Here is a 114,321-nt window from a genome sequence, read left to right on the forward strand (position 1 = left end):
CGACGACGCCGAGACGGTTCGACGCGTCGCGGACCGCATCGAGAGCGAACCCGTCGCCTCGAGTCAGCTATTCGTGACGAACCAGGGGACCGACGTCCATCTCCGGGACGGTCGCCTCGAGACCGTTCGGGACGGCCACGCCTACCGCGTCGACGGCCGGGTCGCGAGCGAACCCGAGACCAGGCAGGGCGGCCACGTCTTCGTGACGCTCGACGGGAGAGACGGGTCCCGAGGAGCGGATGACGACGACCGAGCGGACGGCAGTAGGAGCGAGGAGCCCCCGACGCTCGAGTGCGCCGCCTTCGAACCGACGAAGCGGTTCCGCGACCGCGTGCGCGCGCTTCGCGTCGGCGACCGGATCACGGCCTGCGGCGAGGTCTCCCGCGGAACGCTCAAACTCGAGAAGTTCGCGGTCCGAGACCTCGTGACGACCGAGCGCGTCACGCCGACCTGTCCCGACTGTGAGCGGACGATGGAGAGCGCCGGCCGGAACCAGGGCTATCGCTGTCGCGACTGCGGAACGAGCACCGCGGAGAAGGCGACGGCGGCGCTCGAGCGCGACCTCGAGGAGGGGTGGTACGAGGTACCGCCGTGTGCGCGCCGCCACATCGCCAAGCCACTGGTTCGCGGCGGGTTCGACGCGCCGACACACCCGGAACGGTAACGATCGATTCGTCAGTCATGTCCTCGGTATCGCGCGCGGAAACACCGGAAGCGAAAAGCGCCGGTCGTGACTTCACACAGGGCGTTCGGAACGTTTTCGGCGGAGAGCTCAAAGCCTACTCGGGCGTGCTGACCGACGCCAGAGACGAGGCTATCGATCGAATGGAAGCCGACGCCGAGGAGATGGGTGCGGACGCCGTAGTTAACGTCCGTCTGCAGCCATCGTCGATCACCGAGGGGGCCTCCGAGGTCCTCGCCTACGGCACCGCAGTTCGTCTCAGATAGCGGCCTGTCGAAAGCGATAATCGAGACGAGTGCTTCGGCGTCACATCGGAACTCGATCGGTCGGCTGCTCCGTTCCGAGCTGTTTTCGGAGTTCCATGACCTTCCCGAGGTCGCTGCGGGAGACCGTTCCGGTGGGCTCTCCGTCCTCGAGGACGACGACGAGCGGTCCGTCCCGCATCGCCACGAGCACGTCGAAGGCGGGCGTGGTCGGTTCGACGGTCGGAACGTCGGTGCTCATGACCGATCGGACGGTGGTCGACCCATGAGCGTCGCGGTCGACTCGCTTCAGGTTCGAGAGCGTCACGAGACCGACGATCTCGCTGTCGTCGAGAACGACGTACTCGCTCCGCCGGTCCCGGAGCATCCGATCGGTGAAGTCGGCGACGGTGGCGTCGGCGCTGACGGTTCGAACCGGCGCGTCCATCACGTCCGCCGCGGTGACGCCCGTGAGAAGTTCGTCGAGCATCGTCGTCCGCGACTCGGTCGTCGCCGTTCCATAGACGAACAGCGCGATGAGGATCAGTACCGGGTTCCACGAGAGGACGCCGACGACTGCAAACAGCAACGCAAATAACGTTCCAACGCGCGCAGCCGTTCGCGTCGCCCCGGCGTACGTTCGTGAGCGAGCGAGCAGCGCCCTGAGGATACGGCCGCCGTCCATCGGGAACGCCGGGAGCATGTTGAAGATCGCGAGAACGACGTTGATGACGGCGAGCCAGCCGACGACGAACAGGACGACCGGGAGACTGGCGGGAATCACCTGTAACAGACCGACGAAGACGATACCGAGCAGGACGCTCGTGATCGGTCCCGCGATAGCGATCCAGAACTCGCGGTCCCACTCGCGGGGCATCGACTCGAGCGAGGCGAGTCCACCGAAGATCCAGAGCGTGATCGATCGGATACCGATCCCGTACCGGCGAGCCGCGTACGCGTGGCCGAGTTCGTGAACGGCGACGCTGAAGAACAGTCCGACCGCGGCCGCAGTCCCGATCAGCCACGGATTCGCTCCCACCTGGAGCACGTCGACGTCGAGTCTTGCCGGCGAGAGATCGTCGACGATCGCGGCGTACAGTTCGATCTGGCCGGTCGCAGCGATCAACCAGACGAGAATTGGGAGGAACACCAGCAGAGAGATATTGAGCTGGATCGGGATTCCCCAGACGCTCGTGATTCGGTAATTTCGCATGACGATCACAGCAGACGAACCGAATTCACTTTAGCCGTCGGTTTCTGCGCCGCTCGTCGTGATCTGTGACGTGGACCGTCGAACGCGAGAAGAGCTGTGGCCGCGACTCGTACGGTCTGTCGTAAGTCATTGCCGGTGTAACCGCAGACGTATCGCGGCTGCCCCAGTAAATCGTTACAACAGACCGTATCAGGGGACGGTGATCCCACGACGGGCGAGGAACGCGTTGACGTCCTTGATTTCGACGGGACTGCCGATGATTCGGTAGTGCTCGTCGTCTTCGGGGAAGACGGTCACGGTAAACTCCTCGTCAAGCTGCGGCTCGAGCCCCTCGAGGGTTTCGCGGGGGAGCACGATCTGTGTGCTATCGCGCAGCTGCGACGGTTCCGGCATTCGTATGTTTGAACGATCTCCCGCCGGCGGTATATGCGTGTCGAATTCTCGTCGTTATTCGTATCGAAACCGGGTGGTACCACCGGCTTCGTTCTCGGGTCGGGGTAGTAATTCGAGCCACACCAGTCACTGCGACGGCGACGACTGCGGGGGCGCATGGAAAGTGTTTTTCGGTGCGACCGGTTGATTACAGACAAATGGGGCTCGAGGACGAGATCGACGAGATCGAAGAAGAAATCGCCAACACGCCCTACAACAAGTCGACCGAGGCGCACATCGGCCGACTGAAGTCCAAGCTCGCCGAGAAGAAGGAGAAACTCGAGAAACAGCAGTCGGGATCGGGGGGTGGTGGCGGTTACTCCGTCGAGAAACACGGGGATGCGACCGTCGCACTGGTTGGCTTTCCGAGCGTCGGCAAGTCGTCGCTGCTGAACTCGATGACTAACGCCGAGAGCGAGACGGGCTCCTACGAGTTCACGACGCTGGACGTCAACCCCGGCATGCTCAACCACCGCGGGGCGAACATCCAGATGCTCGACGTGCCCGGTCTCATCGAGGGGGCGGCGTCGGGCAAAGGCGACGGGAAGCAGGTGCTCGCGGTCGTCCGCAACGCCGACCTGATCATCTTCATGCTCTCGGTGTTCGAGATCGAGCAGTACGACCGGCTCCAGGAGGAACTGTACGACATCAACATCCGTGTCGATCAGGAGCCGCCGCGGGTGACCGTCCGGCCGAAGATCAAAGACGGCATCAAGATCACCTCGAGCACCGAGCAGGATCTGGACGAGGAGACGATTTCGGACGTCCTGCGCGACCAGGGCTACGTCAACGCCGACCTCAATCTTCAGGAGAACGTCTCCATCGACCGGCTGATCGACGGGCTGATGGAGAACCGGGAGTACATCCCGTCGATCACCTGCGTCAACAAGGTCGACCTGATCGAGCCGAGCTACAAGGAGACGGTCGACGAGCAACTCCGCGAGCGCGACCTCGACCCCGAGGAAGTCACGTTCATCAGCGCCGAGAAGGAGAAGGGCCTCGACGCGCTCAAGGACCGGATCTGGGACAACCTGGACCTGATCCGGGTCTACATGGACAAACCGGGCCGGGGGATCGACTGGGAGGAACCGCTCGTCGTCGAGTCCGGAACGACCATCGGCGAGGCGGTCGAGAAACTCGGTGGCGAGATGGAAGAGCGGTTCCGCTTCGCCCGCGTCAGCGGCCCAAGCGCGACCCACGACCAACAGCAAGTCGGGAAAGACCACGTGCTCGAGGACGAGGACGTACTGAAGCTGATTCTGCGGCGGTAGCGTCGGCCGTCGTTCTCGAGGTCGCTGGCGTCGCCGTTCTCTCCGGCCGCCGTTTTCGCTGTTCTCTTCGGTTACCATCGTCGCTGTTCTCGCCGGTCACCGTCGCCGTTCTCGGCGGTCGTCGCCGGCACCAACGGTTACCGTTCCCACGTCGATGCCGTTCTCGACCTCCAATCCGCCGTCTCGGGAGGACCGCTGTTGATCCGCGATAGGCTCTCGACGTCCGGTCTCGATCAGTCGTACCGGGAACCACGGCCGATTCGGTTCCTGCAGTGTTCGCGTCTACGTCGAAAACGGACAAACGATCAATATTATCAGTTGGGACGATGTTGGACGACGTATGTCGGAATTTGGGGCACTTTCACTCGTTCCGCCGCTGCTTGCGATCGTGCTCGCGATCGTAACGCGCCGGCCGATCCTGTCGCTATTCGTCGGGATCTGGTCGGGCGGCGTCATCGCGACCGGAAGCATCGGAATCGGACAAACGTTTACGTGGATCGCCGAGTCGATCGCGGACGTTTTCCACGCGCAGATCCTGATCTTCACCCTGTTACTGGGGTCGGGCGTGGCGCTGATCTGGCGCCTCGGCGGCGCGACCGCGGTTCGTAACTGGGCGACGACCCGCCTCGAGAGCCAGCGTAACACCGGCATCACGACGTGGGTGCTGGGAATGCTCCTGTTCTTCGACGACTACGCCAACACGGCGATCGTCGGGAGCACGATGCGAGAGATCTCGGACCAGTTCCGCATCTCCCGGGAGAAGCTCTCCTACATCGTCGACTCGACGGCCGCACCCGTGGCGACGATCGGGCTCTCGAGCTGGGTTGCGTTCCAGCTGTCGATGATCGACGAGGGATACGGCGTCATCGAGGACGACCACGGCGTCGAGACGCCGGGGCTCTTCGAGACGTTCGTCGGCTCGATCCCGTTCAACACCTACTCGCTGCTCGCGATCCTGATGGTCGGGATCATCGTCGTCTCCCGCCGGGACTACGGGGAAATGCTCGACGCCGAACACCGCTCGTGGCAGACGGGGAACGTGAGTCGCGAGGACGCACAGCCCTTACAGGAGGTGGAGAAAGACCTCGGCGCGCCGATCGAGGATCGGCCGATGCTCCGGACGTTCTTCGCGCCGATCGTCGTGCTGATCGCGATCACGCTCGCGGGCGCGTTCTGGACCGGCTACCAGGAGTGGGTCGCCGAGCAGGCCGAAGCGGGCGCGCCGACCTCGCTCGAGGCGGCGATGGGGGAAGACGGCGTCATCCAGGTTCTCGTCGACGTCGTCGGCGCCGGCGACTTCGCGGCCGCGCTCGTCTGGGGCTCGTTCGCGATGGTGCTGACCGCGATTCTCATCGGGGTCGCCTACGACCTCTTCGATCTCGGCGACAGCGTCGACACGATACTCGAGGGGTTCAACCTCATGCTGACCGCGGTGACGATCCTCGTGCTCGCCTGGGGGATCAGCGCGGTCGCCGAGGACCTCGGAACGGGTGCGTACGTTGCCGGCGTCGCGGAGGATGTCGTCTCTCCCGCCCTCCTCCCGATCGTCGTCCTGCTCGTCTCCGCGTTCGTCGCGTTCACCATGGGATCGTCGTGGGCGACGATGGGGATCGTCACGCCGATCGCCCTCCCCGTTGCCTACGAACTCACCGGCACGTTCGACCTCATGCCGGTGATGGTCGGCGCGGTGTTCTCGGGTGCGATCTTCGGCGACCACACGTCGCCGATCTCGGATACGTCCGTGCTCTCCTCGACGTTTACCGGCGCCGACCTCATCGACCACATTCGGACCCAGCTGTACTACGCTGCGACCGTCATGCTGGTCGTGCTCCTGTGTTACGCACTCTACGGCTATCTGGGGGTGCCGCCCATCGTCTTCCTCCCGCTGGGAGCCGTCCTGCTCGCCGGGCTCGTCTACGGGCTCTCGGAACTCGACGCCCGACGCAAGGGCGTCGATCCGAGGGCCTCCACGGTCGAGTCCGACGTCAGTGATCGGGAAGCCGAAACTGGTCCAGCACCGGGAGATATCGATTAGACGACCGGCTTCGCCATTCTTTTGCTGTCCGCAGCCGACGATCGGATATGGACGGAACTCTCGACCACACGATGCTTCGTGTCGGAGACCTGGAGGAATCGCTCGAGTGGTACCAGACCCACCTCGAGTACGAGGAGAAGGACCGTCACGAGGGCGACGGCTTCACCATCGTCTACCTCGGCCCCGAGGAGATGCACGAGGAGGGTGCGATGCTCGAACTCACCCACAACGAGGGCGAGGACGACCTCGAGGTCGGCGACGCCTGGGGGCACGTTGCGGTGCGCGTGCCGGAAGGCGAACTCGAGGAGCGCTACCAGCAGCTGATGGACGAGGGCGTCGAAGACTACCGCGACCCCGAGTCCTGCGGCGGGCGCTACGCGTTCGTCAAGGACCCCGACGGCCACGAGATCGAGATCGTCAAGCGCGACCCCGACCAGGGCGCGCTGTGGTCGCTCGACCACACCATGATCCGCGTCGAGGACGCCGACGAGGCGCTCGGCTTCTGGACCCGCAAGTTCGAGTACGACGAGGTCGGCCGCTGGGAGTCTGACACCTTCGCGAACTACTTCGTCGAGCCTTCGGACGCAGCCGACGAGGCGATGTCAGTCGAACTCACTTACAACTACGACGGCCGCAGCTACGAGATGGGTGACGCCTGGGGCCACCTCTGCGTTCGCATGGACGACTTGGAGGAGGACTGGGACCAGCTCATGGTGCGCGAGGCACCGGACTATCGCGACCCCGAGAGCAACGACAACATGTACGCGTTCACGACGGACCAGGACGGTCACGAGATCGAACTGCTCGAGCGCGACCTCGAGGCGGACTCGCTGTTCCCGTTGTAAACTACCCCACCCTACTCCCTCGGCGCATACGCGCCTCGGTCCTTGAGGGTGGGGTTTTGATGTGGACTCCCGGCAATCAGTCTCCGGCAACAGGCCGGTGACTCTTGTCGTTCAACATCCCACCATTTATACGCACGTCTACTGGTGCGTCTCCGCTCCTCGACTTGGGCGAGGAACGGAGTCTGTGTTGTCGTTTTCGGGCGTATCGTAGCCCGATATTCTTCGCTGCGTTGTAGTCTGCGTTGACTTTGTAGCCGCACTTCTGGCAGTGGAAGTGTTCTCCGTCGCGGTTTGCTTCGTGCGTGAACCCACAGTCCGTCCGAGAACAGCGTTGGGACGTGTGGTTCGGCGCAACCTGCTTTGCCGTGACGGCGCGTTCCGGGGCCTTGTACTCGACGTACTCGAACAGGCGTCGAAACGCCCAGATGTGGTGCCACTTCGCCTGTGGAAGCCGCTCGCGGATGTCCGTCAAGTCCTCGAACACGATTACGTCGCAACCGTGTTCGACGGCTTCCGTGACGATCTCGTTGGCAACTGTGTGTATGTACTGCTTTCGCCACGCTTCTTCGCGCTTGCCGAGTCGAAGAAGCGCGTTGTGCGCGGCTTGGGTGCCGCGCTGTTGCATCTCACCACGCCGCTTCTCGAACTCGCGGCACCAGTGGTCGTAGTCGTCGCCCTGCCAGAAGGTACCGGTCGAAGCGACTGCGAGGCTGTTGACGCCGAGATCGATACCGAGGACTGTTTGGTGCTCGGTATCTTCCGAAACCTCGGACTCCTCATCGGAGTCGGTGTCGTACTTTCGAGTCGTGATGTGGAAGGAGAACTCGTCGGTCGCCTCGTCGTATTGCAGTGTGCTCGCCCGAAACTCGTAGTCCTCCGAGAGAACGTATCGCTCGTAGGGCGTCGGGCTATCCGCCGGAAGTTCAAAATCGCACTCGACGCGCCCGTTGACGGTCGAGAGGGAAATACGGTTGCGGTAGAAGGTCGCACTTCGTTTGTCGTAGACCACGCTCCAGGAGGTGAACTCCGGCTGACTCACCCGTTTGCCCTGTTTCCACCGTTCGACGCACCCTTTCGTCGCTTGCACGGCGCGTCGGATAGCTTCTTGGACGAGATTCGCGGTGAGGTCGGTCTCTTCTCGTAGTTCTGTGTAGAGCGCGTCTCGTGCCGTCGTATTCGCGGTGATGCAGTTCGTGTAGGAGTTCTCGTCCCAACAGAACTCGGCGGCACGGTTCGCACAGTGGAGGAACTGCCGGGCGGATTCGTGGAGGTCGTCGCGGCGCTCATCGGGAACGATGAGTTTGACCGGCGCGGTTCGACGCACCTCCATGTTTCAGATTACTGCCCGACGGTACTTATACATTCAGGAGTCGAGTAGCTACTGTCGTGCGGTTGCGTCGTCCTTCGTCGGTTTCTGCTCACGGGCCGCAGGCCCGTTCGCACGGCTCGAGGGATCTTAGATCCCTCGCTGTCATCTCCGACCCACTCACTCGCTTCTCTCGCTCCTTGAGGTCGGAGGCTCCACCTTGAATTATGCTGAAGTGGCCATGACACACACACTCGTAGTTCCGCTGGAACATGCGCGTACGGCGACCTCTTTGTCACCAGGGGCGTACTCGGTCCGCTTGCCGAACCCACCGAAGATCGTTGCCCGCGAGAGCCAAGAGCGTGAGTTAGCATCTCTAACGGCGTCTACGACGGCTACCGCTCGCCGGCGGTCTCTCTATGGCCCCCGGGGACTGCCAAGACCCTCACCACGCAACACGGCCAGCGAGAGGTCGCTGCCCAGCACGACGAACGCGCCATCGAATACGCAAGCTTCAACGAGTGCCGGACGATCTTCAGCGCCGCTAACGAGATCCTGTTTGAACACGCCGACGAGACACAGGGCGCCTACGAAGGCCTCGATGGCGTCTTCGAGGGGATCTGGAACGCACTGGACGGGTATCCTGACTGGATCGTCCTGAGTCTGGACGAGATCGATCACGTTCAGCAGAACTCGGACGGGGACTCCCCAGCGAGGGCACACTCAAATGCGGTCTCGATTGTTCGGTCTCGGTGAATAACGAACCCCTCGAGATTGATTTCCGCCTTGATAACCGCGTTGAGCGCGCGGTGAGCGACGGGGCGGTCTTTTTCCCGGACGACGAGATCGAGTTGGCGGCGATCCTTGAGCCCCGGTTGGGGCGAGCGTTCCGCAAGAGACCGGTGCCCGACGATGCGTTTCGGGACGGCGTCGTGAGGCCACTCGTCGGTAAGCGATGCCAGGAAGGTGCTCACGCTCTTCCGCCGCCGGCGAGACCGCAATTCGAGCGGGCTCGAGATGTCGACCACGGGGTATCCAGAGGTGAATCTCGAGGCGATGAGGCCCGCTGGCCGCTCGGGCGTCGAGAACCGGATCATGAAGCGGGTGGAGGTTGAAAAACAGGGATTTGAGCTGTGCAACCCTGTGCTGTCGTGGAGCAAGGCGCTGACAAGTACGATCTCATCGAGTGGACATTCACCGGTTACGTACGGTAACTGGCGCTCGAACTGCAGCAACGTTCACTACTGGCATCATCTCATGGTTAATCCATGACGCTTCCTTGATTCGGGCGGCTAGCTCGAACTCATGTCCACACGGCCAGGCTCTCATCACACAGCGAAAGGGCCCTCTGGGGGGATGGAAGGGGCCAAATTCAGATCAGTCCCCGAAGAGAAGATAGCCGAACGCGAGGGTGGCCAATACCGCGCCCAGCGACCACCGGAACATGATGTAGGATTCGAATGACTGGTGGACGGCCACGCCAACTGCGAGCGAAAGTATCGCAACGTTGACTGTACGGTAGTTGATCGTGCCGGCGATGATGCTCCCGGCGACGAGGCCGAGATAGGCGAGGCCGCCGACGAACCCGGTCTGGATGATCACCGTGAGGTAGGCGTTGTGCGGCCCGTAGGACATGTCGCTTATCAAGTACGGCTCGATGACGGCGCTCGCCGCGCCGCTTCCGTAACCAAAGAGTAGCGGCCCGTCTCGGATCGCGCGCAGACTCGCCATCCAGAGTTCGAAGCGGTTCGTCGAAGAAATGCCGATGACACCAACGTACATTCCGACGACCAATCCAAACACACCGAGAGTGCTCGAAATGACCATTACGGGAACAGTGAGCCGATCACCGATGGCATAGACGGAATAGATCGCGACGGCAACCGCCGAAGCGAGCATTGCCGCTCGAGCGTTCGAGAGAAACACCCCGAGACCACAGATTGCGGCAAGGAAGAGGGCAACGGTGGCGCCGAGTGGCCGCCGGACGACGATGGAACGGTGGAACTCGACGGTCGCGGCGACGAGGCCGACGAACGAAAGTAAGCCGAGAGAGTTCGGGTTCGGGAATATCGACTGCAGCGTTACGAGATCGGTCTCGAATCCTGCGACTTCGGGAGAGGTATCGGGATACTGGCGAACCTCGAAGATCCACAGTGTGTAATCGCCGCTCACGTACGTGACTAGGCCGAGCAACACGGTGATCGCCGCCAGACGAGGAATAAACCAGAGGAAGATTCGTTCGGGGACGAGCCGGGGGATCACGAAGAGGTTACTCCCCATTACGACCGCAGCCCATAGCGGCCACCGAGACTGCGAACTATCGGGATGGAACGCGAGAGTGTGAGCGAGATAGATACCGGTGATCACTGCAAAGCAGCCGACCGCAGCCCACTGACCGATTGTGTACTGTCTGGCATCGGTAACGACGAGCAGGAACGAGAGGATAAGCAAAAAAGCGACGCTAATTGCGAGCGGTCGGTTGGATCCGAGGCCGAGCCCCGGTGAACTGCTCTGATAGATTACGGCGAGGACGAGGAACAGAAAGCCGAGAATCGAGAGGCAGGCTGCCCGGACCTGCTCGGCGTCCTGATAGGTATCCGCAGCGAGCCGGCAGCCGAGAACTGCGCCGAGGAAGATCGAGGAAGTAGCGAGCTGCCATGCCGCCACCGATCCAGTTGCATGCGAGAAGACGATCAGGAGCAGGTGGAGTCCGAACAAGCCGTAGACTACTCCGTCTACGATCCGCTCGGTGCTCCAGTCGTGAACGAAAAGCGTCGCCGGTTCTCGGTCGACAGTACTCACAGGTCCAATAATCAGTGGAACCAATAAATATCTATCCCGATATCTCCACGGGCAGTTATTGATCGATTACTGCCATCGAAACACGCCGGGAGGGGCCCTCAGTGAAACGCTACTCGAGCGAACGATCGAAAAACTACACGAAGGACGCAACTGCAAGACGTACACTCGATACGCCGCAGTAATCACTCGTTTTCCCGGCGGATACCTCGGTGTGGGAATCACTGATCGACGTACTCCAGTCTACGACACGATCAACGGGCGCGCTGTTTGTGAGAATCCCTCCTTACCACTTCGGAAGGTTGAACTTGCTGTTGCGTGAAGCCGAATACAGGTACCCGTAATAGAACGTTATGCTCGAGATCACGCTCCTAGTCGCGCTCGTTGTCGCCGTAGCACTGCTGACGCACTCTTATTTCTTTTATATCGGTGTGTTGTTTTTATTGTCGAAAATAATTCCGGACGAATCTACGTCTCAGTCGGATTCCTTACCGTCCGTCGCGCTGGTAATCGCAGCGTACAATGAAGAGGACGTAATCGCAGAAAAAATCGAAAACAGTTTAGCACTGGATTACCCCGACGACCTCCTCTCGATCGTCGTCTTTTCGGATGCGTCCTCGGATAGAACGGACGAGATCGTTCGCTCGTACGCCGACGAAGGAGTGGACCTCGTTCGGATCGAAGGACGAGTTGGAAAAACTGAATGTCAGAATCGGGTCTTCGAAACACTCGAGGAAGAGATTATCGTCTTCTCCGACGCGAACAGTATGTACAAATCGGACGCAGTACGCGAGCTCGCTGCAGCGTTCGCCCCAGATGTGGGGTGTGTCGTCGGCGAACTCAAGTATCGAGACTCGAGTGACGTCGAAGGAGAATCCTTCTACTGGACGTACGAATCGATTATCAAACGGCTCGAATCGAAGCTCCGTTCGTCGGTAACCGGAAACGGATCGATCTACGCAGTTCGGAACTCGTCCTACGTCCCCCTTCGGCGAGGCGCAATTAGCGATTTTGCGGAGCCCCTAGCGATCGTCGGGAACGGTGAAAAAGTGAAGTACGCACCTGGTGCTGTCGCCTGGGAGAGTACAGGGGAGACGGTCGATGAGGAGCTCAACCGCCGGAGTCGGATCGTCACTCGCTCGTGGCACACCGTTGCGAACAACTCTCAGCTCCTCAACCCGGTACGGTTCCCGCTCTTCGCGTTCCAGCTCGCCTCTCACAAGGTCTTCCGGTGGCTATCGCCAGTGTTCCTCGGAATCGCGTTCGCGTCGAACCTGGGACTCGTACTCGTCTCCGAGAACCCGCTCTACCTCGCGCTCCTCGTAGCGCAACTCGCGTTCTACTGTCTCGCCGCTGCCGGTGCTGTGCTCGATCGGACGTCCGTATCGAGCCCGAAAATAGTTCACATCCCCTACTATTTTCTCGTCGCGAACTACGGCATGTTCATCGGCCTATGGAACTTCATCCGGAGGGAAAACATCGTCACCTGGGAAACCGTCTCGCGCGAATCCGAACAGAGCTAAATCGATCGAACACACACCAACATGACTCACGTTGTTCACCTTTCGTCCGTCCACTATCCGTTCGATCCGCGAATCTTCCACAAGCAACTGCAAACGCTGGCAGCCGAAGGCTATCGGACGACGCTGCTCGTCCATCACGACGAATCGACGGTCCGAGACGGCGTTCGCGTCCGCTCGATCGGTGACGTAGAGACCCGATTCCAGCGATGGCGAAACCTCCCGAAACTGTTCCGCACAGCGCGCCGGCAGAACGCGGACGTCTATCACTTCCACGACCCGGAGTTGCTTCCGATCGGCTTACTGCTGTCGCTCACCACGGACGCCAAGGTTATTTACGACATCCACGAGGACTACACGGACGCCATTCGCGTTCGCGAATGGATTCCAGAGAGTGTCAAACCAGTACTCCAATCCGTTTTCCCGACGATCCAGTCGGGGATGACACGACCGCTGGATCTCGTTATTACAGCGGACGACTCGACCAGGGAAAAGATCGCCGCCCGAACGAGCACGCCTGTCGAAACGATTCGAAACCTGCCGAAGGTTAGCGGCATCGAAATAGACGAGGGAGCGCTCGAGCGATCACACGAATACGTCCTCACGTACGTCGGCGGTCTGGATCGAGAACGCGGGTTGATGAACATGCTGACCGTCACCTCTCGACTCCGAGAGGAGGGGTTCGACGTCGGTCTCTGGCTCGTCGGACCGTTCCAGGATGACGAGATCGAACGCGAAGCTCGAGAGTTCATGGCAGCGGAGGGGATCTCGGATCACGTCCGGCTGTTCGGGTACGTCGATTACGACGAGATCTTCTCGTACCTCTCAGCGGCTGATCTCGGGTTGCTTCTCGTCGACGAGGATCGATTCGAGCGAAACGTTCCGACGAAATTTTTCGAGTATCTGTACTGCGGTCTCCCCGTCGTGATGACGAACGTGTCGTCGCTGGAGCCGTACGCAGATACGGACTACCGTGTGGCCGCCTCGGAGAACGATCTCGATTCGATCGTCGCCGAGACGGCGCGGTTGCTCGAGAACGCCGACGTTCGACGAGAGATGAGCGAGGCGGCACACGAGGTTGCGGTCTCTACGTACAGCTGGGAGGTCGAACAGGAGCGCTTGATCGACGCGTACGATCGACTGCTCGAGCAGCGGTGAACGACCGTCTCGGACTCGCGGCACCGACCGCGGCCGTCGACTCAGCTGAACGGTGACGCCTTTTTTAAGTCCCTGGCGATTCGCGAGGCCGTATCGCGCAGCCCGCGTTCCTTGATCGAGGCGTAGAACCGGCCGCGAAACGTGTACGGTTTCGTCTCTTCGGTGAGAAGGGTGCGCACGTAGTATCGATACGACGGGTCTTTCGTGATCATCTCTACGGGCCACTTCCGGAACGAGTACACCCGCATTCCGTCGTCCGCGTTGAGCCGCTCGGCGACGGCCGGTAGTCCGGCCGGATGTCGTCCGTGGGCGATCTTCACCGAGTCAGTCATGAACCCGACGGAGCCCTCGTACCGGACTCTGAGATTGTACTCTGAGGGGAGCGTCCCGATCTGCAGGTCGCTCTTGTACAGCGCCTCGCGAAACGCCGGTTGGTTCAATCCGGCTATCGTCTGCTCTCGATTTTCCTCGTAAATGTCCGACCAACTCTCGAAGAACGCGCGCGTACTCGAGTTGTCGTTGAACAGGAGGACGCCGGTATTGTACTGCGGGAACGCCTTCGGAACGTCTCGCGCCTCGTAGTCGTCGTGAACCGCGGTTCGACTTCCTGGATTGTGTGCTGCGGCGATATCGAACCGATCCAGTATGTCGAACATCTCGGAGAGGTTCTCGCAGACGTAGGTGTCCGTATCCAAAAAGAGAGTCCGGTCGTACGGCGCCATCTCGGGGCTGATAACCGAATCGCCGAAGTCGTAGCTCGGATCCTCGAGCGGACGAACGTCGTCGAAAAACGGAGCGTCGAACGATACGTCCGAGAAAATCGTCGTATGAATATCCGGGTTGTGCTCCTTCAGGCTCTTTGCGGAGAGCGCGGCTTCCTGGATGTAATCCCGGCCGGTCGCGATATAGACGACCCCCTCTGTTGGAGAACTCATATCCTCACATCTTCCGGAGTAGCATATGGACATTATGGTTCACATACGGGTGATCGAAAGCAACTGCGCATCTACCCGATGAACGCACCCTCCGCTTCTGATCGACGCCCCGCTACAACTGTACCGCGACGATAGCGAAGCCGGCGTCAGAGACGGTTCTCTTCCGTCGAAGAGCGGCGATACTGCGACGAACGGAAGTCGTTCGATTTTTCGCCACTCTCGAATATCGGACGAAATCCGGTCGTCGGTCGCTTGATGACGATCGTTCGAGAGACCCCGGCAAACAGGTACCCAAACGAGAGCGCCATGAGAATAGCTCCGATACGGGTATCGAAGACGTTTACAGCTTCGAAGATCATCAAGACGCCGAAACCGCTCGAGAGGGCGAGCGCAAAGTGGTTCTGGTTCTCGTTCAGCGCCTCACCAAGTATCGACGACCAGACCGTAAGCAGCCAGATTCCGGCCCCGACGATCCCGAACCGGAGGAAGTGAAAATACGCACCGTGAACGGGTGTGCCGGAAACCTGCTCGTTGTCGACGTACGGTGCGATCCACTCCCCAGTATCGATGATTCCCGGCCCGAACAACCACCGAATCGCGTTCTCGCTGAGGAGTGCGTCGACAGCGCCGCGCCAGAGATCATCGCGGTGCGTTAGCGGGACGCGTTCGAGCGGACCGAACGATGGAAGGACGCCGATCCGCGAAAAGACGAACAGGACGGTTCCGGCGAGACCGAACGCGAGCAATTTCACACCGATGTGCGGCTTCGAGTACCGGAAGACGGGGTAGAGCGTAATCGAGATCAGAAACAGAGCGAACCCGCCGCGACTCTGAGAGAGGTACAAACTCAATATGGCCAGTACTGCCAGCGCTTTTGCTACAACGGTTCGCTCGTCGAGCCATTCACGGATTGCGGCGACCGCACCGACGGCGAACAGTATTCCCGCTTCGTTCGGATTAGCGGTAACCGAGCGCATTGCGGCCTCTGCGGGGAGGAACGGGGCAGACTTATCGTGCCACGTTGTCAGTTCGATCGCGACGATCGGAATCGTAAACGGACGGACGAACACCACGAACATCCCGATAAGCCCGACACAGACCGCAAACCTGGAAACGATTCGAAAGACGGTTCGTTCGGGAACCAGAGCCGGCAGAACGAACAGAAGCGTTCCTGCAACGAACGTCGTATAAAACGGCCACACTGCGAGCGACGCCGATCCGAAATTACCGACGAGAACGTGACCGAGATAGATACCAAACAATCCCGCGATCCCGAATAATAGCGGGGTCGGGAGCTGAACACGGAGTCTATCCGTATAGTAGAGTCCGAAAACGGTCAGCCCTGTTACCGCAATAGTCGCGACGACGCCGATCCAGTTCGCGACCAGTTGCGATCGGGAGAGCGTTCCAGCAATCAATAACGCGAGGACGACAATGACCGCAGACGTGCGAGAGATGTCACTCATCTCTTCCACCCGGTTTCCGACTATCGCAGATCGCACTCGCATCGGCTATCAGCGTGTCTGAGTGCGCCGTTCGATTCCAGTATGCATCGAGACGCCGCACGCGATCCGTGCTACGCGAATAGAGTGACCTTGTCGACCCGATACGCGCCCGATATTTTCGGATAGGTCCGCAGACAATTCGTCGTTTGCCAGGCACGTTTTGTATCTCTCTCGTACAGTTTTTACACTCTATCGATCTCAAACCCAAACTGTCATCGATGTATTGTTCAAAATCGAACACTATTTTCCACAGTTCATTTCGATGCTGTCTCTCTCAAATCTGCGTGAGGGGCAGAACGATCTCCAGGAAACTCATCGGCTACGTAAGGTTCCGAAGATCCGGGTGTGATGTAACCGTTTCCTCCAGTCCGCTCACTCGCGTTCTCACCCGATCACGGATTCGCTGCCACTCTCGATGTCGAGCGAGTACAACTACTGGAATTCGCTCGAGATCGAGGATCCTCGCGATCGAGAGTCGGTGCAGTCCCCGATGACGCCACAGCAGCGCTCCGTCGCGACCGATGTTCACTCCAACCTCGTTGAGCACGGGATGGCACGCCTCGTTGTTGAGAGACTGCGTCGCTCCGGCATCCCGACCGAGCAATTCGCGCTGGGTGAGATACCCCTCCGTCGCGATCGCCTGGTGCAGTTCGTCGATCTCTCGGAGCCGCGACAGTCGTTCCTCGTCCGACTCGCACGCTCGAGTCCACAGCCGTCCGGTCGGCTCCTCGAGCAACGCTTCGTAGAGCTCAGTGTCTTCCCACGGGGCGCCGTGGCGGAATCGTTGGACGAGCGATTCGTAGACGTCCACTCCGGCGATCGGCTCTCGCTGTTGGTCCCAGTCACCACCGGAGACAGTCCCGAAAACGCGAGGTGAACTGGTGCGATTGACGTGGTACTCGATACGATCCGGATCGACGTACAGTAGCTTGTACGGATCCGCGTCGGTGTACCGGGTCGGCCTGAGCCGTCGCTGTACTCGATGGGTGCCGACGAGAATCGGTTTCTGGACGGACCATGGCGTTCTTCCGGCGCTGCCGGTCTTTACTTTCTTTCCAAACGCTTCCGAGAGAGCGGCTAGCCGGTGTCGCGAGGCGTTACAACTCATCATCTGGGAGCAGTCATGGCTCGTATTCTCGCATCGTTTTCGACCACGGGGTTCGGATGGTACTGACCTCGATACCGTTCATGTAGTTACCGATATCAGACGGAGAGGATATCGTCGTAAAACTAGATACCGATCTGGGATCTGAGTTCGTTCGGTTCGATCACGCCCGTCTTGACGCTCAGTGCGGCCCAGACCGCTACGCCGAGACCAACGACCGCCCCGAGCGAGAGGAAGCCGACGATGTAATCCGAGAGGACGAAGACGACGATCCCCATCGCCGACGCGATCAGGAGTGCCTTCGACGTACTCACGGCGATCTGACCCCAGTCGAGGGGCAGTTCCCGGTGCATCAAGTAGATGTTCCCGGTTACGTACACCGCGTACGTGATTACCGTCGCTGCCGCCGCTCCGACGATCCCGATCGTCGGGATCAGGAGAAGGTTGAGGGCCACGTTCCCTACTGCGATCGTTCCTTTCAAAATCGCGCGCGACTTTGCCTTGCCGAGATAATCGAGACCGGTACCGGTCACGTAGCTTACCGCCTGGATCAGAATGTACAGCGTGAAGACCTGTACGACTGGAATCGCACCGTGATACTCCTGGCCGAAGACGAGCGGGATCATCGGATCCGCGACGAGGAACAGGCCGATCGCAGCGGGTGCGTACAGCAGTATCATTCCGTGTAGCGCTTCCTGATAGAGTTTGGCGGCTTCGCCGTAGTTGCCCTTCGAACACTGCTCCGAGTACCGAGGTGAGATCGAAAACCCGAGCGAGTTTGCGGGTTTGACGACGAACTGTATGATCTGCTTGCTGATCATGTAGTAGCCGACCGCGACCGGCGTGAGGAAGAACCCGATCATGATCACGTCGACTCGTTTGATCAGCACCGTTCCGCTGGACGTGAGCGTGATCGGGAGGCTGTATTCGAACAGTTTGCGGCGCAATCCGGGTTCGATATCGACGGGTTCCTTGTACGACCCGACCGTGCGGTAGAGCAGTACGGCGCCGAGTGCGGACGTAATTACCAGGCCGACAACGTATCCGAGGAGGGCACCAACCGCCCCGAACCCTGCTGCAACCAGCAAAACGACAAAAACGAACTTGAACAGCGTGTTTACGGCGTGGAGCGTCGCACTCCGCTCGATGTGTTTGAATCCCTGGAAAACCCGCCGGCAGTATTCGACGAAGCTGTAGAAGATGATGTACAGCGTCCCCACCAGCAGTAGCGGTTGGAGGGTCGGTTCACCGAGTACGTACGAGATCTGTTCTCGGAACAGTACGAACACCGAGACGACCACGCCCAAGGACAACAGACAGTACAGCCCCGAGGCACGGATAATGTGTGGAATCTGGCCGGGATCGCTTGCTTCGTAGTCCGTAATGTATCGTGCCGCGGACCGGGAAAAGCCGAAGCTGGTAATCAGGATAACGACCGAGAAGATGGATATCGAGAGGTATAGCAATCCGTACTGCTCGGCCGAGAGCACCCGCGCGAGGATTACCAGCAACAGACCGCTCGAGACGACACCGAACAACTGAGCACCGAGTTCGGCCGAGAACCCGGAGACGACTTTTTTTCTTACACCCATATATTACAAACCAGACTGATAGGGACGCTGCGGTACTACTGGTTACCATTTCTGAACTTCATAAACACACTGATTGCGGGCCGTCCCAGCCTCCTCAAACTGGAGCGAGAGGGAAATTATCGGGAATCGACGGTCACGGTTTATACTTCTCACCGGTAGGCGAGGCAATATCTGCGTTCGAACGGTAGCACCCGAATTCGGTAGTTTCGATAGTTACTTCTCCGGCCATCGTCCGTTGTAAATATGAACGTTCGACTCCGTCGCGAGAGGGAAGGTTCCGGCGGCACGTTTGCCCGCGGCCACGCGTTCGTCGATGGAGAGTATCTCGATACGGCCGCCCTCGAGGACCGACTGGAGGGCATGACGTCCGAAGCGGACTTTCACTCGTTCGCTTCCTCGCTGTACGGCTACTTTTCGCTCGTCCTGGATCTCGAGGAGCAGATCTGCGCTGCAGTCGACCACTGCCGCAGTCGTCCGCTGTTCTATACCACCGACCCAGTCCGGATCGGCGACACGTCCCAGGCGGTCGTCGGCGCGGTCGATCCGTCGGAGTACGACCCTGTTTCGGAGCGAGAGTTCCTGACCGCAAGCTACGTCACGGGCTCCGAGACACTTCATCCCGACCTCGAGCAACTGGAGGCGGGGACGAGCGTTACGCTCTCGGAGTCGGGAGCGACGGTACGATCGTACTCGGAGTACTATCCCGCGCCTCAACAGTACACGAAACGAGACGCGCTCGAGGCGCTGGACGAGGTAATGGACGACGTCTCTCAGCGCGTCATCGAAGCGGCGGACGGCAGCCAGATCTGCGTGTCGCTCAGCGGCGGACACGACTCCCGCCTCATGCTCTGTTCCCTGCTCAAGCAGGGATACGACGACGTGATCGCGCTGACGTTCGGTAGGGAGGGTGACGTCGATCCGGTGATGGCCCAGGAAATCGCATCGAACCTCGGCGTCGAATGCGTGTTCGTCGAGTACGGATCCAACACCTGGACGGATCTGTACGGGTCCGACCTCTGGAACGAATACTACGACCGCGCTTTCAACCTCGACTCGATTCCCGGACTGCAGGTGCTCCCCGCGTTGGAGGCCGTCGCTGCCGACCCCCGGGTCGAAGACGACGCGTTCTTCGTCTCCGGACAGACGATCGGCGGCGTCGGAAGCCATCTCCCACCGACGCCTTCCTCGCGAGACGAGCTGATCGACTACATTTACGACGAGCACTACTCGATTTGGCCCTCGAGTGCAACGTTGTCGTCGCTGCTCAAAGAACGCATCTCGAACCGGCTCCCGAACCGGAGTACGAACTGGACGTCCGAGTACGCACACTGGGAGCAGCGAGAACGGCAGTCGAAATACCTGTACCAGGACGGCATCGCCTACGACCTGTTCGGGTACGACTTCTGGTACCCGATGGCCGACCGGCAGCTAGTGGAGTTTTTCGAGACGCTCCCCGAGGAGTACCGGCGGGACAAATCGCTGATCGAAGCGTACAGCAGCGCGCTCTACGGCAGTCTCGCAGATATCGATTCGGAGGACGCGTCCAGATCGGACTCGGAGTGGTCGATCACACGAAAGGTGAGGAACACGGTCAAGAACTCCCCACTGCGGCCGTACGCGCAGGTTCTTTACCGGACGTACCTCCAGAACCCCGACCGAGGAGATACTGGCCCCCTGGCCATGTACGCACTCTTGGCCGACGGACAGTACAGTATGCACTCGACCGGAAACGAAACGAATCACTCCTTCAGGGCCGCCGAAGCCGTTGGTCGCCTCGATTTCAGCGATCCCGACTCACACCGTATGCCGACGGACTCGATTATTCGGGCACCGTTCGAGTGAATCGCTCGGGGCCGTCTCCGATACCGCTTGCAAACGCAGCGTGGACCGCAGGATTCCGGTCTATTTCTCTGTCGGCTGTGGGCTCCCGAAAGCGGCTCAATTTCCGAAGTGCAGGTACCCGAGCGCGAGTATCGTCGATCGGCACGTGACCGTCGTTGACATCGCGACGATCTCTCCGTCGCTGGCGATCGCGGTTACTCGGTGGCCCAGTTCTACGAAACAGGCGGATCGTCGTCCCAGCGTGTTCACTGTGCATCTGCCTCGAGTGCTCGGGGTAACATGTAAGCGCGTTCTAATCCGGCTGACGGAAAGAATCCGGAAACAGAACGTTATTGTGACCGGAGAGTCGTTAATTAACGTCAATGCAAGCTGTCGTACTCGCTGCCGGAGAGGGAACGCGGCTCCGTCCGCTGACGGAGGACAAACCCAAGGGAATGGTAGAGGTCGACGGGGAACCGATCCTCACAAACTGTCTCGACCAGCTCGTCGAGCTCGGCGCGGACGAGTTCGTCCTCGTCGTCGGTTACCTGAAGGAGAAGATCATCGACCACTACGGCGACGAGTACCGCGGGGTGCCCATCACGTACGCCCACCAGCGTGAGCAGAAGGGTCTCGCTCACGCGCTGTTGACTGTCGAGGATCACATCGACGACGACTTTATGCTCATTCTCGGGGACAACATCTTCCAGGCGAATCTCGGAGATGTCGTCCGCCGTCAGCGCGAAGAGCGCGCCGACGCCGCGTTCTTGGTCGAGGAAGTTCCGTGGGACGAGGCCTCCCGATACGGCGTCTGTGATACCAACCAGTACGGCGAGATCACCGACGTCGTCGAGAAACCCGACGATCCGCCGTCGAACCTCGTCATGACCGGCTTCTACACCTTCTCGCCGGCGATCTTCCACGCCTGTCACCTCGTCCAGCCCTCGGGTCGTGGCGAATACGAGATCAGCGAGGCGATCGACCTGCTGATCCGAAGCGGCCGGACGATTGACGCGATCGGGCTGGATGGCTGGCGGATCGACGTCGGCTATCCGGAGGATCGCGACGAAGCCGAAGAGCGGCTGCAAGAGTCGGAAGTGACGGCGACCGTCGACTGAGACACAGCGCACGCTCGCCTCGAATCGAACGGTTCACTGCATTATCGTCGCTGAGACAATGGACTCTGAGAACGTGGTATCTGGTATTCGTAATACAAAATTTGGGAACTGCTGGCACCGAACACACCGGTGATAATTTCGCTGGGTCATCGATCGTCTCCAGAGAAGCCAGGAGCGGTCCAAATCGAGTACTGCAGTCGCTGAACCGCCACCGAATAGGTAGTCAACGTTTTCATCCAGACGGATTGAACGCGTTCGCACTGAAGACATCGTTCTGGTGCGAACTGCTCCTCGTCGATTCTCCTGAAACCGATCCCACCTACCATCGTGGTACGTTTCGATCAGTCCACCCCCTCCATTAGCTCACACGGACTCGTACGCTCTCAGAAGAAGCGGCGATATAACAGCTCAATCGGCTCGCTCGGTCGACTGGCTGTCGACGTCGTCCGTAGAGACGCGTTCAGTGATCAATCGCACAACGTCGATCAGGACCTGTCCGAGCTGGGTGATGATGATCTTCAAATCGAACCAGAGCGACTGTCGACGGATATGCTCGAGATCACATTTGAGTTTGGCATGACCGTTAGTGCTATCGATGTTTCTGATCTGCGCCAGGCCCGTCAGACCAGGCGTCACAGTCCACCGCTTCGACCAGGATTCGACCTCGCGTTGCAACAGCTGTTCCTCGTCGGTCCAGACGGCGCGCGGCCCGACAACGCTCATTTTGCCGCTGAGGATCGACAGCAGCTGTGGGATCTCGTCCAGATGCGTTTTTCGAAGCACGCGTCCGACACGGGTAATTTGACCGTCAGCGTTCCCTGGATTCGCGTCTTCGCTCTCGGGATGCATCGATCGGAACTTCCAGACCGGAAACGTCCCGCCCAGTTTGGCCGTCCGCGTCTGGCCGTACAGGATCGGTCCGGGCGAGTCGAGTCTGATGGTGACCGCGATCACCAGCAACAGCGGCGCTGCAACCAGCAACGCGACCGTCGCGAACGCAACGTCGAACGCGCGCTTGGCCGCACGGCTGTACCACGGCCACGGTTCGAGGTTGACGCGTACCAGCGCGTCGCCGACCCGCTCGCCCTGTAGAACCTGATCCTCGAGCGACTCGTGGACGAGGGCGTCGACACCCAGTTCGTGACACGTCCGTAGCACGCCGAAATACTCCTGGCGGTCCCCCTGGCTGAACGCGAGCGCGACGGTGTCGATGTCGCGCTCGCGGAGCACGTGCTCGAGCCGCGAAAGACCGTCGATCCGAGCGACGCCGTCGATCTCGTCGATCCGACCACCGGTTGGGACGCCGCCGTCGGTCACGACGGTCTGCTCCGTGTCACCCGGCGTCTCGGTCGAGATCATCTCCTCCAGGTCCGTCATTCTGATCGCTGGCTCGGAAAGCACCGGCGAGAGAAAGCCGAGTGGCTCGACGGGCAGCGATTGAATCGTCGACTTGAGCAGCGCGGGCTGGTCGCCGACGACGAGCACCCGCTGGGGGCGGACGCGGCGCCGACAGACTCCGTACCAGACCGGCAGCGCAGGTGCGAGAAGGCCGCCGGCCACGAGCATCGTGGGGACGTCCGGTGCTGCGGCGACTCCGGCGGGGCCGAGGCTCACGAGCACGAGACAAGCGATCGCGACCTGGCGGCCCGTCCGCCCGATCAGCGTCGGCACCGAGCGCGGCCGTGACGTATAGAGCGGGACGAGCGCGACGCCGATGACCCCACCGATGAGTGCCACCGTGGGAACAACCGCTTCCGTGTTCGTGAACGTCGACTCGCCGGTCAGGACGGTTGCAACGGTCCCCGCGGCAAGCGCCAACAGCACCGTTCCCACGGCTGTAATGCCGCGGTACTCCCATCCTAGTGACATTCTACTCCTACTATATATGAGATATCATATTAAAGCTTGTGAGACTCTCTACCGTACGATTATTGGACTTTCACCGATAGTAATAGATACCTAATAGACACTGTTTATATATTTTATATGAAAAACAAGAATGTATTTTTGTAGAATATATATTGTAGTGGATTTATATATCGCGGGCTGACTCACACTGTGTACCAAACTGGTCGACTCTGGCCGTGAGACGGGTCTGGGGGCCAAAATCGCCACGCTATCTAGAGGCGTCGCCTCGCTTCGGCTGTCGTCGGCGGTCCGATTAGCCTCACCGCAGTGATCCGCAGTAGGGTGTCGTTTCGAGTGGCTCGTGGTGAGAACGGTCACCGGAAGGGGACTATTACGGCCGGATTCGACACTGCCAGCCGATCGCGAACCGATCGCCGAAGCTCACGAGCGGTGACAGTGCGGGTCGCGTGATTCAGCGGCCCCGTGATCGTGTGCTGCAGTCCGCGTCGGCTGACGGCTCGAGCGGACTACTCCTCGAGCAGCCGACTCGCACGCTCGATATCGTCGGTCGTGTTGACGTTGACCCGCGGGCCGGGTATCCGGACCGGTTGGACGTCCATCCCCGCGGCGGCGAGCAATCCGACCGCCTCGCTGAGTTCGTACTCGCCACGCTCGGAGGGTGCCGCGAGTTCGAGCGCATGGAAGATTTCGGTCGGAAGCACGTAACACCCCGTCGTCACCAGCCGGGAGGGCGGCTCGGCCGGTTTCTCGACGATCTCCGTGACGGCTCCGTCGTCGACGTCGACGACGCCGGTCGCTCGCGCCGTTTCCCGGTCGACTTCCTCGCAAAGGAGTACCAGGTCCGCCTCGGTCGTTTCGAACCGCTCTACGGCGGGCGCGATGCTCCCGCCGAACACGTTGTCGCCGTTGAGGACGACGAACGGGCCGTCGACGTGCGGTTCGACGAGCGAAATCGCGTGGCCGAGGCCGAGTTGCTCGCGCTGGTGGACGTACGTGATGGGAACCCCGCGGTACGCGTCGCCGTAGTGGTCCACGATCTGTGCCTTGCGGTAGCCGACGACGACCACGAGTTCGTCGACGCCGGCCTCGAGCAGCGTCTCGAAGACGTGCGTCAGGAGCGGTTGCTCGTCGACCGTCACGAGTCCCTTCGGCTGTTCGTCGGTTAGCGGCCGCAGTCTGGTTCCCTCGCCTGCCGCGGGTACGACGCCTTGCATGCGTTCGGATAGCGAGTGGATCGGCAAAAGTCTCGAGCACTCGACGGTGCGCGCTCGTGTAATTGATTCGAACGTTTCCGGCACGATATTTGATGGTTTATTTTACATTTGTGCGACGTCAACTATTACCACAGGGGTGTACCCGATGCCGAAATCGGCTCCGATCAGCAGGTTCGTTCCGAACGTCGATCCGACAGCAACCGGGGGTGAGTACCGTGGCTGAGGGCGTCGCCGAAGACCGCACGGAGATGAGTTGGTCCGAACGGATCGCGGCGGACTTTACGACCGTTGCCTGGGTGTTGATTCCGATCGCCGTCGGGATCAACGTCGTCGGCAGTTTCATCGTCGGGCTGCTCCGGATCCCGCTGTTCCTCGACGTGATCGGCACGATCCTGATCGCGATCCTGGCCGGGCCGTGGGTCGCCGTCGTCGCCGGCGTGTTGACGAACGTCGTCCTCGGGGTCGTCCGAACGCCGACGCTCATCCCGTTCGCCCTCGTCCAGGTCGGTGTCGCGTTAGTCGTGGGCTACGTGGCGCTTCGCGGCTGGTTCCGCATCCGGGAGAGCCGTGACTACGTCTGGCTCGTCGCGGCCGGCCTCCTCGTGACGGTGACGGCGGTCGTCATCAGTACGCCTATCGCCGTTCTGGTGTTCGGCGGCCTGACCGGGAGTCCGACGGACGTCGTCGTCGGATTCTTCCTCGCCGCGGGCGCCGAACTCTTCGCTGCCGTGCTGGTCGCGGAGTTCATCTACGAACCGATCGACAAGATCGCCAGCGTGTTCATCGCCTACTTCATCGCCCAGTCGATCCCCGAGCGATACCTCCCCTCGTTCGGGCAGCTGGCGTTGAACGAAACGTAACGCGAGACTCGCCGCGCCGGCCACTGGACGGTCGACCTGGCCGTCCGGCCGCCGACGAGTAGTGATCTACGCACATGGCACACGAGACCGACATCGACGTCAACGAGATCATCGAACGGTCCAGCGGCCGTTCCGGAAACGTCTTCGAGTACCAGCCCGGCGACAGCTTCGTCCACCGGCTGAATCCGGTGACCAAGCTCGTCATCAGCGTCTCGCTCGTGTTCATCGCGTTTCTCTTCCCGACGTACCCAGGGCCGGCGGTCCTGACCGTCGCCACGTTCGTGGTCGTCGTCCTTGCCGGCGTCACGAAGGCGGTCCTCCGCATCGTTGCGGTCATCGGCACGCCGCTGGCCGCGTCACTGCTGATCATCCACGGGCTGTTCTATCCCGGGAACGAGACGGTGCTGTACACCGTCGGCGGCGTGCCCGTGGTCGAGCAGGTCCACTACTACCGAGAGGGGTTCGAGTTCGCGCTCCTCTACCTGTTTCGCATCCTCACGCTCATGCTCGCGCTGCTCGTGACGATCGTCACCACCCACCCGAAGCGGCTGACAATCGCGCTGATGGAGAAGGGGATGCCGAGCAAGTTCGCGTACGTGTTCCTCGCGGCGCTCCAGCTCATCCCGCAGCTCCAGGCGCGGGCGGTCTCGATCCTCGACGCACAGCGGGCCCGCGGTCTCGACACGAAGGCGACGCTCCGTCGCCGCGTGCGATCGCTGTTCGCGCTCATGATCCCGCTGTTGATCGGGACGCTCATCGCCACGGAGACGCGGGCGCTCGCGCTCGAGTCCCGTGGTTTCTCGCGGGTCGGCGAGCGCACGTTCCTGCTCGACGTTCCCGACACGGCCCTCGACCGGGCGCTGCGCTGGCTGGCCGTCGCGGCCGTCGTCGTCGTCGCCGTCTGGCGGGTGGTGTTCGGATGAGCCTGATCGAGTTCGACGACGTCTCTTTTCAGTACCGGACCCAGCCGGACGACGAGTACGCGCTCGAGTCGGTGAGCTGTCGCATCGAGCGCGAGGAGTTCGTCGGGATCACGGGGCCGAGCCACGCCGGCAAGTCGACGTTTTGCCGGTGCATCCCGAGTTACATCCCTAACTTCTTCGACGGGACGCTGTCCGGGACGGTCACCGTCGACGGCGTCGACGCGCGCGAGACGACGATCGGCGAGATGGCGACGACGGCCGGACTGCTGTTCGAGAACCCGTTCGACCAGCTCACCGGCGCCAGCACGAGCGTGATCGAGGAGGTGGCGTTCGGCCTCGAGAACCTCGGGCTGCCCGCCGACGAGATCCTCGAGCGCTGCGTCGAGAACTTAGAGCGGATGAACATTCGCGATCTCATCGACCGGAACCCCCAACAGCTCTCCGGCGGGCAGTCCCAGCGACTCGCGCTGGCGGCGATTCTGGCGATGCAGCCCGAGGTGCTCGTCCTCGACGAGCCGGCCTCGCAGCTCGACCCCCACGGCACGGACGAGGTGTTCGACGTCATCTCCGGGATGGACGACGAGGGCTACACCGTCATCCTCGTCAGCCAGCAGCTCGGGCGGATGGCTCGCCACCTCGACCGGCTGTTCGTGCTCGATAACGGTCGACTCGTCGACCAGGGCGACCCCCGGGAGGTGCTGGATCACGAAGCGGCTGGGGCCGACCGGGTGCTCGTCCCCGACACAGTGACCGTCGGGCGCCGTCTCAGACGGCAGGGGTACATCGATCGCGACCGGCCGCTCCCGCTGCGCGTCGACGAGGCGGTCGAGGAACTCCGCCCCCACGTCGCCCCCGCCGAAACCGACGCGCAGACGAACGGGCTCGGCGGGTCGGACGAGCGAGCGGGTTCCGGCAACGAGCGGTCGTCGATGGCCGAAAGTGGCGGCGACGAACTGGCGGCCGAGAAGGGCAACGGCGAACCGGGAGTCGAGGGCGGCGACGACGAACCGGCGGTCGTCTTCGACGGCGTGCGCTTCGCCTACAACGAAGAGATCGAGGCCCTCCGAGGAATCTCCTGCTCGTTCGACGGCGGCTGCGTCTGTCTCGTCGGACAGAACGGTGCCGGGAAGTCGACGTTCGCCAAGCATCTCAACGGACTGTTGAAGCCGACGGAGGGCACGGTTCGCATCCGCGGAACGGATACTCGAGACTACCGGGTCGCCCAGCTCGCCCGGGACGTCGGTCTGAGCTTTCAGAACCCCGACGATCAACTGTTTCACGACAGCGTCGAGGAGGAGATCCGGTACGGGCCCCGCAACCTCGACTACGACGTTGACCGGATCGACGACCTCGTCGAGGTCGCCGTCGAGCGGATGCACTTAGACGAGGTTCGCGAAAAGAACCCGTACGACCTGGGCCACTCCCAGCGCAAGCGGGTCGCGGTCGCGTCCGTGTTGGCGATGGATACGCCGATCGTCGTCCTCGACGAGCCGACCGGCGGGCAGGACGCCCCCGGAACCCGAATGCTCGGCGCTGCCGTCAACGATCTCGTCGCCGACGGGAAGCTCGTCGTCGTGATCACTCACGACATGTCCTTCGCGTGCGAACACGCGACGCGCGTCGTCGCGCTCGGCGAGGGCCAGATTCTTCTCGACGGGACGCCGCGCGAGGTGTTCTCCCGTCCGGATACTCTCGCGAAGACGGACGTCCAGCCGCCGGCCGCGACGCGGATCGGAACCCGGCTCGGGCTGTCAGAGCCCGCCCTCTCGGTCGAGGATCTCCTCGCGGCCGTGGACCGATCCACGGCCGAGGAATAGGGGCGAGGAACGGGCGCCTGGAACGCGCGCTCGAGGGCGAAGGAGAGAGTACGTCGATCCGTGCGCTTCCGAGGACGTTCGCGAGAGACCTGGTTCGATCGATGCCAGTTAGCCGAGATCGATCGGACAGGTCTCGTCGCCGCCGTACTCGAACCCCGTACGATCCAGTACGTCGAGAACGGGATGGCGACGATCACCGTGGGGAGAAACTACGGGCCCGAAGATATCGACGTCGCGGAGCTCCACGACGTGTTCTCCATCCTCGAGTCCCCCCATCTGGAGAGACCGGGCTTCGCCGAGTAAGGTGAGGCCTGGAGGCTCGTCGAAGAGGGCGACACGGAACGCGACGGCGAGTAGGTCGACGCCAGCTTTCGAACCGACCGACCGCGTCGCGATCTCCCGAAACAGAACACCTTTGCCGAAGTTTCTCCTTCCTCGAGAGGATGACACGGGAACCGTTCGGCCAGCTCGGTCGCGCCGTCGCGATCGGCGTCCTCCTCGCGGCCCTCGTCGGACTCACGGTCTGGGCGGGCGCGTTACCCGTCACCCCCATGGAGAGCGAGGTGCCGACTGAGGTCGAGGTCACGCCCGATCGCGAGGCCTACGTCGGCGAGCAGGTGGTCCTCGGCGGCTTCGTCGTCGACACCGACCCCGTCGTGCTCGCGACGTGGTCGAGCGGCGACGGCCGGTTCACTCTCGTCGACGCCGACCGGCACGTCCAGAACGCGGACGAGCCGCTCGAGACCGGCGACCGCATGTCCGCCTACGGGACGCTCGAGGACGAGGAAACGCTCGCCGTCGAGCGCGCGACGGTCCAGCAGCCCTCCGAGACGCGGTACATGGTGATCGTCTCGCTGCTCGGCGGCCTCTGGGTCGCCGGCCGGCTCGTCCGCGACTGGCGCTTCGACCTCGAGCGACTCGCGTTCGTTCCGCGCGAGCCGGCGCGCCCGAGCAAGGAGAACGGAGATGACGATACCGAAGACGACCGCGAACGAGCCGCGGCCGCTCGGGGTTCTCACGCGCGAGCGCGCGCTAAACCCGCTTCCGAGAGCCAGGGCGACGGCCGCTCGAGCGGAGGTGAGCGCCGTGGCTGACGTCCTGACCCACATTCTCGTGGGTTACGTGATCGGAATGGCGCTCTCGTTTCGGTACGAGTGGATGCGACCGGCCCACGTCACGCTGGTCATGCTCGGCGCGCTCTCGCCGGACTTCGCAAAGGCCGACCTGTTCGTTTCCGACTGGGTCGTCCACTCGCTGCTGGGGATTCCGTTCTCCTGGTCGGCGCTGCACACGCTCGGCGGGACGGTCGTCGTCGTGCTCCTCGTCTCGCTGCTGATCGCTCCCGAGCACCGCTGGCACGCGGCCGCGCTGATCGCGCTCGGCGCCGCCTCGCACCACGTCCTGGACGTCGCGCTCATGACGTCGACGGGGCAGGCCTACGCCGTCTTCTGGCCGGTCACCGAGTATCGGCCGCCGGCGGGCGGGCTCTACCTGAGCACCGACCGGTGGCCAGCGCTCGTCTCCGGAGCTCTCGCAGCGCTCGTCTGGGGGATCGACCGGTACCGTCGCGACGGGGACGACGGTTCGCCGTCGCTCGAGTGATTTCGGACGCCGCTCTTTCTCTCCAGTCTCTCCTCGCCAGCGAGCCGTCGACTGCGACTAGTCACGACGGGGCCGAAACTGCTGGCTCGAGACGAACTCGAGACGAATCGAGGTGGAGACGAAAACGGTTCGTCAAGCCTGTTCGTCGGTGACGTCCTCTTCCCAGGTCGCCGACGCGGTGACCCGGCCGTCGTCGACCTCGATCGTCGCCTCGGCGGCCGAGGTCCCGAGCACGCCCTCGAGTTCGTCCTCGTCGGCCGCCAGGTCGTCGCCGAGCGCGGCGAACGCGCCGGTAGCGCCGTCGTCCTCGAGGTCGAGCGAGCTGCAGACGCCGGTCGCGCCCTCGAGGTGGTCGAACTCCGCGCCGTCCGTGGCCTCCTCGTCGTCTGCGTCGTCGGCGTAGCCGCCGAAGGCGAGCTGGCCGTGGCCCGCCTCCTCGAGCAGCCACTCCACGTCGGGCTCTGCGTCGGCCGCGCCGTCGCCCTCGCGGGCCTCGATCGGTCCGCGAACCAGCTCCGCGGCGTCGACATCGTCGTCGCTCGCGAAGACGATCGCCTCCTCGCTGACGGCGAGCACGTCGGGACCCATCGCGTCCTCGTCGCCCTCGACCGGCTCGTATCGGGCGAAGTCGCCGATCTCGCCGCGCTGTTCGTGCTCGCGCTCCATGGCGAACACGTCGTCCGGCACGGTAGTCAGTTCGCCGGCGATCTCCTCGGTATCGATCTCGCCGGCGAGGACGAGCGCGTCGTTCACCCAGAGGATCTCCTCGACGTTCGTCTCGAAATCGTCGGCGGCGGGCTCGTCTTCGTCGTCCGCGTCCTCGTCCGGCTGAACGAGTCCCATCAGGCCGGTACCCCAGAGACCGAAGCCGGCACCCACGATGCCAACGAACGCGCCGAGCATCGGGTAGGCGATCATCGCGTCCTCGTGGTCGCCCCAGTCGTCGGCATCCTCGTCTCCCTCCTCCGGATCCGGATCGTCCAGCGCCTCGAGCGCCGCCCAGTCGACGTACGCGAAGACGACGTCGTCGTCCGCGTCCAGGTGGAGCCAGGTCGCGTACGCGGGCACCTCGCCGTCGTCGAGGCCGACCGTCTCGAGACAGCCTGCGGTGGTGCCGACCGCGGCGGCTGCCGCCGCGCCGGTGAGTTTGAGCAGGTTCCGTCGATGCAGTGTCATCTCCGAACCTGTTTCGAGAACTGAATAATGGGTCTTCTGTATTTGAGCACGGACTCACCGCGATCCGCCCACTACGCACACGTCACTCGAGCACACCACTAACCAGCACCCCGAAGCCACCGTACCGACCACACAGCGGTGTGACACGGCCATCGCCGGACGGCAAGGGGCCACGATCAGGGACCGCGAACGAATCGCGAAAGCGCTCGCGATCGGCTTCGCCGGCGCGATCCTGATCGCCGTCGGCTTCGTCGCGGTCTTCGACGACCTCTTTCTCGGCGCGTCGTCGAGACTCACGTTCGGCGTCGTGATCGCGGCGCTGGTCGCCAATCGCTGGGAAGAACGAGCGAACGAAAACAGCTAGTCGTCGGCCGCGGCCGCCTCGGTTTCGGCGGTCGAGTCGGCTCGCTCCAGATCCTCGAGGTACTCGTCGACGTCGAGGGCGGCTTTTGACCCCATCCCGGCGGCCGTCACGGCCTGCTGGTAGTGGTAGTCGACGACGTCGCCGGCGCCGAAGATGCCGGGGACGTCGGTCTCGGTCTGACCGCCACCGTCGCCGCCCTGGGTGCGGAGGTAGCCCTCGGCGTCCATCGTGACGCCGGTACCCTCGAGGTAGTCGGTGTTCGGCGTGTGACCGATGGCGAAGAAGACGGCGCCGACGTCGAACTCGAACTCGTTGGTCTCGGGGTCGTCGAGCCGGTCGGTCGGATGCCCCTGCTCGTTCTCGACCAGCGTGACGTAGTCGACGCCCTCCTCCTGGGAGCCGTGGATCTCGGTCAGTTCGGTGTTCTTCATGATCTCGATCTCGCCCTCTTCGACCTTCTCGTGGACGCGGTCGATCCAGTACTGTTCGGCGCGGAACTCCTCGCGCCGGTGGGCGATGTAGACGGTATCGGCGAACTTCGTGAGGAAGGTCGCTTCCTCCATGGCGGCGTCGCCGCCGCCGACGACGAGCATGTCCTCGTCGCGGAAGAACGCGCCGTCACAGGTCGCACACGTCGAGAGCCCGTATCCCATCAGCTCCTCCTCGCCGGGGATGCCGAGCGTGCGGGCGCTCGCACCCGAGGCGGCGATGATGGCGTCGGCGATGTAGACGTCGCCGTTCGTCAGTTCGACGCGGAACAGGTGGGAGTCGGCGTCGCCGGATCCGGACGGGGTCTGGGTCGCAGCCGAGTCCGAGTCGACGCGTTCGACGGAGTCGACGATCCCGTTCTCGAGTTCGGCCCCGAACTGCTTGGCCTGCTCTTTCATGTTGTTCACGAGTTCGGGACCGCTGATCCCCTCCGGGAAGCCGGGGTAGTTCGCGACGTCGGTCGTCAGCGTCAACTGGCCGCCGGGTTCGTCGCCCTCGATGACCAGTGGATCGTTGTCACCGCGGCCGGCGTAGATCGCGGCGGTGAGGCCGGCGATACCGGTGCCGGCGATGATCAGCTTCCGGTGTTCGACCGCTTCGGCGGCTGCGCCGCCTTCGTCTCGATGCCCCGTCGGCGCATCGCTCTCCCCGCCGTCGGTGACGAGACCGAGTTTCTCGTCGAGTTCGCCCGTCTCCTCGAGCGCGCTGGTCTCGTCCCAGCCGCCGATCAGGTCGCCGTCGACGAACACCTCGGGAGCGGTCTTGCGACCGTCGGCCCGCTCGACCATCTCCTCGAGCAGGTCGTCGTCTCCGGTAACGTTGTACGTCTCGTACTCGACACCCTTGCTGTCGAAGAGGTCCTTCGCCTTCTCACAATAGGGGCACTCCTCCTTGGTATAAATCTCGACGCGGGGCTGTTCGCTCATACCCCTCTGTTGGGAAACTGCGCCTAAACCCCTTGCGTTCTCGGCACCGGTCGGGGCTTACGACGCCGTCTAGCCGTCCGAAGCCGCCCCCTCGACGAACTCGAGGATGACGGCGATATCGTGATCGGTCCGCTCCTCGAGGGAGTGCTCCATGGTCGAGGCGAGCTCCGGATACGGCGCGTCTGCCGGGCGGCGAACGGCGATCGTCACCCCCGTTTCGTCGGCGACCATTCCGCCGTCGTAGAACTCCGTCTGGAGTTCGACTAGCTCGAGTTGCTCGTGGTCGTCGTCGTCGAGCACCGACCTGACCTCCTCGTTGACCTCGTTTTCGAAGGCGACGTGCTGTCCGAGGACGAGTCCGGCGCCGGCCAGGACGACCATACTAACGAGCACCATGACAGCAACCGCGCCGAGTCGGTCCTGGGTGAGATTCGCCCGGAGGTTTCCTGGGTCCCACTCGTCGGGTCGGTAGCCGAGATACCAGAAGACGGCGAGGCCGGCGAGCAGGATCGACGTGGCGTTGACTGCAACCAGAACGAACGCGCCGAGTGCGACACTGACGTTGCCCCAGGCGATGCCGATACCGACCGCCGCGGCCGCCGGGATGAGCGCTGCGGCGATCATCACGCCGACCAGCGAGACGGGGATCGCCGTTGCGAGACCGAAGGCGCCTGCAGCACCGGCAGAGACGCCGACGACGAGTGCGAGTAGCCCCGGTGAAATCCGGTTTTGGACCTGCTCGATGGCCGTGATGTCGATGGTGCCCGGAACGACCCCGCCCGATCGAACCAGCCAGGCGAACGCGAACGCACCGAGCATGGCGACGACGAGTCCGACCACCATCGAGAAGACGCCGTCGAAGAACATCCGGCGATCGTCGAGAACGAGGCCGACGGTCCCGGTCATCGCCGCGCTGATTTGCGGTGCGATCACCATCGACCCGACGACGATCGCCGGCGAGTCGAGCAACAGCCCCGCGGTCGCGACGATCGCACTCAGCAGGGTCATCACGTAGTAGGTGACCCGGCCCGGCGTCATGTTCAGCGCCTTGGTTCGGATCTCCTCGTGGGAGATGCTGTCGTCTTCCTCGTGACCGTTGACGAAGCGGTCCTCGAGTTCCTCGATCCGTGGCGTGCGTGCAGTTTCGATCGACGAGACGACGATGAACTCGTCCTCGATGCCGGTCTCTCGAAGCGACGTCAGCACGTGTTCGACGGCCTGGGTCGGAACCGGGATCGTGACGAGTTCGGCGTCGGGGTTACTGCACTCGCTGGTCCGGACGTAGTCGAGTTGCTCGTCGTCGAGCACTCGCAGTGCGTCGTCCCGTCTCTCGTTGGGAACGAGCACCTGAAGTAATCGCATTCTACGGTGATCTCCCACCCACGGTAAAATGTGTACTGTTGTTCTCTCGGCGGCCGTCTGACGACGCACTTACGGTCGCGACCGACGAGCGTCGAATATGACTGCAGATCTCGAAGAGAAGACGGATCGGTACGGCGAGTTGCTCACGGAGGCGCTCGAGGCGGCGTCGGTCGCGCCACCGGCGGGAACGCCGATGGCCGACGCGGCCGAGGACTGCTACGAGATGGCGGCGTCCTATCTCGAGGATGGGCGACACTTTCGTGAACAGGACGACCTCGTCAACGCGCTCGCGTCGTTCTCGTACGGTCACGCGTGGCTCGATGCGGGTGCCCGAGTCGGTCTCTTCGATGTCCCGACCGACGGCCACCTGTTCACAGTCGCGTAGATCGATCGACGCCGCCTACGATCACGATTAATCACCATGTAACCGAAACATATATAACAGAAATACCGGCCTGTTTATAAAGAAGGCGAAACATTTATATGGCTTACGGTGTAACTATATGTTAGCCGAGGCGACCGGGTTTCTTCTGGTTACCCCACCCGGGAGCCCCGAGTAACCATCCCGATACACCATGACTGATTCAAATCTCCGAACGTACACGAGGGAGAACGAGACAGAGGAAGAGACGACCTCGCAAGCGGACGAGCGAGAGCAGTGTCCGGAGTGCGGTGGCCGAGTAATCTCCGACGCCGAGCACGCCGAGACGGTCTGTGAAGACTGCGGTCTCGTCGTCGAAGAAGACGAGATCGACCGCGGTCCCGAGTGGCGAGCGTTCGACGCCGCCGAGAAGGACGAGAAATCCCGCGTTGGTGCCCCGACGACCAACATGATGCACGACCAGGGGCTCTCGACCAACATCGGCTGGCAGGACAAGGACGCCTACGGCAAGTCGCTCTCGAGCCGCCAGCGCCAGAAGATGCAGCGTCTGCGCACCTGGAACGAGCGCTTCCGCACCCGCGACTCGAAGGAGCGCAACCTGAAGCAGGCCCTCGGCGAGATCGACCGGATGGCCAGCGCGCTCGGCCTCCCGGAGAACGTCCGCGAGACCGCGTCGGTCATCTACCGCCGCGCCCTCGAGGAGGATCTCCTTCCGGGTCGGTCGATCGAGGGCGTCGCGACGTCGTCGCTGTACGCCGCGGCCCGCCAGGCCGGCACCCCGCGCAGTCTCGACGAGATCTCGGCGGTCAGCCGCGTCGACAAGATGGAGCTAACCCGAACCTACCGGTACATCATCCGGGAACTCGGCCTCGAGGTCCAGCCCGCGGACCCCGAGAACTACGTCCCGCGGTTCGTCAGCGACCTCGACCTCTCCGACGAGACCGAGCGGATGGCCCGCGACCTGCTCGACTCGGCCCGCGAAGAGGGCGTCCACAGCGGCAAGTCCCCCGTCGGCCTCGCCGCCGCGGCCGTCTACGCAGCCGCGCTGCTGACCAACGAGAAGGTCACTCAGAACGACGTCAGCGAGGTCGCCAGCATCTCCGAGGTCACCATCCGAAACCGCTACAAGGAGCTGCTCGAGGCGTCCGACTCGGCAGCACCGGCCTAACGAAGCGGTTGGCTACTCGGGGACTCGTGCCGTCTTTTGCCGATACCTGGAATACGACTGCGACAAAGTTTTTCAACTCCTGTGTGAAACGGTGTGGCATGGACGAAACGACCGTTCAATTGTTGTGTCCCGAGTGTGCAAAAGACTGGCAGGTCTCTCCTGGCGAACTTCCGTCCTCCACCGAAATGTTCCACTGCCCGAACTGTCACGCCTCTCGTCGGACCGCGGAGTTCACGCGGACCGACCGGGATCTCCAGACGCTGAAGCAACTCGGATAACGGTTCACTACCGCTTTTTCGCCCGCTGTTTCCGCTCCGTCTCGTTCACGTAATAACGACGGTTTAACTACCCTGAATTTGTATGTCACAAGTTGGGTAGAAACGACGGGTTATAGCCGAAACCAGCCCTTATCTCCGCCACAGTCGAGTGGTTTCAACCCTGTAAGCAGCCCCTTCGATCCGTTCGGTGTGGTGACAGGCAGTTGATTCGACACGGGTCGCGTGCTAACGCGACTCAAGATAATAATATAACCCTGCAGTGGATAGGAATGGATGGTTATGAAGAAGCAGGAGCTCATTCACCTTCACGGCCTTCTCGCCGAGGTATCGAACCAGTGCGCGGAGTGGAACGGTTGTCAGATTGACCTTGAAGAGTACGAGTCGCGTGGTATTCGACCGACATCGATCCACAAATCGAAAACTGATCACAAGGCTGCCGTATTCGACCTCGCCGGCGGAATCACGACGAACATGCGCGAGGACGAGCAGGAAGCCGTCGCCGCTACCGCAGACTAATTGTCACGAAGTCTCCTTCGATCATTACCTGGACACTGGCGAGACTGAATCTCGATGTATCCGGTTCGAAACGAACGCTGAGCTCCTGAACTGGATCGAACTGAACGAAAACGGAACGTATCGAACTACTCGACCAGATCCTCGAACTCCGGCAGGATCTCGTCGTCCTCGTCGTCAGACTCCCCGTCAGCGTCGGTTTCGGACGTCTCCTCGTCCGCCGTCGACTCCGAACTCTCGCTCTCCGTTTCGGCCTCGTCCTCGTCGGATTCCTCGTCTTCGATCGTCTCGACTTCGACGACCTCGAGCGGGATGTTCTCGAGGCGCTGACCGATCTCCTTGCGTGCGATACGCGAGGCGTGTTCCTCGCGCTCGACGTTGAAAACGGTCATCTCTAGCTCGAGTGCGACGAGCGCCTCGTCCGCCGCGATGAACGCCGGCGGGAGTTCCTCGCCTGACGGTGAGGTACGCTCGCCCATGTTGATCTCGACGTAGTTCAGATCAGGGTTCAACATTTCGCCCGTTTTCGAGATGGCGATACGGATGGCCTCGTCTTCCGTTTCCACGTCGAATACCGGCACGGCAGCTTCGACGACAACCCTGCAGTGCATACGCAAGCATACTGCCGCCTACAGTATGAAGGTTCGCCCCGTGGTGTGAGAGACCACCGTGAACTGGCCCAGTTCGTGTTTCCGGTCCGAAAGGCCCAAGCCGTCGCTCGCGAAGGCTCGCACAGATGGAGACCGGCGCAATTTCACTCGACGATCTGTCCGGTGGACTCGATCTGTACCGCACGCTAGAGAGCGGTCAGAGCTACCTCTGGCGGCGGACGGACGGCGAGATGTACGGCGGCACGCCGGCACCCGACGAGTGGTACTACACCGTCGTCGACGATCCGGAAACCCCATCCTCCCGCGCCGTCGTCCGCGTTCGCAGTCGAGACGGACGGCTCGAGTGGGAGTCGACGGTCGACGCCGACCCCCTCGTTCGCCGGCTGTTGCGCCTCGACGACGATCTCGAGGCCATCGTCGCGGCCGCGCCGGACGATCCGCTGCTGGACGAAGCCTACGAGGCCCACCGCGGGATGCGGCTGGTCGACGATCCGCCGTTCGGAACGCTGATCTCTTTTATTTGTTCGGCCCAGATGCGCGTCGACCGCATTCACGGGATGGTCTCGACGCTGGCTCGCGAGTACGGTGACGCCGTCTCGTTCGACGGCGAGACCTACCACGCGTTCCCGACGCCGGCCCAGCTCGCGACGGCGACCGAAGGCGAACTTCGCGAGCTCGGGCTCGGCTATCGAGCACCGTACGTCGTTCGAACTGCGAAGATGGTCGCCGAGGGCGAGGCCCACCCTGCCGAGGCTCGCGACCTGGAGTACGAGGAGGCCCGCGACTACCTGACGCGGTTCGTCGGCGTCGGCGACAAGGTAGCCGACTGCATCTTGCTGTTCTCGCTGGGTTTCGACGAGGCCGTCCCGCTCGACACCTGGCTCAAGACGGCGGTCGAGGACCACTACCCCGACTGCGACTGCGGCTCGTACGCGGCGACCTCGCGCGCGCTCCGGGAACAGTTCGGCGGCGAGTACGCCGGCTACACACAGACGTACGTCTTCCACCACCTCCGAACCGCCGACTGATCCTGCCGCGCGGTTCGGTCGAAATTGGTTTACTCGGCGTAATCGTCCCGCCCGGTAACGCCCCAGTACGCCTGTGAAACGATCGTAATCGTAAAGATGACCGCGAGTCCGCCGGCGACGTAGATCGCGGCCGTCGATCCCAGCAGGTAGAACGTGAGCGCACTCGCCGCGAGGACGAACACGATCGAGCCGACGAACAGTTCGAACAGTTCGCGGACCGTCGCACGGCTGCTCGAGACCTCGAGATACGCTTCCTCGAAGCGGTCGATGGGTCCCATCAGCGATATCCCTCCGTGACGATCCCGTCAGCGTCCGGCCGATCGAAGGCGACCAGGGGCCTATCGCGGTACCGTCCCATTGTATCGTCGACGTTCGGGCTCGAGGGTTCTCCCGTTATCGGTTCTCCGCCGCGGCGGGCGGCCCCACCGCCGGGAGACGGCTGGATTTTTGCCGGTCGCCGGTGACGGCTCGCATATGACCGATCGCACTCGTGCACACGTTTTCGTCTCGGGCAAGGTACAGGGCGTCTACTACCGCGCGACGACCCGCGACACGGCTCGCGAGGCGGGCGTCGACGGCTGGGTCAAGAACCTCGAGGACGGCCGCGTCGAAGCGGTCTTCGAGGGGCCGGAAGACGCCGTCGAGTCGATGGTCGAGTTCTGCCACGAGGGCAGTCCCGCGGCCGACGTCGAGGACGTCGCAGTCGAGTACGAGGAGCCACAGGGTGAGGACGGCTTCGAGATTCAGTACTGAGACACCTCCGACGACTCTCCCAGGAGACTCGTAGCACGGCTTCGGTATTCAGAATCGAATGCGGAATTGAAATGCTCGATTCGGTACGCGTATGGAGAACGGAACGTTCCTGTCGCGTCTGCAACTCCGATCAACCACTGCTGGGTGGGACTGAAAGGGGCCAGAGGCTTTCGCGATAATAACGACAGTGGCACGTCCTACGACAGTAACGCGTCCTACGACAGTAGCACGTCCTACGACAGTAGCACGTCCTGCTCGCACGAACACAGGGGGTCGCCACGTCCTCCCCAGCCGATTCGCTCACTCGCGGGCTCACGGCCGCCGGCCGTTCTCCTGTCCGCGGCGCTCCGCGCCGCGCTCCGCTCGCTCATCCACCGGAAGACGCGCCGCGTCTTCCAAGCCTTCGCTCGTTCCACTCGCGAAGACCTCGCACGATGTCGTCGCCGGCCCTCGCTTGCGCTCGGTCCGGCCGACAGCACGCGCCACCGCAACGAAGGGTGGTCGGTCCACGGTGAAACCAACGTCCACCTGTACTGAACGCGAGGTTCACGCGGGGTTCTGCATCCCGAAATCGTCTTTCCAACTACCGCGACTACTGGTTCGTCGTCGATTCGACGTCTGCAGCGTCCTCGCAGTCGATGTCGACCTCGAGGTACTCGGCGAGCCACGACGGCTCCTCGGTGTGGGCCCAGGTAGCCCACTCGGCCTTTTCGCCCGCGTAGTAGGCCCGGTAGGCGGCGACCGGGTTGTCCGGCCGCTTGTACTCCTCGGGCATCGCCTGCGGACGGGGGGTCGGCTCGTCGGCAGGGAACTCGATCGTCTCGGGCTCGATCTGCTCGATTACCTGCCAACTCGCGTGGTCCGTCTCCTTCTCGTAGCGCTCGACGAACTCGGCGTTGAGCGCCTGGGCGTGGTCGCGCAGTCGGAGCCAGTTCGCCCGCGACTCGGCCGCCCACCGCGTGACCGGATGGCCGGTGTGCGTCGACGCGTAGAGGAACTCGGCTTCGTGTCCGTTCTCACGGGCCGCGGTACAGAGCACCTGTGCGGCCTCGAGCAGCAGTTTGTTGACGTGCTCGTCGCAGTGGTAGTGCGCCGCGAGCCGCGGGTCCTCGTCGAGCCAAAAGACGTTCACGACCGTAGTAGGGCCGCGAGTCGATTGAGCGTTTCGTCCGCAATCTTCAACGGTGGCCCCGTCGAAGCCACGGCCATGATCACAGGCGAGCGGATGGCTGCCGTCGACGAGAACGCCGACGCTCTCGGCGTCCCGCGAAAGCAGCTGATGGAGTCGAGCGGACACGCGGTCGCACGCGTCGTCCGCGAGGTCGCCGAACCGGACTCGAGCGTCGCGGTCGTCGCGGGCCGCGGGAACAACGGCGGGGACGCATTCGTCGCCGCGCGGTTTCTGGACGACTATTCGGTGACGACCCTCCTGCTCGGCCGAGCGGACGCGATCGGCACCGAGATCGCCCGCGAGAACTGGGAGGCTCTCCAGCACGCGGGTTACGAGACGCGAGAGATCGCGGACTCGAGTCAGTTCGAGCTACCCGACTGCGACGTCGTCGTCGACGCGATGCTCGGCACCGGCATCAGTGGCGACCTCCGCGAGCCGGCCGCGACCGCGGCCGAGGCGATCAACACGGCCGACGCGACCGTCGTGGCGGTCGACGTTCCCTCCGGGTTCGACGCCGACGAGGGCGACGTCGCCGAGAACGCCGTCGAGGCCGACCACGTCGTCACCTTCCACGACACGAAACCCGGGCTCGAGGACCTCGACGCCGAACTCGCGGTCGCCGACATCGGCATTCCCGCCGCGGCCGAGCGAGACGTCGGCCCCGGAGACGTCTCCCTGGCCCGACCCGACGGGCGCGAGGGTCGACCCTACGTCATCGGCGGCGGCCCCTACACCGGCGCCCCGGCGCTGGCCGCACAGGCCGCCTTGCGGGCCGGCGCGGAGCTCTCCTTTGTCGCCGCGCCGGACGTCGTCGCCGGCGAGATCCAGAGCTACGCCGAGGACCTCATCGTCCAGCCCTACGAGACCGACGTGCTCACGCCTGACGTGGCCGAGGACCTCCTCGAGACCGCCGAGGAGTACGACAACGTCGTCGTCATCGGCCCCGGCCTCGGCACCGACGACGAGACCCTCGAGGCGGCCCGGCAGTTCCTCTCGTCGTACACCGGTCAGGCGGTCGTCGACGCGGACGCCCTCGCGGTCGTCCCGGAGATCGAGACCGACGCGACGCTGCTCTGTACGCCCAATCGCGGCGAACTCGCGCGGATGGGCGGGCCGGACACCGACGACCTGGCCGCGGTCGCGGACGAGATCGAGGCGTTCGCGGCCGACCTCGGACACGTCGTCCTCGCGAAGGGGGCGAACGACGTGATCACCGACGGCGAGCAAACCCGGATCAGCCGCTCGGGAACGCCGGGGATGGCCGTCGGCGGCACCGGCGACACGCTCGCCGGCATCGTCGCCGCGCTGCTCGAGTACGCCGAACCGATGGACGCCGCGGCGGCGGGAGCCCACGTCAACGGCCTCGCGGGCGAACGGCTGGCCGAGACGGACGAGTTCGGCTTCCTCGCCTCGGAGTTGCTCGGGGAGATTCCCGCGGTGCTCTGGGGTGATAGCGATGAGTGAGGACGGGCGCGAGGACGAGTACGGCGGCGCCGAGGAGCTCACACACACGACCGACGAGGGCGACGTCCAGATGGTCGACGTCGGCAACAAACCGGACAGCGAGCGACGAGCGGTCGCCGCGGGCGAGATCCGCCTCCAGCCGTCGACGATCGAGGCGATCGGCGAGAGCGAGATCGGGAAGGGCGACGTGCTCGCGACGGCCCGCGTCGGCGCGATCCAGGCCGTCAAACACACCTGGGAGACGATCCCGATGTGTCACCAGATCCCGATCACGAACGTCGACACCGAGTTCGACCTCCGCGACGATCGGATCGAACTCGAGGTGGGCGTCGAGACCACCGGCAAAACGGGCTGCGAGATGGAGGCCCTCGAGGGCGTCACGACGGGGCTGAACGTCGTCTGGGACATGGTCAAGGCCGTCGAGAAGGACGCGGACGGCCAGTATCCGGAGACGGGAATCGAGAACGTCCGCGTGCTCGAGAAGGAGAAACAGGAACGCTGAGCCGTCTGAGCCGTCGACCGGTCGGTCCGGCGCCGTGCGAGCCGCGTCGCGGCTGCCTCACTCGAGGTGCTCGAGCAGTTCGATCCTGACCCCGCTCGGGCTCTCGAAGAACGCGATCTTCAGATCGCCGAAGACGGCCGGCTCCATGAGGATCGAGACGTCGTTCTCGAACGCCGCGAGGGCGGCCTCGACGTCGTCGACGTCCGGCACTTTCAGCGCGACGTGGAAGAACGCGTTCGGGCTTACCATACCGGACCGGTTTCGGCTCCTCGAGCACGATACTGCGTTCGAACGGCGCTGACCGTCGGTGCGGTTCGCCGGCGGATGGCTCTACCGGCAATCGGACGGGATCAGAGGTCCATCCCGCCGTTGACGTCGATCACTTCGCCGGTGACGTACGAGGACTCCTTGCTCGCGAGGAACCGCACGACTGCGGCGATATCTTCGACCTCCGCCAGGCGCTCGAGCGGGATGCCCGCGATGATGCGATCGAGAACGTGGTCGGGAACGCTCTCGACCATGTCGGTCCGGGTGAAGCCAGGTGCGACGCAGTTGGCCGTCGACCCACCCTGGGCGAACTCGAGCGCGATCGTTCGGGTGAAGCCGAACATTCCACTTTTGGCGGTGGCGTAGTTGGCCTGGCCGAAGTTCCCCTGTTTGCCGACGACGCTCGAGATGTTGATGAGTCGCCCCTCTTCGGCGTTCCAGATGTCGTCGTAGAACGTCTGGGTACAGTTGAACATCCCGCCGAGATTGACGTCCATCACCCGATCCCACTCTTCGCGGGTCATCTCGGTGAACTGCTTGTCGGCGGTGATGCCGGCGTTGTTCACCAGGACGTCGGCCGGGCCGAACGCCTCGTGGCAGACGTCGCGCATGTGCTCAACTTCGTCGGGATCCGAAACGTCGGCCTGCGCTGTAACGGCCTGTCCGCCCATCGTCTCGATCGCGTCGACGGCCTCCTGTGCGGCCCCCTCCGACGATCGGTAGTTGATGACGACGTTGGCGCCCTCCTCGCCAAGGCGTTCCGCGATCCCGCGTCCGATCCCACGTGCCGAGCCTGTGATGACACAGGTGCGTCCGTCCATGGACATCGTTATCGAACGTTCCACGTCCGATGGTATATAACGACCTGTTAGTATACAAAACATGTTCCCGAAGCGTACACTCTTGGCCCCGTCCCTTCTCGAGCCGTCTCACAGCGCGTCCTCGAGTCGCGTCACGCTGCGTCACAAAAACCGTTCGAAGTGACGCCACAGGAGTCGAACTCTCGACTGTCGGTTACCGCTGCTGGGCCTGTTCGATCCAGTCTTCGATTCGGGTCGGGGGGATCCCCGTTTCGGCGGCGAGTTCCGCAGTGTCGGCGGACGCGAGTTGGTCGAACGTCTCGACGCCGGCCGTGGCGAGTTCGTCGGCGTACGCCTGTCCGACGCCGTTCAGTTCGGTGAAATCGTCGGTTTCAGAGTCGATCGCCGACGAGACGCTCTCGTCGGTGACCTCTTCGGCGATCTCTTCGTCGACGTTCATCTCGCCCGGTTCGGCGGGCTCTTCCTGGATGTCGTCCTCGCTGCGCTCGACGATCTCTTCGTCCGACCGGTCTGCGCCGTGATTATCGCTCGTCTCGGCTTCGATATCGGTATCGGCTCCGGAACTCGCTTCGTCCGTTTCGACGGTCGTACCCTCCTCCGAGAGGTCTTCCGGGCCCGACTCGTCGCCCTCGACGTCTTCGGCGAGAGCGGCGTCAGACTGCTCGGGATCGGGCGTCTCCGGTTCGGCCGCTTCGGCACCGACGGCCTCGCCGTCCTCTCCGTTCGACCGCGCTTCGAACCACTCGCAGACGTCGGGCCAGAGTTCGGCGTGGCTCCGCGAGGAGACGGACATGCCGATGTGACCCGTCGGGAACTCCATGATCTCGGTATCGTCGGACGAGACCGCCTCGTTGAACGGCTTGGACGCCTCCGGCGGGATGAGGTGGTCGTACTCCGCGACGATCTGGAGGACGGGCATGTCGATGTTGGTGACGTCGACGTGCTTGCCGTCGAGTTCGAGTTCGTTCTGGACCAGTTTGTTCTCCTGGTAGATGTCCTCGATGAACTCCTCGTAGGCGACGCCCGCGACGTCGATCCCCTCGTCGAGCCAGCGCTCCATCCGGGCGAAGTTCTCGACGAAGTCCTCGTCCTCCATGTTGTCGTAAAATCGGACGTACTTCGTCACGTTGTTCGCGACGGGATCCATCAGCGCGAAGCCGACGTCCAAGAACTCCGCCGGAACGTTGTCGAACGTCTCGGTGACTCTCTCCGGATCGTAGTAGTCTTCGGCACCCCAGAGTTCGAGGACGCCGCCTTCGCCGGTGAAACAGAGACCTGCTGCCATCAGTGCGAGGTTCTCGACCTTCTCGGGTTCGAGGGCGGCGTACATGGCCGACATCGTTCCGCCCATGCAGTAGCCGAGGATGTTGATCGCGTCCTGCCCCGAGCGCTCGCGAACCTCGTCGACGCAGTTGTCGATGTACCGGTTGACGTAGTCGTCGAGCGAGAGCGAGCGATCGAGCGTCGAGGGCTCGCCCCAGTCGATCATGTAGACGTCGAATCCGGCCTCGAGCAGCGTCTGGACCACCGAGCGGTCGGGCTGGAGGTCGAGGATGTACGGCTTGTTGATCAGCGCGTAGACGACGAGGATCGGGACGTCGTGTTGCTCCTCGGTCTGGGCCTCGTAGTGGAGGAGTTCGAGTTTGTTCTCCTCGTAAACGACTTCGCTCGGCGTCTGCCCGACCTCGGTGTTCTCGATGGTCTCGGTTCGATCGGGGGCGACCCGCGTCTTCTCGGCGAGGTCGGCAGCGCCCTCCCAGGCCTGGCGCTGCATCTCCAGGACGGTCGTATACGGGTTCATTATTGCTCCTCGAGGTGGTCGAGAACGCGGTCGAGTTTTTGCTCGACGGCGTGCTGACGGCGCTCGAGTTCGACGAGTCGGTCGCCGACCTCGACGACGTCGCTTTCGGTCGCGAAGCCGAGCATGTGCAGCGTCTCCTCGGCGGCCTCGTCGGCCTGCTGCTGGAGTTCCAGTACGTCGCCGACGGTCTCGCCGGTCATCTTCGCGAAGGCGGTCGTCGACATGACCTCCTTGAACGCCTCGTTGGCCGTGTTGAGCCAGACGTCGCGGAACTCCTCGAGTTCGACGTCCTCGCCCTCGAGCGTGTCGTTCATCCGGTCGACCATCTGCTGGGAGGCGTTCATCCACGTCTCGTAGGCTCGAGCGTAGCCCTCGACCCCTTCGGAGATCTCCTCCTCTTCGGTCATCTCACCGACGGTCTCGGACCAGCTTTCGACGAACCGGGCCTGGGCTTCCATGTTGTCCTCGAGCGCGTCGAGGAACTGCTCGTTCCACTGTTCGGCGAATGCGTTCCAGTTCTGTGACTGGGGCTGTGAGTCTGTCATTGGGGGAAAATTTGGGTCGTGTGAACAAAAGGCTGTGGTCGATTACGCGGAGACGTCGAACTCGTCGGCGGCGTCCTCGACGTTCTCGGCGACGACCGACGCGTTCTGCTCGACCTGTTCGTGGGCCTCGAGTGCGGCGTCGAAGGAGCTGTCGACGACGTTGGAGTAGCTGGCGGCGAACTCGTCGTAGGCGGCCTCGGACTCCTCGAGTGCGTCGGCGACGGACTGGAGCGACTCGGTCTGGGCCTCGGTCGCGGAGTCGACGCTCTCGTCGACGATCTCACGGAACGCGTCCATGTCCGTGCTCTCCTCGGGCAGCGAGGCCTCCAGAGCGTCGAGGTAGGCGTGAACGGCGCCCTTGGTGAGGTCGGCGTTGGATTCGACGACATCGCTCGAGGAGTCGATGGCGTCGACGAAGGCGCTGAACGACGTCTTCTGGGCCTCGAGGGCGTCGTGGGTGAGGGTCTGGCTCTGTTCGATTGCGGTGCGCTGTGCGTCGAAGACTGCGGTGAATGGGTTCTGTGTCATGGTTATTGATCTCGGTTGCGTTTGACGGGGACGACGATCGTCTGGACGATGTCGCCCTCCTCGATGTCGAGGGCATCCCGCTCCGGTTCGGGAATGCTGATCCGACCGCCGCTCTGGACGCGAGCCTTGAACGTCGCCGTACCCATGTTCATGGGACCGAAGTTCGACGCGTTCTGAAGTGGGTTCGCGGAACTCGCCTGCATCAACTGTTTCAGCATCTCCTGCTGGGATTCAGCGACCTGCTCTCCGGCATCCTGCATCTGCTCGGCGAACATCGCTGGCGGAAACCAGGGCGATCGGTCGGAGTCTTCCGTCATCATCCCAACCAACGCTCTCGTCGCTAATAAGCGTTTCCGCTGAATACCACTGAATGTCACTAGATGGTATTCAATGTATGTGGTCCCCGGGACTGTCGACTCCGCGACCGATTGTCGGCCCTCGTACCCTCGAGTGAGTGGTTCAACCGAGTTTTACCGGCATCAACTGCCGGTAACTTCGAATTAGTCCATCCAAAGGAGTCATAACCTCCTCACTCCTATGCCGTCACAAGATGTCACACCAGAACGCCGGTGAGAACGGTTTTTCCACCCTGGCAAACGTCTGGTCGGCAACGACCCGTGCTCTCCTCGAGAACGCGACCGCAGCGAACCGCGCCGTTGTCTCCGCGATGGATTCGACCGAGACGAGCGGCGGATCGAACGCCGAGACGACGGACGCGGCTCTCCCGTCGCTCGAGTACTCCGACGTCGACTGGGAGTTCGACCGCAGCGTCAGCGATCCGGCGAACCTCGGCGCCGGCGACACGGTCACCTTCGAGAAGGCGATCTCCGAGGAAGACGTTCGCGCGTTCGCGGAGATCAGCGGTGACACGAATCGTCTCCACCTCGACGAAGCGTTCGCTGCCGACACCCGCTTCGGCGAGCGTATCGTCCACGGGACGCTGGTCTCCGGACTCATCAGCGCCGCCCTGGCCCGCCTGCCCGGTCTCACGATCTACCTCTCGCAGGACCTCGAGTTCGCCGGTCCGGTCGGCATCGGTGATCGCGTCTCCGCTCGCGTCGAAATCCTCGAGGATCTCGGCAACGACCAGTACCGACTCGAGACGGTGGTTCGCGACGAGAACGACGACACGACGGTCGTCGACGGTGAGGCCGTCGTCCTGATCGACGACCTGCCCGAGGCGTAGTCGACTCGCCGGACGGTTCCCGCTTTTCCATCGCGTCGCGGACCGAACGTCGGGCAGTATAATACTGCCAGACAGAACTATTCGAAGATCGGTCGCTCGAACTCGGTCGTCACCGCTGGTGACGGCTGGAATTTCGCGACCGACCTCTCACTGACTTCTGTCCGACAGTATAAGTAGCTCCTCGCGGAACGGGCCACCATGACATTGTTCGGGACCGCTGGGATCCGCGGCCCAGTCGAGGAAGTATCGCCGTCGCTCGCCCTCGCCGTTGGCCAGGCCGCCGGCGAACCGGGGACGACGTTCGTCGTCGGACGCGACGGCCGAGAGACGGGACCGGCGCTCGCGGCGGCGATGGAAGCCGGCCTCGAGAGCGCGGGCGCCGACGTCCAGCGCGCCGGCCAGCTGCCGACGCCGGCACTCGCCTTCGCCTCGCGCGGCCGTCGAGGCGTCATGCTCACCGCGAGTCACAACCCGCCGAGCGACAACGGGATCAAACTCTTCGTCGACGGCGTCGAGTACGACAGCGAAGCCGAGAGCCTGATCGACGAACAGGTCGCCGCCGAGTCCTCCGGACTCGCGTCGTGGCAGGAGTGGGGCCACTCGACCACTGCCGACGTCCTCGAGCAGTACCGCGACGCCGTCGAGAACTACGTTCGCACTCGATTCGATGAGCGGGCACACCCGCTGGCGGGACTGTCGGTCGCGGTCGACTGCGGCAACGGGGTGGGAGCGCTCGCGACCCCACAGGTCCTCGACGACCTCGGCGCCGAGGTCGTCGCCGTCAACGCGAACGTCGACGGCTACTTCTCCGGACGCGACAGCAAGCCGACGCCGGAGACGCTGACGGAGTTCAGCGACTTCCTCGTGGAAAGCGCGTTCGACCTCGGATTGGCCCACGACGGCGACGCCGACCGCCTCGTCGTGCTCACGCCCGACGGCGAGGTCATCCACGAGGACACCGTCCTCGCCCTCGTCGCAGCCCACTACACCGAGGAAAGCGAGGTCGACGATCCCGTGGTCGTCACCACGCCGAACGCCTCGGCCCGAATCGACGAGCAGGTCCGCGAGGCGGGCGGGCGCGTCGAACGCGTTCGACTCGGCTCGCTTCACGAGGGCATCGCCAGAGAACGTTCTCGTGGCGGCGAGGAGACGACGGTCGTTTTCGCGGCCGAGCCCTGGAAACACATCCACACCGCCTTCGGCGGCTGGATCGACGGCGTCACGAGCGCCGCCGTCGTCGCCGCGCTCACCGCTGAGGCGGGCGACACCGCGACGCTTCGGGAACCCGTCACCGAGCGACCCTACCGGAAGGTGAGCATCGACTGTCCCGACCGGCTCAAAGCCGACGCGATGGCCGCACTCGAGACCGACCTCCCCGACGCGTTTCCGGATGCGGCCGTCGACACGAATTACGGCGTTCGCCTCGAGTTCGAGGACGCCTCCTGGATACTCGTTCGACCGAGCGGCACCGAACCGTACGTCCGGCTCTACGCCGAGAGCGACGAGGTCGACGACCTGGCCACAGAGGGACGAACCGTCGTCGAGCGGGCGATCGACTCGATCCGATAGCTCGAGTCGGTCACTCGGGTCCGGCCGAACGATCGATGAGTTGCCAATTACTCAACTCGTATGCGTTTATTATTATTGCTATGAAGTCTGATAGCTTCTACAATGCACGATCGTCCAGTCAGGAGGTTCGAATCCGCATCATTTAACCCAGCCTCGTGCACACACCATTATCATGGTGCGTGATAGACGGACGTTCTTGTACAGCACGGGTGTGGCCGGTCTCGCGGCGCTTGCCGGTTGCGTCGGCGGGTTCGACGAGGGAGGAGAGGGTGAAGATAGCAACGTCGGCATGGTCTACGCGACCGGCGGGCTGGGCGACGACTCGTTCAACGACATGGCCCAACAGGGCGTCCTGCAGGCCGAAGAGGAGTTCGGCGTCTCGTTCGACGAGGCCGAACCGGACTCCGTCGGCGAGTTCGACGGCGCACAGCGGAGTTTCGCCGACTCCGGCGACTACGATCTGGTCAGCTGTATCGGCTTCGCCCAGGAGGACGCGCTCGTCGGGAACGCCGAGGAGTACCCCGATCAGAACTTCATGATCGTCGATACGGTCGTCGAGGCGGACAACGTCCGCAGCTACGTCTTCGACGAGCCCGCGGGTTCGTTCCTCGTCGGGACCCTCGCGGGCCTGCTGACGGATACCGAGTTCGCGGCCGGCGACGGCGAGACCAACCCCGACGAGTCGGTCGTCGGCTTCGTCGGCGGTGCGGAGTCGCCGCTGATCGAGTCGTTCCACGCCGGCTTCGAGGCCGGCGTCGAACACGCCAACCCGGACGCGGAGGTTCTCTCGAGCTACGTCGGTGACTTCAACGACACCGCAGGCGGCCAGGAGACGGCGCGCTCGATGTACGAGTCCGGCGCGGACGTCGTCTTCCACGCCGCGGGCCGGACGGGAATCGGCGTCTTCCAGGCCGCCGAATCCGAGGGCCGGTTCGCGATCGGCGTCGACGACGACCAGTCCGTGAGCCAGGAGGATTACGCGGACGTCATTCTCTCGAGTATGGTCAAGCGCGTGGACGAGGCGGTGTTCACCGCGATCGAGTCCGTCATCGACGACGCCTTCGAGGGCGGTGAAGTCGAGGAGCTCGGCCTCGAGGACGACGCGGTCGAGAACGTCTACGGGGAGTCGATCGGCGACGAGATTCCGGACGAGATCACCGAGGAGGTCGAATCGACCCGACAGCAGATCATCGACGGGGAGATCGAGGTTCCGGACGAGCTGTGAGTGCTATGAGTGATCCGGGTACAGCCACGGAGCGCGGTGGACGACCGAACGCGGAGCTCGCCGTCCACCTCGACGGGATCACGAAGCGGTTCCCCGGCGTCGTCGCGAACGACGACGTCGACCTCCGCGTCGAGCGCGGGAGCGTTCACGCGCTGCTGGGCGAGAACGGGGCCGGCAAGACGACGCTGATGAACGTCCTCTACGGACTCTACGAGCCCACCGAGGGCCGCGTCGTCGTCGACGGCGAGGAGCGGTCGTTCGACAGGCCGCGGGACGCGATCGACGCGGGCGTCGGCATGATCCACCAGCACTTCATGCTGGTCGACACGATGACCGTCGCCGAAAACATCGCGCTCGGCAGCGAGCCGCGAAAGTGGTGGGGACTGGCGGTCGACCACGACCGCATCGACCGCGAGATCGAGGACCTCTGTGACCGCTACGGGTTCTCGGTCGACCCGTCGGCGACGGTCGACGAACTGAGCGTCGGTGCCCAGCAGCGCGTCGAGATCCTGAAGGCGCTATACCGCGGTGCCGACGTGCTCATCCTCGACGAGCCGACGGCCGTGCTGACGCCCCAGGAGGTCGAAGACCTCTACGGCGTCCTCGAGGAGCTCACCGACCAGGGGAAGACGATCATCTTCATCACCCACAAGCTCGGTGAGGCGATGCACGCGGCCGACGCGATCACCGCCCTTCGGGACGGGAAGTCGGTCGGGACGGTCGAGCCGGACGAGACCACCCGCGAGGAGCTCGCCGAACTCATGGTCGGCCGCGAGGTCCTTCTCGAGGCCGACAGCGAACCGGTCGACGCCGGTCGACCGATCCTCTCGGCGTCGGGGCTGACCGTCGAGGGCAACCGCGGGGTCGAACTCGTCTCCGACATCGACATCGAGGTTCACGCCGGCGAAATCTTCGGCATCGCAGGTGTCGACGGGAACGGACAGAGCGAGCTGATCGACGCGATCACGGGGCTCCGAACGCCCGACGAGGGGACGGTCCACTTCGACGGGGAGAACGTAACGTCCTGGTCGCGGCGCCGCCGGATCGACGCCGGCATGGCACACGTTCCGGAGGACCGCCACGAGCAGGGACTCGTCATGCCGTTCGATCTCGTCGAGAACGCCGTCCTCGGCAGTCAGCGGTCGGCGCGGTTCGCCACTAACGGCCGCATCGACTGGGACGGCGTTCGCGACCACGCGGAGGACGTCATCCAGACCTACGACGTCCGACCGCCGGACGCCGACGCCGACGCCGAATCCTTCTCCGGCGGCAACCAACAGAAGTTCATCGTCGGCCGCGAACTCGAGCGCGATCCGGAGCTCGTCGTCGCGACTCATCCGACGCGGGGCGTCGATATCGGCTCGACCGAGTTCATCCACGATCGGCTCCTCGAACTCCGTCGGGAGGGGAAGGCGGTCCTGCTCGTCTCCTCGAAGCTCGACGAGGTGCAGGCGCTGTCCGACCGACTCGCCGTCATTTACGAGGGTGAGTTCGTCGACGTGACCGATCCCGACGCGGTCACCGAGGAGGAGCTCGGCCTGCTCATGGCCGGCGAACGCCCGGACGAAACCGACGCTCGCGGTCGCGAGTCGACGGTCGACGTCGACAAACCCGCCGACGGGGGTGAGCGCTGATGCGGGACGATATCGAGCGCCTGCTCGACCGACTCGTCCACGCGTCGGTCGTCGAGCGCGTCGTTATCAGCGTCGCGGCGCTGTTCGCGGCGATCCTGGTCGGCGGCGTTCTCGTCTTCGTCTCCGGGGGCTTCGCATCCTGCCGGGCGGGGCTCGATCTCGCGGGCGCCACCTTCTGTTACAACCCGATGCAGGTCTACTACGAGCTGTTCCTCGGCTCGCTGGGCCACCCACTCGGGGGCGACTGGACTCCGATGAACTACAGCCTCGCGACGACGCTCCGCCAGACGACTCTGCTGATCTTTGCCGGACTCTCCGTCGCCGTCGCGTTTCGGGCGGGCCTGTTCAACATCGGAACGCAGGGACAGCTGATCGTCGGCGGCATGCTGACCGCGGTGACGGTCCTGTTCGCGGCCTCGTACGTCCCCGGCGGCTTCGTCGGCACCGCGCTCCTGGTACCGATCGGCGTCCTCGCGGGCGCGGTCGGCGGCGGCTTTTACGGCGCGATTCCGGGGGCGCTCAAGGCGTACGCGAACGCGAACGAAGTAATTACGACGATCATGCTCAACTTTATCGCGATCGGCGTCACGTCGACGCTGCTCTCCTGGCGGTTCCAGGATCCGGACAGCGCCAACCCCCAGACCCGTCCAGTGCCGGAGTACGCCGAGATCCCGAACCTGCCGTTCGTTGGCTTCAGCGGACGGATGGACTTCTCGCTGCTCGCGCTCGGCTTCGCGATCGCGCTCATGATCGCCGTCGCCTGGCTGCTCGCCCGCACCTCGTTCGGCTACGAGCTCCGGACGAGCGGTACACAGCCCGAGGCGGCGGCCTACGGTGGCGTCGACGAGAAGCGCATGACCGTCGCGAGCATGACACTCTCGGGGGCGCTCGGCGGCGTCGCCGGCGCCTTCTGGGTGCTGATGCAACACGGTTACTGGCTCGAGAACGTGCCGCCGCTCGGCTTCGACGGTATCGCCGTTTCGATCCTCGCGGGGAACAATCCGCTCGGGGTCGGCTTCGCGGCGCTGCTCTTCGGCATTCTCTCGAGTGGCGCGAACTCGATCAACACCGCCACGGACGTGCCGCCAGAACTCGTCGGCATCCTCTCGGGGCTCATCATCCTTTTCGTCGCGATGCCCGAGTTCTTCCGGATGATCGGCCGCCGGTACGTCGACGTCGGCGACCCCGCACCCGTCCGGGCCGACGGAGGTGAGGCCGATGATTGACGACATCGATCGTCGTACCGTCCTCGGTATCCTCGGCGCGCTCACCGCGCTCTGGATCGTCGCGGGCCTCGTCTTTCCCGACTCGTGGGCGGGCGTCCTGCTCTCGATCACGGCCAGTCCGAGCACGCACACGGCGATGCTTCGCCTCGCCGTTCCCATCGCGCTGGCCGCGCTCGGCGGGATCTTCGCCGAGAAGAGCGGCGTGATCAACATCGGGCTCGAGGGGCTGCTCATCGTCTCGGCGTTCTCGGCCATCATCGTGACGTTCTGGCTGGGATCGGGCGAGTCGACGATGCTGCTCTCTCACCACTGGTGGGGCTTCGCGGTTGGCGTCCTCGCGAGCACCCTCTTCGCGCTGATCTTCGCCATCGTCTGCATCGACTTCAAAGCCGACCAGATCATCGCGGGGCTCGCAGTCTGGCTGATCGCGCTCGGACTCGCTCCGTTCGCCTCCCGGATCGTCTTCGACAGCCCGAACACCGCCGGCGTCGGACGATTCCAGAACGTGACGATCCCGGTGCTGTCGGAGATCCCGTTCTTCGGCTACCTGCTGTTCGACACGCCGCCGCAGGTGTACCTCATGCTCGGGGCCACCGCCGTGGGCTGGTACCTGCTCAACCGGACGGCGTTCGGCCGCTGGGTCGTCGCCAGCGGCGAGAACCCGAAGGCGCTCGACACGGCGGGCGTCGACGTTCGCAAGGTGCGCTACGCCGCGGTGGTGCTCTCTGGCGTCTTCGCGGGCCTCGGCGGGGCCGGCTTCGCGCTCGGCCAACTCGGCACGTTCGCCGGCGGCGGCGAGACGGCCATCGGCGGCCGCGGCTTCATCGCCATCGCGACCTATCTCTTCGCGAACTACCACCCGATCGGCGCGCTCGGCGGCTCGTTCCTCTTCGCGGGGCTCGAGGCGCTCCAGATTCAGCTCCAGAACCTCGGCTACGCGGTTCCAACGGAGCTCATCCGGACGATCCCGTACGTGACGGTGATCGTCGTCCTCGTCTTCGTCGGCAAGACCCGGCTGCCGGAGGCGGCCGGCGAGGCCTACGACAGCGACGAGGACTGATACGGACCGCTGTGAGTCATTTCCGGAGCAACCGCAGGACGGCTCGCGGTTGCCCCGGTAAACAGTTACAGCGGACCGTCTGAGCGGTCGATCGCTCCCGTCCGCGTCGGGTCGGTGCCTTCTTGGATCGCATCGACGTATCGTGTCCATGAACGAACTGATCGACGCCGCCCGCGAAATCCAGTCGCAGGCTCACATTCCCTACTCCGAGTATCCGGTCGGTGCCGCCCTCGAGACGACCGACGGGGAGGTATTCGTCGGCTGTAACCTCGAGAACGCGAACTTCAGCAACAGCCTTCACGCCGAGGAGGTCGCCATCGCCGAGGCGGTCAAGGAGGGCCACCGCGACTTCGAACGGATCGCCGTCAGCTCCGGCCGCCGAGACGGCGTCACGCCCTGTGGGATGTGCCGGCAGACGCTCTCGGAGTTCTGCGACGAGGACCTCGTCGTGCTCTGTGACGAGGGTGAGGACGAACCGGTTTCGGAGTACACGCTCGGAGAACTGCTGCCGGATACGATCACGCAAGAAACGCTCGAGTAGCGGACGCAAAGGCCCGAGGAACGCGCCGACGGTTCAGTTTCCGGTGCGTTCCTCGAGTCGATCCCGCAGAATCGTCCGGTGACACCGCTTCTTCTCGGTGTTCTCGTAGCAGACCAGCGCCAGCGACTCGCCGGACGCGAGGCGATCCGCGAGAGACTCGAGCGCCGACTGTGCCTCCGTCGAGTCCTCGAGATGGCGCCGGTACTGCTCGCCGAACTCGACCTGCTCCCACGCGGCGTTGTGCGCGCCCTCCTCACAGAGCCCCTGCATCTTCAGCTCGTCTTCGGTCTGCCGGATCGACTCGAGCACGTCGGCAGGCGGGCCGAGTTCGGGGACGTTCTCGTCGACGGCCGCGTGGAACCACGGCGTCGGACTGCGGACGACGCCGACCAGCGTCGCGTCCGGCGGTAGATCGGCCAGATCGTGCTGTAGCGCGGCCACGTACGTGTCCGTGAGCGTGGCGTCTCCCATGGTCGGGCTACGGCCGCCCGGCATTTATATACAGCGCGGGTGCGAATCGGCGGACCCGAATGCCCGGAGACAGTGAAGATCCGAACGCCGACGTACAGTACCACCTCGAGGTCGACGCGGACGACGTCGCGGACACCGTGCTTTTGCCGGGAAACCCCGAGCGACTCGAGGTCATCGTCGACTACTGGGACGACCACGAGATGCGGGCCCACCACCGTGAGTACCGGACTGCAACCGGGAGCTACGAGGGGACGCCCATCTCGGTCACCTCGACCGGAATCGGGAGTCCGTCCGCCGCGATAGCCGTCGAGGAACTCGCCCGCGTCGGTAGCGATACGTTCATTCGGGTCGGCTCCTGCGGCGCGGTCCAGCCCGAGATGGACGTCGGCGACCTCGTGATCACGACCGGCGGCCTCCGCCAGGAGGGGACCAGCGACGAGTACGTCCGGGAGGACTACCCCGCCGTCGCCGACTACGAGGTCGTCGCCGCGTTAGTCGCCGCAGCCGAGCGCCTCGGCTACGACTACCACACCGGCGTCACGATGAGCGCCGACTCCTTCTACGCCGGCCAGGGTCGGCCCGGCTTCGAAGGGTTCGAGGCGGCCGGCTCCACGGATCTGGTCGACCAACTCGCCGAGGCGAACGTCAAGAACATCGAGATGGAGGCGAGCGCCATCCTCACGCTGGCGAGCATCTACGGACTCCGCGCGGGCGCGGTCTGTACCGTCTACGCCGACCGACAGGGCGGCGAGTTCAGCAAGGAGGGCGAGTCACGCGCCGCCGAGACCGCCACGCTCGCGACCCACCTGCTCGCGAAAATGGACGAGAAAAAGCGCGAGGTGGGCGTCGACCGCTGGCACGCTGGCCTCTCGCTCGAGGACTGAGACTGACGATTCAGTTGGTCTCGAGTTGCTCGTTCTCGTGGAGCCGCTGGATCCGCGTCTCGAGATCGACACCCTTGTTCTCGAACCTCCTGACACGCTACACGCAGTCGTGACTGGATCTCGAGTTCGACATCCCTCGTTCTTCAGTTCCGATCGATCACCCCTCGTCTTTCGAGAGGTCAAAAGAGTATCGCTACTCATGGCGAACAGCACCGTTCGTGAACGGAACCTTCGGCTCCGAGCTACTCTCGAATCCGGACGATACCGTCCTCGAAGACCTTCCGATTCGGCACGATGTACTCCTCGGAGTCGTCCTCGATCTTCGTGACGAAGAGGTCGACCTCCTGGACGATGCCGACCTGTTCGCCGATTCGAACCCGGTCGCCGATACCGTACGGCTGGTTGAGGAGGAGGTAGATCCCGGCCGCGCTCGAGACCAGGAAATCCTGGAAGGCGTAGGCGCCGACGAGAACGAGGCCCGCAGCGTAGACGGTGAGCAGAATCATCAGCGCGAGAACGTGAACGCCGATTTGGCCCAGCGCGATGATCAGCGCGACGTAGAGAACGGAGTACTTGACGAGTTTCGGGAGCAGGGAGACCTCCGGCAGTTTGACGCCGCGGAGATACTCGCTGACGGCAAGTTCCATCTTGTCCGCGACAACGAACCCCACGATCACGACGAGAACGGCGACGAACACCTGCGGGATGAACTCCGTCACGCGCAGCCAGAAGGCGTCAGTATCGAGCAACTGGGCGATGTGGATCGCCGTCAGCACGGCGATCCCGTAGATGAACCAGGCGCTCAACCGGGCGACGATCTCGACCGTCGACGTCCCGAGCGATTGAGCCGTCCGCTCGAACGGCGTCCCCTCGACGGCCTCCGGCACGCCCGAGGCCGTCAGCAACTCCTCGTTGAGTCGGCCGACCAGATAGCCGACGACGACACCCAGAATCAATACCGCCGTCGCGATGACCGCTGGCTCGTCGATGAGCGTCTGCCAGTCTACCATACTCAGTACGCCTCCGGATCGACCTCCAGAATGAGCTCTCCGGCCTTGAACGCCCGGACCAGCCCATCGCTCTCCGAGAGCACGATCGCGATCGCGTTCGTGTCTCGGGTGATCGCACCGCCGGCCATGTGGCGGGCACCCAGCCCCTTCGGAATGTCGACCCCCTCCGCGGACGGCTCGAGGTATCGGTACGCGGAGACGATCTTGCCCGCGTCCGAAATGACGAACGCACCGTCGAGCCGGGAGAACTCCTTCAGCATCACGTTCACGATCGGATCGCCGACGTGGACGTGGGACTTCTCGAACGGGTTGTACGACAGCGGCCGAGACTTGTTCATCACTTTGCCCGCGTCACCGACGATGAACAGCGCGCCGACCGGCTTCCCTTTCTGTCCCTTCTGTCCCAGTTCGATCGCCAGTTCCAGCACCGACTTGATGACCTCGGGATCCGCGCGGGACCGCGCGAACAGATCGTAGATCCCGGTGTGGGAGTCCGCGTCTGCCCGCACGCGAGACACCGTATCGATGTCGTCGCTGAAGACGCTCGTCGCGCAGGCCAGTGTGTCGCCGTCCTCGATGATGTCCTGGTTGAGCGCCCCCTCGAGCCCGAAGCGGATCCGGTCGGAGATGTTGTCGAACTCGAGCGGCAGTTCGACGAACGTCTCCGCGCTGACGTCGTTCTCGGTTCCGACGACGATTACGTCGACCTCGTCCACCTCGACGAACCGTTCGTAGTACGATCCGCTCGGCGAGAAGAGCGCAGCGGCGTCGACATTCGAGAAGAGATCCCCGAACACATCGTCTAACCCGGCCATTGCTCATACAAGCCGTTCCCGCGCGAATAAGCGTTGTGGAGTGTCTGACGTTCGTATGACAAAGAGTATCACAGGAGTGCTCGACGAGCAGAACAGCCGCGTAGGGCCGGATCTATCGACTCCGCGGCTTCTGGCGGGGTGGAGACAGTGGCGACGTTGAACGGAATAATATTGGAGAGGAGACATGTCATGCCGGCGGTCTCGACGTCTTCTCAGGGATCGTTCAAGACGAAGCTACGGGTATTGAAGAGCGGATATGTGAAGGCGGACGTTTAGATGCAATATCTGTTATCGTGAATGTATAGATGAATGGAAATTCACCGACACGGAGAACATACATGAAACTGGCAGGCGCCACCGCACTCGCGGGGGCGGCGAGTCAGTCGGCCACGGCAAAGCAGCCACCCGAAGCCAATCAGTCGGTCGCGGCGGACGAGTCCTGCCCGGCCCGGTCCCCGATTCCGGACGGCGTCTGGACGCCGACGCCCGACGAGACGATCCTTCCCGACACCAAGTTCGAGACCGGCGTCTACGTCCGGGAGGCCAAACGCGACGGGCCGACGGCCGTCGTCGTCGCCGGACAGCACGGCTTCGAGCGGTCCGCCCAGGACGCCGCGATGCGTCTCGTCTCGCTCACCCCGAAGCAGGGAAAACTGGTCGTCATCCCGCACGCGGACGTGACCGCGATCCACGGTCACAGCTACAGCGGCGACCTCGGCAACCTCAACCGCCACTGGCCGACCGGCGAGGAGCCGAAGTCCGAACTCGCTCGAGAACTCTGGAGCGTGATCGAAGAGTGCGATCCCGACGTGGCGTTCGACCTGCACGACTCGAAGGGTATCTACGGCAGCGACCTCGCCGACGGCGTCGGTCAGGCGATCTTCCCCACGCCGGAGGGCGTCGACGCCGCGAGTGAGGTCATCGACGGACTCAACGACCACTACATCGGCCCCTCGGAGTACTCCGACGAGTACCTGTTCACGCAGGGCAACGAGCAGTCGGGTTCCAATCCACTGCTCAGCCACACGTTCGGCGGCGACCTCGAGATCCCAGGCTGGCTGATCGAGACGACGCGCTACGAAACGTCGCTCACGGATCGGGTCACGTGGTGTTTCGCGGCGACGGTCGGCTGTCTGGCGTATCACGGGCTCGAGTTCGATTTCTGAAGCACCGTCGTTCGTGCAGAAAGAGCGGGACCGGATTCGAACAACGCGAAGACGTGCTCGCTCTCGCTGCGCGCGTCTTCTCTCGTTCAAAAACTCGTTTAGTGCGCGGGACCGGATTCGAACAACGCGAAGACGTGCTCGCTCTCGCTGCGCGCGTCTTCTCTCGTTCGAATCGGTCGGCGATGCTTCTCCTCGCGAAGTTGCTCGGAGAAGCATGCGCGGGACCGGATTCGAACCGGCGGACCCCTACGGGACAGCGTCCTAAGCGCTGCGCCGTTGGCCTGGCTTGGCTACCCGCGCTCGTCCCTCGCTTGTCACGAATCGAGTAAGAAGCTGTCGATCCGACTCACTCGTGTTTCACCGGCTCCTCGGGCGACCAGTCTGGTGGGACGATAAAGGTGACGTGTTCCGAATCGCGAAGCTGGTGGAGTTCAGCCGCCTGTTCGGCTAGCGACCGATCTCGGTACGGCATCTCGAGGCCGCAACCGGTACACACCAGCTTGCATGTTGGTTCCTTCATGATAACGTGAACCGCCAGCCCCGACGGAGCGACGGACGTCAATGCAGGAATTGGTGGTTTGGGGCTTTAGTAGTTGTATCCTAGTGAAATCGCGGGTGAACGGCCGGTTTGCTGAGTCGTTCGTAGCTGAATGTTGTCGTTCCTAGCCCAGTATTGGCCGGCGAGACGATCGAATCGGCCTTCGATTACTGGCTCGCGTTCGAGACACTGACGCGGACCGTGGATTTATTTCGGATGGAGCGATACCTCGACGTATGCACAGCGCCCGGGATCGCATCGAGTACGAATCCTGGCTCGAGAAACTCGAGCAGGCTGCCGACCGGCTGGAGCTGTCGAGCGAGGCACGATCGTGCGCCACGGAACTCTTCCTGACGGACGTCCCAGAGGCTGACCGGTCGAAGCAGGCACTGCTCGCGGCCAGCCTCTACGCCGGTTCGCTCGTCGCCGGCGACGGTCGAACACAGGGTGCGGTCGCAGACGCCGCAGACGTCTCTCGACTCTCGATTCAGTCACGGTGGAAAACCCTGCTCGAGGACGCTGGACTCGAGCCGCCGCGCTGGTAACCGTTTCAGCGAGGCATTCCGATCCTGACTCCGCGTAAGTGTACGATACGTGGACGAAAACAGTGCCGGCGTCCGTAAACGTGACCACAAGCTGGCAGTCAGGGTGAACGAACAGTGACTGATGAACCGTTCAGTCGATCAGTCGGGGTCCTGTCGACCCGTTTCGACGTCCGCCTCGAGAACCGTTCCGTGCTCGTCGATCTCGCCGTTGACGATTCGGGTACTCGAGATGATGTCGTCGTCGTCGGCGAGGACGTGCGGAACGACGACGATCTCGAGGGGGTCGTGGCCGCGTTCGTGGCGAATCTCGTTGATACGCTTGCCGCCCTCGATGGTCTCCGGTGAGACGACCAGATACTCGAACTGTGGCTCCGTCGCGATTCCGGTCGGCTCCTCCAGCGGCCGAATCTCGAACTCGCGGTCGTGTTCGATCGCGAGTGGCTCGAGTTCGTCCTCGAGAGCCTGCGTTCGTTCGTCGAACGATTTGACGTGTCGATCGACGTGGCGAGTCTGTGGTGCGAGTTCGTCGGTCGTCAGTCCCACGGTCACGTCTCCGAGTTCGAACGCCCGTTCGAACAGCCGACGGTGGCCGTCGTGGACGGGGTCGAACGTCCCACCAAGCGCGACGTCCATACCCCACCTCACTGGCGCGGTGCGTATAAAACGGTCGACTCCGTGAACGCGATTGGCCGTTACGTCTGAACGACTATTTCGACAGGCGTCGAACCCCTCTTTCACATTGTTTTTAGTGTCCCCCCACAGTGCCATCGGTATGGGACTTGACGAGGATTCACTGGAGTACCACCGAACGGATCCACCCGGAAAGATCGAAATATCGACCACGAAACCGACGAATACACAGCGTGACCTGTCGCTCGCGTACTCGCCAGGCGTCGCCGCGCCGTGTATGGAAATCGATGCGGACGAGACGGATGCCTACACGTACACGGCGAAGGGAAACCTCGTCGGCGTCGTCTCGAACGGCTCCGCCGTATTAGGCCTCGGTGACATCGGCGCACAGGCCTCGAAGCCGGTCATGGAGGGGAAGGGCGTCCTGTTCAAACGCTTCGCGGACATCGACGTCTTCGACATCGAACTCGACGAGGCCGACCCGGACGAGTTGATCCGCGCGGTGAAGATGATGGAGCCGACCTTCGGCGGGATCAACCTGGAGGACATCAAGGCCCCAGAGTGTTTCACGATCGAGGAACGGCTGGGCGAGGAGATGGACGTCCCGGTCTTTCACGACGACCAGCACGGCACCGCCATCATCTCCGGCGCCGCACTCGTCAACGCCGCCGACATCGCGAACAAGGACCTCGAGGATCTCGAGATCGTCTTCTCGGGTGCCGGAGCGAGCGCGATCGCGACGGCCCGGTTCTACGTCTCGCTGGGCTGCCGGAAGGAGAACATCACGATGTGTGACTCCTCCGGGATCATCACGCGGAAGCGAGCGGAGGCGGGAGGCGTCAACGAGTACAAGCGAGAGTTCGCTCGCGACGTCCCGGGCGGCGACCTCGAAGACGCCATGCGCGGGGCGGACGTCTTCGTCGGTCTCTCGATCGGCGGCCTCGTCAGCCAGGAGATGGTCCAGTCGATGGGCGACAATCCGATCATCTTCGCGATGGCGAACCCCGACCCCGAGATCGGCTACGAGGAGGCCAAAGCGGCCCGCGACGACGACGTCATCATGGCGACCGGGCGTTCGGACTACCCGAACCAGGTCAACAACGTGCTCGGCTTCCCGTTCATCTTCCGCGGGGCGCTCGACGTGCGCGCCACCGAGATCAACGAGGACATGAAGGTCGCCTGCGCCAGGGCCCTCGCCGACCTCGCTCGCGAGGACGTCCCCGACGCCGTCGTCAAGGCCTACGGAGACGAACCCCTCCAGTACGGCCCCGAGTACATCATCCCGAAGCCGGTCGATCCTCGCGTGCTGTTCCGCGTCGCTCCCACGGTCGCCGAAGCCGCGATGGAGTCGGGTGCCGCCCGCACCGAGATCGATCTCGAGGAGTACGAAGAACAGCTCGAAGCCCGTCTGGGCAAATCCCGCGAGATGATGCGAGTCGTCCTGAACAAGGCCAAAAGCGACCCCAAGCGGGTCGCGCTCGCGGAGGGCGAGAACGAGAAGATGATCCGGGCGGCCTACCAGATCGAAGAGCAGGGGATCGCCATGCCGATCCTCATCGGCGACGAGAGCGAGATCCGACAGACGGCCGCGAATCTCGGACTGGACTTCGAGCCGCAGGTCGCCGATCCGGCCGTCGGCGACTACGAGGAGTACGCCGATCGACTCCACGAACTGCGCCAGCGAAAAGGCATCACGCGGACCGAGGCGGGCGAACTCATCGAGGGCGACTCGAACTACTTCGGCAGTGTGATGGTCGAACAGGGCGATGCAGACGCGCTCCTGACGGGTCTCTCCCACCACTACCCCTCGGCACTTCGCCCGCCCCTGCAGGTCGTCGGCACCGCCGACGACGTCGACTACGCCGCCGGCGTCTACATGCTCACGTTCAAGAACCGCGTGGTCTTCATCGCCGACGCCACGGTGAACCAGTCGCCCGACGAGGACATCCTCGCAGAGGTGACGAAACAGACCGGGATACTCGCCCGCCGGTTCAACGTCGAGCCACGGGCCGCCCTGCTGTCCTACTCGAACTTCGGCAGCGTCGACAACGAAGGAACTCGCAAACCGCGACGGGCCGCGAACCTCCTCCAGAACGACCCCGAAGTCGACTTCCCCGTCGACGGAGAGATGCAGGCCGACACCGCCGTCGTCGAGGACATCCTCGAGGGCACGTACGGCTTCTCCGAACTCGAGGAGCCCGCGAACGTGCTGGTCTTCCCGAACCTCGAGGCGGGTAACATCGGCTACAAACTGCTCCAGCGACTCGGCGGCGCGGAGGCGATCGGTCCGATGCTCGTCGGCATGGACAAACCGGTTCACGTCCTCCAGCGAGGCGACGAGGTCAAGGATATCGTCAACCTGGCGGGTGTCGCAGTGGTCGACGCCCAGAAGGAGTAGCGACCGACCGCTTTCGAGTCGAACTGTCACGCGAGTGGACGTACATCGGATCGCTTTTGTCGGCTCACTGCTCGAGTTCCACCAGAGTCTCGCCGCATGTCAGACGAATCTCGAACCTCCCGATCCGCCGACGACGGTCGCGTCCGTCGACAGTTTCTCCGCGCGGCCGGCGTCGCTGCAGCCACGGGCCTCGCCGGCTGTACCTTCTGGGAACCGACGGACGACGAATCCGGATCCGACGGGACGTCCTCCCAGACAGACGATGTCGCCGACAGCGTCTCGGAGTACGCGACGCATCCGGACGACGACGTAACGATGTTCCGTCGCGGACTGCGCCGACTCGGCTACTTCCCGGAGGAGACCGTTCCGGACGCCGTCAGCGTCAACTGGTCGTTCCCGATCAACAACGTCGGCCACGCCGCGGCGAAGTCGAGTCCGCTCCCGACGCCCGACGGGGAGACGATCGTGATCGCGGGCGATACGGGCTGGGTCCACGCCGTCGAACCTGCGGGCGAGCTACGCTGGGCGACCAAGACCGGCGCGACCGACCTCGGCTTTCACGGTTCGCCGGCCATCGTCGACGGGACCGCCTATATCGGCGGCTACGACGGCGACATGTACGCAATCGACGTCGAGACCGGCGATATCGTCTGGCGAACGCGATCTCACGAACTCGAGGATACCCTGGCGATCGGCTCGAGTCCCGTCTACTACGACGGTACGCTCTACGTCATCGCCGAGTACGGCAGTCCCTCCTCTGGCGCGCTCTGGACGTTCGACGCCGAAACCGGCGAGCCGACCTGGAGCGACGACCGCATCTGGGGCCAGCCCCATCCCTCGCCGACGGTCGACCTCGAGACGGGTCGAATCTGTGCCGGCTCGAACGACGGCGTCGTCTACTGCTGGGAGTTTCCATCCCTCGAGTTTGCCTGGGAGTACCAGACCGGCGGCGAGGACGGCCCCGACGGCGAGTCGAAAGCCGACGGCGAGTTCAACCTCGGCGCGGAGATCAAGGGAACGATCGCGGCCCACGACGGCTACGGCTACGTCGGCTCGTGGGACGAGCGCTTCCACTGTATCGATCTCGAGGACGGCTCCGAGGAGTGGACCTTCGAGTTCGGGAACCGATCCATGGCCAACCCCGCGCTGGATCCCGAAGAAGACGTCGTCTACACCGGGAGCAACGACGATCACGTCTACGCCCTCGACTGCGACACCGGCGAAGAGCTGTGGTCGACGGACGTCAACGGATCGATAATCGGTGCGGTGACGGCCACGGCCGAGACGATTCTCGTCGGCTCCTACGATACGCACCTGTACGCGCTGGACAAGGAGACCGGCGACCGCCGCTGGCGGGTCGAGAACCGCGGCCACGTCTCGAGCGCGCCGGTTCCACACGACGGGCGGATCTACTACGCCGAGCGCGGCGTCTTCTCGAACTACTGGGACGACGACGAGGAGACGATTCTCGAAGAGCCGGGTCACGCGTACTGTCTCGTCGAGGACGAGTGAGCTGAGCAACTCGTGAGTAGTACCGCGAACGAACGCAGTGAGTGAGCGGCGCTTTTTTGGTCGAGATTCTTTGCGCCAGCGCGGGACCGGAGGTCCCGCGAGCCGTGCGAATAGTGCGAGACCGAAGTCTCGCATACCGTGCGAACGGACGCTATGCGTCCGTGAGCAGGGGGCGCGTAGCGCCCGTGAGCAGAGAGGGTGAGCGAAGCGAACCCGAGTGTAAAAAAGGTCGGTGGGAAAGCGTGCATTCAAGTATCCGCCAGAACGTTATCCGAGTATGCAAAACCAGGGCAACTCGACGCGCAAGCGAACCGGAGGCCGACTGAAGAACGTCCGAAAGCGCCGAAAGTCCGAACTCGGCCGACTGCCGACGGAGACACAGGTCGGCGAGCCCCGCTTCCGGACCGTCGACGTCCGCGGTAACGACACGAAGACCCGCGCACTCGCGACCAACGTGGCGAGCGTCAACGAGGGTGCCGAGACGATCACTGCGGCGATCGAAGACGTCGTCGAGAACGACGCCAACCCGAACTACGTCCGCCGGAACATCATCACGAAGGGCGCAGTTATCGAAACGTCCGAAGGGAAGGCACGCGTCACGTCTCGACCCGGCCAGAACGGCCAGGTCAACGCCGTTCTTCTCGAATAACAGTCTACTACTGACGAACCGTTTTCGACCGCTTCGTCGCTCTCGGAGCGATAGCGCCGCGGATCGTCGACCCGGTCAGCGGCGGTCGTCGAGATCGACGAACGCGCTCGCGTTCGCAGTTAGCCACGCCGTGAGCCGCCGATCGTCCGCACCGTCGGCCGGATAGATCGTCCGCCGATCCGGTCGTGTCTCGTACTCGACGACGGCGGCCTCGAGCGCCGCCGGTGGAGCTGTGGATTCGGAGTCGGTGGAAGCGGTCCGTCTCGCTCGAATCGGTCCGTCGTCGCCGCTGGAGCGTCCATCCATGATCGATCTGGCACTGGGTGCCACGCGTCGTTCGACGAGCGGTCGCGAAAAGACGGTTGCTAGTTGTGGTATTGAGCCGTCAGTACCGCTCCTCTCCGCTCGGGAGTCACGACCGACGCGGATCGAAACTCGGAGTCGACTTCGGCGGGCGGCCCGACGGTTCAGGGTCGCGGTGCGGCCTTCTGGAGTGCCGTCTCGGCGATGTTGCCGCCGTAGTCGGCGCTCCGGGAGAGCGAGTCGACGATCAGCCCCAGCGACTGGGCCTGGACGGGTTCGAGGTCGCGCAGTTTGTCGTCGATCTCGCGGGTGTGTTGGTCGATCTCGAGGACCGCCTCACGGGCGGCATGGCCGAATCGGTTGGCCTCGTCGGCCTCGTCGGCGAACAGCGCGTCCATCGACTTCTCGAGGATGTCGAAGGCGTCCTCGTGGAGCGCGACGAGTCCCTCGGCGACGGGCTCCGGGATCTCCTCGAGTTTGAGCGCGAGATTGCTTATTTTGGCGGCGTGGTCGGCGACGCGCTCGAGTTGGCGAGCGCTCGAGTGGTAGTCGAAACAGTCCTCGCGAGGAACGCCCAGTTCCTCGGCGGCCCGCGGCGAGCGAAGCGTCGCCCGGAAAATCCTGGAGACGACGAGCCAGAGCCGGTCGACGTCGTCGTCGCGCTCGATGACGTCGTGGGCGATGTCGTCGTCGTTCTCGATCAGCGCGATGACGGCGTCCTCGAGCATCGACTGGGCGATCAGGCGCATCCGGGAGACGGCGTTGACGATCGACAGCTCCGAGGAGTCGAGCAGGTCCTGGATGACGACGCTGTCGGTCGTCTCCTCCAAGACCTCGACGCCGACGAGACTCTGCGTGGCGTCGCGGATCGCTCGGCGCTGGTCGGTCGTGATGCGGGTCGCCTCGAGGCGGATGATGTCGAAGCCGCTGACGTACATCGTCATCACCGCACGGGTGAGTCGTTCCCCCTCGAGATCCGAGACGTCGAGGGTCCCCTCCTGGCGATCCGTCTCGCTGGCCGGTGTGAGCAACAGCGAGTCGTCCTCCGGATAACACTCGACGGTCGTGCCGGCGCTGACGCCGTTTTCGGTCGCCCAGGTCTTCGGAAGCGAGACGGTGTACGTAGAGCCGCCCGTCACCTGGACCTTGCGGGTCTCCATACACGCGATTTCGACCGAGTGCGTATAAATTCCACCACTCTATAGAGCTGGTAACGAACACGCGATCCTCGAGACCGGATTTCTCGGGCGATCTCTCTCCCGTGTAGACGGATCCCGGCACACTGGGAACTGGTGTCGAACATAGGGATATATAGAGAACATAGTAGGGTACTTAGACGGGATCTTCTATAGAGTGAACTGATGGGAAACGACCCGGGATCTGGTTCTGATGGCGCGCTCTCGCGCCGTCACGTGCTGCTCGGTACCGTCGGGGCGGGGCTGACGGGACTGTCCGGCTGTCTCGTTCGCGGCCAGGATAGCGGTCTCGAGGGGGAGATCGTTATCGACGGATCGAACACCCTGCTCCCCAACAGTGCCGCGGTCGCGAGGCGATTTCAGTGGGAGAACAATCAAGTGCGCGTCTCGGTCAGTGGCTCCGGAACGGGCGCTGGCTTCCAGAGTCTCTGCCGGGACGAGATCGACCTCAGTGACGCGAGCCGGGAGATCAAAGAGACCGAGGAAGAGCTGTGTGAGGGAAACGGCGTCGAGTGGTTCGAACTCGAGGTCGTGATGGACGGGATCGCGATCATGAAGAATCCCGCAAACGACTGGTGTGAGGACCTCACGACCGACGAACTCAACGCGCTCTGGGAGAGCAGCTCCGACGTCGAGACCTGGAGCGACCTTCGCGAGGAGTGGCCCGACGAGGAGATCAGCTTCTACGGCCGGGACTCCGCCTCCGGCACGTTCGATTACTTTACCGAAGCGGTCAACGGGCAGACGGGCAACATCCGGTCGGACTACACTGGAACGGCCGACACGAACATGATCGTCCGGGGCGTCCGTGGCGATCAGTACGCCGTCGGCTTTGGCGGCGCGGGCTTCTACTACGAGAACGAGGACGACGTGGACCTGATCGCAATCGACGACGGCGACGGTCCGGTCAAACCGACCGAGGAGACGATCGAAGAGGGGACCTACACGCCGCTGTCGCGGCCGATGTACGTCTACGTCAACCTCGCCCAACTCGCTCGCGAGGAGTTCCGCGAGTTCATGCGCTTTTACCTCAGAAACACCCAGGAGACGGCTCGCGAGGTCGGCTTCTACGGAATTTCCGACGAGGTACTCGAAGAACAGCAAGACAAACTCGAGGACGAGATCGAGAGGTTCGCATGAGTTCCGAGTCGATCGATCTCTCTCGGAGCGGGAACGACGTCGGGAGCCTCGGTGATCGAATCGCTCGGTACGCGTTTTTCTCCTGTGCGTTCGTGACGGTGCTGACGACGCTCGCGATCATCCTCGTGTTGGTCAACGGTGCCGTCGGCTTCTTCCGCGAGGCGACGCTCGTCGAGTTGCTCGGCGGAACGCTCTCGGCGGACTCGGCAGCGGGCGGCCTCGAGACCTTGCGCGAGGGGCTCGCGGTCCAGGTCACGATAACCGAGTTTCTCCTGGGAACCAACTGGTCGCCGCTGATCGAGCCGACGAGTTACGGTGTCCTCCCGCTCGTCTGGGGGACGCTCGTGGTAACCGTCGGCTCCGCGCTGGTCGCGATTCCCGTGGGGACGCTCACGGCGATCTACCTCTCGGAGTACGCCGACGAGAGCGTTCGACGCACCCTCAAGCCGATCCTCGAGATCCTCGCCGGGATCCCGACGATCGTCTACGGGTTCTTCGCGCTCTCGTTCATCACGCCGACGATCCTTCAGCCCCTCTTCCCACAGACGGGGACGTTCAACGCGGCGTCGGCGGCGATCGTCGTCGGGATCATGATCATCCCGATGGTCTCGTCGCTCTCGGAGGACGCGATGAGTTCGGTTCCAGACTCGCTTCGTAACGCCGCCTACGGACTCGGTGCGACCAAGTTCGAGGTGTCGACGCAGGTCGTCGTCCCCTCGTCGCTGTCCGGAATCCTCGCCGCATACGTCCTCGCGCTTTCGCGAGCGATCGGCGAGACGATGGCGGTCGCGCTCGCGATGGGGATGTTGCCACAGATCACGACGAATCCGTTAGAAGAGATGCAGACGATGACGTCGTACATGGTCCAGGTCGGGATCAGCGACGTCTCGGTCGGCTCGATACAGTACCAGAGCCTCTTCGCCGTCGGCCTGACGCTGTTCGCGATAACCTTCACGATGAACGTCCTCAGTATCTGGGTTCGGTCGCAGTACCGGGAGGAGTACCAATGAGCGTCGACACCGACCCGGAGTTCGACTTCAGCGGGTCAGCGATCGAGCGCAAGCGACTCTACGGGAAGCTCTTCCTCGGACTGTGCATCTCCGCGGCGATGGTCGGCATCGTCGCCCTGATCGCTCTACTCGCAGACGTCCTCTACGAGGCCTGGGGCTGGGTCACCTGGGAGTTCCTTACCTATCCACCCTCGCAGGTCCCGGATCACTTCATTCCCGGGAACTACGGCGACCTGGATACCGGGCCGGCCGGCATCTACCCGGCGATCATCGGCTCGATCTACCTGATCGTGCTGACCGCGATCTTCACGCTGTTCCTGGGTGTCGGTGCGGCGATCTACCTCGAGGAGTACGCGCCGGACACCCGTCTCACGCAGTTCATCGAGGCGAACATCGCGAACCTCGCCGGTGTGCCGTCGATCGTTTACGGGCTGCTCGGCCTCGCAATGTTCGTTCGGGCACTCCAGACCGGTGCGAGCCTGATCGCAGGCGCGCTGACGCTGACGCTGTTGATCCTCCCGATCGTCATCGTCGCCTCCCAGGAGGCGCTCAAGGCGGTGCCGGACTCGATGCGCCAGGCGTCCTACGGCACCGGTGCGACGAAGTGGCAGACGATCCGCAACGTCGTGTTGCCCGAGGCGATCCCGGGGATTATGACGGGCATCATCCTCTCGCTCTCGCGGGCGATCGGCGAGACGGCGCCGATCCTGATGGTCGGCGCAGCGGCGTCGATGTTCACGCCGCCGCAACTGACCGATCCGACCGGCGCCTTCAGCGCGATGCCGACGACGATCTTCGACTGGATCACGCTTCCCGACGAGGCGTTCCAGCACGTCGCCGCAGCGGGGATCGTCGTACTGTTGACGATCCTGCTACTGATGAACGCGACAGCGATCCTCATCAGGAACAAGTACGACCGGCGAGCGTAACCCCACGTCTCCGTATTTCCGACCGATTCTACGGTCCCACCCGGTTCACGTGATTTCTGAGCCAGCGCCGGTCGGCTGACCGTCTGTGACTATAGCTCTATATAGAAGACATAGTATGGTATTTAGGCACCACGTTCGTCGATCGACGTAATGAGCGACGAGACGAGCGACCGGCGGAATGGACTGCGATCGACGCTCGCGTCGATCGGGCCCGGCCGCGGGCGTTTCGCAATAGGTAACTTGCTCAGCACCAATTCCGAGACAACCGGTATGACTGCGAACAGCGGTGAATCCGAGACGGTCGGCACTCCGGAGTCCGAACAGACGCCGGCTGGAATCGATTCGGCGGCCGGCGATATGCCGAGTTCGGACAGGCCGCTTGGAACGCCTCGCGTCGACGACGCCATTATCGAAGCCCGGAATCTCGAGGTCTTCTACGGCGACACGCAGGCCTTACACAACATCCACATGGACATCCCCGAGAAGCAGGTGACGGCCCTCATCGGCCCCTCGGGCTGTGGGAAGTCCACCTTCCTGCGGTCGATCAACCGGATGAACGACCTGATCGACGTCGCTCGTGTCGAGGGCGACCTCTACTTCCACGGGAAGAACATCTACGACGAGGACGTCGATCCCGTCGCCCTCCGCCGGAAGATCGGGATGGTCTTCCAGAAGCCAAATCCGTTCCCGAAGAGCATCTTCGACAACGTCGCCTACGGCCTCCGTGTCCAGGGGAAAGACGATAACGTCGAGGAACAGGTCTATACGGCCCTCGAGCGCGCTGCCCTCTTGGAGGAGGTCGAAGACCAGCTAGACGAGAGCGGACTCGACCTCTCGGGTGGGCAACAGCAGCGTCTCTGTATCGCTCGCGCGATCGCGACCGATCCGGAGGTCATCCTGATGGACGAACCGGCGTCGGCGCTGGACCCGGTCGCGACGTCGAAGATCGAGGACCTCGTCGAGGAACTCGCCCAGGAGTACACGGTCGCGATCGTCACGCACAACATGCAGCAGGCGGCCCGCATCTCCGACAAGACGGCCGTCTTCCTGACCGGCGGCCACCTCGTCGAGTTCGACGACACGAACAAGATCTTCGAGAACCCTCAGAGCGATCGGGTCGAAGACTACATCACCGGCAAGTTCGGCTGAGGCGGCGGGTTGTCGACTGAATCGCGGTTGCGTTTTCGAGTTCTCTCACTGTTTTCTGACGAGGTAGTCAGTCTCCATTCGCGAGACGTCGCCCTCGGCGGTGGACGTCCCGGGCTCGACACCCACGTCGAGTTCGTCCCCGTCGTCTCCGACGAGGATCATGTGCGCAGTCCCGAACATCCCCGTCCCGACCTCGACGTCGTGTCCCCGCTCCTCGAGGTCGTCGACCACGTCCGACGGATAGTCCGACTGTAGCTGGAGCGTATTGTCGGCCTCGTACGGATACTGCGTCGACGGGAACGCGGTGCTGACGAACCGGGGATGGGAGATCGCTTCCTGCGCGTCGAGTCCGAACTCGGCGACGTTCAGGAACTGCTGTGTCTGTCCCTGTGGCTGCGTGTCGACGCCGGTGTTCCCGCCCAGAATGTACGGGCGGCCGTCTCGAGTCGCCAGATACGGGTTGGACGTGTGTCGCACCTCGTAGCCAGGGGTGAGCCGGTTGGGGTGATCGTCCTCGAGGGAAAGCATCCGCATGCGGTTGTTGATGTGAATGCCGGTATCGCCGACGACGAGGAACTGCGCGCCGAGGCTGGTCGTCACCGCGGCCGCGTTGCCGTCCGCGTCGACGATGTGGAACGAACTCGTGTGGTCGTACTCGGTGTCCAGTGAGAGCGATTCGGTGAGAGCCGAGTCGATCGGCCACTCCATCGCCTCGTCCATGTCGATCCGGTCGCGCTGGCTCGCCGCGTACTCGTCGTCCAGCAACTCAGCGACGGGAACGTCGACCCGATCGGGGTCACCCACGTGGTGATATCTGTCTGCGAACGCGAGTTTGATCGCCTCGGCCTGGACGTGTACGGCGTCGGCGTCCTCGGCATCGATCGCCTCGAGATCGTACGCTTTCAGGACGTTCAGCGCCAGCAACTGCGTGATCCCCTGGCTGTTCGGCGGGTTCTGGTAGACGCGAACGTCGTCGTCGTACTCGATCGACACCGGGTCGACGATCTCACCCTCGAACTCGTGGAAATCCTCGAGCGTCAGGTAGCCGTCGTGCTCGTCGGAAAAGTCGACGATCGCCTCGGCGATCGGCCCGCGATAGAAGTGATCTCTCGACGCCTGGATCGCTTCGCTCCGTCCTTCGTCTCGGCGTTCGTCGTACGCGCGGACGAGCGCCTCGAACGTGTCTGCCATCGCCTCCTGGGAGACTGTGTCGCCTTCCGAGACGAGATCACCGTCTCGCTCGTAGATTTCGGCCGCGTCGGGCCGGCCGTCGATCAGTTCTTCCTCGTCCTCGAGCCAGTGGTCCATCTCCGAGCTCACGGGATACCCCTCCCGGGCGATCTCGATCGCCGGGGCGAGTACGTCCTCGAGTTCCAGCGCCCCGTACCGATCGAGCCACAGCATCCACCCGTCCCAGGCACCGGGGACGACGGCCTGGTGCATCCCGGCGTCGCCCGCCCGGTCCTCGAAATCCACGGGCGTCGCGTCGGAGCCGACGGGCCCCACGCCGTCGACGCTGGTCACCTCCTCCGACTCGGCGTCGTAGTACAGCGCCCAGGTGCCGCCGCCCAGGGCCGAGGAGAACCAGGGCTCCACGACGCTGAGGACGCTGGCGACGGTGACGGCAGCGTCGGCGGCCGTTCCGCCATCGGCGAGCACCTCGAGGCCGGCCTCGGTCGCGAGGTGGTGGTTCGAGACGACTGCCACAGGGGCGGAGTCTCGCCCCTCGGCAGCGTCGGCTCTCGGCACCTCCGATTCTGCTCCCGAAAGGTCGAGACAACCGGCGACGCTCGCGGCTCCGATCCCGCCACTACTCAGGAGAATCTTGCGACGGCGAAGATTCGTATCCATAGCCGAGAGGCGGTGCTGTGAGTCTAAAGTGGAGCAGACGTTTTCGCACCGTAGCGCGATATTACGGACACGCCGCGTCTCCACTTCCATCGCTCTCTCGGGAGAGCGAAGTTCGAAAACGCCACCGGAGCGGCCGAAACGGTGCTCGTCGAGCGAGTGTTCTGCCGTCCCGAACGGACCCCTGATACGGAAGGGGTGACCGATGTTGGGCGTCCCGGCAAGAAGATAAACGGTTCGTCAATCGACCGGGGTCCTCCGTTGAACGGATTGGCACAAAAACGCCATCAGGCGCAAGCTACATCAAGAAGGGGCGAAGTGTGTGACGTATGGCCAGAAAGTCGTATCAGGAGAAACTGACGATGCTCCGCGAGGACGTCCTCTACATGAGCGAGGTCGTCATGGAGCGACTCCGAATGGGCCTCGACGCGCTCGAGCAGAAGGACGAGGATCTCGCGAACGAAGTGATAGAGGGTGACAGCGAAGTCAACGAACTGTATCTCGACCTCGAGCAGGACTGTATCGAACTGCTGGCGCTCCAACAGCCCGTCGCCAGCGACCTGCGGTTGATCGCCTCGACGTTCAAGATCATCACCGACCTGGAACGGATCGGCGACCTCGCGGTCAACCTCGGCGAGTACACGCACGAGGCCGAACACGACCGGTTCCCGGACGTCGACGTGCAGGCGATGGGCGAACTTACCCTCGAGATGGTCGAGGACGCGATGATCGCCTACGACACCGAGGACACCGACGGCTGCCGGGAGATCGCCGTCCGCGACGACGACGTCGATCAGTTCGCGGAACGGGCGAGCGGAATCGTCGTCCGGGATCTCATCGAGCGCGAACTCGACTCTCCCGACGAGATCGAACAGGTTCTCCAGGACGTCTCGCGGCTGCTCCTGACGATCCGGGACCTCGAACGCGTCGGCGATCACGCGGTGAACATCGCCGCGCGAACGCTGTACATGGTCGAGAACGACGACGAACTCATCTACTGACGGCTCTCTCTGACCCGGACGAAATGCGGGCCAGTACGGTCCGTTCTCGGCGAGTGCTGAACCGAGAGTGCACCAGCGTAGTGCACCAGCGTGATCCTCCCCGCGGATGCAGGCAGTATACGCTTGTCTCGGAGGGCTGCTAGCCCCGACTATGAGCGCACAGTTTACAGACGACGACCTCGAGAAGACCGTCGAGAACGCGAACGGAGAGACTATCGGGACCGTCACGGCGGTCGAGGGTGACGTTGCGCAGGTCGAACCCAGGGACGGTGTGATGGACTCGATCCGAGCGGCACTCGGGTGGACCGGAACGCAGGAAACCGTCTCGATACGCGACGACACGGTCGAGGAGATCACCGACGAGGTAATTCGCCTCGAGACGGCGTCGCTGGACGCGGACGAGGCAGTGGCAGCCACGACCGACGAAGCGGAAGAGACAGAACCCGCGGACGGTGAACCGGACGAAACAGCCCGCAGCGCGGGACTCGAGTCCGACGAGGCTGCGACGCAGGGTTCGGACACCGACCCCGACGGTCTCGAGGAAGGGGACCGAGGCGAGTCGGTCGAAGCGACGGGAACTTCCGCGGAGACGACTGCTACCGAGGAGGATCTCGAGGACGAGCTGAACCGCGGAGCAAAGGTCGAGCCGCCGGCGGAGAGCGAGGTCCGCGAGACGATGGAGGAGACGACCGAAACTGCAGGGGGCGAGACGGCCGAGATGACGGACGTCCCCGAGGAACTGGAAATGGGCGACGCGTACGGCGACACTCCGGAAGCGGACTCGACTGCGGAGGGAGCAGAAGTCACAGAACCGAGTGAGCCGGACGAATTAGACCGGAGCGAGAGTTCCGGGAACGCTGATGGGACGAACGCGATCGACGAGCCCCGCGGTGGCGAGGCGTTCGACGCGGACGATATCACTGACGACGCAGAACCCGGGCGTACGGAAGACGACGAATCCGAGACCGTGGGAGACACCGAACGCGAGACCGAAGAGATGGATCTCGCCGACGAACTCGAGCGGGGGCCCGACCTCGAGTCGGTCGACGACACGGACGACGCGTCGGAGCCATCCGCGACAGAGGACGTGGGCGACGAACTGACCCACGGAAACGATCTCGAGTCGGCGGCGGAGCCGACCGAGGAATCGACGGAGCGACCCGAGACAGAGGAGATGGATCTCGCCGACGAGTTCGATCGCGGCGCCGATCTGGACGCGGTCGAGGAGGACGCTCCCTCGGCGGCGCCCGACCGCGGCGTGGGTGAGCAGCCGACCGAGGAGATGGACCTCGCCGAGGAACTGGACCAGGGGGTCGACGTCGAATCGGCAGCGGAGACGGACCACGAGGAAGACGCCCCAGTCGACGCCGACGCGTTCCCGGGTCCGAAAGCTGACAGCGAAATAGCCGCCGACGCGGCCACGCCCCGTTCGGCGGAGCCGGCGAGTCACGCGGCGCTCGAGGCGGAGCCAGCGCTGGACCATCGTACCGACGAGCCGGCGAGGGCGCCCGAATCCGTGGCCGACGAGGCAGATCGAAGCGGCGAGGAACGAGGCGGTGTCGAGTCACCGATCGGGGCGATGTTCGAGGCCCAGCAGACGGCGATCGAGGAGACCCGACAACTCTTCGAGGGCAGTCTCGCGGTCCAGCGGGACGTCAACAGGATCGCGCTGAACACGCTCCACAGGCAGATGGCGCTTCAGCGCCAGGGGATCGAGCTATTCCAGTCGATGACGCCCGATCCCGTCGAGGCTGCGAAAGCGATGGGGCCACCGAAGGCGTCTCTCGAGGACCACCAGTCGACAGAGGGTGCTTCCGGCCCGTCACAGGCGGAGACCGGAACGCTACAGCGACGAACCGACTCGTCTGAGTCGGCGGACCGTGAGGGGACGTTCGAGCGCCGACTCGAACTCGTCGACGGCCTCGACTCGATGTATCGGGAGCGCCTCGAAGGTGTGGGTATCACCACACTCGACGACCTCGCGTACGCCGACGTCGAGACCGTCGCGGAAGCCGCCGAAGTGACCGAGGAACGCGCCGAAAGCTGGATCGAACAGGCCGCGGCCTGAGACGCTTCGCGAACGCCCGTTTCAGGCTGCCGTCACTGATCCGTCGAGCGCCCCGTTTCGGGCGCTCGCGTTCGCTTTCGTTCGGGAACGCCCGTCAGCAACTGCGCCGTATCGACGACGTTTCTCGTCTCGAGCAGCAGTTCGGCCGCCGCCCTGAGCGTGAAGTCGGCCTCGAGGTCGACGCCGTAACACCCGGTGTAACACTCGAGCCACCGATTCATCGCGGTCTCGAGGGCGGTGAACTCGGCTTCCGAGAACGGAACGAGTCGGCCGCCGGTTCGAGCCTCGACGTAGAGCCAGATCGCCTGGCCAGCCCCCTCGCGCAGGTACTCGAGTCCGTCTTCCGGGTCGGAGGTGTCGGGATCGAAGCGCTCCCGGTCGCGCTCGGCCTGGCGGGCGAGCGCGGCGATTCTGGGGCCGTACCGGTCCACGTTACCCCTCGCGGTACTCGACGCCCTTGCCGCCGCGCGGGTGTTCCCACGCGGTGTCGGCGACGATCGCACAGGTGCCACACTCGACGCAGGGCTGGGTGTCGAGGCTGACGACCGTCTCCTCGTCGCCGTTCGTCTGTACCTGCTCGGTTCGGTAGCAGCCGCCGCCGAAGTCGTCGGCACTGACGGGGCAGGCGTAGACGGCGGCCTCGCTCGCCGCCGCGGAGTCGTCGAGCAGTTCGATGTGGGGGTTGCCGACGTCCGTGTCGTACGTGAGGCCGCCGATGCGGGCCTCGAGGCTCGGCGGTTCGACGTCGTTCTCCCAGTGGATCGTCCGACCGTGCTCCTCGCCGACGATCGCCGGCACCGTGACGTAGCCGGTGCGGGTGTCGGGAAGCATCGACACCAGGAACGGCGAGTTGTACGCCCGCTTTAGCACTCGATCGGCGACGGGATTGCCGAGTGCGAGGCTCCCGACTCGCGAGTCGAGGACGCGTTCGACCGCGTTCGTCACGACGTCTCGCTCGCCGACCGCGCGGCTGAGGTCGTACCGCCGCGGGCGGAGTTTGTCCATCGTCCCCGACTCCTCGAGGAGCTTTGCGTACCGCCGGCCGGCGGCTTCGGGGTCGGCGTTCCCGCGGGTGATGGCGAAGGCGTCGGCCGCGAGCGCGCCGCCGGTGACGGCGTGGTTCATCCCCTTGATGATCGGCCCCTGGGCCTGCATCTGGCCGGCGGCGTCGCCGACGAGAACGAGACGGTCGCGGTAGGGCTCGCGGTGGGCGACCTTCTTCGAGTCGGGGACGAGTTTCGCGCCGTACTCGCGTTCGTCGTACTCGTCGCCGAGCCAGTGGGCCATCACGGGATGGGTGAGCAGCGCGTCGAGCAGTTCGTGGGGCTCGGCCTGCTCCGCGACGAGGCTGTCGAGGTGAAAGACCGTCCCGATCGATAGCGAATCCTCGTTGGTGTAGAGGAAGCCCCCGCCCCGAACGTCGGAGAAGAGGTCGCCCGAGAACAGGTGGGCGGCCCCCTCGTCCTCGTCGAGGTCGAACCGGTCGTTGACGACGTCGGGGTCCATATCGACGACGGCCTTGACGCCCTGGAACCACTCGTCGGGCTCCTCCCAGTCCATGAGGCCCGCGTCGCGGGCCAGTTCGGAGTTGACGCCGTCGGCGGCGACGATCAGGTCCGCCTCGATCGGATCGAGTTCGTCGCAGGTGACGCCGACGATCTCGCCATCCTCTCGCAAGAGACCGTTCACCCGGACGTTCGTCAGGACGCCGCCGCCCGTCTCGCTGGTCTTCTCGTGGACGCGTTGTTCGAGCCAGGCGTCCATCTTCCGACGGAGCACGGCGTCACACCAGTCGGTGTCGTGCTCGTGGAGATCGGTGAGATCGTAGCTCTTGACCTTGTTTCCGGCGATGTTGTGGATCTGGTAGTCGGTGACGGGTCGTTCGGCCGCCTCCTCGCGGAAGCCCTCGAAGAGGTCGTCGAGCGTGTACGGTGCCGACTCCTCGGCGTAGACCAGCCCGCCGGAGACGTTCTTCGAGCCGGCCTCGACGCCGCGTTCCAGGACGAGCGTCTCGACGCCGTGTTCCGCGAGTCGGGCGGCGGCCGCGGCCCCGCCGGGACCGCAGCCGACGACGACGGCCTCGTAGTGTTCGCGGTCGGCCGGTTCGCCGCTCATCGGTCGTCACCTCCGCTGCCGTCGGCGACGGCCTCGAGTTCAGTCGCGCCCGCTTCGACGGCCTCCGTGAGCCGCGGCAGCACCTCGAACAGATCGCCCTCGACGAAGTAGTCGCTGAAGTCGCGAATTCGGGCGTCGGTATCGGTGTTGATCGCGACGATCGTATCCGACTCGTCCATCCCGACCTTGTGCTGGACCGCCCCGGAGACGCCCGCCGCGATGTAGAGGTCGGGGGCGACGACCTGTCCCGTCTCGCCGATCTGGCGCTCCTCCTTCGAGTACTCCTCGACGTGGCCCTCGAACTGGTAGGCGGAGGTGACGATCCCGCGGGTGATCCCCAGTTCGGCGTCCTCGAAGGCGTCGACGAGTTCGAGGCCGAGCTCCATCCCCCCGGTGGGGTCGTCGGCGATGCCACGACCGAGACAGACGATCACCTCGTGGCCAGTGAGATCGATCCCGGCCTCGAGCTGGTCGTGTTCGGTGATCTCGACGCGGAACCAGTCGTCGTCGAGCTCCATGTCGTGTTCGACGACGAGTCCCTCCCGGTCGTAGTCGGGCTCCATCGGCGCGAAGCTGCCGGGGATGATCGACGCGCCCTGCGGGTGGAAGTCCCGTCCGGGGTTGTCGAGACAGAGGATCGTCGAGTACTCGAACCCGGAGAAGTCCGGTCGCTTCATGTGCAGGACCTTCTCGAAGGTCTTCTTGACGCCGGGTTCGCCGGTCTTGACCGGGTTCGACACCTCGTTCTCCTCGATGTAGAGGTCCGAACAGTCGGAGGCGAGCCCGGAGTCCAGTTCCGCCTGGACCTTCGCCGAGAGGTCCCGGCCGTTGTTCGTCGCCGGGAACAGGGCGTATCTGGGCTCGTCGTACTCGCGCCAGTCGGTGCTCTCGACGGTGCCTTCTCCGCGGGCCATGTGGGCCGCGATCTCGGTGTAGGGCTTGTGGAGGAACCGCTCGAGTCGGTCGTCGTCGTGGTAGACCGCGACGTCGGCGCCGTAGGCGATACACTCCTCCGCGAGTCTCTCGCAGTCGTCGCCTATCAGAAACGCGACGACTCGTTCCTCATCACCGTAATCCTCCTCGAACTGGTCCATCAGCTCTCGCGCCTTCCCGAGCATCTCCCGCGAGACCTCGAGTAACTCGCCCTGCTGCGTCTCGCAGAACACCCACATGTCGGCGTAGTCGCCACCGTCGAGCGCCCGGACGTGTCGCTTGTCACGAGTGGGGTGGGAGAGGCCGTCGTCTTTCTCCTCTTCGGCTGCCTTCTCCTCTTCTGGTTCTTCTTCGTCGACTTCGTCCACCTCCTCGCCTTCCGCCTCCTCGCCGACGTCCTCTTTCGTCTCCTCGTACTCGCCTTCCGTCTCGGTCCCCTCCTCGACGCCCTCGTGATCGCTGCCCGCCTCGTCGAGGATCTCGAGTCGCCGGTGGATCGCCTCCCGGGCAGTCTTGCGATCCCGGCCGGCCTGTTCGGCTTCGAGCACCGCCTGGAGTTCGTCGGTGTCGTCGATCGTCTCGAGTTCCTCGTCCAGTTCGTCCACCGTGTGTTCGTTCGGATCAAGTCCCATATCAGTCACTCCCCGCGAACGGCTGCAGTTCCTCGAGTACCGGTTCCATCGCATCGCCGTCGTCGGGATCGATCATCGTCGCCTCCCGCTCCGACGGCGCCTTCGGGATCGGATCGACCGACGAGACGATCGTCGGCGAGCCGTCGAGCCCGATGTAGTCGGGGTCGAGGTTCAGATCCTCCTGGCTCCACGTCGTCAGGTGTTCGTCGTGGTCGGCCGCCCGCTCTTCGGTCTCCGCCCGGAGCCGTTTGTGCGTCAGCCGGTGGGACGCCTTGCGGTAGGTCGGTTCGAACTCCGGATCGGTGACGACCATACAGGGCAGCGGCGCCTCGACGGTCTCGATCTCGTCGACGTCTCCCTCGACCAGTCGCTTCGCGCGGAGACGGCGGTCGTCGGGGTCGATATCCAGCGCGATGACGTGCGTGACGATCGGCCAGTCCATCGCCCAGGCGGTCTGGGGGCCGGTCTGACCGGTCTCGCCGTCGGCCGATTTGAAGCCGGCGAAGACGAGATCGATATCCCCCAGTTCCTCCTGGTAGGTCTCGAGACCCGCACTGAGCGTGATCGCCGTCGCCCACGTGTCGGAAGCGGCCAGCTCCCGGTCGGACAGCAGGTAGCTGTCGTCGGTGTACACCGATTCCATCGCCTCCTTCAGCACGTCGGCGTACCCCGGCGGCCCCATGCTCATTCCGCTGACGTGCCCGCCGTGGCGAACCTTCGTCTGGAGAGCAGCCTGGACGGCGAACTTGTCGTTCGGGTTCATCACCGTCGGCGTCTTCCCGCGCTCGAGGTGGCCGTCCTCGTCGAACGACACTGCCCCCTCGGAGAAGTCCGGGACGCCCTTGGTCAGTACTACCGATCGCATACTCCCCCCTGTGCGTGTGATGTGGTTTCGCTTGCCATTCTCATATCATCCTATCGCAACTATGGCTATTAAGAATAGGGGTAAAAGTCGCCGCTTGAGGGCGGCTGCACGTCATCGCCCTCGATAGGGCGAGACGCTGTGGTGCTACGAAGTACTGGACGCGGTCGTGACGCCGACGCTCGCCGGACGATTCACGTCGGTAACGAGCGCGGAAAACCGCTCACGCTGTCCGAGGCCGACCGCGAGGCCGACCGAACTCGAGTTACTCCTGCTCGCGCTCGGTCGTCCGCATCGTGATCTCGCCGTCCGCGCGGATCGAGCCGTCGATCTCGGCCTCGGGGCCGAGTTCGAGGCTCTCACACGAGACGTCGCCGAGGATGCGGGCATCCCGCTCGACGACGACGTCGCCGCTGCGGGTGGTCAGATCGCCGTGGATGCGGGTCCCCTTGCCCACCGAGACGTCGCCGCGAGCCCTGAGGCTGCCGAAGATGTCACAGTCGCGACCGACGTCGATCGTCTCGGCTCGGATGTTGCCGTGGAGCCGGCAGTCGTCGCCGATCGTCGCGGGCGTCGAGACTCGCCAGGCGTCGTCGCTGACGGTCGCGTTCCGTGGGATGATCAGCGGCTCGGCCTCGACGTCCTCCTCCTCGTCGACGAGTTCGGAGATGAGTCGCTGGGCAGCGTCCTCCTCGCCGATGAGCAGGAGCTGTTTGAGGTAGACGAAGAGGAAGACGATCGTCGGCATCGGGTTCCGGATCACGATCCAGCCGTTCGCCTCGAACCCCTCCTCGATCTCGACGTCGTCGCCGATGTCCAGGTCGCCGGCGACTTTCATCTCGCCGGCGACGTGGACGCGCTCGCCGATGTAGGCGTCCCCGCCGACGAGGACGTTCTCGGCCACGTCACACCACATGTCGAGCCGACAGTCGCCTTCGGCCTCGATATCGCCGCCGAACTCGACGCTCTCGCCCGCGAGGACGTTCCGTCCGCGGACGCCGAACTCGACCGTCGAGCGGCTCCCGATGAGGACGTCTCCGTCGGTCTCGAGGGCGACTTCCTTGGCTTCCGTCCCGTCGGGGACGACGAGTTCGTCGAGCGGATCCCTGCTGAAGGCCACACTCGCAACCAATGTGAACGCCGGGTAATAAACCTCGCGCGATGTCTGACGGACGTCTGCCGGCGAGCGTGTCTGACAGCGAATCGTCACACCGGCAAACCCCCGCTTTGACGACTCCCGATGCCGGTACCGAGACGGCCCGTTCGCGTTCCCGCAGGCGAAAACAGCCGTCCGGTTTTTAATACCCCGTCACCTACTGGCGGTTATGACGACGCTCGCGTTCGACGACGATGGAGTCGACGTCGTGTACGAAGGTACCGAATTCCGCCTCGAGCGAGAACTCATCGAAGAGGCCACTCAGAAGTCCTACTACGACGTGACGGACCACGAGGTGCTCAAGATCGTCGCGGATCAGCCAGACCTGAAGGGAGAACCGCGCCGCGTCGGAGACATCCTACCGTAGTTCACTCGTCGGTCTCGTACCGCTCCGCCGCCGACTCGAACCCCAGTTCGTTCTGTTCGCGGCCGCGACGCTCCTCGAGCGCGGCGACTGCCTCGGTGTCCGGTGCGGCGTCGTCGGTGATTCGCGCCCACGAACTGTGGACCTTGGCGTGACACCACCGACAGAGGTAGACCGTGATCTCGTGGGAGAGTTCCTCGCCGTCGCGTGCGTACGAGAGGTGGTGCTCCTCGAGCAACGGCCGCTCGTCGTCGTGGGCCAGTCGTTTCTCTTCGAGTCCACAGCGGACGCACTCGCGGTCGCGGTTTTGCGACCGGAAGTGGGGACAGTCGGCCCACGTCTCGTCGGTTTCGGGGTCGACGACGGGACACTCGTAGTCGTCGGCCGCGCGCTCACGGGCGAACTCGGGGTCGTGTTCGTAGTGGTCGAACGCGTACCGGCACCGACCCTCGCCGGTGAGGTGGTCGCAGACGCCGGCGAACTCGTACGGGTCGTCGACGCCGACCGACGTTCCCTGCGGCGTTTTCTCCATGCTCCGTCGACGCCGTATTCGAGCGGCGCAAAGTTAACCCCTTGGACGGGGTGCGGTTCTCCACGCTTCGTGGCCGACCCATAGAGATCTGTGAATTACAACTGAAGTAATAATTCGTAAGAGATAATATATCCGGCTGAAGACACCACCTATGGCGGGGAACCTACGGCGGATCGTCCCAGCAGTTATTCGACGGAGTTACGCACTGAAATTCGGTATCGTTCTGCTCGTACTGGGGCTGTCGGTCGGCACGCTCGGCATCGCGGCGACTGCGACGTTGACCGAGAGCGTCGAAGAGACCGTTCTCGAGGAACAGGAGAACGCTGCGATTCAGGAGGCTCGAGCGATCGAAAACTGGGACGAACAGAACGAACAACTCCTCATGTCCGCGACGAACGCGCCGGCGATGGGGACAGACGACGAGGAGGAGATCGAGTCGTATCTCCAGCACTCCTACAGCGACCTCCCCGAGGAGCGGATGAACGCGCTCTACGTGGACACTACCACCGGAGAGATACTCGCCGGCGCCGACACCGACGCGGAGACGGTCTCGGAACTCGAGTTCCCCGACGAGGCTGCGCTCGAAGACGACCTCTCCGAACACACCGTCCAGCGGACCGATCCGTACGCGATGCCGGACGAACTGGGAGTCGCGTTCGACGATCGACCGGTCGTCTCGTACTACATCGGGGTCGAGGAGGATCGTGCCCTCGTCTTCACGTTCAACCTCGCTGATCGGTCGGGGGAGATGCTCTCGAGTCGGTATCACATGTCTCAGACGGACAGTGGTACCACAGTCACGATCCTCAACGAGGACGGCGAGATCATCAGCGATGACGCGTATCTGGGCTACGAAGACGACCGGGAGTCGGTGACGTTCCTCACGGAGTACGAGGACGACGACGGCCTCCACGAGCGGGCGCTCACAGACGGCCCGGGTGCGACGAGAATCGACGAGGCACCGAGTGAGACGCTTCACGAGGCGCCGTACGACTTCTCTCCCGACGGCTACGTCGTCGGCTACCACACGACCGAGGACGGATGGACCGTCCTCGTCCACACGACGGACGCCGAGGCGCTCGGATTCGTCGACACGATCGACCAGTACGGGACCATGATTACGCTTGGCGGCGTGCTCCTGATCGGGCTGTTCGGCGCGGTCCTGGGTCGCAACACGGCGACGTCGATCGACCGGCTGCGGCGGAAGGCCGGACAGATGGAGGACGGCGATCTCGACGTCGAGTTCGAAACGAAACGGATCGACAACATCGGCCGACTCTACGATGGCTTCGGGTCGATGCGCGACGAACTGAAACGACAGATCACCGAGTCCGAAGACGCGAGAGCGGAAGCCGAACGGGAACGCGAACGCGTCGAGCGACTCAACGACGACCTCGAGCAGGCGGCGACTGCGTACGGCAGCGTGATGGAAACCGCCGCCGACGGGGATCTCACCGCTCGCATGGCTCCCGAGGAGTTCGACAACGAGACCATGCAGACGATCGGCACGGAGTTCAACGAGATGCTCACCGAAATCGAGGCGACGGTCGAGACCCTCACGGAGTTCGCCACCGAGGTCGCGATCGCCAGCGAGGAAGTGACTGCCTCGAGCGAGGAGGTCCGGGCCGCAAGCGAGGAGGTCAGCGAGTCGGTCCAGGAGATCTCCGACGGCGCCGACCGACAACACCAGTCACTGCAGTCGGTCGACACGGAGATGACCAATCTCTCGACGACGACGGAGCAGATCGCCGCCTCCTCGAACGACGTGGCGGATATCGCCGAGCGAACGGCCAGAACGAGTCGTGACGGCCGGCAGGCCGCGACGGAGGCCGTCGAGGCGTGTGACGATCTCGAGGCAGAACGTCGCGCGACCATCGCGGAGTTCGAACGCCTCCAGGAGCAGGTCGACCAGATCACCGACCTCACCGAAGCGATCACCGAGATCGCCGAACAGACGAACATGCTCGCGCTGAACGCCAACATCGAGGCCTCGCGTTCACAGCGCGACGACGCCGAAGGATTCAGCGCGGTGGCGGCCGAGGTCAAAGAACTCTCCCAGGACGTCAAAGACGCTGCCGACCGAATCGACGACAACCTCGAGGGGATCCAGAATCAGACCGACAGATCCGCGGCGGAACTCGAGCGGACGAGCGAGGAGATCGAGCGCGTCAACGATCTCGTCACCAATGCGGTGGCGGCGCTCGACGAGATCGCCGAGTACGCCCAGGAGACGAACGACGGCGTCCAGGAGATCTCTGCGGCCAGCGAAGAGCAGGCCGCCTCGACGCAGGAAGTCGTCGCGATGGTCGACGAGGTCGCGACGATTTCCGAGGAGACGACCGCCGAATCCGAGACCGTGGCTGCGGCGGCCGAAGAGCAGACGACCGCGCTGACGGAAGTGACCCGGTCGGCCGACGACCTGACCGGGCAGGCGACGCTCCTCTCGGAGGCGCTGGATCGGTTCGAGACGGACGCCGACGCTACCGCTGGCGTCGATGCGGATGGACTGGCGCCACAACTGGACGAGGGTGGCGCCACCGGCGCTTCGAATCCCGAGGAAGTGGCGTTCGAGTTCGACGAGGAGGCGTCCACCGCACCGGACGAGAACGACCGCGAACCGAGCGACATCGAACGAGAGGAGACCGAAGCCGAACGAGAGGAGACCGAAGCCGAACGAGAGGAGACCGAAGCCGAACGAGAGGAGACCGAAGCCGAAGACGACGATTCGTTCACGATCGTCGACTGACGCCCGTCCGCCCGCGAGTCGGACGTGATCTTTTTGTCGGCTGGAACGCGACTCGAGTGCGTGCAACTCGTCCACGAGTCGGCGCGCGGACCGGCGGAGATCCTGGCATCGACCGTCGAGACCGCGGATTCGATCGCGAGCCAGTTCCGCGGGCTCATGTTTCGGCGGTCACTCCCCGACGACTACGCCCTCGCGTTCCGGTTCGGGACGGCCAGGACTCGCGACGTGCACACGTTGTTCGTCTTCGTCCCGCTCGACGTCGTCTGGGTCGCCGACGGCGTCGTCCAGCGCGTCGAGCGGCTTCGCCCCTGGCGTGGGTTCGCCCGCGAAACGTGCGACCTGATCGTCGAACTGCCCGCCGGTGCGGCGGCCGGGGTCGAGTCCGGTGATCGGCTCGTGCTCGAGGAGAACTGAGGGTTAGTCGACGATCACGAGCTCTCCATCCTCGACGCCGACGTCGAGCAGGTGCGTCACCGCCCTGGAGAACTCCGGTCGGTCCTTGTCGACACGCCGCAGGACGACCGCGACGTCGACGAGCTCCGCGTCGGCGGCCTCGAGCGCCTCGCAGATGGCCTCGATCGTGTTCCCCGACGAGAGGACGTCGTCGACGACGACGACGCGGTCCCCGGGGTCGACACCGTTCAGAAAGAACTCGCTCTCGCCGTAGCCGGTTTCCTGGTGGATCGCGACTTCCGCCGGAAAGCCGTAGGAGCGCTTGCGAACGATCACGAACGGGACGCCGGTCTCGAGCGAGAGCGCCGTGGCGTGGTGAATCCCCATCGCCTCGGGGGCGACGATCGTGTCGACATCGGCGAAGTCGATCCGCTCTCGGAGCCCGTCGACGATCGCGTCCAGTACGTCGGGTTCCATCGGCGGAATTCCGTCGGTGACGCCGTGAACGAAGTATTCGTACCCGTCTCTGTCGACGATCGGTGCCGCGCGAAGCGACCGGACGAGGGGTTCAAGGTTCGCGTCCATGCACGCGTTGTACGACGAAGCAGTGGATGGTTGTTCGGGTCACCGGCCTCGCGTTCGATCGTTTCCGGTTCGACCGATTTCGGCACGCCGGTTTCACCTCGTCCTCCGTCGCGCAGATGGTGCCGCGACCGGCGGGATTAAGTCAGTATGCGCCATTAGCACACAGTACAATGGCACGAGATTCGTTCTCAACGCCGGATTCCGAGGATAGAGGAAGTCGGGGCAACCCGGCTGGGCGTGAAATTCCAGGACGGAAATAATTCTTCCTTCGTGACCCCTACTCCGGAGCAGACGATTTCATCAGACCGTACAGTCCGCCTTCTCGATACGACGCTTCGTGACGGCGAACAAGCCCCGGGTGTCTCGCTCTCACCCGACGAGAAAGTCGAGATCGCTCGCGGGCTCGAGCGAACTGGCGTCTCGGTCATCGAGGCCGGCAGCGCCTGCACCGGCGCGGGCGAGCGCCAGGCGATTTCGCGGGTGACCGATCTCGATCTCGAGGCCCGCGTCACCAGTTTCTGTCGCGGGATGGAGGTCGACATCGATCTCGCGCTCGACTGTGGTGTCGACGGCGTCCACATCGTCGTCCCCGCGAGCGACCGCCACGTCGAGGGGAAAGTCGGCACCTCCCGCGAAGACAACCTCGAGGCCACCGCCGAACTCGTCGAGTACGCCACCGACCACGGGCTGTGGGTCGAGGTCATCGGCGAGGACGGCTCCCGGGCCGATCTCGATTACCTCGAGGAGCTGATGGGGACCGCACTCGACGCGGGCGCCGATCGGACCTGCTTCGCCGACACCGTCGGACACACCGGTCCCGAGCGCACGGCCGAGGCAGTCTCCCGGCTCGCCGCGCTCGGTCCGGTCAGCGCCCACACCCACGACGACCTGGGACTGGGCGTCGCGAACGCGCTATCGGCCGTCTCCGCGGGTGCAGACCTCGTTCACTGCACCGTCAACGGCCTCGGCGAGCGCGCCGGGAACGTCGCGCTCGAGGAGGTCGCGATCGCACTCGAGCACGTTTACGACGTCGAGACGGTCGAACTCGACCAGCTGTACGATCTCGCCCAGATCGTCTCGCGGGCGACCGGCGTCCCGCTGCCGCCGAACAAGGCCGTCATCGGCGAGAACGCCTTCACCCACGAGAGCGGCATCCACACCGATGGGACGCTGAAGGACGACAAGATGTACGAGCCCTACGCACCCGAGACGGTCGGCCGCGAGCGCCGCCTCGCACTCGGTAAACACACCGGCCGGGCCGGTGTCAAGGCGACGCTCGAGGAACACGACGTCGACGCCAGCGAGGACGAGGTCGCGGAGATTGCGACCCGCGTCACCGAACTCGGTGACCGCGGTCGTCGCGTTACCGACGCCGACCTGCTCGCCGTCGCCGAGGACGTCACCGGCGACGACCGGGAGCGCGTCGTAGAGCTCCTCGACCTGAACGCCACGAGCGGCGGCCCCGTTCCGACCGCGAGCATCCGACTCGACGTCAGCGGCGAGGAGCGAGTCGCCAGTGGGACCGGCTCGGGGCCGGTCGACGCCGCCGTCTCCGCGGTTCGGCAGGCGCTCGGATCGATGGCCGACGCCGAACTCGAGTCCTATCACGTCGACGCGGTCACCGGCGGTACCGACGCCGTCGTCACCGTCGAGGTGACGATGGCTCGCAACGACCGGACGGTGACGGTCGCCCGCAGCGAGGCCGACATTACGCGCGCGAGTGTCGAAGCGATGGTCGACGCGCTCGACCGATTGCTCGAGTCCGACGTGGAACTGCTCGCGCCGGCCGACGACTAACTCCCCCGTCGTGCAGTTTTCGATGCGCGTTCCGAACCGTAATCAGTGAAACGGCTGGCGGCTGAGTGCACCCCGCGGGTCGAACAGGTAGACGAAGGCGAGAAAGAGCGCGAGCGCCACGACGAACAGCCGTATGAGCACGCTCAGGGACAGAGACGGGGGTGGATAGAGCGTGAGCAGCATCAGCCCCGCGACGCCGATCCAGAGCGCTCCGACGACGAGTCGCTGACGAAGATCCATATCCGAGAGATTGCACTCGAGTCGACGTGATAGTTCCGAAGTCCCTCCTCCGTTTCATTTTGCTCGTCCTGCACCGGAGTAACCGACGCCTATATTCGGGTTTGGACACATTAATTTGGAGCGTACTGTATTTTCGCACGTCAACTGTTTGTGGTAATATAACAATTACACTAGGGTCTAGATATAGATATAGCCGAGAATGGACGTAAAATCATGGCCGATTGGAAACGACGATCAGTACTCGCGGCAGGCGCAGCGCTTTCAACGAGCGGCATTCTCGCTTCGATCGGAGCCGCCGAGACGGGCTCCGACAACGGTCGAGTTTCGGTCGAGAAATCCGACGGCTGGTCCTCGCACGGCGGAACGACCGGGAACACGCGATACGTCCCCTCGGAGAGCGGCTTTTCGAAGCCGGACACGATCGCCTGGCAGTACGACGAAACGGGCAACGTAACGGCCGTCGACGGGATGGTCTACCTTCAGACGGACGGAGAAGTACACGCCATCGATGCGAACGACGGATCCAACGTGTGGACGTCGACTAACGGCCACAACAACAGGACGCCGGCGGTCGCTAACGGCACCGTCTACGTGACCGGAGAGCAGCTAACGGCGATCGACGCCGAGAGCGGAAGCGTCCGCTGGAGCGAAGCGTTCGGTAGCGATGCCTCGGTCTCGGCACCGCTCGTCACGTTCGAGACCGTCTACGCTGCCGTCGACGGTTCCCTTTACGCGTTCGACGCGACTGACGGCTCGCTTCGCTGGGAGCACGAATCCGTCACCGTGACGTCGCGGACCTTCGACGATGACGATCCGGTCGAAACGAACTACGTGTTCAACACGAGCGCCGAATCGATCGCTGCGACGGAGGAGGCGGTCTGGGCGCTGCTCGACGAGCGACGAAGCGAAGCCGATATCGACGCAGACGCGATCGTTGCGATCGATCCGCTGTCGGGGGAGATCCAGTGGGCGGATCGCCTGGAGCCGGGGAACTTTACGAACAGTCTGACGGTAGCCGACGGCGCACTATACGTCAGCAACAAGACGGAGGAGGGCGTGACCGCACTCGAGTCCGACACCGGAGAAACGGTTGCCCACATTTCGGACGCGCTGATGACTGCCGCCAACAACGGGCAGGTCGTGACCCGCGGACGACACTCTCTCAAGCTGACCGGTCCCGAGACGTCCTGGGAACGAAACGGGACGTACTCGTACGGACCGCCGACGATCGTCGGCGAAACGATCGTCATCGCCCACAGTTTGCGGGGACCGTCGATGCCCGACGAACTCGTCGGAATCGATCTCGGCGACGGCAACGACGAGTGGCAATTCACGTTCGACGAGTCGCAGTGGATGGACGGCTTCGATATCGAGTGCGTCGTCGACGACGGGATGCTGTACGTCAATCGGAAAGACGGATTGACCGCCCTCTGTTCCGCGCGCTAACCCGCCTCGAGTACCGTTCCCGAACGGTTCTCGCGCCGCCGGTTTGAGCTCTTTTACGAATTTCGGTCCGGAAAGTCTGAAATAGGCGTCCTGACGGCATAACTATCCTTTCAAAATGTCTCCGTTTCGAGCGTCGGCTGTCGGTTCTAACGTCGAGTCGGTTATCCCGTAATCCGAGCGATCAGCCCGACGGATCACTGCGACAGCCGACGGCAGGCAGATCGTGACGAATCCGGAGACGAAATCGGTGAGCGATCATCTCCGATAGTACCCTATCCCGTGGATGACAGGAATTTCCACCGCTCAGATCGCTGCCTCGAGAACTGGAATCGATCAGACGCGAATTTCGCCCCCGTCGGACGCCCTATCGTATTTCGACGTTATCGAGTTCCGGCTGCTCGCTCCCGCCGAGTGCGGGACGGTTTGGAACGTCGAGTACGCCGTCGCGGAGCGTAACGTCGGGTCGCCGTATCCGAACGCTCGGATGGTTGCTGGCCTCGCTTATATCGTGGATTTCGAAATCCTCGATGAGAACGCCCTGCAGATCCGTCTCGCTGGTGTACGTACAGCGAACGGTCGGTGCGCGAACCTCTGGGCCGCAGAATACGCGAAGGCCGCGAATGTGACCGCCATCGGCCCCGCTGTTAACCCGAACGATGTCGTTTCCGGCGTCGCTGCCGTCGATAGCAGTCCGCTCGGCGATAGGCTGGCCGCCGTTTAGCCAGAGGCCGGCACCTGGGTGCGCCTGGTTCGCTCCCTCGTCGAGGCGGATCCGACAATCGCGGGATTCGTCCGCCTCACCGAGTCGGATATTGCCGTTTCCGCAGTTGACCGCCATACTGTGCGTGACGATATTATCGCCGGGGCTGTTTCGCACGTAGAGGCCGTTGTCGACGAACTCTTCGACGTAGCACTGCGCCCAGATATTCAGGCCGTTATGTGGCGGGTCAGCGCTAATGCCGATCGAATGGCCGACGGACGACAGGGAGGAATCCTCGAGGTCACCGTCCGGGAGAGAGAGGTTGCGAACTATCGAGAGGAGCGCTTCGTCTCGCGTGTTGAGCATGCAGGTGTAGCGGTCGCCGCCCTCGGGGCCGTGTCGCCAGCGCTGGCCGACGAGTTCGACGTTATCGATCAGACAGCGATCGACGTGGGCGATGAGTAATCCGGCGTCTCGTTCGGGCTGGTCGTCGATATCGACGTCGAGATTCCGGAGCACAACGTGGCGGGGTGGGTTGGTGTTCCCCCACCTCCCGAACAGGAACGCGAGGTCGACGTCGTGGTCGCGGACCTGAAGTGTCGCTCGCGGGTCGCCGCTGATCTCGAAGTACTCGTGTGGTCCGTCGAGATCGAACTCTGTGTTCCAGGTGTAGGTCCCCGTCGGTAGAACGAACGCGTGGTTGGTCTCGTCCTGCGCCTCGAGGTACGCGAGAATCTCCGCTGATAAGTCGCCATCGGCGTCGATCGACGGGTGGTCGACGACGTTGACGATCGTAACGTCGGTAGGACGGGTCTCGAGCGCCGTTGTCAGTCCACGATTCGAACCGGCCGGCTGGATTCGGTCGATGCAGTATCGGTAGCTGCTCGATAACGCTGCACCGCTGAAGACGCCGTGCGTCGCGATCAGGGAGTCGCTCGCGATCGGGTAGTCGACCGCGGCTCGACCTCGAACGTAGCGCTGGCCGTCGGCGTCGCAGAGGATCCGGTAGGTCTCGTCGGCTTCGAGTTCGGCGTCGAGTTCGAACACGTCGCCGGCAGCGAGGTTCTCGAGCGACCGCTGATCGAGGACCGTTCCCGCGTCGTCGGTCAGGAAGGCCGTCGTGATCCCCTCGGTCGCCGCCGAGATCCGGCACTCCAGCCCGTCGACGGCTTCGGTCGCGTGAATCCGAACGCCGGACGGTTCGGTCAGACTGCTCCAGGACTGCCCCTGCTCGTCGCTCCCGAGGTCGAGCAACGGTCCGTCGCTCGTTGCGTTCCCGATCCAGACCGGGTCGACGACGTCGGGTCTGACCCAGTCGAAACAGTACCGGTAGCTGTTCGATAACTCCGTTCCGCTGAAGATACCGTGGGTCGCGGTCAGGGAATCGCTCTCGAGGGGATAGTCGACCGCGGCTCGACCCCGAACGTAGCGCTGGCCGTCGGCATCGCAGAGGATCCGGTAGGTCTCGTCGGCTACGAGTTCCGCGTCGAATTCGACGACATCGCCCGCCTCGAGGTCGTCGATCGACTGCTGGTCGAGGACGGCTCCCGAGTCGTCGGTCAGGTAGGCCGTCGTCACCCCATCGGTCTCCGTCGAGAGGCGACACTCCAGACCGATGACGTCCTCGTTCGCCTCGAGGCGAACGCCGGACGGTTCGGTCAGGCTACTCCAGGATTGTCCCTGGTCGTCGCTCTCGAGACCGAGGGGGCTCCCCGCTCTTCCGACGTAATCGACGTCACCCTGACCGCTGGCGGTCGGTCTGATCCGATCGAAACAGTACCGGTAGCTGTTCGATAACTCCGTTCCGCTGAAGACGCCGTGCGTCGCCGTCAGGGAGTCGCTCTCGAGGGGGTAGTCGACCGGGGTTCGGCCCCGGGTGTAGCGTTGGCCGCGCGCCCCACAGAGAACTCGGTAGGCGGTGCCGGCTTCGAGCGCGGTGTCGAACGTAAACGCGTCGCCGGCCCCGAGCGCGGCGATCGTCTGCCGTTCCAGGACAACGCCGTCATCGGTAGTCAGATAGGCCGTCGTGATCCCGCTCGTTTCCGTCGAGAGGCGACACTCCAGACCGTCGGCGGCTTCGGTCGTCTCGAGGCGAACGCCGGACGGTTCGGTCAGGCTGCTCCAGGATTGCCCCTGCTCGTCGCTTCCGAGCGCGAGCGTGGCTCCGATCGGGATACTCGAATCGGCCGGCTGGATCCGGTCGATACAGTAGCGGTAGTTTTCCGTCCGTGCGCCGTCGCCGGCGAAGATCCCGTGCGTGGCTTCGAGAACGTCGCTCTCGAGGGGGTAGTCGACCGCGGCTCGACCCCGGGTGTAGCGCTGTCCGCCAGCGTCGCACACGACCCAGTAGGTCTCGCCAGCCTCGAGGGGGGTATCCAGTACGAACGTCTCGCCGGCCTCGAGGTCGTCGATCGACTGCTGATCGATGACCGCTCCCGAATCGTCGGTCAGGTAAGCCGTCGTGAGACCCGCCGTCTCCGTCGAGACGCGACACTCGAGACCGGAGATCGTTTCCGTCGCGTTGAGGCGAACGCCGGATCGGTTACTCAGGCCGCTCCAGGATTGCGCCTCGCCGTCGCGCTCGAGATCGAGCACCGCTCCGATGTCGGAAGTCGTGGTGCCGGTTCGAATCCGGTCGATACAGTAGCGATAGGTATTCGAGCGCGAGCCACCGCCGGTAAAGATACCGTGTGTGACCGCGAGGGAATCGCTCTCGAGGGGGTAGTCGACCGCGGCTCGACCCCGAACGTACTCTCGCCCGTGGGCGTCACAGAGGATCCAGTAGTTCTCGTCGGCTTCGAGTCCGGTCTCGAACTCGAACGTATCGCCGGCCTCGAGCGAGGCGATCGTCTGTCGTTCCAGAACGGCTCCCGAGTCGTCGGTCAGGTAGGCCGTAACGACTCCTGTCGTCCGTGCAGAGAGACGACACTCCAGGGTATCGATAGCCGTCCTCGTCTCGAGTCTCACGCCCGAGCGATTGGTCTGGCCGAACTGGGCCTGTTCGTCGTTCTCGAGGGCCAGCGTGTTCCCGGTTCCGCCACTCGTTCGATCGTTGCTAACTCCCGTCTCGTTCTCTGATATCTGTCTCATTATTATCGGTTGCTCTCCGTATTCGTGCTGAGTTGGTTGCTGAACCGCTCCGATTCTCGGTGTAATCTGTTCGCATCTTCAGGGTCGTGGGACTATATTCAACGGCGATACGTGCTAATTATAAAGTACTGGGAACATGTGAGAGAGTAACCACGATCTGAAATTAGAGCGGGTCTCTTTCATCTGTGCAAATGACGGTAATCGAACCCGTTTCTGGCAACAGTCAGAGAGATCTCGCACCACCCACTGCGTCGTGCCGTAGTACCCCGACCGGAGGACTCCACGTCGTCGGTCAGCGAATCAGAGTAAAAGGGTCCTCGCTGCCGATATCCCGTATTCTCTCACCATCCGCGTTGGCTACTCTCGGTCTGCCGGATCTGTTCTCCACAGGTAATATTAAAATCTCTAACTTATGTATTGAACAGACTCATCAGCGGTAGGAACCAATTACACGCATGGATCGGAGAGGTTTTCACGAAGGCGGCTGGAGCATCGATGATCGGTGTTCTCGCTGGATGCACGTCCCCGAGAGACGAATCTGATGAGAGTTCCAACGACGACCTATAGTACCAACTGAAACTGTTTGCACACCGACCGCACTGTCCGCGGTTCTCACTCACTTCGTTCGCTCACGGGTCGCGTTCGCTCCCCGTTCGCGGTCCGCGGTTCTCACTCACTTCGTTCGTTCCGAACCGCGCACGTTCCGAACCGCGCACGTTCCGAACCGCGCTCGCTCCGACCCGCGCTCCCGTCGTGCGGTCGGGTGCGCACTGACGTTCAGTGGCTACTATAGCGGATACCGATTCTCCCGACGGGGAGGAAGCGGGTGACGACGGTGCTGAAACCGATGACGATGAGAGCGCGCGGAAATTCGAGCGCGCGCTGTGGCTCGGCACGTCCTCGTCGAAGCCTACGCTATTCGACCTCTCCGCCCCCATCAGAGGGGGATGCATCCGACGAGTGCTTCGATCTACAGAGATAACCCGTCGAGTCCCTCGTCGACCGTCCGGTCGTCGAGAACGTTCTTGCGGTTGTCGACCTGGCCGACGTCGTCGTAGGCGACTGGTCCCGGAACCTGTTCGGCGTTCGGCCCCGGTTCGTTACCGATGTAGATCACGTTCGGATTGGTGTTGAACTCCTCGAGGAGTTTGAAGGTCGAATCCGCGCTCCCGTACTCGCCCTGGAGGAGTCGTTCCGCCTCCTCCTCGGTCAGTCCATCGTCGTCGTCTTCGTCCGCGGGTTCCTCCTCGCCCTCGAGGATCGCGATCGCCTCCTGGAGCTCCTCGTCGTCCGGATCGTGCTCCTGAGCGCGGGCGAGCGGGACGTTCTCGACGTACTGCTGTGGATCGCTGTCGGGATCGTTCATGTCGCCGAACTGGATCGCACCCGGTGGACAGGCGTCTTCACAGGCCGTTCTTCCGACCATCTCCTCGCCCATCTGTCCGTCCTGGCGGGCCGGATCGAAGACGCACTTCTCCATGACGCCGCGCGGGCCGCGACCGCTGACCCAGCGATCGCGCTCGTCGTACATCATGTCCTCGCTGAGCTCCTCTGACGGGGCCTCGACCTCGGGATCCGACCACTGGAAGTAGTTGACGCCGTACGGACAGGCGACCTGGCAGTACCGACAGCCGATACAGACGTCGTAGTCGGTGAGCACGAGGCCGCCCTCCTCTCGCGTGTGTCGGGCCGTCGTCGGACACACCTTCTCGCAGGGGGCGTCCGTACAGTGTTGACATGGCCGGATGAGGTAGTTGAAGTCCCGCGTATCCTCGAAGTCGTCCGCCTCGGGCGACTCGACGGTGCCGTCCTCGTAGGCGAGGATGTACATCCAGTTCGCCCCTTCGTTCCAGTTGTGCTCCTGGTTGCAGGCGACGACGCAGGCGAGACAGCCGTCACAGACCTCGAGGTCGAGGGCCATTCCCCATTGAGTCCCGTCTTCGTCCTCCTCCTCGTCTTCCTGGGCTGCGGCGACGTCGGGTTCCGGCTCGTCGCCGCCTTCAGCGGTCCCCCACGCGCCGAGACCGACGGCTGCGGCACCGGCGCCCATCTTCTTCATCGCGTCGCGTCGGGAGTCCTCGCCGTCGCCGAAGCGGGACATCGCCTGCTCGAGTCGCCCTTCCTCGCGGGCCCGCTCGACGCGCTCGACCATCGGGCGACTGTCCTCGCCGAACTCCTCGAGGACGTCCTCGTGGTACCGGTCGTAGAACTCCTCCTCCGAGAGTTCGCCCTTCGTGAGCCGCATGGCGTCCCGAGCCATCTCCATACCGAGGTCGGCATCGTACTCGGTCTCCTCGAGCATGGCCCTGTAGTCTTCTTCCGCACCCTCTCCCATCGGGTGGAAGAGGTCACTGTCGGGCTGCTCGTCGTCGGAACTCATCGAAGACGCTTACCCCCACCGCTTGACTGTTCATTTTCTCTAGTTGACATTGCCACGGTATAACACGCTGCCTACTCCTGCGTGGATAAAAATACAGCCTTGCAAATGACGGGATTCTCGATCGGGGAACGCGATTGCTGACGGCTGGGTGACTGGATCGGACGTGAGCAGTGGCGAGAACGCGCAGGACACGCCGTTCGTCGGGTATAGTCGTTCGAAAAGCGCCGAGAGGGAGAGTTGAAGAATGCCCGAGAACCTACGCGAAGCGCAGAACCTCGGTCTAATTCAAATCACCCGTAGTCGTTTCCCGGCAACGGATCGACTCGCGCCGCTACGCGCCGCTCGTCAGAAATAAGTTGCCGTGAAAGCGCCGAGAGGGAGATTTGAACAACGCGAAGACGGTCATCCTCGCTTCGCTCGGATGCTGCGTCTTCTCTCGTTCAAATTCCCGTAGTCGTTTACAGCGACGGGATGACTCGCGCCGCTACGCGTCGCTCGTCGATTGTGGTCGCTGCAAAAGCGCCGAGAGGGAGATTTGAACTCCCGAGTCCGTGAGGACAGCAGATTTCGAATCTGCCGCCTTGGCCGGGCTAGGCTATCTCGGCTCACTTCTACATACCGCGGTAACGTTTTTACCGGTTTCGATTCGATTCGCCGTCTGAGATTCGATCACGCACGAACCTGACAACCGAACGAAACACGTTTTACGCGAGGCTCCGACGACGACCCTATGAACGTCACCCAGGCCAGCACCGAATGGGCGACCGTCCTCGAGGAAATCGGCGACGCGGTCATCTGCGACCGAGCGTTTCTCGAGGAGATCCTCGTCGGCGTCGCCGGCCGCGGGCACGTCCTCCTCGAGGACGTCCCGGGGACCGGCAAGACGCTGACCGCCCGCAGCGTCGCCACTGCGCTCGGCCTCTCCTTTTCGCGCATCCAGTTCACGCCCGACCTGCTGCCGGCGGACGTGACCGGAACGCACGTGTTCAACGAGCGCGAGCGGAGTTTCGAGTTCAACGAGGGGCCGATCTTCGCCAACATCGTGCTCGCCGACGAGATCAACCGCGCGCCGCCAAAGACCCAGGCCGCCCTGCTCGAGGCCATGGAGGAAGGCCAGGTCACGGTCGACGGCGAGACCCGCCAGCTGCCGGACCCGTTTTTCGTCATCGCGACGCAGAATCCCGTCGAGCAGGAGGGGACGTTCCCGCTCCCCGAGGCGCAGGTCGACCGATTCCTCGTCAAGACGTCGATGGGCTACCCCGACGAGGCCGGTGAGGTCGAACTCCTGCGACGACGTGCCAGCCGCGAGGAGGGAAGCCCGACGGTCTCGACGGTTCTCGAGCCGGAGCAGATCGATCAGCTTCGACGGGTTCCCGAAACCGTGCGGGTCGACGAGGATCTCCTCGAGTACGTCGCCGCCCTGGCCCGCGGGACCCGGACGGACGGCCGCGTCGAGGTCGGCGTCTCCCCACGTGGCACGCAGCGACTCTTCGAGGCGGCCCGGGCCTACGCGACACTCGTCGGCCGCGAGTACGTCACCCCCGACGACATCAAGCGGGTCGCGAAGCCGGTGCTCGCCCACCGACTCGTCCTGACGCCGGACGCGACGGTCAACCAGGTCGACAAGGATCGGGTGATCGAGAGCGTCCTCGAGAGCGTTCCGGTGCCGACGCTCGAATAGAAGGCCGACGATCGGCGCTGTACTCCGCGGCTCGCGGTGGTCCTCGCGCTGGTCGGTGGGTTCACCGAAATCGTCTTCAACAGCGGTGGACTGAACGATTGAGCGTCGATTCGCTATTCAACACCGTTGAGAGATGGATTCAGAAAAGTTCTCCAAATTGCCTTCCACTCACAACGACCTGCTAGTAGCGTCGCGTACAGGCTGAGAACGTGGCAGTGATACGTTTTGAATCGGACTGTGAATCTGAGTACGCTGCTTAGACTGGCAACACGGAATTTCCACGTCCTCCCCAGCCGATTTCTGCTCACTGGTGCGCAGTACCCGCTGCTCACGGACGCTACGCGTCCGTTCGCACGGTATGCGAGACCTCCGGTCTCGCACTATTCGCATGGTCCGCGGAACCTGCGGTTCCGCGCTACGCTCACGGGTCGTCCCTCCCCGTTCGCTCATCCCTCGCACAGTGTTGTCGATCGGTTCTCGCTGTACTCGCGGTTCCTGCCAGCCACCGCTCGTTTTTCGAGGTGCTCGCACGCTCGCACCTGATCGACAGCGCGCGCCACCGCAACGGAGGACGATCAAGCCAGGCGATACGTGTGCACAGTTGTGTGTCGTGCGATAGCTGTTTAGACGAAATTACAGCTGAAAAACCCGGTTTCGACAGGTCGACCCGGGCTACTATCCGGTGTTCTTCATCCCGGCGGCGATCCCCTTCACCGTCAGCCGCAGCGTCCGCTCCTCGATGTCGGTCCGGTGGGTGCGATCGAGCAGGTAGACCTGTAGCAGGTTCAGTGGATCGACGTACGGGTTCCGTCGCTCGAGGTTCTCGCCGAGCCAGTCGCGGGTGTGCAGTTCGTCGCGCTGTCCGATCGTCTTGACCAGCTCCGCGGCGCGCTCGTACTCGCCGCTCATCCGCGGGAAGAACCGCTCACGAAGGTCATCGTCGGCCATTCCCGAGTACGTCTCTGCGATCTCGAGTTCCGTCCGCGACAGCGAGAGGGCAGCGTTGTCGAGCGTCGTCCGGAAGAACGGCCACTCCTCGTACATCTCTTGGAGCGTCTCCTCCGAGCCGCCGTCCTCGAGGTAGGCGTCGATTCCCGTCGCGAGAGCGTACCAGCCGGGCAGGATACACCGGGACTGGGTCCACGAGAAGACCCACGGGATCGCCCGCAGGTCCTCGACGGTCCGCTCGCCCGACCGTGAGGCGGGCCGCGAGCCGAGATCGAGGTTCTCGATGACGGTGATCGGCGTCGCCTGCTCGAAGTACCGGACGAAGCCGTCGGTCCCGAGGAGGTCGCGGTACTCCTGGCGGGCGGCGTCGGCCATCGTCTCCATCGCCTCGACCCACTCGTCGTCGACCGCTTCTTCGGGCTGCTCTTTCGCGTGGAGACGCGACCGAAGCTGTGCGTTCAGCATCTGCTCGATGTTCCGCTCGGCGATGCGCGGGTTGCCGTACTTCTCGGCGATCGCTTCGCCCTGCTCGGTGAACTTGACCTGGCCCGTCACCGTCGAGTTCGGCAGCGCGAGCAGCGCCTCGTTCATCGGGCCGCCACCGCGGGAGATCGAACCACCACGGCCGTGGAACAGCCGCATCGTCACCTCGTGATCGTCACAGATCTCGCCGAGCCGGCGCTGGTTCTTGTACAGCGACCAGTTGGCCGCGAGGAACCCGTTCTCCTTGTTCGAGTCGGAGTAGCCCAGCATGATCTCCTGGGTCTTCCCCCGTGCCTCGAGCGCCTGTGCGTAGGCCTCGTTCTCGAACAGCGTCCCCATGATGCGGCGAGCGCCGGAGAGGGCGTACTCGGTCTCGAGCAGCGGGACGATGTCGAGCCCGCAGTGTTCGGGCAGGGAGACGACGTCGGCCTGGTCGGCGAGGAACAGCACCTCGAGGACGTGGCTCGGCTCCTCGGTCATCGAGATGGCGTAGGTGTCGATCGCTTCGACGCCGTACTCGGTCTGCCAGTCGCCGAGGCTCTCGAACAGCGTCAGGACGCGTTCGGAATCCTCCGAGAGCTCCTCGGTGTCCTCGAGGTCGATCACCGGTTCGTCCTGGAGGATGGCGTCGGTCAGGAGCTCGGTTCGCTCGTCCTCGTTCAGTCCGTGGTAGTCGATCCCCTCGCGTTCGAGCGCCGCCGCGATGGCGTCGGTGTGTTTCTGCTGGTGTTCGCGCAGGTCCATGCTCGCGAGCGAGAAGCCGAAGGTTGCAACCTGCCGGCGAATCGGATCGATGTGTGCGTCGACGACGCTCTCGGCGCCGTTGTTCCGGAGGCTCTTCGCGATGATCTCGAGGTCGTCGAGCAGTCCGTCCACCTCCTCGTAGCCGCCGGGGCGAACGTCGCCGACGCGCGCGAGGCGCTCGCGCATAAACTTGAGCTTCTGTCGGTAGGGCTCGCCCGGATACCGGTCTTCCGCGGTTCGAGCGCTGCCCGGCAGCCGTTCCTGGTCTGTCTCGAGGGAGGCCTCGAACTCTGGCCCGACGTCGATCCGGCTGCCGTCCTGGCTCAGGACCCCCGAGAGTCGCTTGAGCTGTCTGCGGTACTGCTCCAGGACGACCTCGCGCTGGCGCTCGAGCGTGTTTGCAGTCACTTCCGGCGTCACGTACGGGTTCCCGTCACGGTCGCTGCCCGCCCACGAGCGGAACTCGAACAGCTTCGGGATCTCGAGACTCCGGCCGACCTCCTCGTCGATCGCGTCCGCGAGTTCGTCGTAGACCTCGCCGACGACGTCGAACAGCGTGTTCTCGAGGTACCACTGGACGTTGCGCGCCTCGTCTTCGACCTCCGGCTGGCGCTTTCGTACCTGTGGCGTCTGCCAGAGGCTCGTGACCTCGGCGTCGACGTCTCGCCACACCTGCTCGCGTTCCTTGTCGGTCAGCAACCGCTCGTCGAGCGTCTCGAGGTGCGTCGCGATCGCCCGGAGCTTCGACTTGACGGTCTTTCGCCGCGCCTCCGTCGGGTGGGCGGTGAACGTTGGCTCGATCAGCACGTCCTCGAGGACCTCCTGGACGGTCTCGATGTCGGTCTCGCTCAGTTCGGCCGCAGCCGTCTCGAGGCTGTCCTCGAGGGTTCCCTCCTGGGACCCGGTGCGGATCGACCGCACCCGTTCGCGCTCTTCGGCGAGGTTGATCAGTTCGAAGTAGGTCGTAAACGCCCGGGCGACGATTCGTTGCTCGTGCGGGGAGAGGTTCTCGAGTTCCGTCGCGAGCGGTTCGCGAGACTCGAGGTCGCCGGAGCGGTAGTCGATCGCTGCGGTCCGACAGGATTCGACCGTCTCGAACGCCCGCCGAGAGGTCTGATCTTCGAGCACGTCGCCGAGGAGTGCTCCGACCTCTCGGACGTCCTGACGGACATTCCTGTTATGCAATGTCATTACAGGGTTGTACGTCCCCGAGGTTAAAAAGCCCCGTAGAGCCCCGAATGTTTGCCTCACACATGTTTTTCCATGATAATTACACGTTGTCGGCGGGGGAACACCGCTGGTTAGAAACCCAGGAAAACGGCACGGCTCGAGAAACAATCCATCGGAGAAGCGTCCCTGCGGTTACACCTGTCGCTCGCGAAGTTGTTCGTTGTAAAATGCTCCGACAGGGATTCGAACCCTGGTCATTGCCGTGAGAGGGCAATATGATTGGCCGGACTACACTATCGGAGCGGGCCTCGTGTGCTTGTCCGCATTCGTTCGTAGTGGGGATTGATGTTTAAGGATTCCGTTTCGTCCGCTCAGTGCCGAGCGGTGACACGGCCAACGCAGTGCCCGTGACTGGTTCGCCCGTCGACTACTCGTCGAACGGCGACTTCGTCGCCTCGGGTTCGAACCCTTCCAGGCTGATGATGTTCTCGCGACCGACGCGAAGTTTGCTGATGCTGCCCTCGCTTTCCATCTCCGAGAGGAGCATACTGACCTTGGACTTCGACCAGCCGGTTTCCTCGACGATGTTGACCTGTTTCATCCGGCCACCGTTCTTCCGAATGAGTTTGATTACCCGGTCTTCGTCCGTCAGGAGTTCGTCCTCGGGAAGGGTGTCCGCGTCCGAATCGTCGTCGGTCTCGGGTTCTGGTTCGGACGCTGGGGCTGGCGGTGTCTCCATTGACTCTGCGCTCACCGTCTCGTCGTCCGACCGCTGGGTTCGGTACCAGACGGCCGCGACCCCGATACCGAGCGTGAGCGCGGCGAGTCCGAGCAGCACCGGCAACGAGAGGAAGTCGGTTCCGCTGTTCGAGGTGCTTGGGGTTCCAGGACCGCTGTCGGTGCCGACATCGTCGGCGTCCTGAAGCACGGCTCGAGGACGTTCGTTGAGGAACTCCTGTTCGCCGTTCCAGGTTATCGATCTGGCGTCCTCTATCGAACCGCTGGTGTACTCGCCGTCCGGTTCCGCCTCGGTGAACGCGAGGTTGTCGCCCGGAACGATGACGATCGACTGATCATCGCTCAAGTACATGTTCCGGAACACGTCACCGACGACGATCCTGTCGTCTTCGACTTTGGCGAACCCGTCCCAGCGGAACGACATCTCGACGACACCCATCGTGTTGAGTCCGTGCTCGGTCGACGCCGAGCGGTTGAAGTCCGTCGCCTCCATCTCTCGGTCGGTCATCTCGGAACCGGTTTCCGTCAGCGCCTCCGCCTGGTCGGTAAAGCGGTCGTAGAGACCGGTCTCCTCGGATTCGAACTCCTCGGCGAACGCCTCGAAGTTTCGCTCCGCGTCGGCGTCTTCCAGGCGCTGCTCGTGGCGGAACGTCCAGGTTGCGCTTCCGTTCTCGTGGACGGTAATCTCGAAAGTGGTGCTATCGAAGTCTTGTGAGTCGACGTCGTCGGATGCGGCGGTACTCGCCGTGGAGACTGCACCGTCCCCCGACGACTGCTGTGGACTGGCAGAGTTGGCGGTTCCAACCCCGACCAGTACCATCGGACCACTGATCCCTGCGAACACGACGGCGGCGACGAGGACGACGACCCCGACGGAGACCGGCCGAGTCATTCGTCCCTCACTACGTGCCGTAGCTAAAAATCCTTGTGAATATCGGACATCCGCGCAAAATGCCGAGAATCTGCCCTCGTCACCCGGAACAGCGCCTCAGACCTCCGAATCGCATCCGGCAGTCTGGGTGAGCTGTCGTCACCGTGTCGACACGCACAAGCCACCCGATACTCTACTCCCGTCCATGATCTCGAATCTCGCACAGGGCGTGCAGGCGTTTACGAGCAACGTCTATCTCGTCGACGGCGAGCGCACGGTACTCGTCGATCCCGGCGCGAACTTCGACGTCGTCGAACGACTCGAGTCCCGCGTCGACGATCTGGACGCGGTGATTCTCACGCACACCCACCCCGACCACGTAGGAAACCTCGAGGCAGTAAAATCGGCGTTCGACGTCGACGCCTGGGGGTACGATCCGTCGATCGACGGCGTCGATCACGCCATCGCGGACGAGGAGACGATTCAGCTGGGCGACCACGAGTACGTTGCGCTCCACACGCCCGGCCACAAGGACGACCATCTCTGTTTTTATTCGGCGGATGCAGGCGTCCTCTTCGCGGGGGACCTCGTCTTCCAGAACGGGAGCTTCGGTCGGACCGATCTCGAAGAGGGTGACCGAGAAACGTTGATCGAGAGCATCGACCGACTGCTCGAGCGGATCTCGCCGGACCTCGACGAAATGCACACGGGCCACGGCCCGAGCGTCGCGAGTCAGCCGTACGATCACGTCGAACTCTCCGCCCGGATGGCCCGCCAGGCCTGATACTGTCGGACAGAAGTCAGTAAGACGTCGGTCGCGAAATTCCGGTCGTCACTGGTGGTGACGATCGAGTTCGAGCGATCTTCGAATAGTGCTGTCCGACAGTATGAGTCACGCGCTCTCGGCGATCCGCCGGAGCGTCCTCACACGCGTCCGGCAGCGTCTAGCAGGGCGTCGTAGGCGTCCGCGTAGGCCTCGGCGATCCGTGCCGGATCCTCCCGCTCCTCGCCGCCGAGCGGGGGAAGCTGGACTCGCTCGAGGGGATCGAGGTAGTCGAGGACGGTGGGGACGCGCTTCTCGAGGGTCCCGTCTTTCGGGCTCGAACTCGCGACCTCGCAGGCCCGGCAGTATCGATCCCCCTGGTAGATCCGCGCCCGCCCGGGTTCGACGGCCGCGACGGCGTCGATTTCGGCGGGCTCGAGCGACGTCAGGGGCCGGGCGATGTCACTATAGGACTCGACGACCGCAACCTCCGTCGTCTCGAGTTCGGCCGCGAGTTCCTCGAAGGCCGGCACGTATCGTTCCGCCACGACGTCGTTGAGTTCGTCGACCGTCTCGACCGGAATCGCGTCCTCGAGCGGGAGCGCCGACGAAACGCCGTCGGGGACGTCGACCGTCGCGTTTCGGACGAACGTCGGCTCCGCGGCGTTGTCCACACGACCGACTCTGTCGACGAGGAACTCGCGGTCGGTCTTGCCGAGTAGCCCGGTTCCGCCGCCGGGAGCGGGCTGCCACAGTCGGTGGACCGGGTTGAGTTGCTCGGGGGGCCGCCCGCGTCCCTCCGCGGTCGCGAGCCGTGCGGCGTCCTTGCCGTAGAGTCGTCCGTTCCCGAGCGCGCGTCGGCAGTCGTCGTGGTCGAACCAGTAGTCGTTGCCGGCGCGCGGTTTGGAGCCGACCGCGCCGGTGCGCTCGAGCAGTCCGACCGAAAACGTCGTCTTGCCGGCGTCGACGCGGTCGGAGCCGACCACGAGGAGGATCATTCCTCTTTCAGGCCATAGAAGCCGGGCTCGTCGTCGTCTCGTGGCTCCGCGACCACGAGGTCGTCCGCGTTGGCCATGATCCAGGGAATCGCCCAGTCGAGCAGGATGTCCTCGGTCTCCCGATCGATATCCGTGTCGGGCTCGATTCCCTGGAGCAGGCGGGCGATCTCGTAGACGGTGTACATCTGGTCGTCCTCGAGCAACTCGTCCGGCGTGTAGAAGTCACACGGCGGAAGCTGATCGAACTCGGATTTCGGCACTGGCATACCCGGGTGTACTCTCGCGCGCCACAAGACCGCACCGATCCCGAACAACCGGTCTCGTCCTTCAGGGGGGTGCCGTCACGGGCGCCGCGTGAGACCGACCCGAATCAGCCGATACCGCTGAAGAAGCAGGATGTGATCGACCGACGAAGCAGGTCGTGATCGGACCGTCTCCGAACCCGCCGTCACCGATCGATCGCTCGAGCGAGCAGTTCGACGGGGTGGGTCGGCCGGTCGTACCCCTCGAGGTCGCCGATCTGGGTCCGACAGGAGGTTCCCGGTGCGACGACGGTTTCGCCGCCGCTGCCGTCGAGTTGCTCCTCGAGCAGGGACCCGATCGCCCGCGAGAGTTCGTAGTGGTCGGCCTCGTAGCCGAAGCTGCCGGCCATCCCGCAACAGCCCGAGTCGACGGGATCGACCGCGTAGCCTGCGCGGCGCAACACGCCGACGGGGTGGTGGTCGGTTCCGCGAGCCTTCTGGTGGCAGTGACCGTGGTAGGTCAGCCGCTCGCCGCCGCCGTCGACCGGCATCCCCTCGACGAGGCGATGTTCGTCGAGATACTCGCAGAGGTCGTAGGCGTTGGCCGCGAGCAGATCGACTCGCTCGTCGTCGAGCAGCGAGCGGTACTCGTCGGTCACCATCGCGGCGTCGGAGGGCTCGACGAAACAGACCGACCAGCCGCGTTCGAGGTACGGTTCGAGGTCGTCGAGCAACGCCCGCCCGACCGCGGCCGCGTGATCGAGCAGTCCCTGGGAGTACGCCCCTCGACCCGTCGGTCCGAGATCGGGAACCCTGACGCGAACGTCGGCGGCCTCGAGCACTTTGACGGCGGCCTTGCCGACGGCCGGGTTCGAGTAGTTCGTGTCCGTATCGGGGTAGAGCACGACGCCGGCGGTCGCCGTCTCCGGATCGACCCGCGGGCCACGTTCTGCTCGTGGCTCCGCCACTCGCTTATCCGAAGCGGCTGTGCCGCCTCGCTCGTCAAACCAGGAGACGAGCGTCTCCCGCTCGAAGGTCGGGAGCGTGCGCTCGGCGGCGATGCCGACGGTTCGCTCGAGCATCGCCCGGGCGCCCGGCAACTCCGGTGCGCGGTTCGCGATCGGCGCGAGCGTGCTCCCCGTCGCTGCGAGCCGGTCGATATTCGCGAAGAGGCGCTCGCGGAGGCCCACTCCCTCGCGGTCGTGGTACTGGTGTTTGACCTCGACCTTGAGCTTCGCGAGGTCGACCCCGGTCGGACAGTCGCTCTGACAGCCCTTGCAGCCGATACAGAGGTCGAGCACCTCGGACTGGAAGCGTTCCGAATACAGTTCGTCGGGATCGATCCCACCGTTGATCGCCGCCCGAAGCAGGTTGGCCCGCCCTCGAGTGGTCGTGATCTCCTCCTCGGTGGCTCGGTAGGTCGGACACATCACGTCGCTGTCGGTCTGCCGGCAGGTGCCACAGCCGTTGCAGAGTTCGACCAGGTGAGAGAAGCCGCCCTCGTCGTCGAAGTCGAGGCTCGTCTGCGGTTCGAGCGAGGCGTAGTCCGCGCCGTACCGGAGGTGTTCGCGCATGTCGGTCCGGCCCTCTTCGTCCTCGCGGTAGACGACCTTGCCCGGGTTCATGCGCCAGTCGGGGTCGAACGCGGACTTGACCTCCTTGAAGGCCTCCCAGAGGTCGGGACCGTACAGCTTCGGGTTGAACTCGGTCCGGGCGAGACCGTCGCCGTGCTCGCCGGAGAACGAACCGTTGTGCTCGAGCGCGAGCGAGGTGACGTCCTCGGCGATCGATCGCATCGTCTCGACTCCGTCCTCGGTCTTGAGGTTCAGGACGGGTCGAATGTGCAGCGTCCCGGCGCCGGCGTGGGCGAAGTAGGCGGCCGTCGTCTCGTGGTCCTCGAGGATCTCCTGAAAGCCGGCGACGTACTCGGCGAGTTCCGCCGGCGGCACGGAGGCGTCCTCGACGAACGGGTACGGCTTCGGATCGCCGTCCATCCCCATCAACAGTGGGATGGCAGCCTTCCGAAGCTTCCAGAGCCGATCCTGCTTCTCGGGGCTGAACGCCTCGATCGAGTCGAACGCCGCACCCCCGGCGACCAGTTCGGTCGTCGCCGCGTCGATCGCCTCCGGTAGGTTGGAAAATACCTCGGAGTCGAACTCGAGCATCAGCGCCGCGTCGGTTCCCTCGGGGATCGGCTCGGCGTACTCGGCGTACTCCGCGGAGTTTGCGGCGAGTCTAAACACCTCGCTGTCCATGAGTTCGACGGCGCTGGCCTCGAGTGCGAGCGCCTCGGGAACCGCAGCCAGCGCCTCGAGCAAGTCGTCGTAACAGCAGACGACGAGGGCGGTCTCTTCCGGGCGCGTCACGAGTTCGAGGGTCGCCTCGACGACGACGCCGAGCGTTCCTTCGGCGCCGACGATCAGTTTCGAGAGGTTGATGATTCGATTCCCGCCCTCACGGGCGTCGCCCGTTCGGTCTTCCGAGGCGGCTGTCGCCGCCTCGCTCTCCGCATCCGTCCGGATCACTTTCTGCAGGTTGTAGCCGCTGACGGTTCGCTTGAGCTCCGGATATCGGTCCTCGATCTCCTCGGCGTTGTCCTCGACGACGGCTCGGACGGTCCGGTAAATCGCTGCTTCCCGGTCGTCCTTCTCGACGATCCGGTCCCACTCTGGACTGTCGAGGACGACGTCGCGGGTGCGGATCAGCGATCCGTCCGCGAGAACGACCTGCAGTTCCTCGACGTAGGCGTCGGTGATCCCGTACCGGATCGAGTGGGCACCCGTCGAGTTGTTCCCGATCCCGCCGCCGATCGTCGCGCGGTTCGAGGAGGCGGGATCGGGCGCGAACTTCAGACCGTGTGGCTCGAGTGCGGCGTCGAGGTGGTCCTGGACGACGCCGGGCTGGACGACCGCTCGCCGTTCGTCCGGATCGATCTCGAGAACGTCGTCCACGTGTCGCGAGAGATCGAGGACGACACAGCCGGGGCCGACGGCCTGCCCGGCGAGCGACGAGCCGGCACCGCGGGGGATCACCGGCGCGCCGTGCTCGCTCGCGACGCGAACGGCGGCCCGGACGTCGGCCTCGTCCCGCGGGAAGACGACGCCGGCGGGCTGGGCGCCGTAGATACTGCCGTCGGTCGCGTACAGCACTCGCGTGTACTCGTCGAAGCGAACGTCGCCGGCACAGTGCTCCCGGAGAGCAGCTTCGAGGCTGCCGCCATCGTGGTCTCGCCCCGTATCTACCGACTCGCTTCCGTGAGTACGCCGTGGTGTCTCCTCGGCAGCCATACACACGTCGTCGGTACGGTGCCTGTTAAACTGTGTCGTGGCTATCAGTCTCTCGAACCAACCGATAGTCGGTGCCGTCGCTCCGGAGCAGCGTCAAAAAAACGTGAGGATCACCGAGTCGTCGCGTAGACGGCTGCCGGTATTACTCGAAGTGGTCGAGGCACTTCTCGTACTCTTCGGCGGCCTTGTCCCAGTTGACAACGTCGAAGAAGCCGTCGATGAAGCTGCCGCGGTCCGGGCCGTAGTCGTAGTAGTACGAGTGCTCCCAGACGTCACACGCGAGGATGGGGTGTGCGCCCCACAGCGCGTGCAGGTCGTGGCGGTCGACCTTCAGGTTGCGCAGTTGCTTCGCGACCGGGTCGTACACGAGCAGTGCCCAGCCACCGGCGGCGCCGGCTGCGGCCTCGAACTCGCCCTGCCAGGCCTCGTAGGAGCCGAAGTCCTCCTCGATGCGGTCGGCGAGGTCGCCCTCGGGTTCGCCGCCGCCGTCCGGGGACATGTTCTCCCAGAACAGCGTGTGGAGGTAGTGCCCACAGCCGTTGTGGGTGACGTTCTCCATCGCTGCCGGCGTCGAGCCGAAGTCGCCCGACTCGCGGTTGTCGGCGAGTTCCTCTTCGGCGCTGTTCAGGCCGTTGACGTAGCCCTGGTGGTGCGTGTCGTGATGCCAGGTGACGACCTGTTCGGAGAGTGCCGGTTCTAGTGCGTCGTAATCGTATGGGAGTGGTGGAAGTTCGTGATCAGTCATAAGTACACCTCGTACCGTTTGTATCGGTAGCTCTCATGTTAAGCTTTGAGGAGTGAAATGATACCACACCTCACGGGACGCTGCAGTCGGGTGATCTGTTGCCCCGCGGCTGGTTCCACCACGAACCGCGTGTTAAACCTTTCAGCAGACTCTGTTAGAACAGTCGTCCCGGTGCCACCGGGTGCTGCTATCAGGATTGCGAGAGTTCTTTGTGGTGGGCGTGTTCCAGCCACTCCTCGAGGGACGGCTGGCACCAGTATCGGACGGTATCACTCCGCTGGTCGTGCTCGACTATCCCGGCGTCGGCGAGTTTCGGGAGATGGACGTGTTGCAGTTCCGTCTGTATCGTCTCCCGGTGGACGTCGGATTCCCCCTCAGTCTCCGAATCCGCCGTTCGGTGTTCGACTGTGACGATCTGGTCAGTCAGTTCGTCGATCGTCGCAACGCCGTCGGGTTGTTCGTACAGGTAATACAGCGCGTATCGGCGTCGACGGTTCGAGAGAAGGTCAAAAACGAGGTCCAGCGACGGCGCTGTCCTATCGGTGATCGGTCTTGACCCTCGCTCCCGTTCACGCATCCGCGAACCACCTACCGTTGGTTACCATTCGAAACCACCAGCACCTTCTACTGCAGCCGACACATTAGATGTTGCGTCTACCTGTACCGATACATGTGTCTAACCCCATACGGAAAAACAGCCCGACGGGGGGCCTGAAACGCCTAATACCGAGCAGCTGTCGTCTGGAGGAATACTGATACGACAGAAAAACGTTACCGACGGTTACAGCGACGACCGTCGCAGCCGGAGTGGTTGCGATCGTGATCGACGGCTAGATTCGCGTCGGTGCCGCGTTACTCGTAGAGCCACTCGGCGTCGTGCTGATCGTAGTCGATCAGTTCCTCATCGTCGAAGTGGATCGAGATCTCTCGCTCGTTGGCGCCCTCGTCCTCGTGGTCGGCCGCGTGGACGACGTTTCGACCGAGGTCGAGCGCGAGGTCGCCGCGGATCGTTCCCGGTTCGGCCTCGAGCGGGTCGGTCTCGCCGATCATCTGGCGGACCTGACGGGTCGCGTCCTGGCCTTCCCAGACCATCGGGACGACCGGACCCGACGTGATGAAGTCCACGAGGCCCTCGTAGAACGGCTTGTCCTCGTGCTCACCGTAGTGCTCCTCGGCTCGCTCGCGGGGCATGTTCTCGACTTTGATTCCGACGAGCTTCAGCCCGCGGTCCTCGAGTCGCGAGACGACTTCGCCGACGATCCCGCGCGCGAACGCGTCGGGCTTGACCATCACGAAGGTGCGTTCGTGATCGCTCATTATTCCTCGCTGTCCTCTTCGTCGAGTTCGCTCTCGACGGACTCACCCTCGGCGACGGCTTCGTCGCCGGCGGGTTCGGTCCCTTCGTCCTCGTCGACGGCTTCCTCCTCGGTCTGGAGGTCCTCGTCCTCGTCCGCTTCGACGAGCTCGTCCTGATCGGCGTCCTCGCTGGCGGGCGTGTCGGCGTCGGCCGGACCCTTGCCAGCGCGACCTTCCGCGGTCCACTCGAGGTCGCGCGGTTCGCGGCCGAGCTTGTAGTTTTTCTCCGCCTTCGAGTCGACGAAGTGGAGTACGGTGCCGTCGTTGCGGACGTACATGATGCCCGTGCCGGGCTCGATCTCTTCGCCGGTGTAGTCGCAGGTTCGCTTCTCGACCATTGGTTACTGACCTCCGATGGAGTCCGCCTCGCGGGCGGTCTCGCGAAGCTGGAGTACGTCCCCTTCGCGGACCGGACCGAGACAGTTTCGAGTGATGATTCGTCCCTGATTTTCGCCCTCCTTGATCCGGCACTTGACCTGCATGGCTTCGCCGTGCATGCCGGTCTTGCCGACGATCTCGATGACCTCGGCGGGCGTGGAGCCGCTTTCGTTCTCTTCAGCACTCATCTCAGGTCACCTCAGTCGAGGTCCTCGACCTTGTTGGCGATCTCTTCGACGTCGTCGGACGCCTCGCCGGCGTCGACGATCGCCGCAGCGGCCGAGCCGACCTCGAGGCCGGCGGCGTGGCCGACGTCGTCCTGGGTCTCGACGAAAACGACGGAGATTCCCTTCTCCTCTGCGAGTTCGGGAAGGTGCATGACGATCTCCTCGGGGGAGACGTCCTCGGCGACGTAAACGAGTTCGGCGTTGCCGCGCTCGATCGCTTTGGTGGTTTCGTTGGTTCCTTTCTTTACGCGTCCGGTGTCTCGTGCGACCTCGAGCGCCTCGAGGGCGTCTTCGGCGAGGTCGGCTGGGATGTCTGTGGTTACGTAGACTGACATTGGTTGTTCACCTCTCCTACGCGCGGGCTCGCGCTCCCCTGCTGTCCGGGCTGGGTCCCGGGCCGAATTACGCTCGGCGGAAGTCCTGTGAAGCTAGGAGCATCATCAACCCCGCATAGGGTGTACTACCGAGTAGCGCTGCCCCCCTTAAAAGCGTGTCCAAACGTACGAACGCGTGGGATCGGTCCGCACGCCGGAGCGTCCCGGATCTGGACCTGCAGCGCAACTGCCGTTTCCAGCCGTGCAAACGCTTATGAAATATCGGCAACATATTCGTCGTATGCACGTTCGAACTGCTCTGGCTGGCGACCAGCGGTTCCGAACTCACGTCGTGGCTCTCGGTGTCTCGATCCCCGTTCTCGCCTCCGTGGCGTTCCTGTTCGAGTACGACGCCGTTCTCACGCCGTCGTTGCTGTACGTCTCGCTGCTCGTCGCGCTCTATGCCGGCTGGACGCGAGCGGGGCTACTCGCGGGAACCGGCGCCGTCTTTCTCGCGATCCTCTGGCGGTTCGTCTTCCCACCGCTCGTCGGCTACCTCCGATGGTCGTGGGAGACGCGGTACACGCCGCCCCGAGCGCTCGGCTACAAGCTCGATCCGCCCGGCGAACTGTACGAGGGAATCACTCACGGCCCGCTGTACGCGCTGGGCGGTGCGACCGTCTTGGGTGGTTCGGCGTACCTCCTCGGAGCGCTCGCCCGCCGACTCGAGACGCGATACGCAGCCGACAACTGACTCTCCCGCGGTGCCCACGGCGGACTCGGCGGTCAGACCGTGGCCTCTTACACGTCAGCCGACAACGCGAGTACATGGCCGCGGATGGAGACGCGAACGCCGTCGACCTCGCCAGGTCGCTCCGTGCGGAAGCGGTGCAGACGAACGAGCGACGGCTGCTGGTGCTCGCCGGCGATCGGGAGCAGGGGTACGACACGCTCGAGTCGGTCCTCGATCGGCTCGCCGTCCCGATCAGCCGGACGACGCTCGTCGGCCCCGAGGACCGGCTTCGCTGCGAACAGCTCCCACAGACGCACGCCAGCGAACTGCTCGGAACGACGCGGGACGTCGTCGTTCTCGACGCCCACACGGAGCTCCAGCCCAACGCGCTCGGCAAACTCGTCGGAACGGTCGACGGCGGCGGGCTCCTGATCCTCCTGACGCCCGCGCTCGAGTCCTGGCCCGAGCGCCGGGGCGCGTTCGACGAGTCGCTGGCAGTCCCGCCGTTCTCGCTGTCGGACGTCACCGGACGATTCAGACGCCGACTCGTCGAGACGCTTCGATCCCACCGCGGGATCGCCATCGTCGACCTCGAGGACGACCGGATCGTCGACAACGGGCTGACCGATCCTGCACCGGAGCGACGCGACGAAACCGCCCGAGAGCCGCCCTCGGACCGCCGCTTCCCGACTGCGGCCTACGAGGCCTGCCTCACCGACGACCAGGCGGAGGCCGTCGCCGCGTTCGAGTCGCTGTTCGACACCCCGCAGGCCGTCGTGCTCGAAGCCGACCGCGGCCGGGGCAAATCCAGTGCAGCGGGACTGGCGGCCGGTGCGTTCGCCGCCGAAGGAGCGGACGTCCTCGTGACCGCACCCGACTTTCGGAACGCACGGGAGGTGTTCGATCGGGCCGAAGAACTCTGTGAAACGCTCGAGCGGATCGACACCGACGAATCCGAATCGCGTCGAATCGAGACGACCGCCCGCGGGCGCGTCCGCTACCTGGAGCCGACCGAGGCGAGCGAGCGACTCGAGACCGCGGATATCCTCGTCGTCGACGAGGCCGCCGCGCTCCCGGTAGCGGTGCTTTCGTCCCTGCTCGCGGCCGACCGGGTCGCGTTCGCGACGACGGTCCACGGCTACGAGGGCGCTGGACGGGGGTTCTCCGTCCGGTTTCGGGACCGACTCGAGGAGAGCGACCACGCGGTCACCGAACGGACGCTGACAGCGCCGATCCGCTACGCGGCGGGCGATCCGGTCGAGGTCTGGGCTTTTCGCGCCCTGCTGCTCGACGCCCGCCCGCCCGTCGAACCGCTCGTGACGGATGCGACGCCCGACTCGGTCAACTACCGTCGGCTCGAACCCGACGACCTGCTGACCGACGAGCACCTCCTGCGAGAGGCGTTCGGCCTGCTCGTCCTCGCCCACTACCGCACCGAGCCGAACGACCTCGCGCGACTCCTCGACGCGCCGAACCTCGAAGCCCGCGCCCTGGTCCACGAGGGACGCGTCGTCAGCGTCGCGCTGCTCGCACGGGAGGGAAACCTCCCGGCGGACGACCGCGCGATGATGTACGAGGGCGGCCGGATCCGCGGTAACATGCTCCCGGACGTGCTCACGAGCCAGCTTCGCGACGAACGGGCGAGCGAATCCGCCGGGATCCGCGTGGTTCGTATCGCGACCCACCACGCGGTTCGCTCGCGCGGGCTCGGCTCGCGGCTGCTCGCGGGGATCCGCGAGGAGTTTGCCGGCGAGAGGCGCTGCGTTTCGGATGGGGAACAGGAACGGCCCGCCCGTGAGCGAGTCGACTGGATCGGCACCGGATTCGGGGCGACGCCCGGACTCCTCGAGTTCTGGCGCGAGAACGGCTACTCGACGGTTCACCTCTCGACGACGCGCAACGACGCCAGCGGCGAGTATTCGGCGCTCATGTTGTCTCCGACGAGCGAGGCAGGACGGGACCTCTACGACCGCCACGCGAAGTGGTTCTCCCGACGGTTCGCTGCCCTCTGTTCGGACGCCCTCGACGACCTCGAGCCCGACGTGGCCCGCACAGCGCTGGGAAGCGTCGACGGGGACGCCGCTCCGCCGCTCGAGTTGACCGATCACGAGTGGCGCGTCGTCGCCGGCGCCGCGTACGGTCCCGGACTGTTCGACGTCGATCCCGGACCGTTCCGCCGCCTCGCCGTTCGCTACTTCCTCGAGGCACCGGACGCGGTCGATCTGACGGATCGGGAGGAGCGGCTGCTCGTGCTTCGGGTACTACAGGCTCGAGAGTGGGAGCACGTTGCGGATCGCCTCGGGTACCACTCGTCGGGGCAGTGCATGCGGTCGCTCGGCGACGCGTTCTGCCCGATAGTCGATCACTACGGCTCCGCGGTAGCACTCGAAGTCAGGGATCGGTTCACCGACTCGTGATCGGTTCACCGACCCGTAACCGTTCGCGAGCGCCTACGAGAGGACCCGCCGGAGAATCGGATCGGGGGTGACCTCGAACGCCCACGCGACGAGTCGCCACCGACGGGTGACGTAGACGTGGTCGCGCTCGTTTCGGATCGCTCGAGTGATCTGTTTCGCCGCCGTCTCGGGCGAACACTCCCAGAACGAGCCGTAGGAGAGTTCGGTATCGACGAACCCCGGCTCGACGGTCGTGATCGTTACGTCCGTCTCGTTCCCCGCTGTGCGATTCCGGAGGCCCTCGAGATAGGTCGAGACGAACGCCTTCGAGGCGTTGTACGCCTGGGTGCCGCCGTTCCCGAAGTGTGCCGCGACAGACGAGATGCCGACGAGGTGGCCGTCGCCGTCGGCTGTGTCCTCGAAGTGCTCCATCGCAGCGGTCGCGATCGCCGTGAACCCGCGGACGTTGACGTCGATCGTCTGTCGCTCTCGCTCCCACTCGAGGTCGTAGTTCACGGCCGCGGTGCCGGCGCTGATGACGACGAGATCGACCGACGGCA

Annotated in this window: 103 protein-coding genes, 3 tRNA genes and 1 pseudogene (2 of these 107 cut by a window edge); 50 read left to right on the forward strand and 57 right to left on the reverse strand. The window is 63.9% G+C overall.

The features are described from left to right. Positions 1-664, forward strand: the 3' portion of a protein-coding gene (locus CV102_RS08350) for a tRNA(Ile)(2)-agmatinylcytidine synthase (protein ID WP_148857435.1). It extends 662 nt beyond the left edge of the window; 664 of the gene's 1,326 nt are visible here — the last part of the coding sequence; the start codon falls outside the window, past its left edge; the stop codon is at positions 662-664. A 28-nt stretch (positions 665-692) separates the two neighbouring features. Then, positions 693-948 (forward strand): annotated as a pseudogene (locus CV102_RS08355) (YbjQ family protein). A gap of 40 nt (positions 949-988) precedes the next feature. Here CV102_RS08355 and CV102_RS08360 read toward each other — a convergent pair. After that, positions 989-2,137: a site-2 protease family protein gene (locus CV102_RS08360; RefSeq protein ID WP_148857437.1), complete on the reverse strand. Its 1,149-nt coding sequence runs from the start codon at positions 2,135-2,137 to the stop codon at positions 989-991. 189 nt (positions 2,138-2,326) lie between these two features. Further along, complete coding sequence (locus tag CV102_RS08365; RefSeq protein ID WP_148857438.1) at positions 2,327-2,530, reverse strand: VNG_1110C family protein; 204 nt, start codon at positions 2,528-2,530, stop codon at positions 2,327-2,329. A gap of 197 nt (positions 2,531-2,727) precedes the next feature. Here CV102_RS08365 and CV102_RS08370 point away from each other — a divergent pair, with 197 nt between their 5' ends. The 3 genes from CV102_RS08370 to CV102_RS08380 all read left to right on the forward strand — a co-directional run bounded on the left by CV102_RS08370 (position 2,728) and on the right by CV102_RS08380 (position 6,720). Continuing rightward, the gene (locus CV102_RS08370) at positions 2,728-3,840 is read left to right on the forward strand and encodes an OBG GTPase family GTP-binding protein (RefSeq protein WP_148857439.1); all 1,113 of its coding nucleotides are present in this window, start codon (positions 2,728-2,730) and stop codon (positions 3,838-3,840) included. A gap of 340 nt (positions 3,841-4,180) precedes the next feature. Beyond that, positions 4,181-5,875, forward strand: coding sequence for a Na+/H+ antiporter NhaC family protein (locus tag CV102_RS08375; RefSeq protein WP_148857440.1), 1,695 nt, complete (start codon positions 4,181-4,183; stop codon positions 5,873-5,875). Between the two features lie 47 nt (positions 5,876-5,922). After that, positions 5,923-6,720, forward strand: a complete 798-nt coding sequence (locus CV102_RS08380) for a VOC family protein (RefSeq protein WP_148857441.1) — start codon at positions 5,923-5,925, stop codon at positions 6,718-6,720. A 76-nt stretch (positions 6,721-6,796) separates the two neighbouring features. On the opposite strand, the gene CV102_RS08385 is transcribed toward CV102_RS08380, so the two are convergent. From CV102_RS08385 to CV102_RS08400, 4 genes are all read right to left on the reverse strand, one after another. Further along, positions 6,797-8,050, reverse strand: a complete 1,254-nt coding sequence (locus CV102_RS08385) for an RNA-guided endonuclease InsQ/TnpB family protein (RefSeq protein WP_148857442.1) — start codon at positions 8,048-8,050, stop codon at positions 6,797-6,799. A 393-nt stretch (positions 8,051-8,443) separates the two neighbouring features. Next, positions 8,444-8,707 carry a hypothetical protein gene (locus CV102_RS08390; RefSeq protein ID WP_148857443.1) on the reverse strand — a complete coding sequence of 88 codons (264 nt, stop codon included), beginning with the start codon at positions 8,705-8,707 and terminating at the stop codon, positions 8,444-8,446. A 2-nt stretch (positions 8,708-8,709) separates the two neighbouring features. Continuing rightward, complete coding sequence (locus CV102_RS25830; protein ID WP_187432894.1) at positions 8,710-9,000, reverse strand: hypothetical protein; 291 nt, start codon at positions 8,998-9,000, stop codon at positions 8,710-8,712. A gap of 403 nt (positions 9,001-9,403) precedes the next feature. Then, the gene (locus CV102_RS08400) at positions 9,404-10,828 is read right to left on the reverse strand and encodes an O-antigen ligase family protein (RefSeq protein WP_148857445.1); all 1,425 of its coding nucleotides are present in this window, start codon (positions 10,826-10,828) and stop codon (positions 9,404-9,406) included. A gap of 350 nt (positions 10,829-11,178) precedes the next feature. Here CV102_RS08400 and CV102_RS08405 point away from each other — a divergent pair, with 350 nt between their 5' ends. Together CV102_RS08405 and CV102_RS08410 are read left to right on the forward strand one after the other, a co-directional pair. Then, a complete protein-coding gene (locus CV102_RS08405; RefSeq protein ID WP_148857446.1) occupies positions 11,179-12,348 on the forward strand; it encodes a glycosyltransferase family 2 protein in 1,170 nt (389 codons plus the stop codon). A gap of 21 nt (positions 12,349-12,369) precedes the next feature. Next, the gene (locus tag CV102_RS08410; RefSeq protein ID WP_148857447.1) at positions 12,370-13,503 is read left to right on the forward strand and encodes a glycosyltransferase family 4 protein; all 1,134 of its coding nucleotides are present in this window, start codon (positions 12,370-12,372) and stop codon (positions 13,501-13,503) included. Positions 13,504-13,544: 41 nt separating this feature from the next. Here CV102_RS08410 and CV102_RS08415 read toward each other — a convergent pair whose 3' ends face one another. The 4 genes from CV102_RS08415 to CV102_RS08430 form a co-directional block, all read right to left on the reverse strand. Then, complete coding sequence (locus tag CV102_RS08415) at positions 13,545-14,438, reverse strand: putative nucleotide-diphospho-sugar transferase (RefSeq protein WP_187432895.1); 894 nt, start codon at positions 14,436-14,438, stop codon at positions 13,545-13,547. Positions 14,439-14,584: 146 nt separating this feature from the next. Continuing rightward, complete coding sequence (locus CV102_RS08420) at positions 14,585-15,904, reverse strand: hypothetical protein (RefSeq protein ID WP_148857449.1); 1,320 nt, start codon at positions 15,902-15,904, stop codon at positions 14,585-14,587. 358 nt (positions 15,905-16,262) lie between these two features. After that, entirely contained in the window at positions 16,263-17,054 is a 792-nt protein-coding gene (locus CV102_RS08425; protein ID WP_222863688.1) for a hypothetical protein, read from the reverse strand. Between the two features lie 119 nt (positions 17,055-17,173). After that, positions 17,174-18,640, reverse strand: a complete 1,467-nt coding sequence (locus tag CV102_RS08430; protein WP_148857451.1) for a flippase — start codon at positions 18,638-18,640, stop codon at positions 17,174-17,176. 243 nt (positions 18,641-18,883) lie between these two features. Here CV102_RS08430 and CV102_RS08435 point away from each other — a divergent pair, with 243 nt between their 5' ends. Both CV102_RS08435 and aglF read left to right on the forward strand, forming a co-directional pair. Then, complete coding sequence (locus CV102_RS08435; protein ID WP_148857452.1) at positions 18,884-20,482, forward strand: hypothetical protein; 1,599 nt, start codon at positions 18,884-18,886, stop codon at positions 20,480-20,482. 362 nt (positions 20,483-20,844) lie between these two features. After that, positions 20,845-21,579: a UTP--glucose-1-phosphate uridylyltransferase AglF gene (gene aglF / locus CV102_RS08440; RefSeq protein ID WP_148857453.1), complete on the forward strand. Its 735-nt coding sequence runs from the start codon at positions 20,845-20,847 to the stop codon at positions 21,577-21,579. A 408-nt stretch (positions 21,580-21,987) separates the two neighbouring features. Here aglF and CV102_RS08445 read toward each other — a convergent pair whose 3' ends face one another. Beyond that, a complete protein-coding gene (locus tag CV102_RS08445) occupies positions 21,988-23,448 on the reverse strand; it encodes a sugar transferase (protein WP_148857454.1) in 1,461 nt (486 codons plus the stop codon). 506 nt (positions 23,449-23,954) lie between these two features. Beyond that, on the reverse strand, positions 23,955-24,662 hold the full coding sequence (locus tag CV102_RS08450; RefSeq protein ID WP_148857455.1) for a sugar phosphate nucleotidyltransferase: 708 nt from the start codon (positions 24,660-24,662) through the stop codon (positions 23,955-23,957). A 215-nt stretch (positions 24,663-24,877) separates the two neighbouring features. On the opposite strand from CV102_RS08450, the gene CV102_RS08455 reads away from it, so the two are divergent. From CV102_RS08455 to CV102_RS08475, 5 genes are all read left to right on the forward strand, one after another. Beyond that, a complete protein-coding gene (locus tag CV102_RS08455) occupies positions 24,878-25,522 on the forward strand; it encodes a hypothetical protein (protein ID WP_222863689.1) in 645 nt (214 codons plus the stop codon). Between the two features lie 74 nt (positions 25,523-25,596). Beyond that, entirely contained in the window at positions 25,597-26,445 is an 849-nt protein-coding gene (locus CV102_RS08460) for an energy-coupling factor transporter transmembrane component T family protein (RefSeq protein WP_148857456.1), read from the forward strand. Further along, positions 26,442-28,262 (forward strand): ABC transporter ATP-binding protein, encoded by a 1,821-nt coding sequence (locus CV102_RS08465; protein WP_148857457.1) that lies wholly within the window; start codon positions 26,442-26,444, stop codon positions 28,260-28,262. Before CV102_RS08460 ends, CV102_RS08465 begins: the two co-directional genes overlap by 4 nt. A gap of 443 nt (positions 28,263-28,705) precedes the next feature. Next, positions 28,706-29,356 (forward strand): hypothetical protein, encoded by a 651-nt coding sequence (locus tag CV102_RS08470; protein ID WP_148857458.1) that lies wholly within the window; start codon positions 28,706-28,708, stop codon positions 29,354-29,356. Continuing rightward, entirely contained in the window at positions 29,340-29,864 is a 525-nt protein-coding gene (locus CV102_RS08475; RefSeq protein WP_148857459.1) for a metal-dependent hydrolase, read from the forward strand. The genes CV102_RS08470 and CV102_RS08475 overlap by 17 nt, the downstream gene beginning before the upstream one ends. Before the next feature lie 132 nt (positions 29,865-29,996). On the opposite strand, the gene CV102_RS08480 is transcribed toward CV102_RS08475, so the two are convergent. From CV102_RS08480 to CV102_RS08495, 3 genes are all read right to left on the reverse strand, one after another. After that, on the reverse strand, positions 29,997-31,040 hold the full coding sequence (locus CV102_RS08480) for a hypothetical protein (protein WP_148857460.1): 1,044 nt from the start codon (positions 31,038-31,040) through the stop codon (positions 29,997-29,999). 360 nt (positions 31,041-31,400) lie between these two features. Further along, positions 31,401-32,819 (reverse strand): FAD-dependent oxidoreductase, encoded by a 1,419-nt coding sequence (locus CV102_RS08490; RefSeq protein WP_148857461.1) that lies wholly within the window; start codon positions 32,817-32,819, stop codon positions 31,401-31,403. Positions 32,820-32,888: 69 nt separating this feature from the next. Beyond that, positions 32,889-34,181, reverse strand: coding sequence for a TIGR00341 family protein (locus CV102_RS08495; RefSeq protein ID WP_148857462.1), 1,293 nt, complete (start codon positions 34,179-34,181; stop codon positions 32,889-32,891). A gap of 97 nt (positions 34,182-34,278) precedes the next feature. On the opposite strand from CV102_RS08495, the gene CV102_RS08500 reads away from it, so the two are divergent. From CV102_RS08500 to CV102_RS08515, 4 genes are all read left to right on the forward strand, one after another. After that, positions 34,279-34,566, forward strand: a complete 288-nt coding sequence (locus tag CV102_RS08500) for a DUF357 domain-containing protein (protein ID WP_148857463.1) — start codon at positions 34,279-34,281, stop codon at positions 34,564-34,566. Between the two features lie 190 nt (positions 34,567-34,756). After that, positions 34,757-35,731 carry a transcription initiation factor IIB gene (locus CV102_RS08505; RefSeq protein WP_148857464.1) on the forward strand — a complete coding sequence of 325 codons (975 nt, stop codon included), beginning with the start codon at positions 34,757-34,759 and terminating at the stop codon, positions 35,729-35,731. A 98-nt stretch (positions 35,732-35,829) separates the two neighbouring features. Beyond that, positions 35,830-36,009, forward strand: coding sequence for a DUF7836 family putative zinc-binding protein (locus tag CV102_RS26550; protein ID WP_148857465.1), 180 nt, complete (start codon positions 35,830-35,832; stop codon positions 36,007-36,009). A gap of 279 nt (positions 36,010-36,288) precedes the next feature. Then, on the forward strand, positions 36,289-36,525 hold the full coding sequence (locus CV102_RS08515) for a UPF0058 family protein (protein WP_148857466.1): 237 nt from the start codon (positions 36,289-36,291) through the stop codon (positions 36,523-36,525). 125 nt (positions 36,526-36,650) lie between these two features. On the opposite strand, the gene CV102_RS08520 is transcribed toward CV102_RS08515, so the two are convergent. Then, complete coding sequence (locus tag CV102_RS08520) at positions 36,651-37,133, reverse strand: DUF555 domain-containing protein (protein ID WP_148857467.1); 483 nt, start codon at positions 37,131-37,133, stop codon at positions 36,651-36,653. 125 nt (positions 37,134-37,258) lie between these two features. Here CV102_RS08520 and CV102_RS08525 point away from each other — a divergent pair, with 125 nt between their 5' ends. Beyond that, complete coding sequence (locus tag CV102_RS08525; protein WP_148857468.1) at positions 37,259-38,161, forward strand: DNA-3-methyladenine glycosylase 2; 903 nt, start codon at positions 37,259-37,261, stop codon at positions 38,159-38,161. A 29-nt stretch (positions 38,162-38,190) separates the two neighbouring features. On the opposite strand, the gene CV102_RS08530 is transcribed toward CV102_RS08525, so the two are convergent. Further along, positions 38,191-38,439 (reverse strand): hypothetical protein, encoded by a 249-nt coding sequence (locus tag CV102_RS08530; RefSeq protein WP_148857469.1) that lies wholly within the window; start codon positions 38,437-38,439, stop codon positions 38,191-38,193. Positions 38,440-38,635: 196 nt separating this feature from the next. Between CV102_RS08530 and CV102_RS08535 the strand changes: the two genes are divergently transcribed. Further along, the gene (locus CV102_RS08535) at positions 38,636-38,914 is read left to right on the forward strand and encodes an acylphosphatase (RefSeq protein ID WP_148857470.1); all 279 of its coding nucleotides are present in this window, start codon (positions 38,636-38,638) and stop codon (positions 38,912-38,914) included. A gap of 592 nt (positions 38,915-39,506) precedes the next feature. On the opposite strand, the gene CV102_RS08540 is transcribed toward CV102_RS08535, so the two are convergent. Beyond that, positions 39,507-40,046, reverse strand: a complete 540-nt coding sequence (locus CV102_RS08540; RefSeq protein WP_148857471.1) for a hypothetical protein — start codon at positions 40,044-40,046, stop codon at positions 39,507-39,509. Positions 40,047-40,121: 75 nt separating this feature from the next. Between CV102_RS08540 and CV102_RS08545 the strand changes: the two genes are divergently transcribed. Then, positions 40,122-41,549, forward strand: coding sequence for an NAD(P)H-hydrate epimerase (locus CV102_RS08545; protein WP_148857472.1), 1,428 nt, complete (start codon positions 40,122-40,124; stop codon positions 41,547-41,549). Beyond that, complete coding sequence (gene moaC, locus CV102_RS08550; RefSeq protein WP_187432897.1) at positions 41,542-42,051, forward strand: cyclic pyranopterin monophosphate synthase MoaC; 510 nt, start codon at positions 41,542-41,544, stop codon at positions 42,049-42,051. The genes CV102_RS08545 and moaC overlap by 8 nt, the downstream gene beginning before the upstream one ends. Before the next feature lie 57 nt (positions 42,052-42,108). Here the strand turns inward: moaC and CV102_RS08555 are convergent, their stop codons facing one another. The 6 genes from CV102_RS08555 to CV102_RS08580 form a co-directional block, all read right to left on the reverse strand. Beyond that, positions 42,109-42,300: a VOC family protein gene (locus CV102_RS08555; RefSeq protein WP_148857473.1), complete on the reverse strand. Its 192-nt coding sequence runs from the start codon at positions 42,298-42,300 to the stop codon at positions 42,109-42,111. Positions 42,301-42,401: 101 nt separating this feature from the next. Next, positions 42,402-43,145, reverse strand: a complete 744-nt coding sequence (locus tag CV102_RS08560; RefSeq protein WP_148857474.1) for a 3-oxoacyl-ACP reductase family protein — start codon at positions 43,143-43,145, stop codon at positions 42,402-42,404. A 187-nt stretch (positions 43,146-43,332) separates the two neighbouring features. After that, positions 43,333-44,943, reverse strand: a complete 1,611-nt coding sequence (gene phaC, locus CV102_RS08565) for a class III poly(R)-hydroxyalkanoic acid synthase subunit PhaC (protein WP_148857563.1) — start codon at positions 44,941-44,943, stop codon at positions 43,333-43,335. After that, positions 44,940-45,485 carry a poly(R)-hydroxyalkanoic acid synthase subunit PhaE gene (locus CV102_RS08570; protein ID WP_148857475.1) on the reverse strand — a complete coding sequence of 182 codons (546 nt, stop codon included), beginning with the start codon at positions 45,483-45,485 and terminating at the stop codon, positions 44,940-44,942. Before CV102_RS08570 ends, phaC begins: the two co-directional genes overlap by 4 nt. A gap of 42 nt (positions 45,486-45,527) precedes the next feature. Further along, positions 45,528-46,013, reverse strand: coding sequence for a hypothetical protein (locus tag CV102_RS08575; protein WP_148857476.1), 486 nt, complete (start codon positions 46,011-46,013; stop codon positions 45,528-45,530). 2 nt (positions 46,014-46,015) lie between these two features. After that, a complete protein-coding gene (locus CV102_RS08580; RefSeq protein WP_148857477.1) occupies positions 46,016-46,330 on the reverse strand; it encodes an AbrB/MazE/SpoVT family DNA-binding domain-containing protein in 315 nt (104 codons plus the stop codon). 233 nt (positions 46,331-46,563) lie between these two features. On the opposite strand from CV102_RS08580, the gene CV102_RS08585 reads away from it, so the two are divergent. The 7 genes from CV102_RS08585 to cdd all read left to right on the forward strand — a co-directional run bounded on the left by CV102_RS08585 (position 46,564) and on the right by cdd (position 54,454). After that, positions 46,564-47,199 carry a MaoC family dehydratase gene (locus tag CV102_RS08585; protein ID WP_148857478.1) on the forward strand — a complete coding sequence of 212 codons (636 nt, stop codon included), beginning with the start codon at positions 46,564-46,566 and terminating at the stop codon, positions 47,197-47,199. 198 nt (positions 47,200-47,397) lie between these two features. Further along, positions 47,398-48,768, forward strand: coding sequence for a phosphomannomutase (locus tag CV102_RS08590; protein WP_148857479.1), 1,371 nt, complete (start codon positions 47,398-47,400; stop codon positions 48,766-48,768). A 172-nt stretch (positions 48,769-48,940) separates the two neighbouring features. Further along, positions 48,941-49,993 carry a BMP family lipoprotein gene (locus CV102_RS08595; protein ID WP_148857480.1) on the forward strand — a complete coding sequence of 351 codons (1,053 nt, stop codon included), beginning with the start codon at positions 48,941-48,943 and terminating at the stop codon, positions 49,991-49,993. A gap of 5 nt (positions 49,994-49,998) precedes the next feature. Continuing rightward, entirely contained in the window at positions 49,999-51,627 is a 1,629-nt protein-coding gene (locus CV102_RS08600) for an ABC transporter ATP-binding protein (RefSeq protein ID WP_148857481.1), read from the forward strand. Continuing rightward, positions 51,627-52,853: an ABC transporter permease gene (locus CV102_RS08605; protein ID WP_148857482.1), complete on the forward strand. Its 1,227-nt coding sequence runs from the start codon at positions 51,627-51,629 to the stop codon at positions 52,851-52,853. Before CV102_RS08600 ends, CV102_RS08605 begins: the two co-directional genes overlap by 1 nt. Continuing rightward, complete coding sequence (locus CV102_RS08610; protein WP_148857483.1) at positions 52,846-53,913, forward strand: ABC transporter permease; 1,068 nt, start codon at positions 52,846-52,848, stop codon at positions 53,911-53,913. The genes CV102_RS08605 and CV102_RS08610 overlap by 8 nt, the downstream gene beginning before the upstream one ends. Before the next feature lie 148 nt (positions 53,914-54,061). Then, a complete protein-coding gene (gene cdd / locus CV102_RS08615) occupies positions 54,062-54,454 on the forward strand; it encodes a cytidine deaminase (protein ID WP_187432898.1) in 393 nt (130 codons plus the stop codon). Between the two features lie 33 nt (positions 54,455-54,487). On the opposite strand, the gene CV102_RS08620 is transcribed toward cdd, so the two are convergent. Then, a complete protein-coding gene (locus CV102_RS08620; protein ID WP_148857485.1) occupies positions 54,488-54,925 on the reverse strand; it encodes a DUF488 domain-containing protein in 438 nt (145 codons plus the stop codon). 59 nt (positions 54,926-54,984) lie between these two features. On the opposite strand from CV102_RS08620, the gene CV102_RS08625 reads away from it, so the two are divergent. After that, entirely contained in the window at positions 54,985-55,809 is an 825-nt protein-coding gene (locus CV102_RS08625; protein WP_148857486.1) for a nucleoside phosphorylase, read from the forward strand. A 242-nt stretch (positions 55,810-56,051) separates the two neighbouring features. Here the strand turns inward: CV102_RS08625 and CV102_RS08630 are convergent, their stop codons facing one another. Then, positions 56,052-56,819 (reverse strand): mechanosensitive ion channel domain-containing protein, encoded by a 768-nt coding sequence (locus CV102_RS08630; RefSeq protein ID WP_148857487.1) that lies wholly within the window; start codon positions 56,817-56,819, stop codon positions 56,052-56,054. Positions 56,820-56,821: 2 nt separating this feature from the next. After that, positions 56,822-57,634 carry a diadenylate cyclase DacZ gene (gene dacZ, locus CV102_RS08635; RefSeq protein ID WP_148857488.1) on the reverse strand — a complete coding sequence of 271 codons (813 nt, stop codon included), beginning with the start codon at positions 57,632-57,634 and terminating at the stop codon, positions 56,822-56,824. A gap of 338 nt (positions 57,635-57,972) precedes the next feature. On the opposite strand from dacZ, the gene CV102_RS08640 reads away from it, so the two are divergent. Further along, positions 57,973-58,800 (forward strand): succinylglutamate desuccinylase/aspartoacylase family protein, encoded by an 828-nt coding sequence (locus CV102_RS08640; RefSeq protein ID WP_148857489.1) that lies wholly within the window; start codon positions 57,973-57,975, stop codon positions 58,798-58,800. 215 nt (positions 58,801-59,015) lie between these two features. Here CV102_RS08640 and CV102_RS08645 read toward each other — a convergent pair. Both CV102_RS08645 and CV102_RS25840 read right to left on the reverse strand, forming a co-directional pair. Continuing rightward, positions 59,016-59,100: transfer RNA gene (locus CV102_RS08645), tRNA-Leu, on the reverse strand. Positions 59,101-59,146: 46 nt separating this feature from the next. After that, complete coding sequence (locus tag CV102_RS25840; protein ID WP_167937937.1) at positions 59,147-59,320, reverse strand: hypothetical protein; 174 nt, start codon at positions 59,318-59,320, stop codon at positions 59,147-59,149. Positions 59,321-59,574: 254 nt separating this feature from the next. Between CV102_RS25840 and CV102_RS08650 the strand changes: the two genes are divergently transcribed. Beyond that, positions 59,575-59,883, forward strand: coding sequence for a transcription initiation factor IIB family protein (locus CV102_RS08650; RefSeq protein WP_148857490.1), 309 nt, complete (start codon positions 59,575-59,577; stop codon positions 59,881-59,883). A 138-nt stretch (positions 59,884-60,021) separates the two neighbouring features. Here the strand turns inward: CV102_RS08650 and CV102_RS08655 are convergent, their stop codons facing one another. Continuing rightward, positions 60,022-60,516, reverse strand: a complete 495-nt coding sequence (locus CV102_RS08655; RefSeq protein ID WP_148857491.1) for a phosphopantetheine adenylyltransferase — start codon at positions 60,514-60,516, stop codon at positions 60,022-60,024. 139 nt (positions 60,517-60,655) lie between these two features. On the opposite strand from CV102_RS08655, the gene CV102_RS08660 reads away from it, so the two are divergent. The 3 genes from CV102_RS08660 to CV102_RS08670 all read left to right on the forward strand — a co-directional run bounded on the left by CV102_RS08660 (position 60,656) and on the right by CV102_RS08670 (position 65,072). Continuing rightward, positions 60,656-62,911, forward strand: coding sequence for an NADP-dependent malic enzyme (locus tag CV102_RS08660; RefSeq protein WP_148857492.1), 2,256 nt, complete (start codon positions 60,656-60,658; stop codon positions 62,909-62,911). 96 nt (positions 62,912-63,007) lie between these two features. Then, positions 63,008-64,423, forward strand: coding sequence for an outer membrane protein assembly factor BamB family protein (locus CV102_RS08665; RefSeq protein WP_148857493.1), 1,416 nt, complete (start codon positions 63,008-63,010; stop codon positions 64,421-64,423). 277 nt (positions 64,424-64,700) lie between these two features. Continuing rightward, the gene (locus tag CV102_RS08670; protein WP_148857494.1) at positions 64,701-65,072 is read left to right on the forward strand and encodes a 30S ribosomal protein S8e; all 372 of its coding nucleotides are present in this window, start codon (positions 64,701-64,703) and stop codon (positions 65,070-65,072) included. Positions 65,073-65,147: 75 nt separating this feature from the next. Here the strand turns inward: CV102_RS08670 and CV102_RS08675 are convergent, their stop codons facing one another. Next, on the reverse strand, positions 65,148-65,378 hold the full coding sequence (locus CV102_RS08675; RefSeq protein ID WP_148857495.1) for a DUF7511 domain-containing protein: 231 nt from the start codon (positions 65,376-65,378) through the stop codon (positions 65,148-65,150). Between the two features lie 161 nt (positions 65,379-65,539). Further along, positions 65,540-66,535 (reverse strand): phosphate uptake regulator PhoU, encoded by a 996-nt coding sequence (locus tag CV102_RS08680; protein ID WP_148857496.1) that lies wholly within the window; start codon positions 66,533-66,535, stop codon positions 65,540-65,542. Between the two features lie 201 nt (positions 66,536-66,736). Between CV102_RS08680 and CV102_RS08685 the strand changes: the two genes are divergently transcribed. From CV102_RS08685 to pstB, 4 genes are all read left to right on the forward strand, one after another. Continuing rightward, entirely contained in the window at positions 66,737-67,711 is a 975-nt protein-coding gene (locus CV102_RS08685) for a PstS family phosphate ABC transporter substrate-binding protein (RefSeq protein ID WP_148857497.1), read from the forward strand. After that, positions 67,708-68,721: a phosphate ABC transporter permease subunit PstC gene (pstC, locus tag CV102_RS08690; RefSeq protein WP_148857498.1), complete on the forward strand. Its 1,014-nt coding sequence runs from the start codon at positions 67,708-67,710 to the stop codon at positions 68,719-68,721. Before CV102_RS08685 ends, pstC begins: the two co-directional genes overlap by 4 nt. Next, positions 68,718-69,650 (forward strand): phosphate ABC transporter permease PstA, encoded by a 933-nt coding sequence (gene pstA / locus CV102_RS08695; RefSeq protein ID WP_148857499.1) that lies wholly within the window; start codon positions 68,718-68,720, stop codon positions 69,648-69,650. Before pstC ends, pstA begins: the two co-directional genes overlap by 4 nt. Before the next feature lie 270 nt (positions 69,651-69,920). Then, a complete protein-coding gene (gene pstB, locus CV102_RS08700; protein WP_148857500.1) occupies positions 69,921-70,799 on the forward strand; it encodes a phosphate ABC transporter ATP-binding protein PstB in 879 nt (292 codons plus the stop codon). 45 nt (positions 70,800-70,844) lie between these two features. Here the strand turns inward: pstB and CV102_RS08705 are convergent, their stop codons facing one another. Further along, complete coding sequence (locus tag CV102_RS08705) at positions 70,845-72,650, reverse strand: gamma-glutamyltransferase family protein (protein ID WP_148857501.1); 1,806 nt, start codon at positions 72,648-72,650, stop codon at positions 70,845-70,847. A 326-nt stretch (positions 72,651-72,976) separates the two neighbouring features. On the opposite strand from CV102_RS08705, the gene phoU reads away from it, so the two are divergent. Then, a complete protein-coding gene (phoU, locus tag CV102_RS08710) occupies positions 72,977-73,648 on the forward strand; it encodes a phosphate signaling complex protein PhoU (RefSeq protein WP_148857502.1) in 672 nt (223 codons plus the stop codon). Positions 73,649-73,799: 151 nt separating this feature from the next. Next, complete coding sequence (locus CV102_RS08715; protein WP_148857503.1) at positions 73,800-75,716, forward strand: helix-hairpin-helix domain-containing protein; 1,917 nt, start codon at positions 73,800-73,802, stop codon at positions 75,714-75,716. A 32-nt stretch (positions 75,717-75,748) separates the two neighbouring features. On the opposite strand, the gene CV102_RS08720 is transcribed toward CV102_RS08715, so the two are convergent. The 5 genes from CV102_RS08720 to CV102_RS08740 form a co-directional block, all read right to left on the reverse strand. Beyond that, complete coding sequence (locus tag CV102_RS08720) at positions 75,749-76,147, reverse strand: hypothetical protein (RefSeq protein WP_148857504.1); 399 nt, start codon at positions 76,145-76,147, stop codon at positions 75,749-75,751. Position 76,148: 1 nt separating this feature from the next. Continuing rightward, on the reverse strand, positions 76,149-77,831 hold the full coding sequence (locus CV102_RS08725; RefSeq protein WP_148857505.1) for an FAD-dependent monooxygenase: 1,683 nt from the start codon (positions 77,829-77,831) through the stop codon (positions 76,149-76,151). Further along, positions 77,828-79,396: an electron transfer flavoprotein subunit alpha/FixB family protein gene (locus CV102_RS08730; protein WP_148857506.1), complete on the reverse strand. Its 1,569-nt coding sequence runs from the start codon at positions 79,394-79,396 to the stop codon at positions 77,828-77,830. Before CV102_RS08730 ends, CV102_RS08725 begins: the two co-directional genes overlap by 4 nt. A 1-nt stretch (position 79,397) precedes the next feature. Next, on the reverse strand, positions 79,398-80,261 hold the full coding sequence (locus CV102_RS08735) for an electron transfer flavoprotein subunit beta/FixA family protein (protein WP_148857507.1): 864 nt from the start codon (positions 80,259-80,261) through the stop codon (positions 79,398-79,400). A gap of 262 nt (positions 80,262-80,523) precedes the next feature. Beyond that, on the reverse strand, positions 80,524-81,378 hold the full coding sequence (locus CV102_RS08740) for a polymer-forming cytoskeletal protein (RefSeq protein ID WP_148857508.1): 855 nt from the start codon (positions 81,376-81,378) through the stop codon (positions 80,524-80,526). 205 nt (positions 81,379-81,583) lie between these two features. On the opposite strand from CV102_RS08740, the gene CV102_RS08745 reads away from it, so the two are divergent. Beyond that, positions 81,584-81,781, forward strand: coding sequence for a DUF5800 family protein (locus CV102_RS08745; protein ID WP_148857509.1), 198 nt, complete (start codon positions 81,584-81,586; stop codon positions 81,779-81,781). A gap of 1 nt (position 81,782) precedes the next feature. On the opposite strand, the gene CV102_RS08750 is transcribed toward CV102_RS08745, so the two are convergent. Further along, positions 81,783-82,310, reverse strand: a complete 528-nt coding sequence (locus CV102_RS08750) for a DUF7097 family protein (protein WP_148857510.1) — start codon at positions 82,308-82,310, stop codon at positions 81,783-81,785. A gap of 151 nt (positions 82,311-82,461) precedes the next feature. Here CV102_RS08750 and CV102_RS08755 point away from each other — a divergent pair, with 151 nt between their 5' ends. Continuing rightward, complete coding sequence (locus CV102_RS08755) at positions 82,462-85,056, forward strand: methyl-accepting chemotaxis protein (RefSeq protein ID WP_148857511.1); 2,595 nt, start codon at positions 82,462-82,464, stop codon at positions 85,054-85,056. A gap of 60 nt (positions 85,057-85,116) precedes the next feature. Then, positions 85,117-85,470 (forward strand): DUF192 domain-containing protein, encoded by a 354-nt coding sequence (locus CV102_RS08760; RefSeq protein WP_148857512.1) that lies wholly within the window; start codon positions 85,117-85,119, stop codon positions 85,468-85,470. 3 nt (positions 85,471-85,473) lie between these two features. Here the strand turns inward: CV102_RS08760 and hpt are convergent, their stop codons facing one another. Next, positions 85,474-86,034: a hypoxanthine/guanine phosphoribosyltransferase gene (hpt, locus tag CV102_RS08765; RefSeq protein ID WP_148857513.1), complete on the reverse strand. Its 561-nt coding sequence runs from the start codon at positions 86,032-86,034 to the stop codon at positions 85,474-85,476. A 270-nt stretch (positions 86,035-86,304) separates the two neighbouring features. On the opposite strand from hpt, the gene CV102_RS08770 reads away from it, so the two are divergent. Next, on the forward strand, positions 86,305-87,831 hold the full coding sequence (locus tag CV102_RS08770) for a (R)-citramalate synthase (RefSeq protein WP_148857514.1): 1,527 nt from the start codon (positions 86,305-86,307) through the stop codon (positions 87,829-87,831). Between the two features lie 42 nt (positions 87,832-87,873). Here the strand turns inward: CV102_RS08770 and CV102_RS08775 are convergent, their stop codons facing one another. Continuing rightward, complete coding sequence (locus CV102_RS08775) at positions 87,874-88,071, reverse strand: hypothetical protein (RefSeq protein ID WP_148857515.1); 198 nt, start codon at positions 88,069-88,071, stop codon at positions 87,874-87,876. A 213-nt stretch (positions 88,072-88,284) separates the two neighbouring features. Here CV102_RS08775 and CV102_RS08780 point away from each other — a divergent pair, with 213 nt between their 5' ends. Continuing rightward, positions 88,285-89,517 carry a PQQ-binding-like beta-propeller repeat protein gene (locus CV102_RS08780; protein WP_148857516.1) on the forward strand — a complete coding sequence of 411 codons (1,233 nt, stop codon included), beginning with the start codon at positions 88,285-88,287 and terminating at the stop codon, positions 89,515-89,517. A 364-nt stretch (positions 89,518-89,881) separates the two neighbouring features. On the opposite strand, the gene CV102_RS08785 is transcribed toward CV102_RS08780, so the two are convergent. The 3 genes from CV102_RS08785 to CV102_RS08795 all read right to left on the reverse strand — a co-directional run bounded on the left by CV102_RS08785 (position 89,882) and on the right by CV102_RS08795 (position 96,292). Continuing rightward, complete coding sequence (locus CV102_RS08785; RefSeq protein ID WP_233710650.1) at positions 89,882-93,307, reverse strand: hypothetical protein; 3,426 nt, start codon at positions 93,305-93,307, stop codon at positions 89,882-89,884. Positions 93,308-94,277: 970 nt separating this feature from the next. Next, the gene (locus CV102_RS08790) at positions 94,278-95,687 is read right to left on the reverse strand and encodes a 4Fe-4S ferredoxin N-terminal domain-containing protein (protein ID WP_148857517.1); all 1,410 of its coding nucleotides are present in this window, start codon (positions 95,685-95,687) and stop codon (positions 94,278-94,280) included. A gap of 520 nt (positions 95,688-96,207) precedes the next feature. Next, positions 96,208-96,292 (reverse strand) — tRNA-Ser (locus tag CV102_RS08795). A gap of 125 nt (positions 96,293-96,417) precedes the next feature. On the opposite strand from CV102_RS08795, the gene CV102_RS08800 reads away from it, so the two are divergent. Further along, complete coding sequence (locus CV102_RS08800) at positions 96,418-97,368, forward strand: AAA family ATPase (RefSeq protein ID WP_148857518.1); 951 nt, start codon at positions 96,418-96,420, stop codon at positions 97,366-97,368. A gap of 675 nt (positions 97,369-98,043) precedes the next feature. Here the strand turns inward: CV102_RS08800 and ppc are convergent. The 3 genes from ppc to CV102_RS08815 all read right to left on the reverse strand — a co-directional run bounded on the left by ppc (position 98,044) and on the right by CV102_RS08815 (position 102,343). Further along, entirely contained in the window at positions 98,044-100,734 is a 2,691-nt protein-coding gene (gene ppc, locus CV102_RS08805) for a phosphoenolpyruvate carboxylase (RefSeq protein ID WP_148857519.1), read from the reverse strand. 207 nt (positions 100,735-100,941) lie between these two features. Continuing rightward, a tRNA-Glu gene (locus CV102_RS08810) sits at positions 100,942-101,016 on the reverse strand. A gap of 124 nt (positions 101,017-101,140) precedes the next feature. After that, on the reverse strand, positions 101,141-102,343 hold the full coding sequence (locus tag CV102_RS08815) for a DUF7345 domain-containing protein (RefSeq protein ID WP_148857520.1): 1,203 nt from the start codon (positions 102,341-102,343) through the stop codon (positions 101,141-101,143). 184 nt (positions 102,344-102,527) lie between these two features. Here CV102_RS08815 and CV102_RS08820 point away from each other — a divergent pair, with 184 nt between their 5' ends. After that, positions 102,528-103,106: an MBL fold metallo-hydrolase gene (locus CV102_RS08820; RefSeq protein WP_148857521.1), complete on the forward strand. Its 579-nt coding sequence runs from the start codon at positions 102,528-102,530 to the stop codon at positions 103,104-103,106. A gap of 140 nt (positions 103,107-103,246) precedes the next feature. Here CV102_RS08820 and CV102_RS08825 read toward each other — a convergent pair whose 3' ends face one another. From CV102_RS08825 to rpl7ae, 9 genes are all read right to left on the reverse strand, one after another. Continuing rightward, positions 103,247-104,083, reverse strand: coding sequence for an ATPase (locus tag CV102_RS08825; protein WP_148857522.1), 837 nt, complete (start codon positions 104,081-104,083; stop codon positions 103,247-103,249). Further along, the gene (locus tag CV102_RS08830) at positions 104,080-104,349 is read right to left on the reverse strand and encodes a DUF5827 family protein (protein ID WP_148857523.1); all 270 of its coding nucleotides are present in this window, start codon (positions 104,347-104,349) and stop codon (positions 104,080-104,082) included. Before CV102_RS08830 ends, CV102_RS08825 begins: the two co-directional genes overlap by 4 nt. A 182-nt stretch (positions 104,350-104,531) precedes the next feature. Continuing rightward, positions 104,532-107,612 carry an FAD-binding and (Fe-S)-binding domain-containing protein gene (locus CV102_RS08835; RefSeq protein ID WP_148857524.1) on the reverse strand — a complete coding sequence of 1,027 codons (3,081 nt, stop codon included), beginning with the start codon at positions 107,610-107,612 and terminating at the stop codon, positions 104,532-104,534. Between the two features lie 142 nt (positions 107,613-107,754). Beyond that, positions 107,755-108,357 carry a superoxide dismutase gene (gene sod, locus CV102_RS08840; RefSeq protein WP_148857525.1) on the reverse strand — a complete coding sequence of 201 codons (603 nt, stop codon included), beginning with the start codon at positions 108,355-108,357 and terminating at the stop codon, positions 107,755-107,757. Positions 108,358-108,547: 190 nt separating this feature from the next. Beyond that, a complete protein-coding gene (locus CV102_RS08845) occupies positions 108,548-108,934 on the reverse strand; it encodes a DUF7344 domain-containing protein (RefSeq protein WP_148857526.1) in 387 nt (128 codons plus the stop codon). A 275-nt stretch (positions 108,935-109,209) separates the two neighbouring features. Further along, a complete protein-coding gene (gene ndk / locus CV102_RS08850; protein ID WP_148857527.1) occupies positions 109,210-109,674 on the reverse strand; it encodes a nucleoside-diphosphate kinase in 465 nt (154 codons plus the stop codon). Then, entirely contained in the window at positions 109,674-110,051 is a 378-nt protein-coding gene (locus CV102_RS08855) for a 50S ribosomal protein L24e (RefSeq protein ID WP_148857528.1), read from the reverse strand. The genes ndk and CV102_RS08855 overlap by 1 nt, the downstream gene beginning before the upstream one ends. A 3-nt stretch (positions 110,052-110,054) precedes the next feature. After that, positions 110,055-110,279 (reverse strand): 30S ribosomal protein S28e, encoded by a 225-nt coding sequence (locus CV102_RS08860; protein WP_148857529.1) that lies wholly within the window; start codon positions 110,277-110,279, stop codon positions 110,055-110,057. A gap of 11 nt (positions 110,280-110,290) precedes the next feature. Further along, the gene (gene rpl7ae / locus CV102_RS08865) at positions 110,291-110,653 is read right to left on the reverse strand and encodes a 50S ribosomal protein L7Ae (protein ID WP_148857530.1); all 363 of its coding nucleotides are present in this window, start codon (positions 110,651-110,653) and stop codon (positions 110,291-110,293) included. Positions 110,654-110,933: 280 nt separating this feature from the next. Between rpl7ae and CV102_RS08875 the strand changes: the two genes are divergently transcribed. Together CV102_RS08875 and tmcA are read left to right on the forward strand one after the other, a co-directional pair. Further along, entirely contained in the window at positions 110,934-111,386 is a 453-nt protein-coding gene (locus CV102_RS08875; protein ID WP_148857532.1) for a hypothetical protein, read from the forward strand. Between the two features lie 74 nt (positions 111,387-111,460). After that, positions 111,461-113,782, forward strand: a complete 2,322-nt coding sequence (gene tmcA, locus CV102_RS08880) for a tRNA(Met) cytidine acetyltransferase TmcA (RefSeq protein WP_148857533.1) — start codon at positions 111,461-111,463, stop codon at positions 113,780-113,782. Between the two features lie 33 nt (positions 113,783-113,815). Here tmcA and CV102_RS08885 read toward each other — a convergent pair whose 3' ends face one another. Beyond that, positions 113,816-114,321, reverse strand: the 3' portion of a protein-coding gene (locus tag CV102_RS08885; RefSeq protein ID WP_148857534.1) for an SDR family NAD(P)-dependent oxidoreductase. Its footprint extends 226 nt past the window's final position; only the last 506 of its 732 coding nucleotides appear in the window; the start codon falls outside the window, past its right edge; the stop codon is at positions 113,816-113,818.

It is taken from the genome of Natronococcus pandeyae (assembly GCF_008122205.1).
GTDB classification, from domain to species: Archaea; Halobacteriota; Halobacteria; order Halobacteriales; family Natrialbaceae; genus Natronococcus; species Natronococcus pandeyae.

Bases quoted from the DNA above. Each gene is read 5' to 3' on its own strand.
- CV102_RS08725 (WP_148857505.1), bottom strand. From the start codon at position 77,831: ATGAGCGGCGAACCGGCCGACCGCGAACACTACGAGGCCGTCGTCGTC.
- CV102_RS08715 (WP_148857503.1), top strand. From the start codon at position 73,800: ATGAGCGCACAGTTTACAGACGACGACCTCGAGAAGACCGTCGAGAAC.
- CV102_RS08495 (WP_148857462.1), bottom strand. From the start codon at position 34,181: ATGCGATTACTTCAGGTGCTCGTTCCCAACGAGAGACGGGACGACGCA.
- pstB (WP_148857500.1), top strand. From the start codon at position 69,921: ATGACTGCGAACAGCGGTGAATCCGAGACGGTCGGCACTCCGGAGTCC.
- dacZ (WP_148857488.1), bottom strand. From the start codon at position 57,634: ATGGCCGGGTTAGACGATGTGTTCGGGGATCTCTTCTCGAATGTCGAC.
- cdd (WP_187432898.1), top strand. From the start codon at position 54,062: ATGAACGAACTGATCGACGCCGCCCGCGAAATCCAGTCGCAGGCTCAC.
- CV102_RS08515 (WP_148857466.1), top strand. From the start codon at position 36,289: ATGAAGAAGCAGGAGCTCATTCACCTTCACGGCCTTCTCGCCGAGGTA.
- CV102_RS08380 (WP_148857441.1), top strand. From the start codon at position 5,923: ATGGACGGAACTCTCGACCACACGATGCTTCGTGTCGGAGACCTGGAG.
- CV102_RS08505 (WP_148857464.1), top strand. From the start codon at position 34,757: ATGACTGATTCAAATCTCCGAACGTACACGAGGGAGAACGAGACAGAG.
- CV102_RS08665 (WP_148857493.1), top strand. From the start codon at position 63,008: ATGTCAGACGAATCTCGAACCTCCCGATCCGCCGACGACGGTCGCGTC.
- CV102_RS08735 (WP_148857507.1), bottom strand. From the start codon at position 80,261: ATGCGATCGGTAGTACTGACCAAGGGCGTCCCGGACTTCTCCGAGGGG.
- CV102_RS25840 (WP_167937937.1), bottom strand. From the start codon at position 59,320: ATGAAGGAACCAACATGCAAGCTGGTGTGTACCGGTTGCGGCCTCGAG.
- CV102_RS08385 (WP_148857442.1), bottom strand. From the start codon at position 8,050: ATGGAGGTGCGTCGAACCGCGCCGGTCAAACTCATCGTTCCCGATGAG.
- CV102_RS08825 (WP_148857522.1), bottom strand. From the start codon at position 104,083: ATGATCCTCCTCGTGGTCGGCTCCGACCGCGTCGACGCCGGCAAGACG.
- CV102_RS08820 (WP_148857521.1), top strand. From the start codon at position 102,528: ATGATCTCGAATCTCGCACAGGGCGTGCAGGCGTTTACGAGCAACGTC.
- CV102_RS08460 (WP_148857456.1), top strand. From the start codon at position 25,597: ATGGCACACGAGACCGACATCGACGTCAACGAGATCATCGAACGGTCC.
- CV102_RS08675 (WP_148857495.1), bottom strand. From the start codon at position 65,378: ATGGATGGACGCTCCAGCGGCGACGACGGACCGATTCGAGCGAGACGG.
- CV102_RS08445 (WP_148857454.1), bottom strand. From the start codon at position 23,448: ATGTCACTAGGATGGGAGTACCGCGGCATTACAGCCGTGGGAACGGTG.
- CV102_RS08530 (WP_148857469.1), bottom strand. From the start codon at position 38,439: ATGGGACCCATCGACCGCTTCGAGGAAGCGTATCTCGAGGTCTCGAGC.
- tmcA (WP_148857533.1), top strand. From the start codon at position 111,461: ATGGCCGCGGATGGAGACGCGAACGCCGTCGACCTCGCCAGGTCGCTC.
- CV102_RS08640 (WP_148857489.1), top strand. From the start codon at position 57,973: ATGAAACTGGCAGGCGCCACCGCACTCGCGGGGGCGGCGAGTCAGTCG.
- CV102_RS08410 (WP_148857447.1), top strand. From the start codon at position 12,370: ATGACTCACGTTGTTCACCTTTCGTCCGTCCACTATCCGTTCGATCCG.
- CV102_RS08650 (WP_148857490.1), top strand. From the start codon at position 59,575: ATGCACAGCGCCCGGGATCGCATCGAGTACGAATCCTGGCTCGAGAAA.
- CV102_RS08655 (WP_148857491.1), bottom strand. From the start codon at position 60,516: ATGGACGTCGCGCTTGGTGGGACGTTCGACCCCGTCCACGACGGCCAC.
- ppc (WP_148857519.1), bottom strand. From the start codon at position 100,734: ATGACATTGCATAACAGGAATGTCCGTCAGGACGTCCGAGAGGTCGGA.
- CV102_RS08750 (WP_148857510.1), bottom strand. From the start codon at position 82,310: ATGGAGAAAACGCCGCAGGGAACGTCGGTCGGCGTCGACGACCCGTAC.
- pstA (WP_148857499.1), top strand. From the start codon at position 68,718: ATGAGCGTCGACACCGACCCGGAGTTCGACTTCAGCGGGTCAGCGATC.
- CV102_RS08845 (WP_148857526.1), bottom strand. From the start codon at position 108,934: ATGCGTGAACGGGAGCGAGGGTCAAGACCGATCACCGATAGGACAGCG.
- rpl7ae (WP_148857530.1), bottom strand. From the start codon at position 110,653: ATGTCAGTCTACGTAACCACAGACATCCCAGCCGACCTCGCCGAAGAC.
- CV102_RS08450 (WP_148857455.1), bottom strand. From the start codon at position 24,662: ATGCAAGGCGTCGTACCCGCGGCAGGCGAGGGAACCAGACTGCGGCCG.
- sod (WP_148857525.1), bottom strand. From the start codon at position 108,357: ATGACTGATCACGAACTTCCACCACTCCCATACGATTACGACGCACTA.
- CV102_RS08705 (WP_148857501.1), bottom strand. From the start codon at position 72,650: ATGGATACGAATCTTCGCCGTCGCAAGATTCTCCTGAGTAGTGGCGGG.
- CV102_RS08860 (WP_148857529.1), bottom strand. From the start codon at position 110,279: ATGAGTGCTGAAGAGAACGAAAGCGGCTCCACGCCCGCCGAGGTCATC.
- CV102_RS08815 (WP_148857520.1), bottom strand. From the start codon at position 102,343: ATGACTCGGCCGGTCTCCGTCGGGGTCGTCGTCCTCGTCGCCGCCGTC.
- CV102_RS08470 (WP_148857458.1), top strand. From the start codon at position 28,706: ATGACACGGGAACCGTTCGGCCAGCTCGGTCGCGCCGTCGCGATCGGC.
- CV102_RS08590 (WP_148857479.1), top strand. From the start codon at position 47,398: ATGACATTGTTCGGGACCGCTGGGATCCGCGGCCCAGTCGAGGAAGTA.
- CV102_RS08430 (WP_148857451.1), bottom strand. From the start codon at position 18,640: ATGGGTGTAAGAAAAAAAGTCGTCTCCGGGTTCTCGGCCGAACTCGGT.
- CV102_RS08670 (WP_148857494.1), top strand. From the start codon at position 64,701: ATGCAAAACCAGGGCAACTCGACGCGCAAGCGAACCGGAGGCCGACTG.
- CV102_RS08785 (WP_233710650.1), bottom strand. From the start codon at position 93,307: ATGAGACAGATATCAGAGAACGAGACGGGAGTTAGCAACGATCGAACG.
- CV102_RS08535 (WP_148857470.1), top strand. From the start codon at position 38,636: ATGACCGATCGCACTCGTGCACACGTTTTCGTCTCGGGCAAGGTACAG.
- CV102_RS08435 (WP_148857452.1), top strand. From the start codon at position 18,884: ATGAACGTTCGACTCCGTCGCGAGAGGGAAGGTTCCGGCGGCACGTTT.
- CV102_RS08490 (WP_148857461.1), bottom strand. From the start codon at position 32,819: ATGAGCGAACAGCCCCGCGTCGAGATTTATACCAAGGAGGAGTGCCCC.
- moaC (WP_187432897.1), top strand. From the start codon at position 41,542: ATGAGTGAGGACGGGCGCGAGGACGAGTACGGCGGCGCCGAGGAGCTC.
- CV102_RS08375 (WP_148857440.1), top strand. From the start codon at position 4,181: ATGTCGGAATTTGGGGCACTTTCACTCGTTCCGCCGCTGCTTGCGATC.
- CV102_RS08630 (WP_148857487.1), bottom strand. From the start codon at position 56,819: ATGGTAGACTGGCAGACGCTCATCGACGAGCCAGCGGTCATCGCGACG.
- CV102_RS08835 (WP_148857524.1), bottom strand. From the start codon at position 107,612: ATGGCTGCCGAGGAGACACCACGGCGTACTCACGGAAGCGAGTCGGTA.
- CV102_RS08680 (WP_148857496.1), bottom strand. From the start codon at position 66,535: ATGGAGACCCGCAAGGTCCAGGTGACGGGCGGCTCTACGTACACCGTC.
- CV102_RS08600 (WP_148857481.1), top strand. From the start codon at position 49,999: ATGAGTGATCCGGGTACAGCCACGGAGCGCGGTGGACGACCGAACGCG.
- CV102_RS08555 (WP_148857473.1), bottom strand. From the start codon at position 42,300: ATGGTAAGCCCGAACGCGTTCTTCCACGTCGCGCTGAAAGTGCCGGAC.
- CV102_RS08360 (WP_148857437.1), bottom strand. From the start codon at position 2,137: ATGCGAAATTACCGAATCACGAGCGTCTGGGGAATCCCGATCCAGCTC.
- CV102_RS08625 (WP_148857486.1), top strand. From the start codon at position 54,985: ATGCCCGGAGACAGTGAAGATCCGAACGCCGACGTACAGTACCACCTC.
- CV102_RS08500 (WP_148857463.1), top strand. From the start codon at position 34,279: ATGACTGCAGATCTCGAAGAGAAGACGGATCGGTACGGCGAGTTGCTC.
- hpt (WP_148857513.1), bottom strand. From the start codon at position 86,034: ATGGACGCGAACCTTGAACCCCTCGTCCGGTCGCTTCGCGCGGCACCG.
- CV102_RS08775 (WP_148857515.1), bottom strand. From the start codon at position 88,071: ATGGATCTTCGTCAGCGACTCGTCGTCGGAGCGCTCTGGATCGGCGTC.
- CV102_RS08620 (WP_148857485.1), bottom strand. From the start codon at position 54,925: ATGGGAGACGCCACGCTCACGGACACGTACGTGGCCGCGCTACAGCAC.
- CV102_RS08425 (WP_222863688.1), bottom strand. From the start codon at position 17,054: ATGATGAGTTGTAACGCCTCGCGACACCGGCTAGCCGCTCTCTCGGAA.
- CV102_RS26550 (WP_148857465.1), top strand. From the start codon at position 35,830: ATGGACGAAACGACCGTTCAATTGTTGTGTCCCGAGTGTGCAAAAGAC.
- CV102_RS08755 (WP_148857511.1), top strand. From the start codon at position 82,462: ATGGCGGGGAACCTACGGCGGATCGTCCCAGCAGTTATTCGACGGAGT.
- CV102_RS08780 (WP_148857516.1), top strand. From the start codon at position 88,285: ATGGCCGATTGGAAACGACGATCAGTACTCGCGGCAGGCGCAGCGCTT.
- CV102_RS08585 (WP_148857478.1), top strand. From the start codon at position 46,564: ATGTCACACCAGAACGCCGGTGAGAACGGTTTTTCCACCCTGGCAAAC.
- CV102_RS08830 (WP_148857523.1), bottom strand. From the start codon at position 104,349: ATGCCAGTGCCGAAATCCGAGTTCGATCAGCTTCCGCCGTGTGACTTC.
- CV102_RS08420 (WP_148857449.1), bottom strand. From the start codon at position 15,904: ATGAGTGACATCTCTCGCACGTCTGCGGTCATTGTCGTCCTCGCGTTA.
- aglF (WP_148857453.1), top strand. From the start codon at position 20,845: ATGCAAGCTGTCGTACTCGCTGCCGGAGAGGGAACGCGGCTCCGTCCG.
- pstC (WP_148857498.1), top strand. From the start codon at position 67,708: ATGAGTTCCGAGTCGATCGATCTCTCTCGGAGCGGGAACGACGTCGGG.
- CV102_RS08525 (WP_148857468.1), top strand. From the start codon at position 37,259: ATGGAGACCGGCGCAATTTCACTCGACGATCTGTCCGGTGGACTCGAT.
- CV102_RS08790 (WP_148857517.1), bottom strand. From the start codon at position 95,687: ATGAGTTCCGACGACGAGCAGCCCGACAGTGACCTCTTCCACCCGATG.
- CV102_RS08855 (WP_148857528.1), bottom strand. From the start codon at position 110,051: ATGGTCGAGAAGCGAACCTGCGACTACACCGGCGAAGAGATCGAGCCC.
- CV102_RS08545 (WP_148857472.1), top strand. From the start codon at position 40,122: ATGATCACAGGCGAGCGGATGGCTGCCGTCGACGAGAACGCCGACGCT.
- CV102_RS08660 (WP_148857492.1), top strand. From the start codon at position 60,656: ATGGGACTTGACGAGGATTCACTGGAGTACCACCGAACGGATCCACCC.
- CV102_RS08610 (WP_148857483.1), top strand. From the start codon at position 52,846: ATGATTGACGACATCGATCGTCGTACCGTCCTCGGTATCCTCGGCGCG.
- CV102_RS08875 (WP_148857532.1), top strand. From the start codon at position 110,934: ATGCACGTTCGAACTGCTCTGGCTGGCGACCAGCGGTTCCGAACTCAC.
- phoU (WP_148857502.1), top strand. From the start codon at position 72,977: ATGGCCAGAAAGTCGTATCAGGAGAAACTGACGATGCTCCGCGAGGAC.
- CV102_RS08595 (WP_148857480.1), top strand. From the start codon at position 48,941: ATGGTGCGTGATAGACGGACGTTCTTGTACAGCACGGGTGTGGCCGGT.
- CV102_RS08560 (WP_148857474.1), bottom strand. From the start codon at position 43,145: ATGTCCATGGACGGACGCACCTGTGTCATCACAGGCTCGGCACGTGGG.
- CV102_RS08370 (WP_148857439.1), top strand. From the start codon at position 2,728: ATGGGGCTCGAGGACGAGATCGACGAGATCGAAGAAGAAATCGCCAAC.
- CV102_RS08405 (WP_148857446.1), top strand. From the start codon at position 11,179: ATGCTCGAGATCACGCTCCTAGTCGCGCTCGTTGTCGCCGTAGCACTG.
- CV102_RS08570 (WP_148857475.1), bottom strand. From the start codon at position 45,485: ATGACAGACTCACAGCCCCAGTCACAGAACTGGAACGCATTCGCCGAA.
- CV102_RS08685 (WP_148857497.1), top strand. From the start codon at position 66,737: ATGGGAAACGACCCGGGATCTGGTTCTGATGGCGCGCTCTCGCGCCGT.
- ndk (WP_148857527.1), bottom strand. From the start codon at position 109,674: ATGAGCGATCACGAACGCACCTTCGTGATGGTCAAGCCCGACGCGTTC.
- CV102_RS08745 (WP_148857509.1), top strand. From the start codon at position 81,584: ATGACGACGCTCGCGTTCGACGACGATGGAGTCGACGTCGTGTACGAA.
- CV102_RS08730 (WP_148857506.1), bottom strand. From the start codon at position 79,396: ATGGGACTTGATCCGAACGAACACACGGTGGACGAACTGGACGAGGAA.
- CV102_RS08580 (WP_148857477.1), bottom strand. From the start codon at position 46,330: ATGACGGAAGACTCCGACCGATCGCCCTGGTTTCCGCCAGCGATGTTC.
- CV102_RS08480 (WP_148857460.1), bottom strand. From the start codon at position 31,040: ATGACACTGCATCGACGGAACCTGCTCAAACTCACCGGCGCGGCGGCA.
- CV102_RS08800 (WP_148857518.1), top strand. From the start codon at position 96,418: ATGAACGTCACCCAGGCCAGCACCGAATGGGCGACCGTCCTCGAGGAA.
- CV102_RS08365 (WP_148857438.1), bottom strand. From the start codon at position 2,530: ATGCCGGAACCGTCGCAGCTGCGCGATAGCACACAGATCGTGCTCCCC.
- CV102_RS08575 (WP_148857476.1), bottom strand. From the start codon at position 46,013: ATGACACAGAACCCATTCACCGCAGTCTTCGACGCACAGCGCACCGCA.
- CV102_RS08605 (WP_148857482.1), top strand. From the start codon at position 51,627: ATGCGGGACGATATCGAGCGCCTGCTCGACCGACTCGTCCACGCGTCG.
- CV102_RS08465 (WP_148857457.1), top strand. From the start codon at position 26,442: ATGAGCCTGATCGAGTTCGACGACGTCTCTTTTCAGTACCGGACCCAG.
- CV102_RS08415 (WP_187432895.1), bottom strand. From the start codon at position 14,438: ATGAGTTCTCCAACAGAGGGGGTCGTCTATATCGCGACCGGCCGGGAT.
- CV102_RS08520 (WP_148857467.1), bottom strand. From the start codon at position 37,133: ATGCACTGCAGGGTTGTCGTCGAAGCTGCCGTGCCGGTATTCGACGTG.